The organism is Leucobacter coleopterorum (genome assembly GCF_011382985.1).
Lineage (GTDB): Bacteria > Actinomycetota > Actinomycetes > Actinomycetales > Microbacteriaceae > Leucobacter > Leucobacter coleopterorum.
Genome location: NZ_CP049933.1, coordinates 2,533,503 through 2,648,845 on the forward strand (window position 1 = coordinate 2,533,503; position 115,343 = coordinate 2,648,845).

The window sequence follows — 115,343 nt, forward strand, 5'->3', positions numbered from 1 at the left end:
AAGGAGAGCACTGCCTCAGCCACGATCGAGGCGGCCAGCGCGAGCGTTGATACGACGATCATTGGCGCCATCGAATTCGGGAGTACGTGGCGCCACAGTGTCCGCCACGGACCAAGGCCCTGCGCGGTAGAGGCGGTGACGAAGTCTGCCGGACGAATACGCAGCACTTCAGCGCGCAGCACGCGCGCGCTTGAGGCCCAGGCGAAGATACCAATGGCAAGCGAGATCACCCAGATGTTTCGGTAATCCCTCAGGACGCTCATCACGATCACTGCCGCGAGGATGTAGGGGATCGAGAAGAAGATGTCGCCGACACGCGACAGCACCGCGTCGACCCACTTGCCAAAAAAGCCCGCGATGGCACCCATCACGGTTCCGATCACAAAAATGAGCAGTGTAGAGATGAGACCAACGGACACCGAGGTGGAGGTGCCGTACACGATGCGGGCGTAAATGTCACAGCCCTGCTTGGTGAAGCCGAGCGGGTGTCCGGCTTCAGGACCGGCGTTACTCAGCGAGAGATCGCACTGCCTCGGGTCGGCCTGCGTAAACAGACTCGGAAAGACTGCTGCGGTGATGACAAAGAGCAGCAGGGTGACTGAGATGTAGAACATCGGTCGCTTGCGAATATCGCGCCACGCATCTATCCAAAGGCCGGAGCGACGCTCGTCGAGCTTCGGAACATCTACCGCAGCGGTAAACGTGTTCTCGTCGAACGGCGCAACGAAGTGCTCGTTTCTAGGATTCGTGTTCTCAGGCATATCGGATCCTTGGGTCAAGCACCGCGTAGAGCAGGTCAATGAAGAGGTTGACGAAGAGGTAAATGAGCACCATCACCGTCACAAACGAAACCACAGTTGTGTTCTCCCCGAGTCGGATCGCTTTGAAGAGGGTATTACCGACACCGGGAACGTTGAAGATCGCCTCAGTCACCGTGGCACCAACCATGAGAATTCCGAAGTTGGTGGCGGTGTTGGTAATCGTCGGGATGAGCGAATTTCGCAGCACGTGTACCGGGATAATGCGGTTGCGGCTCAGCCCCTTCGCATAGGCGGTGCGCACGAAGTCCTGGTTCAGCGTGTCAATGACTGAGGCACGCGTCAACCGCATGCTGGTTGCGTAGAGCGAAACACCGAGCACGAGCGCTGGCATGATCAGATCCTGTATCGGAGCACCAGGGCCGACGGTCGTGCGAAAGATGCCCCACTTGATACCAAGGAAGTACTGCGCAACAAATGCAAGCACGAAGATCGGCACACTCGTCATGATGAGTCCGATAATGAGGCTCACGTTGTCAAAGAGTTTGCCTTTGCGCAGGCCCGAGATGAGGCCGATCGAAACGGCGAGGAAAAGCTCAACGACAATTGCCATGAGCGCTAGCTGAATCGTGACCGGAAAAGTGCGCGCGAGCACCTCGGTCACTGGCTGTCCCGAAAAAGTGAGGCCGAGGTCTCCGGTGAAGATACCGCCGAGATACAGAAGGTACTGCACGATAAACGGCTTATCGAGGTTGTATTGTTTGGTGATCTCTTCAAGAACCGCCGGGCTCGGGGTCTTGTCGCCGAAGAGGGCGAGGATCGGGTCTCCCGGCATCGAGAAGACCATGAAGTAAATCAGAAACGTCGTTCCCAGGAGAACCGGGATGACCTGAAGGATGCGGAAGAGGACGTATCTCAGCATTCGCCGCTCCTCCGCTCAGTGGTGGTAAGCATGAAGCGTATTCTCTCGCAATTGTGGCGCGAAACGAAGTTGAGAACCACTATGTCCTCAATTCCGCAGTGAAAATCCTCCCTGCGAAGCATTCGCCGGGAGGTGATTGAGGCCCCGAGTAGGTGGGCCCGGGGCCTCAATACTGTAGGTGTTACTTGGTGATCTCGTAGTAGAGCGGCACCGAGTTCCAACCGATGGTGACGTTGCTCACAGCCTCGGAGTAACCGCTCACTGCGTTCTGGTACCAGAGCGGAATAGCAGGCAGATCCTTGAACAGGATCTCCTCTGCTGCGTGGAACTTCTCGTTTGCAGCCTCCACGTCCTTCGCCGCGACACCCTCTTCAAGGAGCTTGTCGACCTCTGCACTGGAGTAGTCGCCGTCGTTCGACGATGCACCGGTCTTGTAGAGCGGCAGCAGGAAGTTGCTGAGCCCCGGGTAGTCACCCTGCCAGCCCGAGCGGAATGCGGTTTGGATGGAACGATCAGTGATGGTCTGACGGAAGTCACCGAACAGCGGGTTCGGAGCGCCCGAGGCATCAATGCCGAGGTTGTTCTTAAGGTCGTTCGACACAGCATCGACCCAGGCCTGGTGGCCACCGTCAGCGTTGTACGCGATCTGGAACTTGCCGGTCCACGGCGAGATAGCATCGGCCTTCGCCCACAGCTCCTTCGCCTTCTTGGCATCGTAGGTCAGTACATCTTTGCCCTTGAGGCTGTCGCTGAAGCCGTTGATGACAGGTGAGGACCAGTCAACCGCGGGGGTACGGGTGTCGCTGAAGATCTTGTCGGTGATCTGCGGGCGGTTGATCGCACGCGAGATAGCCTCACGACGCAGCTGGCCCTCTTCACCGGCAAAGTGATCGAGTCGCTCCGGGATAGTGAAGGACTGGAAGATCGCAGCGGGCTGGTTGATCCAGCGATCACCCAGATCGTCCTTGTAGTTGGCGTATGCGGTGTCAGGAATCTGGTCGAGCACATCAAGGTTGCCGCCCAGCAGGTCAGCGTACGCAGCATCGTAGGAGTCGTAGAAGACAATCGAGAGGCCACCGTTCTTGGCTTCGCGATCACCCTTGTACTCGTCGTTTTTCACCATTTCGATCTTGACCTTGTGGGTCCAGCCCTTGTCAGCGACCTTGTAGGGGCCGTTGCCAATAGGATTCTGACCGTAGTCCTTGGTGATGTTGCCGTCTGCGTCAAACGCTGACTTCGGCACCGGGTAGAACGAGGAGTAACCGAGTTGCAGCGGGAAGTCCGACTGCGCGCTCTTCAGCGTAACGGTGAAGGTCGTGTCATCAACGACCTTGAGACCGGTGAGCTCTGCATCCTTAGTGTCGTCAAAGCCCTCGATATTCGAGAACCACGACGCATTCTTGCGGGCGTTTGAGAATTTCGCAGCGTCGTTCCACGCGTTCACGAACGATTCGGCGTCGACCGGGTCTCCATTGGTGAACTTCTGATCAGCCTTGAGCTTGATCGTATAGACCTTCGAGTCCGTCGTGTCGACCGACTCAGCAACATCGAGCTTCGGGTTGCCCTTTGCATCGTAGTAGTACAGCCCCGCGTACATGATGTCGAGAATACGACCACCACCAACCTCGTTGGTGTCGCTAGGGATCAAGCCACTTTCGGGCTCCGAGCCGTTTACAGTAATGATTGCAGCACTGTCGCCCTTGGCATCGCCGCCCTTGTTGTCGCCACCGCTCGATGAGCAGCCAGTCAGCACCAATGCGCTAGCTGCAGCCATAGCAATTAAGCTCAGGCCGATACGTGATCGCTTCACAGGTATTCCTTTCGTGAACATTCCTCCGCTCGCAGAAATACCCTTTTTTGGGGACTCTATCTGCGAGCGACTTAGAGTACTTACCCCTCCAGCCTATCGAGAGCTGGCGCACTCGGAAGCCTCGTGACTTGCTCGTGACTTCTTCGTAACAAGGGCTGTAGATGTTCTCCCACAAACCGCGCCTCTCGTCGAAATATCTCGGCACAATCCAACTATGGGGCCGACCGCTCGCGCGATACGCTAAAGTCGTGAAAATTTCGGCCGCGCGAACCCGGCTTCGCTGGGAAATTGGGATTGTCTTGGCGCTGTCCTTCGGCGCGTCTGGCGTGTATGCCATCGTCACGATTATTGAGCGCGTAACCCGCGAGACCGCTCTCTCATCGCAGACGGCCACGATCAACAGACCACTCGACGAGCGACCACTGTTCGACCTCATTTATCAGCTACTGGGCTTCGCGTTTGGTCTCGCTCCGGTCGCACTCGTAGTGTTTCTGTTGTGGAGCAACACTCGCCCGCACCTGCGGCGGCTCGGGATCGGCCGGCCCATCGATGCGAAACCACTCTGGTGGCTAAGGGAGGCCGGTGGCGGGGTGATCCTCGCGGCCGCGATTGGGATCCCCGGCATTGCCTTCTATTTGTTCGCCAAAGGGATTGGCATCAACACCACCGTTGTGCCCGCCGCCCTAGATACATACTGGTGGACCGTACCGATCCTGATTCTGCAGGCGCTACGCGCGGCACTTGGCGAAGAACTGATCGTCGTTGCATACCTATTCGAACGACTAAAAAGGCTCGGCGTTGGCACGGTGGCCACGATTGTGACGAGCGCCCTGCTGCGCGGAAGTTACCACCTCTACCAGGGATTCGGCGGCTTCATCGGAAACGTGGCCATGGGCCTCGTCTTTGGCTGGGCCTACCATCGCTGGGGACGCAGCCTGCCGCTCATCGTTGCGCACTGGATCCTCGACATCGTCAGCTTCGTCGCCTACCCGCTCGCAGTAGCACTTTGGCCAGCGCTGTTTGGTTCCCCAGCGAAGTAAGGGCCACTTTCCGACGGCTGGGTCTCTGTCCTGCATAAATAGATCGTCAGAAAGTGGCCCGCTCGACGGCACGGTGTGCACTGTGGTCAGTTACAAATGCCAATGGCGGTGAACATCCCGCAGCTGCACCATCGCTCACAACCACTCGCACAGGACCATTCGAGCGCTTTTCTCCACAGATCAGCAATTCCCCGCGATCCCGTTTCCGTTCGCTGCCAGGCTCTCTACCATGCAGATTGCCCAGGTCGTTGAAGAGGCGGCACGTTCGCTTGCGTCAACCCGAGAACTCCTTCGGGCTGGAATGACTGAGCGGGGTATCCGATCAGAAGTGTCGAACGGTTCGCTTGTGCGGCTTCGACAAGGGTACTTTGTCAGATCGGCGTTTTGGAATGGCGCTGACTACAGGCAGCGCCACGTTGTTTCAGCGCTTGCGGCACGCGAGGCTGCCGCCGGCACCATTGTGTTCTCGCATCGCACAGCCGCAACATTGCTTGGCTTGCCCGTTTGGTCGGCCTGGCTCAATCGTTTGTTCCCGTCCGAGGCGCGCGAACCCGGCGTTACCACGGCGTTCAGCCCGTTCAAAGAAAGGCAGAGCTCTCTCGACGGCGATGCACCCAAGGACCGCACTCCGTCGGGTGCTCCGGACCCTCGTCTGGTTCATACAACCGCAGCAAGCAATAGGCGTGCGTCTTCACACCCATTCATGTTTCGCCACCGGGGTGAACTATCTGACAGTGAAGTCATTTCAAGCCTCGGGTTTACTCTCACATCGGGTGAACGGACGCTGTTCGATCTTGGACGGTCAGAGCCATTTGCAATTGCGCTTGCTTGCACAGACGAGTTCCTTCGCCACCAGATAACTGTCAACCGGTCCATCGATGAACAGTCCTGGGATGAGTGGCAGCAGCGTCTACGAGATAGGGCAAAACGCTTCCCTCATTCTCGGGGGATGCCCGCGGTTCGTGCGCTCGCGACGCTTGCACATCCTGGCGCCGATTCCCCACTAGAGACAGTGAGTCGGCTCCGATGTTTACAGGTGGGGCTCAACGTGAAGGTGCAGTTTAGAGTGCGCTCCGAGTGGGGCGGGTACAACTATCTCGATTTTCTATTCGAAGGTCTCGGGGTCTTTGGAGAGTGCGATGGGAAGGCAAAATACACTGACTCTAAGCTGCTTGGAAAGCGTTCAGCCGACGAGGTGGTGCATGACGAAAAGCGTCGGCACGATTGGGTTGTTGGGACAACTGGAATGCGTGGGGTGCGCTGGGGTGCTGCCGATGTCGAAACCACTGAGGTATTCGCACAGCGATTACGCGAGTTCAGACTACCCGTTCCAGGTGTTCCGGTCCGCAGCTATGGCGAAGAGATCGCTCTGTTTCTCGGCAAGTTACGGTGACCTATGCGCTCTCGGATGATGCGTTCCGCTTCAATCGCGGCGTCGGTCAGACGAGTGGGCCGCAGTTCCACGAGCGGGCCACTTACCAACGCAAACTTAGCGTCGGGAAGTGGCCCCCTCGTGGGCAAGGTGTGCGCTGTCGCAAACCCCTGGGCAAGGCCCCGACCAGGAGCACTCCGCCCACGCAAATGCTCTACGTCCCTGCCTCACGCAGAGCGCGAGCCAACTCACGACGCTCGGCCTGCCGAGCCGGGTCCGGCACCGGCAGCGAAGCAAGCAGTCGCTGTGTGTACGGTTCCTGCGGGTTGTTGAGCACCTCGGTAGCTACTCCGCTCTCCACGAGTTCGCCGTGATAGAGCACCCCCACTCGGTCGGCGAGCGCGTCGACAACCGCGAGATCGTGGGTGATGAACAGCGCTGCAAAGCCCAGCTCCGCCTGCAACTCTGTGAACAGCTCCAGCACCTTCGCCTGCACGGATACATCGAGCGCAGAGGTCGGCTCGTCAGCTATCAGCAGCTTCGGGTCGAGCGCCAACCCGCGAGCGAGCGAGGCCCGCTGTCGTTGGCCCCCCGAGAGCTCGTGCGGAAAGCGCTCACCGTACGTGCGCGGCAGTTGCACTGACTCGAGCAGTTCGTCGACCCGTTTTTGAGCCCCGGCAAGGTTGCGGGCCAGGCGATGCACCAGCAGCGGCTCGGCGACGTTCTCCGCTATGGTCAGCAGCGGGTTGAAGCTCGAGGCCGGATCCTGAAATACAAACCCGATGTCACGCCGAGCAGGCTTAAATTCCCGCTCTTTGAACCCGACCATTTCGTGGCCGAGCACCCGCAGCGACCCACCGGTCGCAGGTGTCAGGCCTGCAATTGCGCGACCAATAGTGGATTTGCCCGATCCTGACTCCCCCACGAGGCCGTACACCTCGCCAGCGTGGATCTCAAAGTTGACGCCGCGCACGGCCATAAAGCCAGGCCGCCCTAGGCGCCCGGGGTACTGAATCTGCAGATTCTTTGCCAACACCACGGCTTCGCTCTGCGTGTGATCCCGAACTGACCCGGACGCCTCCTCAACACGACCCGAGGCCCGAATGCGACCACCACCAAGGTTCAATACGGATCCCAATAGCTCTCGTGTGTACTCCTCGCGCGGATTCGCGAACAGTTCAGCTGCGGGAGCCCGCTCCACGACTTCACCCTGATACATCACAGCGACGTCGTCAGCAAGGTCGGCCACGACCCCCATGTTGTGGGTAATGAGCAGGATCGCGGTACCAAACTCATCGCGCAGTTTGCGCAGCAGATCCAAGATCTCCGCCTGCACGGTCACATCGAGCGCGGTCGTCGGCTCATCAGCGACAATGAGCCCGGGTCGCAGGGCGAGCGCCATCGCGATCATGACGCGCTGCTTTTGCCCGCCGGAGAGCTGATGCGGGTAGTAATCGGCGCGCTCGGCGGGCTCCGGGATCCCGACCCGCTCCAACATTTCGATCGCCCGTGCCCGCGCCTCCCTCTTCGACAGCTTCTCGTGCGCGCGCAGTCCGTCGGCGATCTGCCATCCGATGGTAAACACAGGGTTCAGCGCGGTTGAGGCCTCCTGAAACACCATCGCGACGTCACGACCGCGCACCTGGCGCAACTGATCCTTTGTGAGATGCAGCACGTTGTTCTCTGTGTCGCCATCGCGGGTGGTGAGCAGCACCGCACCAGACGACACCGCGGTCTCGGGCAACAGGCCCAGGACCGTGCGAGCCGTGACGGTTTTGCCAGATCCCGACTCGCCGACAACGGCCAGCACACGGCCGGGTTCGACGGAGAGCGAGACTCCGTCGACCGCTTTCACGGCGCCGTGATCCGTTGCGAACGTCACCTCAAGGTTCTGAATATCAAGAACATTTGTCATCGTGCATTCCCATCTTGAGCAGCACCAACATTCGGGTCGGGCTCCTGCCCGGCAATACCTACCGTTTCGAGCATCGAGGTGTTTGCGACCACCCCGCTGCCCGCTTTCGCACGGCGACGGCTGCGCAGCCTCGGGTCGGAGAGGTCATTCAGGCTCTCGCCGGTAAGTGTCAACCCCATGACCACGAGCACGATCGCGATACCGGGCCACAGGCTCGTCCACCACACCCCGTTCGTCACGTCGGCGATGGCCTTGTTGAGGTCGTAGCCCCACTCAGCGGCGGAGTTGGGCTCGATCCCGAATCCCAAAAAGCCGAGGCCGGCAAGAGTCAGAATCGCTTCCGAGGCGTTCAGTGTGAACACGAGCGGCAGCGAGCGCGTCGAGTTACGCATGACGTGACGAAACATGATTCGCAGGTGGCTCGCGCCAACCACTCTCGCTGATTCAACATAGGCCTCGGCCTTCACTCGAATGACCTCGGAACGCACCACACGCAGATACTGCGGAATGAACACCACGGTGATCGACAGCGAGGCCGCCCAAATGCCACCCCACAGGCTTGACTGGCCGCCAGAAATGACGATCGAGAGCACAATGGCGAGGAGCAGCGAGGGGAACGCGAAGATAGCGTCGGCCAGCATCACAAGCACACGATCCAGCCAGCCACCAAGGTAACCGGAGAGCAGACCGAGGAACGACCCCAAGAAGATCGAACTGATCACCGCGATGGCAATCACGAGGAACGCCGTGCGCGCGCCCCAGATGACGCGCGAGAGCACGTCGTAGCCCGCGATGGTTGTGCCAAACGGGTGCGCGGCGGATGGTGCCTGCAGCGATCCAAAATCACCGTCGGGGCCGGATAGCGCCGAGAACCCGTAGGGCGCCAAGAGCGGCGCGAAGAGCGCCACCACCACGAAGGCAAAAACCAGCACGAGGCCAGCAATGAGCATGCCGCGCTGCAGGCCAATGCTCTGCCGAATCTGCTTGACAAGCGGCCAAGAGTGCCAGCCGCGCTCAACACGCGGGGCCGTGAGAATCGCTTCGGTTGTCATCTCAGTACCTCACTCGCGGGTCGATGAGCGCGGCGACCACGTCAACCACAAAGTTACTCAGCGCGACAATTACCGCGAGCAGTGCAACGATGCCCTGCACCGCAACGAAGTCGCGCGCGCTCAGGTAGTGCGCCAGCTGGAAGCCCAGACCTTTCCACTCAAAGGTGGTCTCTGTCAGCACAGCACCACTGAGCAACAGCGCGATCTGCAAACCAATCACCGTGATGATCGGGATCAGCGCCGGCTTGTACGCGTGCTTCGTCACCAGGCGATACTCGCGAATACCGCGGGAACGGCCCGAGTCGACATACTCCTGCCCCAGTGTGCCGATCATGTTGGTGCGCACGAGCCGCAGGAACACGCCCGCCGTCATCATGCCGAGTGTCAGGGCGGGCAGCACGGCGTGCAATAGCACGTCGCCAACGTTGGCAATGTTGCCGGTGCGGAACGCATCAATCAGGTAGAACCCGGAGGGATCCGGCAGCGTTTGGATCGCTAACTCCGTTGATATCGAAGCCCTGCCAGAAACCGGCAGCCACCCCAGCCAGATGCCAAAGATGAGCTTCATAATCAGGCCGGAGAAGAACACCGGGGTTGCATACGTAAAGATCGCGAACACGCGCAACACCGCGTCGGGTCCGCGATCCCGGTAGTACGCCGCCAGCATGCCGAGCGGGATGCCAACAATCAGCGCAACGATGATCGTGTAGATGGCGAGTTCGAGGGTTGCGGCACCAAACGTCATGAGCACCTCGGTGACCGGGCGACGGTCACTAAAGGTGACGCCAAAGTTCCCCGTGAACACCTGACCGAGGTACTCGAAGTACTGCACGATGAGCGGGCGATCGTAACCCGCGGCAGCGACGCGCTCTGCCAACTGGTCGGGAGGAAGTCTGTCGCCAACCGACGCGGTGATGGGGTTGCCCATGGTTCGCATGAGGAGAAAGACCATCGTCACCAGAATGAAGACGGTTGGAATGATGAGCAGTGCTCGCCAGAGAATAAAACGACCGAGCCCACCGCCGCGCTGTCGCGCAATTGCGGCCGGAGCCGTGTCGGTTTCAGTAATAACCATGAGTGCTCCGTTGAAAATGGAGAAACGGGGAGAAGCGGGCGAACGCGGTAGTCCGCGCTCGCCCGCTTTTCGAAACCGCTACTTCGTGATCAGTCCAAAGCGGAGTTTGAACGAAGCGTCAAGCGTCACGCCCTCGACACCGTCAACCGCGACCGCAACCTGTGCGCCCTGCAGCATCGGGAGAGTCGAAAGCTCAACCGCAAGCTTGTCTTGGATCTCACCCAGGATCTTCGCGCGCTCTTCGGTATCGCTCGTGACGCGCTGCTTGTCGATCAGCGCCGTGATTTCTTTGTTCTCGAAGTGGTTCACGAGGAAGTTGTCCGGCAGGAAGAACGGCGACAGGTAGTTATCGGGATCGGAGTAGTCCGGGAACCAGCCGAGCTGATGCACGGGGTACAGGTCTTCAACGCGATCCTTCGTGTACTGACCCCACTCGGTCGACTGCAGGTCCACCTTAAAGAGACCGGTCGCCTCGAGCTGCGACTTGATCTGCGCGTACTCCTCGGCCGAAGAGGCACCGTAGCGTTCACCCGCATACTGCAGCGGGAAACTCACCGGAGTCTGTACACCGGCGTCCGCGAGCCGCTTCTTCGCGCGCTCAACGTCGGGGCCACCCTTTCCATTACCGTACAGATCTTTCAGCGCTTCGTTTGCGCCGAGCAGCCCCTCTGGAATAAAGGAGTAAAGCGGCGTGTAGGTATTCTTAAAGACCTGCGTCGAGATCTTCTCGCGGTCAATCGTGTCGGCGATGGCCTGGCGCACTGCGAGAGCCTTCGCGGGGTCGGCGTCAGCGGTCGTCGCGCCGAACGGCATCGAGTTGAAGTTGAACACGAGGTAGCGAATCTCCCCGCCAGGTCCCTTAATAACCTGCAGTCCCTTGGTCGTCTCGAACTTCTCAACATCGGTCGCAGAAAGGCTGCGGAACGCCACGTCAACGGCCTTCGTTTCGATTGCCTGACTCAGGTTTGACTCGTTGGCGAAGTATTTCTGGTTCACGGACTCAGTCTTGGGTGCGCCCCACATGCCCACATAACCTTCATATGCCTTGAACGCGATGAGGTTGCCCTTGTCGTACTTCGTGATGGCGTACTGTCCAGCAAAGGGATTCGCTTTCACGATGTCTTCGTCGCTTGCCACGGCGTCAGCCGGGAACGAATCCTCATCAACGATTGGTGCCACAGGGCTCGAGAGCACCTGCGGGAAAGTCTGATCATTGGGGTTTTCAGCTTGAACACAACTGTGAGATCGTCTGATGCCTCGACACTCTCGAGGTTGGCAAGCAGACTCGATGGGCCATTGGGGTCCGCGATCTTCAACTGACGATCGAACGTGAATTTTACGTCTGAGCTGGTGAGGTCATTGCCATTGGCAAATTTAAGCCCCTTCTTCAGCTTGACCGTGTACTCGGTGGGCTGCGTGAATTCCGCTGATTCGGCGGAATCAGGGGCCACAGTCGATTCGCCAACGGGGTTGTTCAAGAGGAACGGGTACACGTTCGTCATGACCTGCCAAGAACCGTTGTCGTATGCCCCAGCCGGATCAAGCGACGTCACGGTCTCGGTCGTTCCGATGGTAATCGCACCTCCGGCTCCCGAACTTCCGCCACTATCGCCACCTTTGTCGCCCGAGGCGCATCCGGAAAGGAGCAACGCTCCGGCTCCGACAATCGCGACTGCCTGCAGTAATTTCTTCATTGATTTCCTCCAGTCTATTTGCGCGACGCGGCTGAAACTCAACCGTGCGTCACCACGCTTCCGACCTTATCGACCTTGGAAGCTAGCTGAAAGGAATTACTCCGGCTGTAACCATTCCGTAATCAGCCCTGTGGAACCATTGAGACAACTGTCGAAAAAACCTCTATTTCTTGCGACATTCGTCCAACGACGTTTTACAGCGGCTTGAAGCTCTTGACGAATGCGTCGGTGAGGCCCCACAGTTCGTCGAACAGTTCTGGCGCCGCTGCACAGCTTTCCGCAGGCTTGGCTACTTCGTACGTGCCATCCTCGGCGCGGATGGCGCCCCATTGTGTGCGCATTGCCCTGCAGGACTCGGGGAGCGAATTGATGAGGGGGCTGTCGAGCGTGAGGTTCACGTTGTCGGGAATCGCGTAGCTCGTTGAGCCGAACTTCTGACTCAACTGCGAGGTCACTCCCCAGGCAGGAATATCCAACTGACTCGTCGGCCCCACGTCCACCTTCGGAACCTGGTTCGCTGGCTTCGTCTCGGGCTTCTTCGTTTCCGTCGGAGTCGAGGTTTCTGTTGGTGTGGACGTAGTCGGCGACTTCGTCGTCGTGGGCGCGGCGGTTGTGGTGGGCTTGGGATCCGCCCCACCGCCCCGTGCCATATTCACGACAACAATCGACAGAATAATGGCCACAACGGCTACGATTCCGACGATGATCCAGGGCTTTGCACCCGATCCGCGACCAGGATTTGGGGTCTCAATTCTGGCCGTTCGCACACGTTCCGCTTGTTCGTATGAGAGGCGCTCGCGGGCCGGCACCGGCTTCGGTTCCTCCGCAATCGGTCCGAACAGTTCCTCAAGTGGGTCTTTACTCACTGTTACACCCTAACTATTTCCAGCCAATTCGCACATTTAAGCGGCCATTACCTCAAGGATTGCATGACGTCGCTCCAAAAATGCCTGCACGCGTGCGAGATGCCGATCCATCGCGCCCGAATCTCGCAGAGCGATTGTGCCGGGGTCTCCACGTTCGATACCGGCCCGCCAACGCTGTTCAATGAGCCCCATCCGTGATTCGACGGCGTTGAGCAGTTCAACCGGGTCCACTCCCCCATATGCCTTGGCCGCGGCCTCAACTCGCGCGGCCACCTCGAGGTTTGGGATCTCCCGCAGCAATGGCACCCCAGACCAGCATAGAAACGCGAGGTCGTCAATAGGCCGCCCGGGACCCGCGCGATCCCAATCGATCATTCCGGCGAACTCGTCTTCGACAATCACCCAGTTATACAGGCCGGGGTCGTTATGGCAGATCACTTCATCTGTGCCAAGCCGCTGGCTCCCTTGTCGCCACTCAACCTCACCTGGCCGATACTTGCGAACCGTGTCGTGAAATCTTCGCAGCCAGGCAGCCGCCTGGGTAAGCGCTTCGAGGGTGGACTGTTCTGTCTCGGGATCAAGCGTGTGCCCAGGCAGAAAACTCAGCACCTCACGATTCTCGTCATCGAACCCAAGCACTGTTGGCACCCCATCGAGTCCCTGATCTGCCAAGAATTCAAGGAGCGCGTGTATTGCGGGAGTCCATGGACCCGTCGGCCGGTGCACGCGAGCCTCGCCGTCTGGCAGGCGCACGCGCCACACTCCACCGGATCCGCCAGGAAGGTACTCGGTTTCCACCCCTCGACGCTATCGCAATGTAGTTGAGACTGGCAGGATCCCGCGCCAGCTAAACGTTGTGAATGCGCCGTACAGCGGGTGAGGTCTCGACGGTGGCGGAGGTGAGGCCAGGATCGCCGTGCAACTGAGCATGAAGCCGTTCCATGCGGGTGTCGAGCTCGGCAGCGGTGTCGGCCGCATTTTTGAGTTCCCCAATGAGGGAATCGGGCACTTGCCGGTCGTACTTGTAATAGATCTTGTGTTCAAGCGTGGCCCAGAAGTCCATGGCGATGGTGCGAAACTGTACTTCGACCGGCACGTTCACGCGTCCCGTGGAGAGGAACACCGGCACAGAAATGATAGTGTGCAGGCTCTGGTACCCATTCTCTTTGGGGGTCTTGATGTAGTCCTTTACCTCAAGCACGGTGATGTCGTCTTGTCGGGTGAGCAGGTCAAAAAGCCGGTATACGTCTCGAATGAAGGCACAGGTCACTCTCACTCCGGCAACATCATGAATATGACCCCGGATCACGTCGAAGTTGCTATCAAGACCACTCCGCTCAAGCTGTTCAACGAGACCACGACGCTCGAGTTTCTCGAGTAGGCTGTCGACCGATTTCACACGGCTGGAGACGTGCTCGATGGGGTTGTACTCGTGCATGTGCAGAAACTCTTCTTGCAGAATCGCAAGTTTTGTTTCGACCTCTTGCATCGCAAAACGGTACTCGAGCAAGAAGCGCTGCAACTGATCGCCGAGGGCTCTCATCGCACTCGCTGAAATAGTGATCTCATCGCCCAGGGGGTCTACGGCGGGATTGCTCATGGTGTCAGCGTAACGATGCCGGTTCAGGATTGGCTGTGTTTTGGAGACGCGGAGCCTGTGTTCAGCTCTAGCCGATGGCGGCGATGAGACTGATGATGGTCGCGATGATCCCCGCGCCGAACAAATACCCGAGCACCGTCTGTCCGATAACGATACGCCTGATGCCGTTGCGTGTAATGACGGCATCAGCGACGCTGTATGAGACCCCAAGCACAACCGAGAAGTAAACAAAATCTGAGTATTCAGGGGCTTCTTTCTGATTGAACTCGATCCCACCCGCGTCGTTTAGGTAGTATTCCTTCGCGTAGCGGAGCATGTAGTCGGTCTGGATGAGCACCCAGGATGAGACAACGCTGAGCATGGCGATCCCCGCGTCGACGTAGGCGTCGACTCCGCTGAGATAGCGGGAGTGCACCACCACCGCGGCGACGGCACCAAGGCTTGCGACGCTGCCCACGATGGCAACGATTTGCGCGGTTCTGCGGCCTGGATCTTCAAGGATCGCGTGATCCCGCGTCGCAGCAGCGTCCATCGGCCACACCTGCATCAGGGTCCAGGTTGTACTGATGATCGCGAGCGCCGCCCAACCTGCTAACAGTCCCGCAGCAAGGCCGAGGACGTTGCCAGTCACCGCGCCCACCACGACCCCAACCAAGATTGCAACGGCCCATCGCAGTCTCACCTGCGCCCGCACCGGCAGCTTACTCATATTCGGATCGTATCGTGCGGTGGCACTTTTGGCATGCCGGCGGCTTGACGGGCCGTTGCCTCAAGCGTCACAACGTAGTCTTGCCACCACTCCTCGTTTTGCCGAGGCATGTTCGGCACGGCCTGGCGCATTCCCACGGATCCGTCGAGTTGCTCGCGGAGAATGTCCGCCTGCCCGGCGTGGCGATTGGTCTCGGCTATCATGTGGACCAGCAGGTGGCGCATGGTCACCGAGTCGCCGCGGTCTCCCCACCAGGGCACTGTTCCTTGTGCTTCAAGTCCGAGTTCGCGCACGGAAGTATCGTCAGCCAACCAGATGCCGCGGCACATTTCGAGGATCTGTTCACTTGACTCATCGACCGTCGCCCACATGTCTGCGTTGTCTGGGGCGTCGTCTGCGAGCCACGGGAACGCATACTTCGGTTCTCGCCCAAAACACTCGGTGAGATAGCCGTGCTCGACGCTCGCAACGTGTTTCACAATGCCGAGCAAGTTGCTACCGGTTGGTGTCAGCGGTCGCCTCGCATCGTATTCGCTCAGGCCATCGAGCTTCCAGAGAAGCGCCTCGCGGGCGGTCTGTAGGTAACCGAGCAGGAGCTCAGTTTCGGTGTCTGTGTTGGTACCCGTGCTCATGTTGGCCAGCGTAGCTTGAGGGTCGGACACTGTCGATGATCCGGGTCAATCAGACCTGAGTACCACGGGTTGATACCCCGGTCGGACGACATCTTTGCTGTCGCACGCGAGGCTAGAAGCATGAAGCACACGAACCCGTTCCGACAGCCCTCCATCTTCATCGCGGTGTCGCTTACCCTCGCATGCGTGATTGCTCTCGCCGCCTCGTTCGCCATGACGACGGCGATTGGGTCTGTAGTGCCGTCTGCGGTTTCGAGTGGGGGCGACAGCGTAACCAGTGCGACCACACCTTGATGAACGGAAGTTTGGCTCAGCCAACGGTCGCTAGACGGTATATCGCCAATCCCACAAGTTAGGTTGTCGATAGACGTCAATGGACAACACGCGTGCTGTTGCGAGCCAGCTACTCCTCAAGAGTGCTCCCAAGAGGCCAAGGCTCATACGACACATCCGCGAAGTCAGCGACCTCTGTTCGTAGGCGCGCGGCGATCCTCGTTCCTTCTTCGCGCCACCGCTCACGAGCAGCGTCATTTGCCCAACCGTCGAACGGGTCGAAGTTTCGCTCCCACAACGAGTTCCAGTCGGCGAGTTCACGAGTCAATACCTCGGACAAACCATACATCTCTGGGGTCGTCGTGTATCCCACGTCCCACGCCGGGGTCGAGTCCTCCCATAGCGGCCAATCACGACCGTAGTCGAGGAAAAGACGGATCATGCGCCTCGCCGGAACCACGCCCTTCATGTGAAGCACTCTACACGGAGCATGAATCACGGCTGCGGTGGCAAGGTCACATCAAAGTCTTTGCAACAGGGGGCACTCCCAACCTGAATGCATGCGAAAGCGCAATGTTGCATGTTTTTCGTACGTGGTTTCATGCACAATTGGGCTCTCGCGAGCATCTGCTCCGCGTGTGTTGGGGACACCGCGACTTTGAAAGGCCCCTGCTGCGGTGGAGCTCCACCGAGAGTTATACGTTAAAACGCCACTCGCAAACGTCGCCGTCCTGCATCACGTACTCTTTGCCTTCCATGCGGGCTTTGCCCTTGGCACGAGCCTCTGCAACCGATCCCGCTTCAACAAGGTCGTCGAACGAGATGATCTCGCCCTTAATAAAGCCCTTTTCGAAGTCAGTGTGGATCGCGCCTGCGGCTTGCGGGGCGGTTGCGCCCTTGGGGATCGTCCAGGCGCGGGCCTCCTTCGGCCCGGCGGTGAGGTAGGTTTGCAGGCCGAGCGTATCGAAGCCGACACGGGCGAGCTGATCCAGCCCGCTTTCTTCCTGCCCAATTGACGCAAGAAGCTCGGCGGCGTCCGCCTCATCGAGTTCGATCAGCTCGCTCTCAAGCTTGGCATCAAGGAAGATAGCCTTCGCGGGGCCACCAGAGCGGCGAGCTCATCGAGACGCGCGCGATCCTGAAGCACCGTCTCGTCGACGTTAAAAACATAAAGGAACGGCTTCGCGGTGAGCAAACCCAGTTCACGAATCGGCTCGAGATCAATGTCGGTGTGCGACAGCAGTTTGCCGTCGTTCAGCGCAGTAATGGCGGCCTTCGCGGCATCGACCACACTCGCGTCAATCTTCTTCGACTTCAGCTCCTTCTCAAAGCGCACGAGTGCCTTCTCAATGGTCTGCATGTCGGCGAGGATCAACTCCGTGTTGATCGTCTCCATGTCGCTTGCGGGGTTTACGCCGCCCTCAACGTGAATCACGTCGGGGTCGGTGAAACCCCGCACAACCTGCGCAATAGCGTCGGCTTCACGAATGTTGGCGAGGAACTGGTTACCCAGCCCCTCACCCTCACTCGCGCCACGCACGATACCCGCGATGTCGACAAAGCTCACAGGTGCTGGCAGCAACTTTTCGGATCCGAAAATCTCAGCGAGCTTATTCAGTCGCGGATCCGGCAGGTTCACCACCCCAATGTTCGGCTCGATCGTCGCGAACGGATAGTTCGCTGCGAGCGCGTCGTTTGAGGTCAACGCGTTAAACAGCGTCGACTTGCCTACGTTGGGAGACCTACGATTCCGATAGTTAGAGCCACGAGGCACCAGTCTACGCGGGTTCACCCGATTACCCGACAGCGCTACCCAATAGCTGGTGGCCAGACCCCAATAATCACTGCCATCACCACCACCGTCACGAACTCGTGCGCAATGTTGATGATGGTGAGCGCTGCGGGCCTGCCCTCGAAGGCATCATGCGTAATGAAGCGAGAAGCGGTGAAACCAGCCCACAGGATCACGCCCGTGAGTAGCGTGCCGAGCAGAAAGGATCCGCCGTAGAACTCAAACGCGATCCAGCTCGCCCCGGCCAGCACCCAGGCAGAAATGAAGCTCACAATGACAGTGACCAGGATCGGCCCCACCGCCGACTTGCCCGTCGGGTCGACTTTGGCGAGACGCATCCAAGCGTTACCGAACACCTTCGGCGTGTACCAAACGGTTCCGACGAGCATGGTTGAGAGTGTCGCGACCAACACTGCCCAGTAGTTGATTTCAGGAATCATGATGTCCCCCTTGACCGGTGGTTATACGCTCGCGATGGCGAGATAGGTCAATCATCTCACCAATGTCGGCGGTGTGTGCCAGGATCATTAGGTGTCAGTCAACTTCACCGCGCTCGATTTCGAGACCGCTAACAGCCACCCATCATCCGCGTGCTCGGTTGGGCTCGTTCGGGTGCGCGCCGGAGTTGTTGTGGAGCACGCCTACTGGCTCATTAAGCCCCCACCCGCGCACGCGGAGTTTCTCCCTTTTAATATCAAGATTCACGGCATTACCGCTCAGATGGTTGCCGATGCGAGGCCGTGGCAGGATCAGCTCACCGAGTTGACAGACTTCATCGGCGACGACATTGCCGTTGCGCACAATGCCAGTTTCGATATGGGGGTCATCCGGGCCGCCTGCGCTGAGAGCATCTCCCCCACGCCCCGTTTGAAGTACCTGTGCAGCGTGCAGGTGTCGCGCAAGACCTATGAGATCCCCTCGCACCGGCTTCCCCTTGCCGCCGAAGCCGCCGGGTTCGGCGAGTTCGCGCACCACGATGCGCTTGCCGATGCTGAGGCGTGTGCTGCAATCATCAGCGATGCTGCCAGGCAACACGACGCCGACGACGTGCTCGCGCTCGCAAAGAAAACGGGGCTGCGGGTCCAACAGCTCAAGGCGATCCCTCTCAAACTCTAGTTTTGGTTCAGGGTCCGGGCCGCTGTCTCGGTTTTTCGCCCGTCCGCAATCATCAATGTCCGAGGCTACCTGTAGCGTGGCCACATCAACTTCTCCTAAGGAATCCTCACCATGGACGCACTCTTGCTCACGCTACTTATTCTGAACCTGCTTGGCATCCTGGCAGCTATCGCTATCCTGCTGTTCCGGCGCGGGCCGTCGGGCAGCAACGCCGCCGTCAGCGGCGGCGAACTTCGCCAAGATCTAGCAACTCAGCGCGGCGAACTTGCATCTTCGCTGTCAACGATGCAGCAGCAGCTAGGCGGCTCGCTCACGGGTCTGAGTGACCGCTTTCACGCGACTTCGCAGGCTTCTCTGCAATCGCAGGTTGAGCTAAAGAGTGCAGTCGAGACACGCTTCGAAGAGCTGCGCATTTCAAACGAGACGAAGCTTGAACAGGTGCGCACCACCGTCGACGAGAAGTTGCAGGGCACGCTGAAGACCGCCCTGGCCGAAAACGCGCAGCGCGTTCAAACCCTCACGGACACCCACGTGGCAAAGCAGGCTGAACTGCAAGAGACGCTGCGGGCAGAACTCGAAAAACTTCGCCAGGGCAACGAGGCGAAGCTTGAAAAGATGCGCGAGACCGTTGACGAGAAACTGCAGGGCACGCTCGAGCGCCGCCTGGGTGAGTCCTTCAAACTGGTCAGCGATCGACTCGAACAGGTGCAAAAGGGCCTCGGTGAGATGCAGACGCTGGCCTCCGACGTCGGCGGGCTGAAGCGCGTGCTCACCAATGTGAAGAGTCGCGGCAGCTGGGGTGAGGTGCAGCTGGAACGCCAGCTCGAAGACATCTTGACCCCCGAACAGTACGAGCAGAACGCAGCAATTCGACCAGGATCGGCCGAGCGGGTCGAGTTCGCGGTGAAACTGCCTGGCCGCGGCGAGACCGAGCGAGTACTGCTCCCCATAGACTCGAAGTTCCCACAAGAAGACTACGAGCGCTTGCTTGAGGCGCAGGAGAGCGGCGAAAAAGAGGCCGTCGAGGCAGCCTTCAAGGTGCTGGAGCGTGTGATCCTCACCCAGGCCAAACTCATTGCGGAAAAGTACATCGTTCCACCGCACAGTACCGACTTTGCGATCATGTACCTGCCGACGGAGGGGCTCTTTGCCGAGATCGTTCGCCGGCCAGGCCTGGCCAGCAAGCTCCAGAATGAGTTGCGAGTGATTGTGACCGGGCCGACTACACTCGGCTCGTTACTCAACAGCCTCCAGATGGGCTTCCGCACGCTCGCTATCGAGAAGCGCAGTTCCGAGGTATGGCAGGTGCTGAGCGCCGCGAAACAGGAGTTCCAGAAGTACGGCCAGGTCTGGGAAAAGCTCGAAAAGCAGCTCGCGACAGCCCAGAACACGGTGCACCAGGCCGGTGTGCGCACCCGCGCGGTCGCCAAGCAGTTGCGCTCGGTCGAGACACTCGGCACGGAAAACTTCGGCACGGAGCCCCTTGGACTCACCCAGTCACCCATCGAAGACTTGCTCACTGACTTCGATGACGCCGAAGAGGATGCGCCGGTCTCAGAAGACGGCGATGCCACGGACAAGACCGACGACTAAATAGTTGAAGCCCCCGGTCGGCGACTCTCATGAGCCAACAGACCGGGGGCTTCAGCAGTTCGGCTGAACTAACTTACAACGCGACGCCTCACAGCGAGCATGACAGCCACGCCACCACCGAGCAGCAGCAGCGCCGCGGGCAGCACCACCGAGAGTGAAGCTCCGGTAGTTGCCAGGTCGGCAGCAACGCTCACCGGGTGAGTAGTGCAGTTCGACTGAGCACTGTTACACACCGGGTCACCGCCCGCCTTCACCAAGAAGTTACCGAGAACTCCGTCACCTCTCTTCTCCTTCGGCAGCACGGAGACGCTGTAACTCACAGTGGCCTTCTGTCCAGGCTGAAGCGTTCCGGTTATCGGGAATCTGCCATCGACGACATCCCCAACAGAGAGAGCCGCGTCAGACGCCTGAGGAGCCTTAACCATTTTGGCGTCATCCAACACTCCACTGAGAGCGTCTTCCGCGTCTACGGCAACCGGGGCTTCCCCGGTATTCTCGAAGTGGAGCGTGTACCTCACTTTGTCGCCCTCGGCCACCGAGGCACCCGAAGCGGGTCGGAGCTCTTGCGCATTTCGAGCTCCCCGATCTTGTGATCGGTGGCACAGTTGCCGGGCAGGCAAGCATCCGAGTCATCGGGAGTCAGCACGTTGTCGAGCAGGTTGTCGCCACGCTCACCATCAGCGCGCACCGTCACGGAGTAGGTCACCTTCGCAGTGGCACCGGGGGCGATAGCTCCCGTGATCCTGAGCGAGCTCTTGTCGCGTACCGGGGTGACAGTATCCACGTCCGAAGCCGGCTCAGTCGTCACATCGGCATCATCGAGCACGGCCGAGAGGTCATCCGTTGAATCGACGTTCGCCGGCGCATCACCCGTGTTGGTGTAAGTCAGCGTGTACGTGACCTTCTGCCCAGCTTTAACATTCGAGCCCGAAACGGGGTCGGATGATTTCGCGGCACCCAGACCCGGCACGGCGGCGGGGAGCTGGATGTCCTCTTGCTCATCAAAATCGATCAGTGCCCAGTCATCGATGAGGCGGTTGTTACCCCAGGTGCCACCATTGGCGGTGTCGTAGGAGGGTGAATTCGCTCTGGATCCGCGGCCCATTGACAAGTCCCCAGGTCCCATCCGTGCACTCCCGCCGCGCTATCGACGCCGTTCGGACCGCTCGACATTTGAGGGTGGTTGAGCACTTCATGTTGGCCTGATGGTCGATATCGATCGAACTGAGAATCGAGTCGTCCCAGAAAATCCTCGACTCGGTACCGTCTGCGGGTCCGTTGAGTCGAGTAACGGAGATGCCACCCGAGAGGTACTCCACGTCCGCATCAGTAAAGTGCACCTCAGCAAAGCTGTCGAGGCGAACACGGAAAGAGATGGCCGTGGTCACCGGGATGGCCTTACCTGCGGCGTCGAGCCCATCAAAGTAGCCGGTTCCCTCTCCCCCGACGACCGCGATGTTGAACGAGCGGTCAGCGGCGCCATCAAACACGCCGTCGCCATCGACATCAACCTGGACGGTTGCGCTGCCCTCGAAGTTTGCAATCTCTGCGCGGATCGTACCGGAGCGAGACCCGATACTTTCCTGATCGAAGGAGACCTTCTGGAGGTCTGGTTCCACGGGGGTATTGTTCAGCCATGTCGTCGAGCCGCTCGGCAGCGTCACCTGAGCGGGAAGATCTGCGGAAGGTGCCTCAAAGAAGAGCTTGTATGGAGTAAACGTGCAATTGGTCTCGGCAATGTTGCGGAAGTCGCTCGTGTATTGAGGATTGCCGCTTTCAAAGTTCACACCAATACTCGTCGACGTGTGTGCGCTCGCGCAGGTGTTTTTATCTACAACGCCAAAGGCATTTGCATCGTACACGGAGTCGATCCCGTTCATCGCGGGCGATCAACCCGGTAGATGTAGCCATGTTCCGTCAGCACCCACATGGAGAGATCCACGGGGGCAAAATCGAACGGGGTATCTACCTGGCGGTACTGCTCTGTCCAGACACGGCCTTCAACTGGCGCACCGTTGCTGACCGTGATGTCCCAGGTCATCCATTGCCTACCCAGCACAGGACTCACACCCGCCGGTGCTTGAATAGCGACCGACCACACTCCGCTCACAGCGGCAACCTCGTTGAAATTACACGCCGTACCAGCGGGGGTGCCGATAGAGATGGTGGCACAGCTGTTTGCGACCGTACCATCCGGCCGCGTGACCACGATCGTGGGATCCCAGATGTTTACGTTTGACCCCTGCCGCTCCTTCGCGAAAGTCGAGGACAGGGTTTCACCGGCCTCAACGTATGCGTACCAAGTCTGCGCGTTCCGCACAAAGCCACTCACAGGGCCGCTTGCGGCCTTTGCGGGGTACCCGGCACCACCAGGGTGCATAGCACCAGCAGTGCCGTAAAGAGAACCGGCAGGGTTCGAAACCTCACCCTAGCCTGGGCGTTCAAGTCCGTCATTCTTTTCCTTTCGAATCAAACAAAAATCATTCGCGTTTTAACTTCGAGCGGCAGCAAGATCAAAGATCTAAGCAGCATCCGACTCAGCAGCTCTGCGCCTGCGCTGGAACAGCACGATTCCCGCGGCAACCAAAACACCGGCGAGAGTTGCGATTGCCAGGCCAGCGCCTGTCTGTGGAAGCCGTCCACCAATACCGGGGATTCCGCCGCTAGCGGTCACCTCCGTTGACGCACACGACTGATCCTCACCCGGCGCCAACTCGTCGGTATTGGCTGGATCCGTACCGGCTTGGGCAGCAGCTGCTTGACCCTCACCCCAGTCAGCAGGCGGCACAGAAACCACACAGTTCGTGATCTTCTCACCGGCCTCAGCGACCACCCGAGCAGTCACCGAATATTCAACCGATTCGCCCACCTTCAAGCTGTCGATCTGCCACACCAGCACACCGTCAGTAACCTCAGGATCACCAGCAGCTGATTCAAACTCAACGCCATCTGGCAGCTCGTCACGAGCAGAGAACCCCGCAACATCAAGGTCCCCGGTGTTCTCCACACGAATCTTCCAGGTCAATTCACCACCGGCAACCATCGTTGCGGGCCCGGTCTTCTCAACCTCAACGCGACTCGCAGGGGCGTCAACACACCCGGTATCGGTCAATCGAACGCCATCTACCAGCAGAGCGCCCACATTACGCAGACCACCACCAGCAGAGCAACCGGTCACGTCGGCCCCAAGGCCGCCAAGCACCAAAACCTCAGCAGTCACCACAAACCGATGAGTCTCACCGGCAGCAATGGGCGTATCCGTTACGATCGCCACCGCGTCAGCACCGTTCCAACCAGGATCAGTCACCAGGTCGCCAGGAGCAACGTTCTCCACACTCGCCTCGGTCATCTCGATGCCGTCTGCGAACGCAAAAGCATCCTCCAACGAGTACGTTTCATCGAATTGACCAGTGTTGGCCACCTCAAGCTGGTACACAATGGTGCCAACACCAGAGGAATCAATCTCAGAGCTCGTCACATTCTTCTGAATCGTGACATCTGTCGCCGCCGCAACCAGCGCAGAGCTATCCTCGTCGCTGTCGCTCTGGCCAAACTCGTCCACGATCTCCGCGGTCGCAGTGTTCACCTGCTCACCCGGCTCAGGAATAACGGCCTGGAATGTCAGCGTCCCCGACTGCTGCGGAGCAATCTCACCAACGCTCCACACCGGCACAAGACCCGTCACATCTCCCGCACTCGCGACGGCGCTATCAGCAACATATTCAAGCCCGGCAGGGAGCTCATCTGTCACGGTCACGTCGCCGGAGTTTGGCCCAGTATTCGTCACTCGGATCCTGAATACACCGGTTCCGCCGTGGCGCACGGTGTGCGTCTCGGCCCACACTGCGTCATCCGCCGGATCACACAGTTGAACGTCTGCGGCAGTACACGTCTGTTTCGAAACATTAACCAGCGGGCTCTGCACTCGAATAGCTGCGTCGGGTGTAGAGACGGCTCTGCTCAACACCTCGGGGTTCACGCGCATCCGGAACCTGTTCGTGTAGGTGTCACCGCTCGTATCTCCGGTGGGAACAAGCGTGAGCTGCCACGTAAGAGTTTCGCCCGCGTCCAGCACGGTTGTTCCCGTGGCCGACGGCGACGCAAACCTGATCGCAGTCACCTGCGAGGCGTTCGGGCACCCGGCGGTGCCAAGTTGGCTCACCGTACACGCCCACGCGCCCGATCCAGGTTCCTCAAACCAGGCGTCACCCGGCGATCCAGGATCAGCGAAGCCGTCTTGAGCACCGTCCTGCGCGTCCAATACGTCGGGGCTAATCGTCGTCACGTATGCCTGGACCGTGCCGGGCAGATCCGCCACTGACATTCCCCTGAACCCACCCGAGAACGAAGAGGCGGGCTGCCTTGCGTCTCCGTTAAACGGCAGCACGTCAATCGCATCCAATCGCTCCATCGCGCTCGATGTTGCGTTCTTTACGGTCAAATCCCACACCAGCGGGCCCGCAAGCGGGCGATACGGCGTCGCGGTCGATTTCGTCGCGTAGACCGTCGCGCCCGCAATCACCTGGGCTGTGGCCGAGGAGCTCCGCAGCGCGAGGGACGACGGATCGTCCGACGAGGTTGCGACCGCCGTGTTCATATACTGCATCCCGTTGGTCGCATCAAGCGGCACGCGTGCAGAGTATTCGAGCGGCTGCAACACCGTTCCAGGCAGCACTGAACCGTACTTCCAACGCACGCCGTGCGCTGTACCAGATGGGACTGCGTTCCAGTCGGAGCCGTCACACGCGTCACAGAACTCGACCGCGGCACCGTCAGGGCTGGTAACGCTCAGCGGGTTGACCGTCATTCTCGGTGACGTTGCCGGAAGAATGTCGGTAAAGATGACGTCGCGCATTGGATCACCGGGCGTGCCACCACCGGCGGTTGTTACAGACGGCTCCAAGCGGAAGCGCGCGTCTGTGCCGGGGGCCACCTGGTTCCCCGATCCGGGGTTCTGCTCCAGGATCGATTTGTTCACGCGGACCTCACCGTTGACCAGGCGAATACGGTCACCCGCACTTCCGGCATGGGCAACGGGATTGTAAGTATTCGTGATCCAGCGCGGGGTTGATCCCGAACGGAAACGCGCGAAGTTCGAAACGAGCGTGCCATCAGGATTGTTGGTCGAGTCGAGCGTGGACGGCCCGGTCACACGAAGGTACGTGTTGAGGTGCTGGCTCGAGTTGCCCGGTACCGGCACGAGGTAACGAATGCGCACCCGGTCGATACTGTCCCGGTAGCCGTCGGGCGAGATCTGGCCGCCGAGAGCTGCGGCGGTGGGATCGGTCGTCCACACGGCGTCACTGTCTTCACAGGTGGTCGACCGCATCTCGGCGTACGTGGTCGGATAGGTAGCTGGCGCCCCAAACTCAAGCACAAAATCGCCGGCTGTGAGGCCGTCCGTTCTTGTCGAAGCCGGGCCAATAGCAGGGGTTCTCGCAACCAGACGTTGCGAAGTGTGGTCGAATACGTCACAGACAATCACGTTTTCCGCTTCAACAATCGACCTCGTGTACTGCACGTTTGAACGTACGACGAAGCCGGCCGTTGCCCGAATATCACCCTGCCAAATACCACTTGATTCGCCAGGAGCACCGCCGGTTTCGAAATCACGATAGTACTTCACCGCACTCTCGGCCCCTGCTGTTACTGTGCGGGTGTGGCTGTTGTTGGCCGTCGGTTCGGTTCCGTCACCGAAGTTGGAGTTGCCTGCAACGTCGTCGGGATCGAAATCCGTGTAGGTGTTTGTCAGCGCCTTTTGGCCGCCAGCGTCGACGACGTCTTGCACCGGAAGCCAGACGTACGCTACACCAGTCGCAACGTAGAACGTGCCTGCGGGCAACGCGACCGTGCCGGCTCTCGTTGGGAATGACACTCCACGCGTGTCTGTACCGGTGAGTGTCATCGTAAACTCTCCACCCGGCGATCCAGGAGCACAAGTGATCGTTCCGGTGTTCACCACCGCGTTGTCAGCCGTCGAGCCACTGATGCCAATTCGCGAAGCCGGAACGGCATTATTGATGCCAACGTTTGCGCATCCGGGGCTCCCGTTCCCGTCGAGACCTCGGGGGTGTTCCAGTTCATCAAGCGGGCGTTCGCAGAAACGCCGCTCACGTCATCGGTAAACGTGATCGGTGAAGCCAGCTGAGTCATGCCCTTCAGCGCCTGATCACCCGTACGGGTCGGGTGGATGACTGCGATACCAAAGGTAAACTGGTTCACGAGACCGGGCTCCCCGTTGGGACCGGTTGTAGCGAAGAAGCCGGTCGAGTTCTTCCGCAGATCGTAGAAGGCACCGGCCGATACCGTTGTAGACACCTCGTTCGAAGCAACCAGCGGACTTCCATCAGCGTCACCGAGCGCAAACAAAACAGTCTTAACCTGACCATTGATCGACTCGGTGGTCACCTTTGCTACAGGGCTGATCGACTCGGTACCCGGTTCAGTGGCCGTCGGCTTCTGGCAGATGAGCACCCGGCGATCCCCACCCGGTGCGCCCGTGGTCGAGTCATACAGTCCGGTCGGGTTTGGGGTCGCACCAGTCCCGTTACACTGCGGAGGAGCGGCCAGCCACTCCATTCCCGCGGGAAGAGTCGAGATGGCGTACGGCTCGGTCGTGGGTCCGTCGTAGTCAAACTCCAAACGATACTGAACAGTGTCGTTTGTTCGCACGATCCCGTTGTTTGCACCCGAGTCGTTGCCCGGATCGTCGTTCGCGTCAAAAACAGCGGTGCCATCCGACACAACCGTCAGTTGGGGTTGCGTTATAGAGAGCAACGAAATGGACCCCTGAGCTGGCTTCAGCGTATCAGTTCCTTCGGCTTCAGCAGGCTGCTCACCTGAAGAAGCCTTCGGCGCATCTGATGTGTCGACTTCACCGGCCTTTTCGGCCTCGCCAGCTTTTCCGGATTCGTCAGACTCCACGGCTTCGGCGGGCCGTGCAGAGACGGCCGAGGCCGCATCGGCGGCACCGAGAGTGCCTACCAAACAGCCAACAATAACTAGAGCCAGCGCCGCTCGCGTACGCGAGATAGCGGCTTTCAGAACGCTCATTTCATTTCCCCTATATTTAACCCCACACCCAGCTAGCACAGAACACTTCGCGGGTTGTAGCCGGGAACGAGCGTGTGCTCGCCCCGGCTACCTTTTCTTGCAGTGAGAGTCTCCCTGGGTTCTCAGTTAAGAAAACCCCTCCCTAATCTCAAACGATAGATTTGCGTCTACGTAGAATCAAGCCTCCCCGAGCAATAACGCGAGTGCGATTAACGCCGCACCGCCGAACTGCGAGCCCGTCACCGGCAGACCTGGGATAGCTTCACCCTGATTCGGCTTCACGGGGGAGAGATCATCGGGGCAGATCTCCTTCGAGCAGGTGAAGGTGTTGACCACGGTGAAATTGAGCTTCTGCAGGTCATTTGGAGTGCCCTGCGTCACCGCAACTCCCTTTTCGAAGCTGCTCGCCGAGATCTCGACCTTGCTCGCACCACCGTTATCGACCTCTTCGCCGAAGCACTTCGCGCCGAGCGGAAGGTAACGCGGATCCCCCGAATCGTTGACGAGCATCTTGGTTTGCCCGCCCTTGAGCTTGACGGAGCCGGAGTAGACATCAACTCGTTTTTCTTTGCCCGCGGCATCCATTTCCGAGATCTGGCAGGTCACCAAGATCTCGAACACGGCCTCGCTCATGTGGTCGACGGCCGCCTTGTCACCATCGAGCTTCTTTGTAACGGCAAGGGTGCCTGCCGAGTAGAAGTTGGTCAGTGACGCGGTCACCACACCGGCCTGCTGGGTGGCGGGATCCCACGGAATAGTGACGTCGACCGGTGCCGCCGCTTCGTCAGCGTGTCCGGCAGCGCTCTCTGTCACCTTGCAACTCGCGAAGGCAGGTAACGGTCCGAGCACATCTGAGGTGATCGCCTCGGATCCGTTCACCTCAAGCGTTACCTGCTGCTCCAGCACATTCTCGCCTTCAAAGGTGCACGCGACGTCAAAGACGAGCTTGTCACCCACGGCAAACTCTGCCGCACCAGCTCCCTCAAGGGTCTTATTGATCTGTAGGCCGCCCGAGGGCAGTAGACCAGCATCGATCGTTGGATCCGAGCTACTCACACCGAGCACCACCGGATTCGAGGCACCGGTTGCGGTGTCCGCGTCAGAGTCGATCTCCACGTTGGAGTCCGTACCGAGCAGCCCAACGGGTGCGGTGTCTTCAACACGAGGAGTGGTGAACTCCGCCCCCACCGGCTTTTCGAAGGTGACCACGTAACCCTTGGCGTCGGAGGCACGGAGGTTCTCAAACACGTAGTTGCCAGAGTCATCGGTCTCTGCCGAGGCCTCGACGGAGTTGCCGAGGTCGTCGGTGCCTGAGATGCGCACCGGAACGCTCTTCGCGTCGGGTTCTGCCGCACCGTCGAACTCATCCTGTAGACCGTTGCGGTTGAGATCCCACCACACGCGGTTGCCCACGGATGAGGCGACCACTGTTTCTGGGCGGTTGAGGGGGCCAATTGTATTATCGAGGCCTCCAGCAGCCGCCATGACGCGGTTCACATACACGTTCTCAGCTGCGTTGCCAACACCGACCATCGAGATTTCAACTTCAATAACCTCACCGGACTCATAGGCCCCCGGACGTTGCACGCGCACACCAGTTACTTCGTTTGCTGCAGCGGGGCAGTGACCCATGCCTAGCACTCGGGTTCCACCCACAGGAGCATCGCACCAGGTGGTAGATCCATCAGCAGCGTTTGAAACGTGCTGCGGGTTGGCAGAGAAGGTCTCAGCACTCGTGTACAAGAGAGCCACTCGATCGCCCCTAGTAACAACTGCAGAGACAAAGTCGAGCGTTCCAGCAAAGTTAGAGCCCAGGGCTCCGTTCTTGGGGAGCACATCAATCATGTCTGGAGCAGTGACCGCACTCGCTTCGGCAGCGGGCAGTGTATTGCTGAGGCGCACGGCCCAACGATTCAGCTCGTTTTGCGCCTGACCCGCACGATTCACCTGCGTGACTGGGGTTAGTGCAATCTTTTCAAGCTTCACACCGGCAATGTTGCTGAGCTGTACCTGAGCACTATCACTACGCTGCTCCACCGTCGAGGAGTCGCCCTCAGCCCAGACCACAACCGTGTTCTGGTACACGCCGTCACCCGCCGTCGGTGAAACCTCGGCCGACAGCACTATTGGGTCGATGGTTGTGTTGACCTCGTGCTTTGGAAAGACCCACCTAATGTAGGTTTCGTCCGCGCCACAGGCCGCACGCTTGGCGTCACCCGGGGTTGACCCGAGGGTAACAGTGGTCGGGGTCGGGTCGCCTCAGAGTAAGTCTGTGACGCAGGAAGGCAGTCCTCAACCCACACGTCTTTGAGTACACCGGTGGCCGCCGAGCCTGAGGTGAGCGACGGGGAAAGCTCGTACTGCACCAGATCGCCACCGGTCACCTGAGGTGGCATCGAGGAGAACTCACCGGTGTCGCCCTTCCGCACCTTCTTAGCGATGCGGGCTTGAGCGTCAGCAAGGATGAGTCGGTCGCCGGGCTTACCGACGTTTCCATCGGGATCGGCCACGTTCGCTCCTGGAACGTAGTCAGAAAGTCCCCACTTGCTCGGAGCGTCGAGCACATCCTGCATATTGAGGCGGTCCAAAGGCACCCGCTTCAGGGAACCCCAGTTGGGCAAGATGTCACCGGCACCCCTGCCGCCGTCAGCAACCCGCATTCCAATAGAGATGTAGGCGCGCACCTGGTTGAAGTTCGCAACTTCAAGCCCCTGCGTATCGGGGAGCACGATGTGGGCACGCACTCGCGCTACGCCCGTGTAAATTCCCTTGGCAGCTAGTGCTGGATCGTTGCCGGGAACCTTTTCTGGTGCGTCGTACCAGGGCCCTTGATCCTCACCACACGCTGAGTTTGCGCCTGCCGATCCGAGAAGCGCCGAGTACTGCACCTTAAGCTCGGGCGTCTCGCTCTTTTGCTTGGCCCACTTGGCCTTGTCAGCTGTGTCAGGCACATTGTTGTATCCAGACACCCAGACGGGTGCCCCGTCTGAGCCAACAAACTGCGCTCTGGCATCGGAAGACGCGGGAATGTTGCCGGCACGCAGATGCAGGCGAGTGTTATCCCAGGCGTCACACGCAACCACGCTCACCTCAGCGGGGGTCGCAATGTCCGCCCCTCCTACGGTGAGTACACTCACCACGTCCTGTTTGGGCGCGACGGTGATGCCGCCGCTACCGAGTGGTGCGCCACCCGGAGGGCCCTCAAAGTAGTTGTTTCCCGGCGTGAATTCTTCCGCGGTCATGTTTCCGGTGGTGCCCGGAACTCCCGCAAAGTCCTTTGCGAAGCTACCCGCGAGTGTTACCGAGGGCGTTGTGGTGCGGTAGTCATTCCAGTGGATGCCAGGGTAATTCGCGGATTCTGGGCCGGGCTGGTCGGCGCTCGTCTCGTGATCGGAAGCAGTGAAGCCCGAGATGCTGAGGTCTGAGAACACGTTGCGAGTGGGCAGCGTCCAGTGATCCCCGGAGGCGTTCACCTTGCCGAAGTCACGAATCGTGTCCACCGGGGTCGACACCTGAACACTGCTGGAAACCGCATAGGCGGTATTCGCTGGCAATGCCTTACCGTCGGAATACGTTTTGGTGGGGTAACTACGCAGTGAGGTGTCAGCATTGCGAATGCTAATTTTCGCGGGCTCGCCCGGTCCCTTCTGATCAATTTTCACGCTGCCCGAGTTGCGTACGGAGTTGGCGGCGTTCTTGCTCTTGCCGTCAATCACATTGGCGGGGCCTCCTGAGAGCACCCCGCTATAGCTAATGATGCGAGCGCCGTACTTGTCAAGATCAGCATTGATAGCAGCGATCTTGTCTACGCTCATGCTCGGGTAGAGTGCCTCCGGCGAGACATCGTCGGTGAGCGTGATGTCACCGATCGCGGGCATCGCCCCCTTACCGTTGGCCGGAGCCGAAAGATAGAGGGAGTAGATGTTCACGGAACAGGCACGCGTTTTGTCCCAGTAGCAGGGCTGGACGTACGGACCCCAGACATACCCGGCGTTCTCGCCGGTTCCGATGCTGTTCTTCGACAGATCCCACATTAGGCGAGCCGAAGCCTTAACCGTGGGAAGCGCACCGGTAGCAGCAACGGGCTTGTCGAGGCCATCGGCCGTGATCGACGCGGACTTAACCGCTAGGGTCTGCCCCTGGTGCACGAGGTTGAGCACCTTCACCGTAAAGAATACGTAGTCAGTCGCTGCTGATTTGTTGCCCACGTTGCAGGTGAGCGTTTGCTCAGCGAGCTCGTCAACAGACTTGGCCGTTAGCGGCACCTTGGGGTTCCCGCAGCAGCGGGCAGGAGGGATGATCCAGTTGCCTTGCAGTATCCGGGCATCTCGAGGATCTCCATCCCCTTTGGCAGCGCCACAGACCAGGTGAGGTTTTCGGCATCGCTCTTTGAGACCGAGTACTCAACCTTGTACACCACGGTGTCATTGACCCGCACAATGTCGTTGGTCGAGCTGGCGTCGTTTCCGGCCGAGTTGTCGCCGGGGGTGAAGGGATCGGTGCCGCTGCGGTACCTGGAGAGCTTCATCGAGATCGAAGGGAGCTCGTCATCGGGGTCGGCCGTTGCCGGAGCCTGTGCGGGTGTCGCAGCCGTGGAGGGAGCAAAGAGATCCCGAGCGGGAGAGGCCAGCGGCTCCTCAGCAGGGGCCGTCTCGGCGGCACCTTCACCCCCCTGGGGCAGTTCCGTAGTTTGGGGATCGACACCTTTAGGCGCGCCTGCCTCGGGAGCGTTCGTCTCGGGAGCCTCACCAACGACTGGTGGATCTGCGGTCTCTTCCGCCCAAGCAACACCGCTCGGCATGAGCGTAAGCCCGAGCAGCAGAGCCAGCATTCCGGCTGTCCCCCGTTTCCCCCAGATCTTCGGATCCTCTTTCGCACGGTCAAGCGCACACTCCCCACAGTCATTGGCAACATCGTTGAATAGTTGAGCTTCGTCACTTTTGAGCGCCTGCCAGCAGGCGGGTGCGCAGAAACCCAACAGAGCAAGAGACCTTCCTCGACCGGCCACGTTACGGAGCCGCCCGATCTCTCAGCCAAATCCCAGCTTCGGGATAAGTCCTATAATTTCGCGCTGAAGATCCACCACGAGCACGGTGGCCAGTCCAGGCCTACACCACGCATTTCGCGCTAGTGAATGAGCACCCAGTTGGGCGAGGCGTCATCGCCACCTGGCCGTTCGGGCGCGGGGTCAGATTCGCGAGAGGTTTCCACTGACTCACCGCGGGGCGCAGTCTCAACCCCGGGCTCCCCGCGATCCACTGCGGCAGACTCCTCGGCGTCAGCACTTGTCGAGTGAGGTTCTTCCGTATCCAACTCAGCTACCTTGTTCACTGGTGTCGTTGGAGCAGAAGATTCAGCCTGCTGCCCGGGCTGCACAAACAGGAACACCCCGGCCACCCCGGCGGCCAGTGCGAAAAGTACGCCGATGGCACGCAGATTTGCCTTGCCCTTGACCAAGAGAGCAATGTTGCGAACAACGCCCTCAGATGCAGCCGCGGCGCCACTTCCGGGCGTGAGAGCAACGGCCACCCCGGCACCACCACCGACGAGCAGCGGTCCAAACACGATGCGCAGACTCTGATTGAGCACCTTCAGTTTCGCCACCTGGACCGCGCAAACTTTGCAGTACTGCAGGTGTTCCGAAGCAACTTTTCTCTTGCGGGCAGGGAGGCTGCCACGCACATACCCCGCGAGAAAGGCCGCAACACCCCTGCATCCCGGAGCTGATTGCTCAATGTACTGCTGCAGGTATGCAACGCGCAGCCCCTCCCTGGCCCGAAACGCGAGGGCTGCCACAGCATTCCCAGAAAGCTCAAGCAGCTCACCCGCTTGGTCGTGGCTAAGCCCCTCAACCTCAGTCAGCCACAGCACACGTTGCCACGACTCGGAGAGCGATCCCAGCGCACGAGCGAGCAGATCGTTCTCCATGTGCTGCACCGAGACATCTTCTATGGCGACGGCCGGCAGCTTTTCAAGTTCGTCATCTGCAAGAGCGCTCGTGTTGCGCTCCGTCTTGGTTGCGCGTCCTAGTTCACCGCGAAGGGCTGTAAATAGGTAGGCAATGAACGAGGTGCGTGGGCCAAGGCCCTTTTGCAGCGCGGCAAAAATCTTTGCGAATACCTCCGCAACGATGTCTTCAGCATGATGGCTCGACCTCACAAGGTGCAGGGCACGCGCGAACGCGACGCCTCGGTACCGTGAGTAGAGTTCAGCAAACGCCGCCTGCCGCTCTTTCACTCCATTGGAGTCGTCAGCAACAAAACAGCACAGTCGAACGTCATCCCAGTCAGTGAAACTGCGAATTTTGATTCACTCCCCCAATTTTGACAAAGCCAAACTCGAGGTTTAGCCGAAGCCAGATCCGTGCCCGAGTGCCCCCAACCCAGACGAGGGAATTATATCAGATGAAACAGGCAGACCGACATCGCGCTCTCCCACCACAGAGCCCGAACCCCCAAACCAAGATTCGCCTTTCATACGGTCGCCCAGATCTCACAGTCCCATTCAGCTACGCTCCAATGCGCTAGTCAGCGTAGAACCGAAACGTCTCCGTCTCTTCTCCAAAGGTGACCGTGACGACGTACTCACCACTTCGCGGCGCCGAAATGATGCCCCGTTTACCAACGATGCCGATGTCCCCGAGCTTCTCCTCATCGTGAAACACCGCAACATCGCAGCTCTGCTCGCCCGCCCCAGCGTTCAGCACCTCTAGGTGCCTGTTACCTTCCTCGGGCACGTAAACGACTCGGCAACCACCGAGGGCGGCCACCTCTTTCCACTCGGTGGCCTGTGGCGCTTGCGTTGCTGTGGGCTGCGGTGTCGCCCGGGTCGGCTCGCCCCTCACGCCACCGGCAAGCAATAACCCAATAAGAACTAACACCCCTGCCGCACCCATAAGGATGACACCGGGAGTGGCGGTTGCTGAGGCAACCGTCGCTGACGCTGCGGTTGTTCGGCTGCCCAATCCGAGAGCGATACTCACCGGCAGCAGCAACACCACAACCCGGAATCTCTCGACCATCTTCTGCCGCGCAATAAGGGCGGCCTGACAGTGCTCGCAGTGTTCAACGTGTACGCCGATCCGCCTATCTCGTGCGCTTCTCGAGCGCCCCGTCATGAGCTGTGTATCTTCGGCGGTTCCCGGCTTTGACTTGTCCAGACGCTGGTTCCAGCCGATGATCTGCTCGGCGCTGTAGAGGTGCCCGGCAGGGATGTTTTCTGCGGTGACGCACTCGAGGTATTTCTGAGTGAGGGCCTGCTTCGCGCGGTAGTAACGCACGTCGACCGTGCTCGTATTCACACCCAAGACACGCGCAATATCTTTGCCCCTCAGCTCTTCGATGCTCCTAAGCCAGAACACGAGCTGCTGCTGCTCGGTCAAGCCGTTAAAAGCCTCAAGAAGCACAGTGTCAGGCTCGGTCAGTGGTTCCGGTTCTTCCGGCAGGTAGAGCTCAACATCTTCAACACTGACCTCCTTATTTAACTCCCGTGCGCGCGAGGTAGCGACGTTGCGGATGGTGGTGATGAGATACGGCCCCACCGCGACCCGGGGACCGCCACCCTTTTGCATCGCTTCGAGCACGCGGGCGAAGCTCTCCGAGACAATGTCGTCAACTGCATCTTGCCGGTGAGCGAATCGGATCGCCCAGCCACGCGCGTACGGTTCGTGCAAGCGGTAGAGCTCCGCGAACGCGCTCTGATCCCCCGCAAGATGCGCGGCGGTCAGTCTTCGATCCTGCGTTTTGAAGTCCTCTTCGGCGCCTTCCGCCATGTTCCCCCCTGTCTGAGCGCACTGCTCAGATACTGCATCCCTTCTTTGGGTTTGGTCTCTGTCTCGCAAGGTGTATACAGCCGCGTGTGTGGGCGGAGATGTTCCCCACCCACACACGCGACTCGTCGCTCGGGTTCTAGCTAGCTTAGACCTCGCGCCTGCGGCGACGTTTCTGCAACAGAACTCCCCCGAACAGCAGCACCCCAGCGATTGCCGCGATGAGTGCCACCGCGATTGGCGTTCCAAGACCAGAGCCACCCGTGGTTGCAAGGTTTGCGCTCGATCCATCTGTGGTACCGGGTTCGGGATCACCAGCTCCCAGCACGGTCACCTCGTAGTTCAGGTCGACACACTGTCCAAGGTCATCACACACTCGCACGGTGAAGCGGTCGGTGCCGGTGAAGCCGTTTTTCGGCGTGTAGCTGACCATCGCACCGGATACCGAGACGGTGCCGTGCTCGGGCAACGCGACGATTGAGTCCATGGTAACGGGCTGCAGGTTGGTGCCGACCGTGTTGCCAATTGGATCAAACACTGCCGCCTGGTCGTCGTGACGCAGCGTCGTCTTCTCGCCTTGTCCGGTTGGTGCTGGTTGCACCGTCACCACATACCTTCCGGTCGCGGTCTGTCCCACACCATCCGTATAGGTCACGACCGTGGTGTACACACCCTTCGGCGCATACACCCCACCGCCCTCATGCGACGTGTACACCACAGACCCGAGTTTGACGCTGCCACGTTCCGGCTTCTCAATAATCACGGCCTTTGTGTTGCCATCACCACCCGACACCTTCTCAGTGAAAGTGTGCGTCGCAGTCTTGGGCAACGTCCCCACCAGAGCCTCCTGGTCTACCGCAGTGAGGGCCGGGTAGACGGTCACAGTGAACGTCACACGGGTCTCTTGACCGTACGCATCAACCACCACACCCGTGAAGGTGTACTCACCCGGAGCAAGCCCCGCGGTATCCCAGGAAATCACACCATCTTTCAATACCGGCTCCCCGGCAGCACCTTCCGGCACGTTCGTGAACGTGAGTTCCGGATCCTCACCCGTGATCTTGACACCCGCGAACTCCGCCACGGTCGTACCCTGCTGGGATCCGACCCGATCACTGTCCTGATCAACGGTGAAACCAGGGCCGACTGGCGCTTCCACGATGATCGTGACAGTCGCAGTCTCAGTGACCCCCAGCACGTTCGTCCAGGTGTACTCGAACGTGTCCACGTAGCTGTTGCCGGTCTCACCTGCAGGCCATGCCGCGGGAGCAGTGTACGTGACGGTACTCTGCACCCCGGGATCACCGGAGCAGTCACCGCGATACTGCCGCCCTTCGCGGTCGTGGCTGCGGGGAGTGCGACCGTGTTCGAGGCGGCACCCATCCCGATACTGCCAGGAGCAGTCGGGATGTCAAGAGTATCGTTCGCGGTCACATCCACCATGACACTCTTCCCCACACCAACCGTGATGAGCGGAGCAAACATGCCGGGATCATCCACAAGTACCGGATCCGCGATCACTTCCTGATACAACACATTCTGATCCGTGAGCACATCACCGGCAGCAACCGTCACCGAGGTAGCAGGCAGGAGCCTGCTCCAGTCAGCAGACGCGGAAGCCTTCAAACGCACTTCATACTCACCGGCAGGCACCAACACCCGGTAATTCCCCGCAGCGTCTACATCCGTGGTCGCTACCACCGTGTCATACGCGGGACTATAGATCTCTACCGTGTCATCCCCGGCAGGCCAGGAGCCGTCACCAGCGCTGAACCCGCCATCAAAATCAAGGTCACGCGTGACGGTCCCCGACAGTTCCGCAGCGGAAGACACCAGTTCCACGCTCGATACCGCACGGAACACCTGCACCGTCGTCGGATCACTATTGACCGGCTCAGTCCGACCATTCATGTCGTTCACGAGCTTGCCACCACGAGCAAGGTTCCCAAGCTGCACCGACACCGATGCCGTGCCGCCATAGCCGGGCTGCATCTCGTTCGACGTCGTAAACCGCAAAGCCGTAGTCCCAGCAGGAGGGTATCCCCAGACAAGGACTTCCACGTCACACCTGACGCGCCATCCTCGTTCCCGGCCTGGGCAACCGCAGCCTCAACCGTTGCGGCAGCATCAGTCGTGTACTCGACACCGACAGACCCCATCGCGGGCGTCGTCATCTGAGACTCCACCTTCGACACCCGAAGCGGCGCACCCAAACCAGTCGTGCCACGACTATCACCATTAAACGGCAACACGTCCACAAACCGGCCCACACCAATCACCTGCGGCGTACCATTGGCCCAGTTCAACGTGTACTGAAACTCCTCACCCGGAGCGACTTTTCCGGGCTGGGCCGTCGTAGCGACTTTGCCACCGGTGAAGGAGGCAACCGACGCAACCGTCAAGGTCGGGGTCTCGGAGCGGTCAGTCCCTGAGCTCGCGCCGCCCTGCGAAGCCTGTGTGAAGTCACCCGGCGAGGAGATCACACTGGTTGCGGTTCGAGTCGATCCATTGGGCGTCAAAACCGATTGCTCAACCTGGAAACTGAAAGAAGACAGCAGTGTCTCATGGCCTACGACGGCCGCGCTGAAGCTTCCCCCGGGTGTTCCTCCGGGAGCGTTGATATCTCCAAGGCGGAATGTGATGGAAGCAGGTGCGCCGTCGTCAGCGTTACAGGGTATGCCATCCGCGCCAAAATCAGGAGCGGTGTAGTCATACGGAATACCCGTAGCATCCAACGACGCCCTCACGGGAATCGCACACGTCGAATCAAGATCCACCTGGATTCGTACGTCCTTCGCAACCGCGTCGATTCCAGCCATCGGCGCACCGATCACTAGTGGACTCACCGTAAGGGTGGCAAGTTCTCCACCCTGCACCGATGCCGAGGACCACACCGCACGGTGTCGCACGAGGGCTGAGATAACATCGATGCCACCGCCGCGCCCGGTGCCGGCCGCAGCCGGGGAATCGGGCATGTTCGACTTGACGGCCGGCGTCTCAGCAGAGCCAAATTGCCAGAACCACGGAATCATTTGCTTGTCCGCTATCCCAAGCGATGCCGATGTGGTCGTTCGCTTCATGGGGAGGCTGAGTCCGTAAGCGCGACTCGGAGCGAGTGACGGAAGGTATTTCACGCGCACCGCATCCACCTTGCCGGAACCGCCCGCCGCGTCAACGGTGCTGTGCCACTGGGCGGAACCATCTCCAGCAACACCACAGTCATACGCCCTCCGGGCAGAATTGTCTGCCAGGTTGAGCGATGCGTACTCAACAACATAGTCATTTGCCGGGAGAGCCGTTCCCGTGAGGTAGTCAGAGGCGGCGTACGCGGCGCTACCTGATTGCCCCCTCGGCTCGCCAATGAGATTTACCAGCTGAGCGTCGAACGCCACGCACCCAAATACGTTGGTTGCGGCATCTGTCGCAGTCGTATCGTTGAGAACTCCCATTCCCGTACGAAACTCCTGCCCCGGCGTCACAGGGTACTGCGAACCTCGGAAGCTCTGGTTCACTGAGCCGATCATTCGTTGGCCATTGAGATTGGTCACGTGTGTCTGCCCCGCCAGGAGTTTTACACTCTGTGTTCGGTCGACAGTGAATGTGAAGCCGTTCCGTGAAGGGTTTGTCGTGATCAGCGCATCACCCGGCGCTTGCCCCTGCGCATACCCTGCGCCAAAGTTCGATGCTCCGCTGACACCATTCGGGTCAAACCCCGAGAACTGGCCCTGCAGTGTCGTGATCTCGCCGGATGGCAACTCAGACCCATACGGCACAAAGATGGGAATGCCCAACCGACGCGCACTTGTGAAGTTAGCTGGCATGGTCGAAGAAGTGGAGTTTGGCGGAACAAAGCTCGTAATGCCGGTGACCGTAAAGGTTGCTACCCCTCCGGTCTGTGTCACGGTGACACCGCTCGGCAGCAAGTTATTGGGAATGACTGCTCCAGCGGGGAGCGCAAGAGAAAACTCAAACGGCTCCGCAAGAGCTTCAAGGCCACGCATGTCTCCGCCCGGTCGAGTCGCACCAAAATCTACATACTGGGTCCAGAGGATTCCGTCCTGACCCCCGACGGTATCGCGGGAGAATGCGTTTCGGTAGGTACTGAACTCCATCGCAACAGTGGCAGCAACAGTCACCGCACTGGAAGCCGTAGCAGAGACACCATTCGCGGAAATTGTTGGCTGCAACTTTTCGCCGTTCCCGTTCTCAAACGTCCATGCCCGGAACTCAACCTGCTGGCTCCCCGTCGTATTGGCCGTCACCTTGCAGGAGAGCGTGCGGCTTGCGTTGGTGATCGTGCCGCCCGCATCACACACCGATGACGCCGAAGCTCCAGCGTCCCACCTCATCCCCACAGGCAAGGTCGACGTATAGGTCACCACCCCTGGGGCAGCAACCTGCGCGGTCGCGCGATACTGAATCCAGTCGTTTGCCGCGACAACATCGTTCCTGTTCCAGGAACGCCCCTCAACCGTGGCATCATTATCAAACTCATTAGATGAACTGCCGTCCTGCACCACATCAAACGCGAGACTACTCAACGTCGCGTCGGCAGCAAACGCAGGAGAAGCCCCCACACCCAGCACACCGGCCACCAGAGCGGCCGCGACACTCATCACACCAGCCCTCCGCCAGCCACGAAGTCCGTTCTCCGAACCCTTTAATTTCAAGTTTTTCAACGCTAACGCATTCCTTCCAAAGGCCATTAAGCCCGCCCCAACTCATGGCTCACCAAAACATAGAAATGCAGCCAATCTGCATTCCGGACAGCGTATAGACGCGAGACCCGTGATTTCCTTACAGGCTTAGAGCAAATTTTTTACACAAAAATTTGCAGGCATCGACTCTGCGCGGTAGCAATCGCAAAGGCGCTGCGTTTCGATGGCGAAAGATCCCCTGTTGCGCGCTCTACGCGCAACTCTTTCCCACCACAATTCTACCTCGTTAGGAGCAAACCGGGTCATCATCCCAGTAACTACTCAGGGGAACGAAATCCGCTCGAAACGCCGTCAACGCTTCTTCGCTGCCCCCGCGTCCACAAGCAACCTGCGAAGCGACCTCTCGGCCATGTCGTACGCATCATCGTCATCGTGGAGCATAGATCGGGTATTTACTGCCACAAACAACGCGTACATATCAAAAGCGAACTGCCGGGAGTCAGTATCTTGTCGCAGATCCCCCGCCGCTACAGCTCTCGCCGCACACCGCGCCAGATAGTCGTCCCACTCCCCAGGCACTGAGCGACTCGTTGCTTCACCGCACCCGGCCTTGAATCGAACTCAGCGGCCGCCGCGAGAAAGAAGCAACCACCTCGAAACACCCGATTTCTTGAGTATCGAAGCCAGGAGGCGCCGATGGCCCGCAGCTTCTCGGCACCGTCTGGCACCTCAGAGCACGGGGTGATCACCTCGGCAACGAACACGGTTCTGGCATACTCAACAACGGCGAGCTGCAGCGCTTCTTTGGAGCCAAACAACGTGGCGATACCGCTCTTGCTCAGATGAACGGCGTCCGCCAACTGGGCAATACTCATGTCACTCAAGCCCTTTTCAGATGCCATCTGCACGGCTTCCGCGAGCACAAGCTGCCTCGTGGCATCGCCGCGGAGGCGCCGTCCGTCAACAGGCGTTGGCGATCCTGAGGTGATAGTTGGCATGTGAACCATGTTAGCATCCATATACGAACGATCGTTCGTATATATTCTTCGGATTGCGAGACCCATGCCAAAGATTCACCCCGCCGCCCAGAGAGCCTTTCGTGCAGGAGGGAAGGTGCTGCCCGGCGCAACAGTAAGCCTGGCGCTAATCGCTTTCGGGGCGACCGGCAAACCAGCCCGGATTCGAAAGAGCGAAATCATCGTGCACAACAGAGCCAGAGTGCAGGTTAGAGAGCTTCGAGGCCACAAGGTCGCCGTATACGAGTGGTTCCCGCAAGCGAGCGCTACCCCGCAGAAATCACCCGTTCGTACAGTTCTCCTGGTTCACGGCTGGCGCAGCCGCGCTTCTAGGTTCGGCCCGCTCATCGAACAGCTCACCCTGGCGGGGCACCGGGTCCTATCGTTCGATGCTCCAAGGCACGGTAATTCTCGGGGCGCAAAGCCCTCAGTCATCAACTTCACCGAGGTTGCACTCGAACTCACCAGGGATCAGAAGGGGCCGGTCTCTGTCGTCGGGCACTCCCTCGGGGCGCTTGCCGCACTGACCGTCACGAGTAAGACAACACAGGTTGAACGGGCCGTTTCCATCGCGGGTCCGGCTACGGCTTCGTACCTGCGCGACGCATTTATGCAAGCTGTCCAGCTGCCGACCAAGCTACGCCACAGGTTTAGTGAGCGGATCGCAACTGCATATCCGACGGAGTCCGGCACTATCTTCACCGAGTTCGACGCCACGAAGAGTCACCCGAAAACCAACACGCCAACTCTCGTCATCCACGATGTAGATGATCGAGAAGTTGTCATATCTGAAGCCGAGCGGGTGCCGCTAGCTCATCAGCCCGAATCCCAGTTCATGCGTACGACGGGTCTTGGGCACAATCGTGTTCTATCGAATCGCGAGGTCATCGACCGGATCGTGGGCTTCGTGTAGATCGAAACCCACGAGTACCCGTCAAGCAGAACTTAGTCCCAGCGGGTCGGATCCATGTCGCTGATAACATGGCGGATCGTGCCGGAGTAGGAGCGCATCACGATACTCTCTGCCCGCACGAACGGGCCACGACGCTGGACGCCCTCAACGAAGTCAGCGGAGGTGATTCCGGTCGCCACGAAGTAGGCGTTGTCGCTTGCGACCAGGTCGTTTGCCTCAAGCACACGAGTCAAGTCGTGTCCAGCGTCGATCGCGCGAGCACGCTCCTCATCATCCTTCGGCCACAGGCGCCCCTGAATGACGCCGCCGAGCGCCTTCACCGCGCACGCAGTGATGATGCCCTCGGGGGTGCCGCCGATCCCGACACACAGGTCGATGCGCGAATCCCAACGAGCTGCGTTCACGCCGCCGGCAACGTCGCCGTCCATGAGGAGTCGAGTGCCGGCACCCGCTGCGCGAATGTCGGTGATGAGCTGCTCATGGCGAGGACGGTCGAGCACAGCGACACGAATGTCTGAAACGTCGACGTTCTTAGCCTTCGCCAGCGCGCGGATGTTGTCACCAATGGGACGATCAATTTCGACAACGCCGACTCCCTCGGGTCCACACACGAGCTTGTCCATGTAGAACACGGCGGAGGGATCGTACATGCTGCCGCGGTCCGCGACCGCGATCACCGAGAGCGCACCGGGGCGCCCCTCTGCCGTCAGCCGCGTTCCGTCAATCGGGTCGACTGCAACGTCGCAGTCAGCACCCTCACCGTTGCCAACGACCTCACCGTTGTACAGCCAGGGAGCGTCGTCTTTCTCACCCTCGCCGATCACGACGGTCCCGTTCATGTTGACGGTGGAGAGAAAACGCCGCATCGCGTCGACAGCCGCGCCGTCGGCGGCGTTTTTGTCACCGCGTCCAATCCACGGGGTGGCACGCATTGCTGCTGCCTCGGTCGCGCGGACGAGTTCCATCGCGAGGTTACGGTCGGGCTGCCACTCGCCAAGCGAATTCGGTTCAGTCATACACACAACCCTACCGCGTAGACTTGACTACAAAGCGGCCTCGCGCCGAACAATCCATCGGCCTCGCGCCGAACCAATCACAGCGGCCATTCGCCGATCCGATCGACGCCAAGGAGCACACATGCCCGTCGCAACCCCGGAACAGTACGCAGCAATGCTCGACGCAGCGAAGTCGGGATCCTTCGCCTTCCCCGCGGTCAATGTTTCTAGCTCGCAGACCCTCAATGCAGCGCTGCAGGGATTCTCGGAGGCTGGATCCGACGGCATCATTCAGGTGAGCTTTGGTGGCGCCGACTACTTCGCTGGCCAGTCGGTCAGCAACCGTGTCGGCGGAGCGATCGCCTTCGCCAAGTACGCCGAAGAAGTTGCGAAGGCACACAACGTTACGGTCGCGCTGCACACCGACCACTGCCCAAAGCAACACCTCGACAACTTTGTGCTGCCGCTGATCGCGGCCAGCGAGGAGCGGGTCGCCCAGGGTGGCCTCCCCTACTTCCAGTCGCACATGTGGGACGGCTCGGCGATCCCCCTCGCCGAAAACCTCAGCATCGCAAAGGAGTTGCTGCCCCGTATGGCTGCTGCGCAGATGATCCTCGAGGTCGAGATCGGTGTTGTGGGCGGCGAAGAAGACGGCATCAGCCACGAGATCAATGACCAGCTCTACACGACCCTCGAAGACGCTGTCGCGACGGTCGAAGCACTCGGGCTCGGTGAGCAGGGCCGCTACATGACCGCCCTCACCTTCGGCAACGTGCACGGCGTCTACAAGCCGGGCAACGTGAAGCTGCGCCCAGAACTACTCGCCGAAATTCAGGCGGGTCTGCAGGCCAAGTACAGCACGGGTGAGAAGCCGCTCGACCTGGTGTTCCACGGAGGATCAGGTTCGTCCGCCGACGAGATCGCCGAGGCCGTGCGCAACGGTGTCATCAAGATGAACATCGACACCGACACTCAGTACGCCTTCACACGCCCGGTCGCCGACTTCATGCTCAAGAACTACGATGGTGTGCTGAAGATCGACGGCGAGGTTGGCAACAAGAAGATGTACGACCCCCGCGCCTACGGCAAAGCGGCGGAGAACGGCATGGCCGCCCGCATCGTCGAGGCTACACAGCAGCTCGGTTCCGCCGGCCGCTCGGTGAGCGCCTAATGTCGAATCTCTCTGAGGAAGAACCGCAGCCTGCGGCCGAAAATGCCGCTGAGTCTCCCTCGACTCGCCCGCAGCCAGCTTTCGGGGAGTACGCACCAGAGGGCTGGGAATGGAAGCCGGAGGGCGCGGACCAGGTTGCAGCCACAGATCCTCTCGCTGCACCAGCGGGTCGCCCCGAAAACGGTGCCATCGCTGGTGTTCCCCACAACCTTGGCGCAGCAAGTGGCGGTTCAGGATCGACCTCAGCCTCTGTCGACTCTGCCGTGCCGGGGACTCCCACAGGCTCTTCTGTACCCAGCGATCCCGCAGGTAGCACACCCGGCGATCCTGCGCCCTATCGAGCAAACCACCCTCCCGCCGCAGCTCCCTCGTACACAGCTGCGCCCTCGGTTACGGGAACTCCCTCTCGCATGGGAGATCGTGTCATGACGATTATCCTGCTGGGCATCGGCGTGTTTGGGGTCATTATCTGTTTCCAGACAATGATGGGCATGCACGCAAGTTTTGTGCTGATGGGCGAGGCTCTTGAGATCAAAGACTTTCAGGTTCCCTCGTGGATCGGAACACTGGGCACGGTAAGTGCGGTTGGGTTCCTCGCACTTTTTGCAGTGACGCTCATTTTCTCAATCCAGCGCATGCGGGCCCGAAAAATAGCGTTCTGGGTTCCGCTCACCGCGGGTGTTATTGCCGTTGTTGCAGTAATCGTGTTGATTATGGTGGCGATCTTTTCGTCACCGGACCTTATGGAAGCAGCGTCCGATCCCGGCGCCAATCAGAAGATCCTCGACTACATCTATTCGTCCACACCGTAGACGATGCTAAATAGGTAGGGCCACTCTAAACAGCGGTTTGGAGTGGCCCTACAACGTTCGTGCGTGAACGTCGGTGGGTGGCCGATGTTGTCGGAGCCCCGTTAGCGAACCCGCCCACCGAGCGCACGCTCGTCACGCTTACCATTAACGTCTTGACGCAATTCTTTGGGCAGCGAGAAGACGAGGTCTTCCTCAGCTGTGACGGTCGCTCGCACGTCGGAGTATCCGGCGTCAGCGAGGTCGTCGAGAAGTTCTTGCACAAGTACCTCAGGCACAGAAGCTCCACTCGTCACGCCGACCGTGCGCACGCCGTCGAGCCATTCCTGCTTGACCTCGTTTGCAAAGTCAACGCGGTAGGCAGCTTTCGCACCGTACTCAAGCGCGACCTCTTTCAGGCGCACCGAGTTCGAAGAGTTTGAGGATCCAACCACCAGCACCAAGTCAGCCTGCGGTGCAATCTTTTTGATCGCGACCTGACGGTTCTGGGTGGCGTAACAAATGTCGTCGCTCGGCGGGTCTTGCAAGTTCGGGAAACGCTCGCGCAGGCGCCGCACGGTCTCCATCGTCTCGTCGACCGAGAGTGTGGTCTGCGAGAGCCACACGAGCTTGTCGGGATCTTGCACCACGAGTGTGTCCACGTCTTCGGGTGAGTTGACGATGGTGATGTGATTGGGGCTTCACCAGCCGTACCCTCTACTTCTTCGTGCCCCTCATGACCAATCAACAGGATCTCCATGTCTTGCTTCGCGAAGCGCACTGCTTCGCGATGCACCTTGGTGACCAGCGGGCATGTTGCATCGATGGCGTGCAGGTGACGCTCTTCGGCAGCGGCCACCACCGCTGGTGAGACACCGTGGGCAGAGAACACAACGTTTGCGCCCTCAGGCACCTCGTCGACCTCTTCAACAAAAATCGCGCCCATATCTTCAAGGGTACGCACAACGTGCACATTATGAACGATCTGTTTGCGAACGTACACGGGGGCTCCGAATCGGTCGAGGGCCTTCTCAACCGCAACAACTGCGCGATCCACCCCGGCACAGTAACCGCGCGGGGCCGCAAGCAGCACCTGCTTGGCACCGTCAACGGGTAAATCTTTCAGGCGCCCGACCTCGCGACGCAGTCGCGGCATCGCGAGGCTCACAACGGGCGCACCAATGGTGCGCTGATTGTGTGCAGAATGCTTGTTTTCGGCCGTCTGGTCAGGCACTGCGTGCCGAGTATCACCCATGCACCCAGTTTACGCTGCGACCTCTGGGAGAGGCCGGACAGCCTAGGTTGACGCTGGCACGCCCGCCGTCTCATCCCGCGCGACCCCTTGCACCCACGTCTCACGAAAGTCCCCACCAATCCCAGAGTTTCTCGTTACGGGTAGTGTCGAAGCATGGCAGAAACGTCGAACGCCGCCTCGAACGCACCCGCAACCCGCGAGGCCCCGTGGCCGGTCGGAGTGATGAGCGAGAAGATCGCCGCCTGGATCGAGCGTCTCGGCATGGTGTGGATCGAGGGCGAGGTCACGCAGTGGCAGCTGAGAGGTGGTCACGTCTACGGCAAACTGAAGGACCTGACACAAGATGCAACCGTGAGCTTCACGGTGTGGCGCTCGGTGACGCAAAAGCTGACCAGCGAGTTTGCGCAGGGTGACCGTGTGATCGCACTGGTGAAGCCGAACTTTTGGGTGAAGGGCGGTTCGCTCACAGTGCAGGTCTTTGAGCTCTCGCACGTTGGTCTCGGCGAGTTGCTCGAGCGCTTGGAGCGGCTGCGTCGCCAGCTACAGCAGGAGGGGCTCTTCGATGCCTCACGTAAGCGTCCGCTGCCTTTCTTACCGAGGCGCATTGGCCTGGTCACGGGGCGTGACTCCGACGCGGAGAAAGACGTGATCCGCAACGCTACCCTTCGGTGGCCGGGGGTCCAGTTTAAGGCGCACTACGCATCGGTGCAGGGGGATCGCGCAGCGGTCGAGGTGACTGCGGGTATCGAGGCGTTGGATCAGGATCCCTCGGTTGACGTCATCATCGTGGCCCGCGGCGGCGGCGATTTCCAGAATCTGTTGCCCTTTAGCGACGAGCGCGTGGTGCGAGCTGCCGCCGCCGCCAACACACCGATCGTGAGCGCCATTGGCCACGAAGCAGATCGCCCACTGCTTGACGAGGTCGCCGATCTGCGCGCCTCCACGCCGACGGATGCGGCGAAGCGCGTGGTGCCCGATGTAGGTGAAGAACTCGCGGGGCTGGATCAGGCGCGGGCGCGCATGAGTTCCCGGCTGGGCCAATACCTGCAACACGAGACCGACCGTATTCTGCAGTTGCGCGGCCGTCCGGTGCTGGCCAACCCAAATCGATTCATCGATGAACGGGCAGAAGAACTCGTACGTTGGATCGCCAGAGGAAGCGAACTCGCGGATCGCAGCATTGACGATCGTGCCGTGGCCCTTACAGAGGCTCGCGCCCGCCTCAACGCACTCTCACCTCAAGCTACTTTGGAGCGCGGCTACGCGATCGCGCAGTTAGAGGATGGATCGGTACTGCTGGATCCTGAGAGGGCAACGGCGGGCACCGCGATTCGGCTCTCCCTTGCGGGCGGAAAGCTTGCCGCGCGGGCCGAGTGATGCGCCTCGTTTGCAATCCCTGCAAACCAGCCGGTGCTCACCGGTCAGCCGCCCAGTAGGCCACCCAGGCCTTACAACCGGCTGAGCTACAAGCACTGCTAACGTGTTCGCCAAAACAAATGAATCAAACGGAGGCACAGCATGACCCCCACTGAAGTTGTTGAGACGTTCTGGGCCTGCATGCAGGAGCGAGACTGGGCTGGCGTGCGGGGAACACTCGCGAACGACGTCGTTGTCGAGTGGCCCGAGACCAACGAGCGGTTTTTTGGCGCCGACGACGTCGTTGCGGTGAACAGGGAGTACCCAGAGGGCTGGGAAATACGTGTGCTTCGAATCGTGCAACAGGGAAATCTGGTCGTCGCAGAGGTGGAGGTGCCTCAGAAAGACGTCGGTGTTTTTCGAACCGCGGCCTTTATGGAGGTCATGAATGGCCTGATCACCAGATCTGTTGAGTATTGGGTGCAAGTAGGAGGCTCTGAGCCGCCTGCCTGGCGGAAAGACTTCGCAAGTCGCGCTGAAGTAGCTGACCGGCCCGGCCCCCAACACGGCCAGGTAGACTGATCCCCATGTCTGACGCCTTCCAGGATCCCGCCGAGCTCAGCTACGAGCAGGCACGCGACGAACTCGTGCAGGTGGTCGGCCGCCTTGAGCAGGGTGGCACCACACTCGAAGAGTCACTGCAGCTGTGGGAGCGTGGCGAGGCACTGGCTGCCCGCTGCGAGGAGTGGCTGCTGGGTGCCAGGCAGAGACTTGAGGCCGCCCGCCAGGGTGTGACTGGCGAAACCAACGAGGTTCAGAACTAGTCATGGCAAAGAAACAGAAACCTCCGGCGATCGTCGCAGAGCTCGGCCGCCCAGAAACCAAGGCTGAGACCGCAGCCCGTAAGGCCACCGACTCCTTCAACTATCGTCAGCGTAAGACCGTCAACAATCTGGTCTTTTCACTGATCGTTACCCTGGGCGTTGTACTCGTCATGTTCCTCGCAGTGCCGCAGGGTGTTGGCAAGTTCGAAGATCAGGCACTCGACGTCAAAACGCTAGCGGCCGAGGCCTCGCCGACCGCCGGACGAACGCTTGTTGCACCTGACGTACCCAAGGCATGGAAAGCGAAGCAGGCACGACTTCTGCAGTCTGACGACGTGAACTACTGGAAGATCACGTACACCACGGTCGATGAAGCAACGGGCCAAGAAGCCTTCGCCTCGGTTGTACAGGCGTTTACCTCCGACGGATCCCCTGTTGACGATGCTTGGGTTTCGGAGCAGTTTGAGCGGCAGGAGCCAACGGGCTCCGAGCAACTCGCCGGAATTGACTGGGTCGTCTTCGATCACCCAGAGGTCAGCCCAGACAACAGCAACGTTGTCTTCGCGCTCCAGGGAACGTGGAAGGGCGACTCGATCCTTATCTCTGGCACCGATACTCCGGCAACGCTGCGGCTTCTCGCGATTGATGCGATCAAGTCGCTCGAATCAGGCTCCACTGACACGGCCACTGAAACCAACCAGGAGACACTGTGACCGAACCCCGCGTAACTCCACAACAGGCATGGGACGCGCTCGAAGCAGGCAATGCGCGCTTCATTAAAGGCGGCCCCCAGCATCCTCGGCAGGATGTTGAGCGCCGCAACGAAATCGCGACCGTGCAGAAGCCCGATGCCGCGCTGTTCGGTTGCTCTGACTCACGTCTGGCTGCTGAGATTATCTTCGATGCTGGTCTGGGTGACCTCTTTGTCGCACGCAACATGGGTCACGTCGTTGCTGAATCGATCACGGCCTCAATGGAGTACGCCGTTGTGAATCTCGGGGCCGCCATTATCGTGGTGCTCGCACACGACTCCTGCGGAGCCGTCGCAGCTTCCATCAACCAGATGACAAAGGATCCATCGCCCGTGCCGGTTGCCGTTGGCAACACGCTCGAGCCGATCCTGCCCGCCGTGCAGCGGCTGTGGATGCGCGAGAACCGCAACACCCCTTACGTCGATAGCTCACTCATTGACGCCGACGCCGTTGGCCGCGTTCATCTCGACAACACGGTGAACGCGCTCCTGCGCAGTTCACGCATCATCAGCGACGCGGTCGCGAACGGCACCCTCGGTGTCGTTGGTTGCCAGTACCGTCTTGCTGAAGGTCGCGCTGTACCGGTGAGCGCCGTTGGACCGCTCGACATCGCTAACGACACAAAGCCCTCCCCCGTTATCTAATCCCAAACGTTGTACCCCGCCGTCATCCTGCGCGAAACCGCAGGACCCAACATCGAACCAAAGGATGATTGTGACTGAAGAAATCGAGTACCGCATCGAGCACGACACGATGGGTGAGGTTCGAGTACCGAAGAGTGCACTCTACGCCGCACAGACCCAGCGCGCCGTCGAGAACTTCCCCATTTCGGGCAAGGGCCTGGAGCCCGCGCAGATCATTGCCCTTGCTCGTATTAAGCGCGCAGCTGCAATTGCGAACGCCGAACTCGGGATCCTCGATGCCGACATCAGCAAGGCCATCGTTGCGGCGGCCGACGAGATCATCGGTGGCGCACACCACGACCAGTTCCCTGTCGACACTTACCAAACCGGTTCCGGTACTTCCTCGAACATGAATATGAACGAGGTGCTTGCTACCCTCGCAACGAAGCACCTCGGTGCACCGGTTCACCCAAACGACCACGTGAACGCTTCGCAGTCTTCGAACGACGTGTTCCCTACCTCGGTTCACATCGCCGTCACCGGCGCATTGATCGAGCAGTTGGTTCCGTCGCTCTCACACCTCGCCGAAGCGTTCGAAGCCAAGGCCGAACTGTGGAAGACTGCCGTCAAGCCGGGTCGCACGCACCTCATGGACGCTACCCCCGTCACGCTCGGACAGGAGTTCGGCGGCTTCGCAGCGCAGATTCGCTACGGCATCGAGCGAGTACAGGCTGCGCTCCCCGCGTCGCTGAGGTTCCCCAAGGCGGCACCGCTGTTGGAACCGGCATCAACACCCCGCTCGGCTTCCCCGAGAAGGTCATCGCTGAGATCGCTGCTTCCAGCGGCCTGCCGATCACCGAGGCTCGCGATCACTTCGAGGCTCAGGCAAACCGCGACGGTCTCGTTGAGGCTTCGGGCGCACTGCGCACCATCGCCGTGTCGCTCACCAAGATTAACAACGACCTGCGCTGGATGGCGTCAGGCCCCAACACGGGCCTCGGCGAGCTACACATCCCCGATCTGCAGCCCGGCTCCTCGATCATGCCCGGCAAGGTGAACCCCGTTGTTCCCGAGGCCGTGCTGATGGTGTGCGCGCGGGTGATCGGTAACGACGCGACCATCGCCTGGGGCGGCGCTTCGGGCTCGTTCGAGCTCAACGTGCAGATCCCCGTCATGGGCACCGCGCTGCTCGAGTCGATCCGTCTCATGTCGAACGCAACGCGAGTGCTGGCAGACAAGACCGTTGCTGGTCTCGAGGCCAACCTGGATCGCGCTGCGGCCCTGGCCGGCATGAGCCCGTCGACCGTTACCCCGCTGAACCGCCTCATCGGTTACGAGGCCGCCGCGAAGATCGCGAAGCACTCGGTCGCCAAGGGCATCACCGTGCGCGAGGCCGTGATCGATCTCGGTTACGTCGAGCGCGGTGAGGTCAGCGAGGCTGACCTCGACAAGGCCCTCGACCTGCTCTCGATGACCCACCCGGGCGTCGCGAAGTAGTCGCAAATCTGATCTACCTCGTTCGCGTGTCACGGATGTGTACTATAGCGGTTTTTAGTACATTTTCGTGACACGCGAATTTTTCGTAGAGGAGACGTCGAGCATGAACAGCTGGCAAGAACGCGTTGACGTAGTTTGGGGTGACGAAACCGCATCCGCCGACGAAGTTATCGCGCGGATCTCAGAGTTGGTCGCCGAGTTGTCCACTGATGATCCACGCGGACCATTTGAACTGGGTGGTGCTTATGACTCTGCGGGCCGCGAAGCGGAGGCCGCAGAGCAGTATGCCCGCGCCGTCGACCTGGGCCTCGGTGGCCCGGCTCGCGCCGAACTCGACATTCAGTACGCTTCGACCCTGCGCAATCTCGGCCGCTTCGAAGAGGCCGTTACTATGCTGCAGACCTCTGAGCGCGATCCCAACCTCGGTGCCTCACCCGACGCGTTTCTGGCTCTCGCGCTACACTCTGCCGGCAGGCCAAACGAGGCGCTCGCGGTCGCGTTAGAGGCCCTGATCCCTACCCTGCCCAGGTACCAAACTTCCCTGCGCAGCTACGTCGCGGAACTGCGAGCCTGATCGCCGCTACAGCGCATCAATCGGTCAGGAATCCGCGCACCGTCTTGGCAAGGGCCGACGCCGACGACGGATGAAACAGTCCGGCGAGCACGTCCCTGTACAGACGCGCAAGCTCGGAGTCGGCCTGGAAGCCCCGGGATCCGGCAAAGCGCATCGCCACCTCCACCGCGCGACGCGCCTCGTCGCAGACTTGGTTGCGCGCTGCGGCGAGCGCCAGAAACCAATCGTCTCGCTCCGCTAGACCATCGACGTCACGCGCCAGTAGCGTGAGCGCGTCGAGGGAGCGGCGATGATCCAGCACTGCCTCGGTCAGCCGCGTTGCAAGTTCGGGATCGTCGAGCCGGATACCCTCCCCACCCGCCGCAGCGCGATTCGCCGCCTGTCGTGCCAGTTCGAGTGCGCGATCCGCGATCCCGGCGTACACCGACGCGGTGAGAATCGAGAACGAGGAGAAAATCGCGAGCACAAGCGGGGCTCTGCCGTCGAAGGGTGCGATCCTCGCGGCGACATCTTCAGGCAGGATCCGAACCCCATCGAGCTTGGTGTTCCAGCTCTGGGTTGCACGCATGCCGAGTGGGTTCCAGGTGCCGGGGTGCTCGATGGTTCCCTCAGCGAGCTCTTCGTTGTCGCGACGCACAAACCCGAACACGAGGTAGGGGTCTTCCCCGGGCTCTTCGCAGCGTGCGTGCAACCCGAGCCGGGTCCACACGGGCGAGAGAGTGGTGAATACTTTGGTGCCCGTAATTCGAAATCCACCGTCTTGGGCAGGCGAGGCAACCGAGAAGGCGTCTAGCAGCACGGCTTCGTTGCCAGCCTCGGAGATACCAAAGGCAAACACCTCGCCGGCCACCGCGTCACGAAGCACCCAGTCGAGCGTGTCGATGCCCCGCTCGTGCAGGAAGCGAGCCACCTGCACCCAAACCAGGTGCATGTTCACTCCGAGCGCGGTCGCCGGAGCATATGAAGCAAGTCGGCGTTGGCACCGCACGAGGGTGTCGAGCGAGAGTCCCGCACCGCCCAGCTCACGAGGCACAGCAGCCGCGAGATAGCCTCTGTCACGCAGCTCAGCAAAGTCCTCAGTGAAGAACCGGTTGTCACCGTCGTAACCGGCGGCTCGCTCGCGAAACTGCTCGAGCATTGAGGTGGGCAAGATCTCTTCGGGCTTAGCTGAGTCACCCCTTCAGCCTACGCCCGCGATCCTGAGCCTGCTGTGGCTCACCGCGCTCACGAGTGCTCCGGTTTCCAACGAGCGCCCAGCTAGCCGACAGGTCGGTAGTCTGGCCGCTCGTCGGTAGTCTGGGCGCTCGTCGGGTTTACCTGCGCACCGTGGTGCAACAGCTACGGTGTATCAAGCAGCTCCGTGACCAGCGCCGCGATTTCACTGCGCTCGGACCTGGTCAGGGTCACATGACCAAACAGCGAGTGCCCCTTCAGCTTTTCGATCACCGCGGCAATACCGTCGTAGCGGCCGACCCTCAGGTTATCGCGCTGCGCGACATCGTGAGTCAGGATCACCCGAGAGTTTTGCCCGATCCTGCTTAGCATGGTGAGCAGCACTCCCCGCTCGAGCGACTGCGCCTCGTCAACGATCACAAACGCGTCGTGCAGCGAGCGTCCACGAATGTGGGTGAGCGGCAGCACCTCAATCATGTCTCGCGCGAGCACCTCGTCGAGCACATTCTCCGAGACGATCGAACCGAGTGTGTCGAAGACGGCCTGCGCCCACGGGTTCATCTTCTCTTGAGAGTCGCCTGGCAGGTAACCGAGCTCTTGCCCGCCCACCGCGTAGAGCGGCCGAAACACCATGATCTTGCGGTGTTGCCGCCGTTCAAGCACCGCCTCAAGACCTGCGGCGAGCGCGAGCGCTGATTTGCCGGTGCCTGCACTGCCGCCGAGCGACACGATCCCCACCCTGGTGTCGAGCAGCAGGTCAATGGCGAGTCGCTGCTCTGCGCTGCGACCGGTAAGCCCAAACACCTCGCGGTCCCCTCGCACAAGGTGCAGCGAGTTTTCTCCGTCCACCCGGCCGAGAGCGGATCCCCGGGCGAGGTCAGGATCAGCCCAGTCCCCAGAGGCAATGAAGCTACCTCGGGACATCTTCGAGCCGATCCTCCTCCCACAACACCCGCATCTGCTCTTCGTCGAGCTCAAGCGAGTCGGTTCCCGTGTAACTGTCGTCGCGCGCCATCTCTGCGCGATACTCCTCTGATCCGAGTCCCAGCGCGGCAGCTTTCAACCGCATCGGCAGATCCTTCGAAACAACCGTCACGTCGAGTCCCTCAGCCGCCAGGTTTTGCGCAACCGCCAAGATCCGGGTGTCGTTGTCCCCGAGCCGCATACCACTCGGCAGGGTGTCAACGCTGCTGTGGTTGAGCTCGACCCGAACGGTACCGCCTTCCTCGCCAACCGCAACAGGAATGTCGAGCCGCAAATGTTCGGCCCGCAGCTGATCAAGTATTCGCAGTGCCCGGCGAGCGAAGTATCCGATCTCGGGATCGTGCCGCTTTTTCTCCAGCTCCATCAGCACCACAACAGGTAGCACAACGGAGTGCTCAGCGAAGCGGAAGAGCGCCGCTGGATCGCTCAGAAGCACCGAAGTGTCAAGCACGTAACTGCGTTGCCCCTGATGAGCGTTGGTGGCGCGCTCTGAGTCGCCTGCGATACTGAACTTGGGTTTTTGGGTGTTGGCCACGATGGCTCCTTCGGCTGACCAAGGCTTCAGGTTGAAGCCCTGACGGCTTCAGCGGTTAACTCCCCCAAAGCGGTTGTTTGCCTTGAGTGACCCTCCCGCTCGTCGGGCACCCTGCCCGATACCACACACCGTACGCCGCAATCCCTGAGGCTTGTCTAGTGACACGCTCTGATTGTTATGAACGTCACACTTCAGTCACGTGAACAACACATTTCCAGAGCTTGCCAACAGATCACGCTTCGAGGCCAATGAACGCACACAATTCCGATATTCTTGGGACTGTGGCGCAGCAGCTGGGGATGCCTACACTGGCGGTCCCGGGTGCGAGCAGTGAGAATGGGTGAAGTTCATCCGTTCTCGGCGCGCAGTTAGATCGATCTCGTCTTCGAGCTCAACACAAACACAGTCCCTTCCGAAAGGTACGCACATGTTCTTCACCAAGCGTCGCGCTCGCGCGGCACTCATCGCGGGCGCCGCAGCTGCGGCTCTGCTACTCACCTCATGCGCCAGCGGCAACAGCGGGAGCGACAACGAGTCCAGCGACGCTGATGGCCCGAGCTTCATCTACATCACGAGCGATCCGATCGGCCAGAACGAGTTTCTGAAGTCGGGCAAGATCGGCATCGACAACGTCGCCGACGAGTTCGACGGCACCTCGAAGACCTACGAGTCCAAGGACGAGGCCACCCGCCGCGCCAACCTTGAGGCAGCGATCGCGGAGGCCCCCGAGGTTGTCGTGATGCTGGGCTTCCAGTTCCAAGACATCGCGAAGGAGCTCGCTGAGCAAAATCCTTCTCAGAAGTTCTTGCTAATCGACGCCGCTGTTGAGGGCGCTCCCGACAACCTCTACCAGGCAACCTTCCGAGAGCAGGAGCCTTCCTACCTGCTGGGTGTTGAGGCTGGCATGCTCACCAAGGCAAACAAGGTTGGATCGGTCATCTCGCTCGATATCCCGCTGCTCAAGAAGTACTCTGACGGCTTCGCCGAGGGGGCTAAGAGCGTGAACCCCAAGGTCAACGCGGTCGCACCCCAGGTCATCGGTGGCAGCGGCGACCCCTTCGCTGATCCCGCACGAGGTAAGGAGCAGGCGCTCGCGTTCGCAGCAACCGGTGTCGACCAGGTATTCGCAGTTGGTGCTGCCTCGAACGGTGGCATCATGGAGGCCGCCAAGGAGAAGGGCTTCTCAGCGTACGGTGTCGACGCAAACCAGTGCCCAATGGCTCCCGGTTTTGTGGTTGACGGCAGCATCAAGTCTGTCGACAAAGTCGTCGAGACCGTTGTTGGTGAGATCATGGACGGCAAGTCCGTCAAAGACGCGACCTCTTCGTTCGGCCTGAAGGAAGAGGGCATGACGATCGTCAGTCTCACCGACGGCGCGGCTGACTCGAAGTGCACCGTCATGGAGAACGCTGACGTGCTGAAGAAAGTCAAAGAGACCCGCGACGACATCGTGAGCGGCAAGATTAAGGTCACTGACCCCACTGCCGAATAGGCATTTCCGCCGGAGTCGCAGTATCCACTAGCCGTGGGTGCTGCGACTCCGGCGGTGTCGTAATCGTCTGGATTTATGAAGGAGTGAGCATGGCCGCCGAGGTTTCCATGCGCGGGATCACCAAGCGGTTCCCCGGGGTGCTCGCCAACGACAGCGTCGACTTCGAGGTCGAATCGGGTGAGATTCACGCCCTGATGGGTGAAAACGGAGCGGGCAAATCGATTCTGATGTCGATCCTCGCTGGGGTCTACCAACCCGAAGAGGGCGAGATCCTCATCCGCGGTGAGCGCCAAACACTCGCCTCACCGCTCGATGCCATCAACGTCGGCATCGGCATGGTGTTTCAATCCTTTAAGTTGTTTCCCTCGCTCACCATCGCGGAGAACGTCGTGTTTCGCCGTGAACCCACCAAGCGTGGCCTGATAGACCGGGCCGCAGCGAACCGCAAGGTCGCGGAGATCGCTGAGCAGTACGGTCTCGCCATCGATCCCACCGCTCGTGTCGACTCTGTGCCCGTGGGTGTGCTGCAGCGTGTCGAGATCATCAAGGCGCTCTATCGCGAGGCGAGCGTACTCATCCTCGATGAGCCAACGGCCGTGCTCACTCCACAAGAAACCGACCGGCTCTTTGACGTGCTGCGCGCGCTCAAAGCCGACGGTCGCACGATCATCCTCATCACTCACAAACTCAATGAGGTCATGGCGATCTCAGATCGTGTGACGGTGCTGCGTGACGGCCGCAACGTCGCGCAGCTCGTCACCGCAAATAGCTCGCCCGAAGAGATCACCCGCCACATGACCGGCAGGCACGTAGACCTCACGACACCACCACCAGCGCAGCGGCCGGGCCAGGTCGTGCTCGATGCACGCGAGATTACGGTGCCCGGCTCGGGTGAACGCGCAGCCGTCGCAGAGGCGAGCCTTACGGTGCGGTCTGGCGAAATCGTTGGTATTGCCGGGGTTGCCGGCAATGGCCAGGTCGAGCTTGCCGAGGCGATCATCGGCATGCGTCGCACCACCTCGGGTAGCGTGCGCATTGGCGACGTGGATCTCAGTCACTCGTCAATCGCGCAGCGGCGTGACGGCGGCATCGCCTACATCCCCGAGGATCGCCACGCGATCGGCAGTGCTGGAACTGCTGACGCCATCGATAACCTCGCCCTCGGACACCACCGCAAGGCCCCGCTGCTGAGCCACGGTCTGCTCGCGCGCGGCGCGATGCTCGAGCACGCGAAGCGTCTCATCAAGCGCTTCGGCGTGAAGATCGCGTCACCCTCGACCCCGGTTGGTACCCTCTCGGGAGGCAACCTACAGAAGGTGGTTGTCGCCCGCGAACTCGATTACAAGTCGCCCCTGCTCATCGCTGAGCAGCCGACACGCGGCGTCGACATCGGTGCCATCGAGGCAATCCACCGTGAGCTCTGCGAGTATCGCGATGGCGGCGGTGCACTGCTGCTCATCTCGGCAGAGTTGAGCGAAATCATGTCGCTCTCTTCGCGAGTCCTCGTGATGTTCGAGGGCAGGATCGTCGCCGAGGTTCCGAAGGCGGAGGCCACTGAGGCGCTGCTCGGTCTCTACATGGCAGGACACGAACCGGAAGAACGCCATCGAGCCAGCGCTTTTGCGCCGCTCGCTAACGGCTCCACGCAAAAGGGGGACGCGCTGTGAGCGCACTGCACCGGATCGGACGCTGGTTCATGGGGCCCATCCCCATATCCGTCCTCCTCGCGCTCCTCATTGGCGCGTGTTTCATGCTGGTCGCGGGGTGGACCCTCTCAGCGGCTACTCCGCCATGCTCAAGGGCTCCTTTGGCAGCGGTGCGGGTATCGCCAACACACTCCAGCGCGCTATCCCCATCATCGGCATGGGTATCGCCATTGCGGTGGCCTTCCGCGCGGGTGTACTCAACCTCGGCGTTGAGGGGCAGGCAGGGCTCGGTGCACTCGCCGGCGGGATCGTCGCGATCTATGTGCCTGGACCCGCGATCCTCATAGTGCCACTCGCGTTTATCGTCGCGATCACCACGGGTGCTGCATGGGGCCTGCTCGCGGGCATCCTGCAGAATCTGTGGGGCGTGCCCGTGTTGCTCTCCACTCTGCTACTCAATTATCCCGCCCGTTATTTCGCTTCGTGGATGATTCGTTTTGAGCTCAACGCAAACGACACAGACATGGTGGCGAGTGAGCAGGTGCGCCCCGAAGTACAGCTCTCGATGCTCGTACCGCGCGACTCCGCGTTCGCCGAAACCCTGCGCAACTCCCTCGGCCCAACAAGCCCCATCACAGCGATACTCACCGGGGTCAACTGGTCGCTCGTCATTGTGATCCTCGTCGTGCTCGGCGCGATCTTCATGAATCGCCGTACACGCTTCGGCTTCGAGTCGGGTCTCAGCGGCCAAAACCCCGAGTTTGTGCGATACAGCGGTGTGAAGCCCGGCCCACTCGTTCTGCGCACGATGGCCCTCTCGGGTGGCCTCGCGGGCATGTTTGGCCTCATGGTCATTATTGGGGCGCCCAACACGCGACTCATCGAGGGTGCGTTCATACAGACCAACTTCGCTTGGACCGCGCTGCTGGTCACACTCCTGGCGCTGTACAGGCCAGTCGGTATCGTGGTTGCGGGTCTCTTCTTCGCCGCGATCATGGTCGGCAGCGACGCGATGGGCCGCGAGCTTGGCCTCTCACCCCAGATTGCAGCAGTCATTCAAGCCCTCGTCATTATCTTGCTTGCGTTCCGTGTGACCATTCCCTGGCTGCGCAAACGCAAGTCAAGGGCTACAGACGATCCACCTTTCGCGGAGCCCGAACATCTTTCTGAGCCGCGGCTCGCCGCAGTAGAAACGAACGATTCCAAGGAGTCAGGTCGATGAACTTCTTAGAACTGTTTGATCAGGATCTCATCTCTTCAGTGCTCCGCGCGCTGATCCCGATCCTGCTTGCTGCACTCGGCGGCATGCTCGCCGAGCGCGTCGGCATCTTCAACATCGGCCTCGAGGGCATGATTCTCGTCGGCGCGTTCTCGGGCGTTGCTGCGTCATTCTTCACGAATAACTGGCTGGTCGGAACCACCGTCGCGATGATTTGCGGTGCGCTCTTCTCGCTGATTTTGGGATACGGCGCGGTATATCGTAAGGGTGATCCCATCGTGCTCGCGATCGCGATGAACATTCTCGCGGTCGGCATGACCAGCTTTTTGATCGTTGCCATGTTTGGTGTGCAAGGGGTGTTCCAGGATCCCGGCATCGATGGCATCCCGGTGTGGCGCATTCCTGTGCTCGCCGATATTCCGTGGATTGGCGCGCTGTTTGCGCTGACGCCACTCGGTTACCTTGCGCTGCTCCTGGTGCCCGTACTGTGGGTTGTGCTGTTCCGCACACCACTCGGCATGCGTCTGCGCGGTGTTGGCGAACGTCCACTCGCGGCTGCGACGATGGGTGTCAACCCGCAGCACTACCAGCTCGGAGCCGTAATCGCTTCGGGAGCCCTCGCGGGCTTGGGTGGGGCGCAGCTCGCGCTCGGCAACGTGGTGCAGTTCACTGAAAACATGTCCGCTGGACGCGGCTGGATCGCGGTTGTTGCCGTCATGCTCGCGCGTGCTCACCCGGTTGGGGTGCTCGGTGCGGCGCTGCTCTTCGGGTTTATCGACGCGATTGGGTTCCGCCTGCAGTCGTTCGGTCTCCCGCAGCAGCTCACTGACGCGGGTCCCTACGTGGTGACGCTGCTTGTGCTCATCGTGCTGAGTTCACGACTGCGTAAGACTCGCGATGCGGTGCTCACGTGATCAGCCTTCCAGCAGAGGCCGCCCGCTGGGTCGAGCACCTCGGTCTTGAACCACTCGAGCACGAGGGTGGACTCTTCCGCCAGATGCACCTCGACGAGTACTCAAGCGCAATCTATTATTTGCTCGCCGCACCCGACTTTTCAGCACTGCACTCACTCAATTCGACCGAGGTGTACCACTGGTATGCGGGATCACCGCTCGAATTGTTGCTGCTGCACCCGGATGGTCGCTCCGAGGTAAAGGTACTTGGACCCGATCTCGATGTCGGCCAGTTGCCACAGTTGGTGGTGCCGCCAGACGTGATGCAGGGATCCTCACCCCAGTCTGGCTGGACCCTGATCGGAACGACCATGTCGCCTCCCTTCCAGTGGGACGGATTCAAACTCGGCGAACGAGACGCCCTCCAGTCGCGGTTCCCAGAGCAGAGGGATCGCATCTTTACACTCACGAGGGCCTAAACGTAACCCCTCACAAGTAAAAAATCTAAGGGTTAAGGTATTCATCATGACCGACGCAAGAATTGTCAGAACCCGAGCAGCACTGCACTCGTCTATCACTGATCTCGCTGCCCACAAGCCAGTCCCGACCATCACCGTTTCAGAACTCGCAATCCGCGCGGGCATCAATCGCGTGACATTTTACAAGCACTATGCCTCCCCGCCGAGGCTCTGATTGCTGCTCTCGGAAATGAACTCGACACAGCACGCGAGCACTTTGTTTCGGATACTTCGGATTCTTTTACCACCACCGTCAGCTTGGTGCTCGATCATGTTGACCGCCACCGCGCTCTTTATCAGCTAGCCATCAATACACCAGAAGACGGTGTTGTACCCAACCTGCTCGCAGACCACTTCACCGAGTCACTGCAGCAGTACCTGGCGGGGCACCCAGAACTGACGCCACCCAAACCTGAGGTTGATCCGACGATTGCGGTCCGTTTCTTTGCGCATGGACTCGTCGGCGCGATCAAGGCTTGGGTGCAGAATGGTGACACCGACCGCTCTGCCTTCATTGCAACGATTCGGACATTCTCGCCTAAGTGGATGTTCCCGACGGGCGACTAGTTCGTAACCTTGCTACTGGGTCGCGGTGTTATACCTCGGAGTGAGGGCTGGTTCCTTGCGGAACTGGCCCGTCAAGATCAGCACAAACACAATAAACGTAATGGCGATCCAACCAGCGCCCCGAGCGGACTCGCAAGCGCGGGATCAAGTGGCTCACCCGCTGCGGCGAGTAACATAAAAAGTCCCGCTGAGGCGTTCAGCGCCCCGTGCGCAAACACGGCGGGCCAGACCGATCCCGTGCGCAGCCGCGACCAGCCGAGCAGCACACCCCACGCTATACAACCGGCAGTCATGAGTGCTACACCGCGCAAGTCCGTCAGATTGAAGTTGTAGCCGAGCAGGATCAATGGAGAGTGCCACAGCCCCCAGATCGCTCCCGAGAGGATCAGCGATGGCCACACGCCAAGCGGTCGCAGTGCGGGCAAAAGCCAGCCACGCCACCCAATTTCTTCGCCGGCCGGAGCGGCCAGATCCCAAGGAACTGCAACCGCGTCCCCTCTAACGGAACACGCATCACAAACGTGGCGGCGAGCGCGGCGACGGTCGGCGTGAACATCATCGCTGAGGCGAGCAACGAGAGCATGAGCGGAAAAGCCGGGCTGTCGGTGCCCATGATCCAGAGCGGGGTTGCGACCAGCCAAGCTAGGCCAAACGACACAACCACAAACACTGTAACCGCGCCCCAGGGTACCCGCTGCAGCCGGTCGGGGCGATCTTGAACGATGCCGGGCACACGTTCCACAAAAGGTGTCTCATGAGTCATGATTCTTTACCTTTCTCCGGCAGCTTCGCTGCTGCCTTGGCGGCGGCCGCGAGCAGCGCGGCCCCGGTTGTCGCATCGTCAACCGCAGCGACACGGTCAATGTCTGCAGCTGGCACACGAATCGTTGGCCATCCCACAATAGAGCGCGCCTCGAGCCCCGTCTCGTCAATGCGCACGCGGAACCAGCAGGTCGTGGCAAACGCCGTGGCGAGCACCAGCAGCAGCAGCGTCATAAGCCACCACACCGGAGTACCAATGGCGTACAGCAGCACTAGACTTGCGGCAACAATCGTGAGGGTGCCCGCTATCGCCCAAACGAATGCGTTGGAGGGGCGGACCTCTCCAAACCAGAATCCGCGCTCAGATGTTTCGAGAGGCAGCGGTTCGCTATCGTCCTTGATCGGTCGTTCGATACGAACTCGGGGCTGAAAGAAAAAGGCGGCGAGGCCCACGGCAACGGCAACACCGGCACCAATCGGGAGACCCCATGGTGCGGGGGCCACATCTCGTGCGTCAACCGCGTCGAGTTGCGGTACCAGCATCAGCAGGATTCCAAGCTGCACCAGAACCACAGCACCCAGCATGATAGAGGGGACCGCTTTATTCGCAGCACCCCAGACCGGAGCCCCGGGCTTCTGCAGGCCCTGTACACCTTGCAACGCTGAAAGAGCGGTCAGGAATAAGCTGACTGCGCCGATGCCAATGGCGTTGGTCCACGGTGACCCAAAACCGTTCGCCACGCCGTTAATGTCCCAGTGAATGGCAGTTGGGTCAGGCATACGCGGTATCCAGAGAATCTGCGTCAGAGTCCCGGCTGCCGTGACCACAAGTGGCAACAACAGGCCGACCACTCTGGCAGCCCTGCGCGCACGTTCAAGATCTCGGAGTTGATTGTCACTCAGCAGCTCTTTGTCTTCAGTATTGTCGCTCATGCTGAGGTTCCTCCTCTTATCTCTTCACTTTGCTGCGTGCTTGAATGCCCTGATGTTTCAGACCCGGCAATAAGCGCGGCGAGTGCGTCTCGCGAGACCCCGAGTGCTTCGGCGTGTGCTACCAGGGCTTCTGCTTCGGCGCGCAACTCCGCGATTGCGGTGGCAGCTTGCGTAACTACGGCCCCACGGCGCCTCTTCAGGTCAATAAGCCCTTCGTGGCGCAGCAGCTGATACGCACGCAGCACGGTGTGCACATTGATGCCGAGACCAACAGCCACTTCCCTCGCGGGCGGAAGTACGGATCCGGGACCAACCCGACCCGCTGAGATGTCGGTGCGCACCGAGTCTGCAATCTGGGCGTAGATAGCCCGTTTACTCGTTTCGTCCACCCGGATGAGCACTCGACTTCACCTCACTTCTCCAATAACTCTACATCAAATAGAATTATTAGAACAGGAGATGGACCGTCCGCCGCCGAGTGCACCGCTAACCCACGAGTGCTCTAGATAATTACGCGGTGTTTTGTGACACTCCCAGTTAAGCTGGTCACTCGCCACCGCGACCCCTCCCTCGAAACTAGAACGCCGAGATCCCGGTCAGCTCACGGCCGATCACCAGCTGATGCACCTCGTCGGTGCCCTCATAAGTACGCACCGACTCCAGGTTCGCCATGTGGCGCATCACCGGGAAGTCGCTCGTGATCCCGTCTCCACCAAGAATCGACCGCGCCCGCGATGCTATCTTGATCGCCTCACGCACATTGTTGAGCTTGCCGACGGAGATCTGCCCGAACGAGAGGTTACCCGAGTCCTTGAGCCGTCCGAGGTGCAGCGCAAGCAGCAGACCCTTTTCGTACTCAAGGAACATGTCGGCAAGCTGCGCCTGAATAATCTGCTTGCCACCGATGGGGCTACCAAACACCTCGCGCGTTTGTGAACGCTCGATCGCGAACTCAAGGCAGGATCGTGCCGCCCCCATCACACCCCAGGCGATGCCGTAGCGGGCCTCGTTCAGGCATTCGAACGGCGCCGAGAGTCCCTTTGCTTTCGGCAGCATTGCGTTGAGTGGAAGCCTGACGTCAACGAACTCCAGGTCGGCCTGCAGCGACGCGCGCATCGACAGTTTGTTCTTGATGGCCGAGGCGGTGAAACCTGGGGTATCGGTCGGCATGATAAAGCCGCGCACCACCCCTTCCTCGTCCTTCGCCCAGACCACACCAAGGGCAGCAATGGTACCGAGGCCGATCCAGCGCTTCGCCCCGTTGAGTACCCACTCGTCACCCTCACGGCGCGCAGTGGTAAGCATGGTGTTGGGGTCGGATCCTCCCTGCGGTTCTGTGAGCCCGAAGAAGCCGATCGTCTCACCCCGGCCCATGGCCGGTAGCCACCGCTGCTTCTGCTCTTCGGAACCAAACTTGTGGATCGCACCCATCGTGAGCGAACCCTGCACCGACAGCGCGGTACGAAACCCCGAGTCAACGGCCTCGAACTCCATTGCCACGAGGCCGTATGCGACCGAAGACGCGTTCGGTAGCCCGTAACCGTCCATGTACATACCGAAGGCACCAAACGCGCCAACCTCTGGCAGCAGTTCGCTCGGCGAGCGGTTTGCTTCGAAAGCCTGATCGATGATCGGACTCAAGCGGGCCTGCGCAAACTCGCGCGCCTTCAACTGCCAGTCGCGCTCTTCTTCTGTGACGTAGTCGGTGACGTCAAAAAGGCGGTCGATAGAGGTGGGCATGGTGCTCCCTGGGTTAGATTCTGCGGCTCGCTGGCGCTTGCGCAGAGGGCAATAAGGATCAGCTAGCGCGACAACCAGGTGGCATCCTGGTGCTCCCCACGTTGGGAGGCGGCGCTTGATAGTGCGGCGGCGTCAGCGAGAAATCAATCGGGGTCGCGATGGAGCGCAGCGTCTTCGCCGAACCATCGGGCGCGACAGCCGGGGTCTCCGCGACAACACCGAGCCCGAGCGACTCGGCGAGCTCGATTGCCTGCCCAATCGAGTTGACCCGGCCGGCGGGAATGTTCGCCGCGGTAAACGCGGTGATCCATTCTTCTGCCGTGCGGGAGCGCAGCGGCACCTCGAGTGCCGCCCGCAGTGCAACGCGGTTTGCGACACGCTCCGGGTTGGTGACGAACCGCGGATCCTGAGCCAACTCGGGTACACCGAGCACCTCGCACAGCCGCGCAAACTGCCCGTCGGTTCCCACCGCGAGTGCGATCGGCTGGTCTGAAGCATCGAGCGTCTCGTAGGGCGAGATCGAGGGGTGCGCGTTACCCATGCGCGTCGGCGACACCCCGGTTTCGAGCGTCGACGAGGCCTGATTCGCGAGCGCTGAGAGCAGCGAGGTGAGCAGCGTAACCTTGACGTGCTGGCCCTGCCCGAACGTCGGCAACTCAGGGGTATCGCGAGCGCGCAGCGCGGCCTGAATGCCAATGACCGAGTTCAGTCCGGTCAGAATATCAACCAGAGCGACTCCAACCTTTGTCGGCTCACCACCCTGCTGACCGGTGATGCTCATGAGTCCGCCAACCGCCTGCACCAACAGGTCGTAGCCGGGCAGGTCTTTGCCCGCGGCGTCGCCGAAGCCCGAGATCGAACAATACACAACACCGGGATTCTGCACGGCGAGTGCCTCGTAACCGAGACCAAACTTCTCCATTGTTCCCGGTTTGAAGTTCTCGATGACCACGTCGGCAGTGCGGGCGATTTCGGCGGCGCGGGCAAGGCCCTGGGAATCCCGCAGATCGCAGACGACCGAGCGCTTGCCGCGGTTGACCCCCGCGAAATAGGTGCTCTGCCCGACAGCGTTGACGGGAGGGCTCCACTGCCGGGTGCCGTCACCCTCGGGGCTCTCGATTTTGATGACGTCTGCCCCAAGATCGGCAAGAATCATCGTGGCGTGTGGCCCGGCGAGCACTCGCGAGAAGTCTGCGACCCGGATGCCGCTCATTGCTCCAACCGGCAGTGCGTGCTGTGTATTTGCGTCCGTGCCCACGGGGATCCCTTCAACTCGTTTGCTTCCGCCAGTCTACGGACCCCCGCCAACATCCCGCCGCCCACCTTGCATGGAGCTAGGCGTGGGGGCTGTGCAAGAATTGCCTCATGGTTGCCCTCTCCCAGCTGCTGGCTCTGCCCGATCTTGGGCTGCGTCTCCTGCAAGCGGGGCCGGGGATCCCGAGCTCAGCTGGGTCTCAACAACAGAACTGCTCGACCTCAGCGAATACCTTGAGGGCGGCGAGATCATTCTGACAACCGGGCTCACCCTGGGCGCAGAGGATCCTCGCTGGCGCGATTTTGTTGCCATACTGAGCAGGGCCCGAGTCGCGGGAATCGGGTTCGGGATCGGTGTCAACCACGAGCGCATTCCGGCGCCACTCATTCGCGCAGCAAGCGTGTATCGGGTTGCTCTTTTTGAGGTGCCACTGCCGGTGCCGTTTATTGCCGTGAGTAAAGCCATCGCCGAGCTGATGCGTGCCGATGAACTGCGCGCGGCCAGGGGCGCTCTGCGAGCCCAGCAACGTCTGCTCGACCGTTCACGAGGCGATCAAGATCCAGCCGAGGTGCTATCGAACATCGCGCAGGTGACGGGACGACAGCTCGCGCTGCTCGGCTCCGACAACACGGTTCTCGCGAGCACGGGCGGTTTTGCGAGTGTGCGAGACAGTGTGAGCACGGAATACATTTCGCTCGATGCCGAGGGGGCACTGAGACTCGCCGTTGTGGGCGACGCCCCGCTCTCGCCCGAGGGCCGCTCAGTGATCGCGGCAGGGTCGATGGTGCTCGGTATGGGACTTCGCGGGGATCGGCTGGAAGAGACGCGCGAGCGCGAGCGCTGGGAACGGTTTACCGCGGGTCTGCTGAGTGGCGCGGAGCGCCCCCAAAGTTTGGCGATCCTCAACCCAACCCTTCAGCTGCCGGAGCGAGTGCGTGCCGTTGCCGTGCAGGGAACCGCCGAAGATATCTCCGCCTGGCGACATCGCCCCCGCAGCGGTCTCGACCGGCTGATTGCGGCCTCGCAGGATCCGCCGCGCGCGCCCGGAATCGCTCTCGCCTGGCAGTTGTGCACCGATTCCGACTCCGCCGTGGAGGTGGCCCTCAAGGTCGCGGCCACCCACCACCTCGACGTGGTCGTTGGTCGCTCCGCGCCGGTCTCCAGCGCGGCATTGAGTTACCGCTCCGCCAGCACCCGCCTGCGTTCATTGTCGCTCACGGCCCCCTATACACCGCACCCCGCATCCCCGTGGTGATCTGGGCGGATCGCAATACACCCCTGTTGGACGCGCTTCTCAGCCTGGCAGACGCCGAAGGGGCACCGACGGCTCCCGGTCTAGAGCGCTGGGAGCGCACGTCCTCGGTCCGCTCTCGCTCGGTAGCGACGAACTGCCGGAGCCTGAGCGAACGATGCTGCGCGATACCATGGCGGCCGTGTTTCACGCGGACGGCCAGCGCGGTCCCGCCGCTGCTACGCTCGGCATTCACCGCAACACGCTGCGGGACCGCTTGACCCGCATCGAGCGCCTCACGGAGCGGTCGCTGGCAGACGCCGACGACCGCGCCGAACTGTGGTTTGCGCTGCGACTCGAAGAGATTGCGGGCGACTCCTAAGCGAGCTCGGGCGCAGCGGGCTCGCCCGGTTTGCCCTCTGAGTGCGGCTCGTGAAGCGCGTGCAGCGCACCGTTCACATCACCGTGTAAAAAGTCGTTGACAAGCTCGTCGAGGGCGACCGATTCCCCAGTCCCCTGCGGAACCTCAACTCGAATTCCGGTATCTTTTGCACGTTTCCTGTCCATGCTTCACAATAACCCCGTTCGGCAAATTTGCGCATCACATTTTGTTCCCAAATTGGGAGCACTCTCAGCAAAGCCGCTACGGGCCCCGGTTGCAGAATCGTTACGTTCAGTGTCGAAAGTTTTCACCGTAGAAACTCCCTCTGTAATACGCTGAACCAACTGAGCCGGTCAAGAGTCCGCCACACTTCACGAAGGAGCGAAGTACCATGCTGAAGGTTTCACCTCGTTCAATGCGACAGCGCCTCAGCGCTGCGACCGCGCTCGTTGCGGCTGCGGCACTCGTGCTCACCGGCTGCGCAAGCGGTAGTTCCTCCGGCGATGACGCGGCCCCTGCCGTAAAGCTGGTCGACACCGGCAAAGACATTGATCAGGTGACGGTGGCATTCCCCGGCTCGCTAGCGAACCTCTACATCGGGCAAGAAAGCGGCATCCTGAATTACAACCTCGTTGCGACCGTACAAGAGGGGCTCGTTGGGCAAGACTCCGGCGGCAAGGTCGTTCCCGCCATCGCCGAGTCGTGGGAGAGCCCCGACACCTCGACGTACGTGTTCCAGCTGCGCGAAGACGCCAAGTTTCAGAACGGTGATCCGGTTACGGCCGACGACGTGGTCTTCAGCATCAAGCAAGCAGCGGATCCCGAAGCTTCACCCGGCATCTACTACTACCTGACAAACCTCGCCTCGGTCGAGAAGACTGGTGAACGCGAGGTGACGGTAAAGAGCAAAACCCCCGACGCTACGTTCCTTGTCGGTCTCTCGAACGCGGGTGCGGTTGTGATCACCCAGCAGAAGTTCTGGGAGGCTCACAAGGGCAACATTGGGACAAGCGACTCGCTCATCCTCGGTACCGGCCCCTACAAGGTCACGGAGTTCCAACCTGACTCGCACGTCACCCTTGAGCGCGTCGACACCTGGTGGGGAGGGGTCCCAAAGGCCAAGTCGATCCGCGTGAACTTCGTTCCAGATGCCAATACGCGCCTCGCCGCGGCGAAGAAGGGCGACATCGATATCGCATTTAACGTGCCGATCAACCAGGCGGCCGAGTGGAGCAAGATCAACGACATGCGTCTTGAGGCCCTCAACGATCTCTCGTATGTCGGGCTCATCTTCGACCAGAAAGTCAAGCCGTTCGACAACCCTGATGTGCGCACCGCCATCGCAGAAAGCATTGATCGCGACGCGATCGCTGACAAGCTTTTGCGCGGCTACGGCGAAAAGGCGACGGCCATTATGACGCCCGAGTCCCTCGCCGCGGCGTACGACGGCGATGAGGCCCGCAAGGAGCTCGCGAAGGTTCCGCAGCACGACTTCGACCTCGACGCCGCGAAGAAGTTGCTCGCGGGCACCGACGCGAAGGGTTTGAAGACCGAGCTCACCTACCCCAATACGGGCCCGCAGCTCGGGATCGCCGCCCAGGCCATCGCCGAAAATCTCAAGAAGATTGGCATGGAGGTGACTGTCAAGGAGGTACCGATTGAAGAGTGGCTCGCCACCATCGGTGACGGCGAGCACGGCCTCGGCTTCATGTGGTATTTCTCGACAACGGGTGACCCGGCTGAGGTCAACGGTTACCTGCTCGGAGCCGACAACCCGAATTCTTTTGAGAGCGACGACGCGAAGAATCTCATCACCGAAGCCAACGCACTCGTCGACCCGAAGGAGCGCGCGCAGAAGCTAATCGAGTTGGAGACATTGAACGCCAACGAAACCGTGAACGCTCCGATATGGTGGGGCAAGTCACTCACCGCGTTCTCAAACAGCGTTGGGGTGACTGACTACAGCCCGTACACCTTCACCGGCGTGTGGGGTGCGAAGCTGTTCGCCGCCGAGGTCAAGTAAGACGAATGAGCAGGGCTGGGAAGCGCCTCACAAAGACGCTCACGCTTCGCATTGCGAGTGTGGTGCTGATCCTGCTTGTCATCTCGTTTCTCTCGTTCTCCCTGCTCTACCTTGCGCCGGGTGATCTCGTGAAGAACCTGCTGGGCAACCGGCCGAGTACCTCTGAGGCCATCGAGGCGATTCGCACCCAGTACCACCTCGACGATCCTTTTTTGGTGCGCTACTTCGACTGGCTGTTCTCGGCGCTGCGCGGCGACTTCGGGGTCTCGATTCGGCTGCAACAGCCCGTCACTACAGTGATCGAGAGCAGGGTGGGTGTGACCGCCGAGCTCATCGGATTCTCGTTTCTGCTCGCGCTGGTCACCGCGGTGCCGCTCGGCATTCTGAGTGCGGCGCGCGCTGGCAAGCGCCTCGACCGTGCGGCGAGCGCCGTGTCGCTGTTTGGCCTGTCGGCTCCGAGCTTCGCGCTGGCTATCCTCGCGATCTCGGTGTTTTCGCTGCTGCTTCCGATCTTTCCTGCCTACGGCGCGGGCGCCGAGGGGGTTGAGCGCTTCTGGCATCTGGTGCTGCCGTCAGCCGTGCTCGCGGCCGGCATCGGGGCGATCCTGATGCGAATGACCCGCGCCGCGGTGCTCAGAGAACTTGAGAGCGATGCCATCACCTTTGCCCGCTCGCGCGGCATCACCGAGAGCAAGATCCAGCGTATCGCCCTGCGTGGGGCCCTGATCCCGATCGTCACAAGTGCCGGGCTGATCCTCACCTTCATTATCGGCGGCACGATCATCGTGGAAACGGTGTTTGCACTCCCCGGTCTGGGGCAGCTGCTCGAAGAGGCCGTGCTGTTCAAAGACCTTCCCGTGGTGCAGGCCATCACCCTTCTTGTGGCGGCGGCCATCGCGATCATCACCATTCTCGTGGACATCAGCTACACGCTGCTTGACCCGCGGGTCCGAGCGAGGGAGCTCGTCGGATGAGTTCACAAACCACCCAAATTTCGCTGCTCAACCGCGTGCGGGTCGCACCCGGTAAACCCCGCGACTGGAGTGTCATCGCTTCGGCGGTGTTTCTGTTGCTGGTGGTCATCACCGCGGCGATATCGCCGTTTCTCACGGAGGCTGCGACAAGCCAGAGCATCCTTGATTCGCTGTTGCCCCGGGATCGCCTGGCCATCCCCTCGGCACCGACGAGCTCGGCCGCGACGTGCTGCTCGTCACGCTCGCGGGCACGGGATCTGCGGTTGCTGGCCCCGTCGTGATCGCCGTGGGGTCGATGGTGCTCGCGATCCTGTTCGGCACGCTCGCGGGGTACCTGCGCGGTTCCATTGACTGGCTGGTGGGCCGTGTGGTTGATATTTTGCTCGCGCTGCCGATCATGCTCGTCGCGATTGTTGTCGCGGGCATCTTTGGGGCCGGGTATTGGGTGACGGTGTTTATGCTTGTGGCGCTCTTTGCGCCCTCCGATATTCGCATCGTGCGGGCTGGAGTCACCGAGCAGGCGCCAAGGCCCTACGTCGAGGCGGCGCAGATGCTGTCGCTATCACCCGCGCGCATCATGTATCGCCACATCGTGCCAAACGTGTGGCCGCTCATCATGACGAACCTGATGCTGAACCTCGCGATTGCGCTGGTCACCCTATCCTCGCTGTCGTTCCTCGGCATCGGCGTCGCGCCCGGCACCCCCGATTGGGGACGCCAGATTACGGACGGTCGCGGCATCATGGGTGATAACCCAGCCATGATGGTTGTGCCAGCGGTGCTAATCGTCCTCGTGGCAATGGCCATTAACGTGCTCGGCGATCACATGGGCGAGCGCCTGCGAGAGCGGGGGTTACAGTGAGCGACACGGGTTTGCCCGCGACGATGGCGGTCGGCTCAGCGCAGGGCGTGCGGGTTTTGGCCCTGCAGGTCGAGAGCGCGGAGCGCACCATCGTGCAACCGTTCGATGCCGCAGTGCTGCCCGGCGAGATGCTCGCAATTATCGGGGAGTCAGGATCGGGCAAGTCGCTTACCGCCCGCGCGATCACTGGGCTGCTGCCGCGTGGGGTGCGCGCGACCGGTCACTCCGAGATTGACGGCTATAGCTACGATCTCGCTGCGTCTTCGGCCGGGGTGTGGCGAGAAGTCCGGGGCCGCCGAGCGGTCTTGCTGCTGCAGGATCCCTTCACGAGTTTGAGCCCCGTGCTGCGCTGCGGCGAGCAGATCGCGCTCACTGTCGAGGCCCGTCTGGGCCGCTCCCCTGGGCGGGCGGCACTCCAGGCCGAGGTCGAGCGACGGCTCGCCGAGGTGCAGCTACCGGCGCGCGTTGCAAAGATGTACCCGACTGAGCTCTCTGGCGGCATGCGGCAGCGCGTCGCCATCGCCGCGGCTCTCGCAGCAGAACCACGACTACTCATCGCCGACGAGCCCACAACAGCACTCGACGCGAGCACCCAGGGCGAGGTGCTCGACCTGCTGCGCAGTCTGCAGCTCGCACACCGCATGAGCCTCATCCTTATCAGCCACGATCTCGGGGTGATCGAGGGGCGAGCCGACCGCGTGTGCGTGATGCGAAACGGCGAGGTGGTCGAGCAGGGTACGTCAAGCCAGGTGCTGCAGAACCCGCAGCACGAGTACACTCGAGCCCTTATCGCGGCGAACCCTTCGATCTCTGACGCGGCCTCGTCGGTATCCCCGGCACCCCAGAGCAACCCGCCGATTCTCGTCGCCACGAGTGTCTCCAAATCGTTTGGCGACACCGCCGCTCTAACCGATGCCTCGGTTGAAGTCGCTGCGGGTGAAGTTCTTGCCATCGTTGGTGAGTCGGGATCGGGCAAGTCTACCCTCGCCCGCGCTATCGCGGGCCTCGAGGTTCCCGACACTGGAACCGTCACGCTTCACAGCAAACAGTTGCCCGCGGGGCGGCGAGGGCGCAAACCGGGGCAGATCCAGATCGTCTTTCAGGATCCGTACTCAACGCTCAACCCCTCGTTCACAATCGAGCAATCGCTACAGGAGGCGCTGCGGGCGGGCGGCGACCGCACGCGCACCGTGAGGGATCTACTTGAGCTCGTTGAGCTCGATTCCAAGCTTGCGACGCGACGCCCGTCGCAGCTCTCGGGTGGCCAACGGCAGCGTGTGTCGATTGCGCGGGCGCTGGCGCCGAACCCCGAGGTGCTGATCTGCGACGAGAGTGTCTCAGCTCTCGATGTGTCGGTGCAGGCGCAGATTCTCGCGCTGCTCGCGCGGCTGCGAGACGAGCTGGGGCTCGCGATGCTGTTTATCACCCACGACCTCGGGGTGGTGGCAAGGATCGCCAACAACGTGATTGTGCTGCGAAACGGCGAGATTGTGGAGCGCGGCGAAACCGAGCGGGTGTTGCGGGCACCCCAGCACACCTACACGAAGCTGCTCGTGGCAGCGGCGGAGCAAGATAGCGTTCACAGGGAAAGCAGGGAAGCAAGGGAATGAACAGTGTGGCGGTGTCATCTTGGACGCTTCATGAGGCTCAGTTGCCGGTCGAGTTGGAGGCAGGGCTCTCAGCGGAACGGCTCGCGCTTTGGCAGGTGGAGCGGGAACTTTGGACACCCCGCACCTTTGTTGCGAGTTCTTCCAATGGCGAGTTTATGGGTGCCGCCCTCACTGTGGGACGACCGCACACGGCCTACCGCAAGATCGTGGATGTGGTCGTCGGCGAGCAAACCGGGCAAGACGAGTCGCATGTTTCTCTCGCGGTCTGGTCCGCGCTCATCAATGCGGCGCTGCACGACACCTCGGGCGAAGATGCCAGCCACCCAGCGCACATCGCCGTGCACTTCGAAGAGCACCTGAAACTCGCTCCCCTGTCACCGAGACATCAAACCCAGCTTGAGGTGATGGGGTTTTTACCCGCGGCAACACCCGTGCCCTCCATTCCCAGCACACGCGACGGAGACCCCGGACAGGTCGCCGCGTGGTCGTGGTGGCGTAACGATCAGCCAACTCGACTGGCGCCCTACTACGGTCAGACTACCGAGGTAACCTGTGGCGCCGTCGCCTCACTTATGGCACTTGAGCTGCTCGGGGCGGCGAGCTTTGATCCTGCCAGCCTCGCCGAAAACCGCGCCACCGAAATCGCGTTCTGGCGCAAAGCCACCAACCTTCCCGCCTGCGAGCCTGTCGCGCTGGCCGTCGAGATTGCAAAGTCGGGCGCATCACTGCTCTCGGGGTTACCACGCGTGATCCTCAGCACAGAAGATCCTGTGCTGCTCGAGGAGTTCACCGGAGACGAGGCCGAGATCGCATTGCGCACCGATCTGCAGCAAGAATCTCTGAGACAGGCGGAGGCGCTCGGCATTCCGATTGAGCGTCGCTGGATCAAGGTCGAAGAGATCTGCGAGATTGTGCGGGGCGGCGCTCAAGTGCTGTTGCTCATTGACCTCACCGAACTCATCGCTGATCCCACACCCCACTGGGTGCTCGCGAGTGACGTGGTGGACAACTGTTTGATCGTCTCAGACCCCTGGGTGCACTACCCGAACGGCGAGACCTGGGTCGATACCTTCGCGCTACCGATTCCCCTAGCGGGGTAGACCTCATCACTCGCTGGGGTGATCCACACTACCGCGGGGTGGTTGTGCTGCCCTCCGCGGGTGCTCCCGTTCCAGAGTGAGAAGCCGTGTTGTCGACGAGAACACATCAAAAACACGCCGAATTGGTGCATTCTCGTCGGGATTATGGCGTCTCACTCCGGGCAAAGCCCCGCGAAGCTAATTCAGCAGGAACGGTGCTGTCTCGGCCCCCGTCACACCCGCGGCTGTCGCCTGCAGGTGGTAGGTCGCGCCACCAGCCCCAACGGGCTCACGGCTCACATCGCAGGTGTCCTCGCTGGAACGCGTGCGATCCCACGAGATAGCTTCGCTCTCAAGCGGTTTGCCCGGATCGAGGATCACCATCTTGCTCTCGGGATCAGTTTGACAGTCAACCGACCGCCACACCTGATCATCACCGCTGGTAATAACAAACTGCATTCCCTGAGTGCCAAGATCTGCCGTGCAGGCCTTCGATCCCGTATTTTCCACGGAGAGCGATAGTTCAGGGAGCTCTCCCTCGGCATAATCAGTCTTGTTAGTGATCGCCGTGACTCGCAGTTCCGCAGACTCGCAAGCCTGTGGCTCCTTGCTCGTCTTCGCATCGCCCGTTGGAGTCGGCGCTATATCCGACGGAACCTTCACATCGGAAGCTCGATCCGGAGCATCGCCCGAACCCGGCTTCACGATAATCAGCACGATCACGGCGATCACAGCGAGCAACCCAGCAAGCACCAAAATTCTCCGCCTGATATACACCTTGCGGTCTTTGGGGCCCACGGGGTCTCGCAGCGTCGACATAGCGCCAGCGTAACCCTGTTCAAGAGCTAAAGGCGCTTGAGCATCCGCGTGTTGCCAAGGGTGTTGGGCTTAACGCGAGCAAGATCCAGAAACTCAGCGACACCCTCGTCGCTCGAGCGCAGTAGCTCGGCGTATACATCGGCCGCAACGAGTGTGGTGTTCTCACTCACAACTTCAAAACCGTTGCGAGCAAAAAAATCAGTTTCAAAGGTGAGGCAGAAAAGTTGAGTCAGCCCCAGGTCCGCGGCCCGCACCTCAAGCGCCTGCAAGAGCGTGCGGCCAACACCCTTGCCGAGCACCTCGTCTGAAACACCCAAAGTGCGCACCTCGCCGAGCTGGTCCCACATCACGTGAACAGCGCCGTAACCGACAACACGGTCGTCGGCGGTGGTCGCCACGAGAAACTCGGGCACCGCTCCGTACAGGTCAACCAGATCTTTACCGAGCAGCACTCGTCGGGCCACGAGAGGTTCCATCAACTCGACCATGCGCGGCACGTCACTCGTGCGCGCGGTGCGGATCCGAATCTCGGGGGTGACAGTCATGGAGTCAAGCTTATGCCCTGGGAGGCATGGACCCTACGCGAACCCCAAACAAAAACGGGCCCACCGCCGAAGCGATGGGCCCGCAATATCGTCCTGCAGTGAACTAATCGGTAACGCCTGGCGTTGCTGCGGTCGAGGCCACAGCGGCCGCGGCCGAAGCCGAGGTCTCGCCATGAGTTTTCTCAGCGCTGCGATTCGTGTCGAAAGTGAACTGACCGTCAACGAAGTCAACCTTCACGGTGTCTCCGGCAAGCAGTTCTGCACCAAGGATCTTCTCTGAGAGGCGATCCTCAACCTCGCGCTGGATCGCGCGGCGCAGCGGACGCGCACCGAGCGTCGGGTCGTAACCCACCTCAGAGAGCCGCTCACGAGCTGCTTGCGACACCTCGATGTGCATGTCGCGATCGAGCAGGCGATCCTTCAGCTGCTTCACGAAGAGGTCAACGATCTGCAGCAGCTCGGTCTTCGAGAGCTGCGGGAACACGATCGTGTCGTCAACACGGTTCAGGAACTCGGGCTTGAAGTGCTTCTTCAACTCCTCGTTCACCTTGCCGCGCATCGTGTCGTAGCCGATCTGGCTGTCACCCTCGATCTGGAAGCCGACTGGGCCACCAGCGATCGCGGTTGAACCCAGGTTGGTCGTCATGATGATGACGGTGTTCTTGAAGTCGATGACACGCCCCTGGCCGTCGGTGAGACGCCCCTCTTCAAGCACCTGCAGAAGCGAGTTGAAGATGTCGGGGTGAGCCTTCTCGATCTCGTCGAAGAGCACCACGGAGAATGGCTTGCGGCGTACCTTCTCGGTGAGCTGGCCGCCCTCTTCGAAGCCGACGAACCCGGGAGGCGCACCGAAGAGGCGCGACACGGTGTGCTTCTCGCCGTACTCCGACATGTCGAGCGAGATCAGCGCATCCTCGTCGTCAAACAGGAACTCGGCAAGTGCCTTCGCGAGTTCGGTCTTGCCAACACCCGTGGGTCCAGCGAAGATGAACGAGCCCGAGGGGCGCTTCGGATCCTTCAGTCCAGCACGCTGGCGACGGATCGTCTTCGCGAGTGCCGAGATGGCCTCGTTCTGACCGATAACACGCTGGTGCAGTGCCTCTTCCATGAAGCGGAGACGGCTGGTCTCTTCTTCGGTGAGCTTGAAGACAGGGATGCCGGTCGCCTGAGCGAGCACCTCGGCGATCAGGCCCTCGTCGACCTCTGCCTTAGTCTCGACGTCGCCCGAGCGCCACTGCTTCTCGAGGCGCAGGCGCTCAGCGATCAGTTTCTTCTCTTCGTCGCGCTTGTTCGCAGCGCCCTCGAAGTCCTGCTGCTCGATGGCCATCTCTTTGTCGGCACGAACAACCGCGATCTTCTCGTCGAACTCGCGCAGCTCGGGTGGGCTCGACAGGATCGAGAGGCGCAGGCGGGCGCCGGCCTCGTCAATCAGGTCAATCGCTTTGTCGGGCAGGAAACGATCCTGCACGTAGCGGTCCGCCAGGTTGGCCGCAGCAACGATAGCGCCGTCGGTGATGGACACCTTGTGGTGCGCCTCGTAGCGGTCACGCAGACCCTTCAAGATATTGATGGTGTGCGGCAGCGACGGCTCAGCGACCTGGATCGACTGGAAACGACGCTCAAGCGCGGCGTCCTTCTCGAAGTGCTTGCGGTACTCGTCGAGTGTGGTCGCACCAATGGTCTGCAGCTCACCACGAGCGAGCATGGGCTTCAGAATGTTGGCCGCGTCAATCGCGCCCTCTGCGGCACCCGCGCCCACGAGCGTGTGGATCTCATCGATGAAGATGATGATGTCGCCGCGGTTGCGAATCTCTTTGGTGACCTTCTTCAGGCGTTCCTCGAAGTCACCGCGGTAACGGCTACCGGCGATCATCGAACCGAGGTCAAGCACGTACACCTGCTTGTCCTTCAGCGTCTCGGGAACCTCGCCCTTCACAATTGCCTGTGCGAGGCCCTCAACCACGGCGGTCTTACCCACACCGGGTTCGCCGATCAGCACGGGGTTATTTTTGGTGCGGCGCGAGAGGATCTGCATAACTCGCTCGACCTCTTTTTCACGACCGATCACGGGATCGAGCTTGCCCTCGCGAGCGGCCTGGGTCAGGTTGCGACCGAACTGGTCGAGCACCTGCGAACCTTTGGCCTCGCCCTGCGCTTCGGGGGCACCGACGGTCGCGCTCTCTTTACCAGCCTGGTAGCCGGAGAGAAGCTGGATCACGGTCTGTCGGACACGGTTGAGATCAGCACCGAGCTTTACGAGCACCTGGGCAGCAACGCCCTCGCCCTCACGAATGAGGCCGAGCAGAATGTGTTCCGTGCCAATGTAGTTGTGGCCGAGCTGCAGCGCCTCGCGCAGACTCAACTCAAGCACCTTCTTTGCACGCGGCGTGAAGGGAATGTGGCCCGCTGGCGGCTGCTGGCCGGTACCGATAATGTCGGTCACCTGAGCACGCACAGCGTCAAGGGAGATCTCAAGCTGCTCAAGCGCCTTGGCCGCAACGCCTTCACCCTCGTGGATGAGGCCGAGCAGAATGTGCTCGGTACCAATGTAGTTATGGTTGAGCATCTTCGCCTCTTCTTGGGCGAGGACGACGACGCGACGAGCGCGATCTGTAAATCTCTCGAACATCTTTACCTCCCTGCGGTATCCGTGCACGGATGGGACACCACCGTTGGAATAAGGCTACGGGGTGATGCCTCGTCACGGGGAATTGTTCGCCGCAGGCGTGACGAGGGGTTGACAGTTGGTGTAACATATTCCAGATTTATCGATAAACATTAATATTGTTTATCGATAAGGATTTGCGCATGTCCTTCACCCCACATACCGGCCCTCTCGAGGCGACCGCGGCGCAATCTGGGTCTTCATCGTCGCAGGAGCAGCGATCGCGAATGGAATCACCGTCTCAGCGGCCATGCGCATAAGCGAACTCTTGAGCGACGGCAAGATCCAAGTTGTTGCGGGGTTCACAAATCAAAGCGCGACTGCAGCGCTTGGACCCAATGGCCACGACATTGAGGTTGGTCTAGACCGCGCAATTCTCAACACTGAGGTACCGGCTTTCTCGGTGTGGTCGGGAGTCATTGCTCAGTTTGTGCTTGCGGTAACCTTCGTAGCCGTAATTCTCTGCCTGATACTACTCAGCCGCAGAATACTCAGGGGACAAATCTTTGGCCGAACAAGCACTCGACTGGTGATAACTGCGGGAATGGTGGGCCTCCTCGGCACCCCAATGGTTCACTTCTTGAACAACATGCTCGCAAACGGGGCAATCGCCCAGGTCTCATCGCCAAGCGAGGTGGATAGCTCGGCGATATCTATTGATTTCTTTCCCTTCGTCATCGCGGCCTTTGCAGTCGCGATCATCTGCACGGTGTTTATGGTTGGTGAACGTCTCCAGCGTGAGACCGAGGGCCTGGTGTGAGCCCCGCGGAGCCCAAGGAGGGCCATGCGATCCACTGCCGCCTAGATGAGCTACTCGCGGCACAGGGCATGACCCTCACACAGCTCAGCGAGGAGGTAGGCGTCAGTATCGTCAACCTCTCAGTCCTCAAGAATGACCGCGCCCGCGCGATCCGATTCTCAACCCTGACCGCAATCTGCCGGGCACTCGGGTGCGAGGTTGGGGAATTGCTCGTGGTCTCCGACCAATAGCATTGGAAACCTGTTGCGGCTAACTACTGAGGGAACGTGTTTTTCGAGATCAACTGCACATCGTGATCGATATCGTCGACACGCTTCTCAATCTTGTCGAGCCTGCCCTCAACTTTTCCAATGCGTAACTCAATTTGTTCGAAGCGTTGGTCAACCTGCTCGAAACGCATGTCCACTTTTTCAAAGCGCAGCATCATTTCGGTCTTCAATCCGTCAATTCGTTCGCTCAAAATATCGAACTTGGATTCAACTTGGTTGCCCAAGGATTCCAGCTTTACATCAACCTTCTCCGACAGGTCTGCGATGGACCGAGTAAAAGAGCGGGTGATGATCGAGATCAGCCCCGTCATCACAGCAGCGAAGACTCCAATCAGAGTCCAGACCTGAGGTTCATTCATTGCGACCATGCCTCCATTCTGACTAATATCACATCAGAATGCCAGAGGATGGAGCAAAATTAGATTGCAAAAACCAAATCTGTTAATAAGTTCGCAAAACCCTCAGAATCCCGACTTTGTTAGCGAAGGTTGAACGTAACAAAAAGGGCCGCCCGAAGGCGGCCCTTGAAGTAATAACTCGCGCGCTAGCTCTGGGGCTGGCTGGGATTTGCGGGAGCCTGAGCCGCGATGGGCTCAATGACCACCGCGGTGCCATAGGCACAGAACTCGGTGAAGTTGCCGATTGAACCCGAGTCGAATCGCATCGCAACAACGGCGTTTGCGCCACGCGCCTGGGCCTCAGCCCACATACGGTTCATGACCTCCCAGCGGGATTCGTAGATCACCTTCGTGTACTCCGGCATCTCGCCGCCACCGAGGGCACGGAACCCCGCGGTGAAGTTCTGGCCGAAGTTAGCGGAACGAACGGTGAGCCCCATGACCTCACCCATGACTTGCGTGATCCGATACCCCGGTACATCATTGGTGGTGACTGCAAACATGTGATGGATTCCTTTCAATTGACCCCACGTAAGTTTTACACCCACACGCTACTGCAAAGCTGAGGTGAGCCTGGCGAGTCCGTCGAGCAGTTGCGAGCGCAGCGGCTGCTTGGACCACTCCTCCAGCGTGAGTTCCCGCGAATTAGCCCGATAATAATCGTTGACCTCGTCGAGATCACTCACAAAACTCTCACCGTGCACCACCATCGAGATCTCCATGTTGAGTCCAAACGAGCGCTGATCCATGTTCGAGGATCCGACAACTGCTACGGCCTCGTCGACGGTGAAGTGCTTCGAGTGCAATATATAGGGCGGCTTAAACATCCAGATGCGTACTCCTGCGCGCAGGATCTCTTCGTAGTATGAGCGCTGTGCGTGGTAGACGACTGCCTGGTCTCCGGTCTCGGAGACAAACAACTCAACCTCAACCCCGCGCGCAGTGGCCGCGCGCAGTGCATTCATGATCGAACCGTCAGGCACAAAGTAAGGACTCGTGATACTGATCCTGCGTCGCGCCGAATAAAGCAGCGCCACAAACACCTGAAGGTTGTTCTCACCTTCGTACCCAGGACCACTCGGCACGATCTGGCACTCAAGTTCACCCGGCTGCTCGACCGAGATACCTTCCTCGGCAAGGTGAGTCAGGTACTCCCCTGTCTCGAGATACCAATCCCCCTGAAACACTGCCTCAAGCCCGAGCACAATCGGCCCTTCGAGTCGCACCATCAGATCTTTCCAGTGCAGGCCACGCCGTTTGTTTGACGCCTTGTTGTAGCTTGAGTCAACGAGGTTCTGGGACCCCATGAATCCGACCCTGCCGTCGACCACCAGTAGCTTACGGTGGTTGCGCAGATCGGGGCGCTGGTATTCCCCGCGCCACGGGCGCACAGGTAACATGTACGACCAGTCGAGACCGATGTCTTTAAAACTCTGCACGGTCTTCTTTGCGCCGGGGTTTCGCACGGCCGAAACGTGATCCAGCAGCACACGCACTTTCACACCGCGCCCCACGGCCTCGCGCATTGCGGCAAAAACGTCATCGGTAGTCTCGTCGTGCACAAAGATGTAAAACTCGATGTGAACGTACTCGGTGGCGGAGCGGATCGCGGCCGCCATCTGGGCGAAAGACCCCTCGTAGTCGATGCAGATCGTGGCAGTGTTGCCGAGGAGCATCGGCTGCGCGCCGAGGGAGCGTCCGAGCTGCACAGCGCTCGCGAGCCCCTCCTGCAAATCGTCGACCGGCGCAAGCAACCTATGGTTCTCGCGCTCTGCCACCTCGGAAACGAACTTGTTGATGTCGCCTTGCTTTTGTTCGCGATGCTTAGGTAGCCGTTTGCTTCCGATAATCAGGAAGAGCAACAAACCGGGGACAGGCAAAAAGAAAATGGCCATGAGCCAGGCCATGCCTGCGGTCGGGCGACGATTGCGCGGAACCACAAACAGGGCGACGATACGGATAACGTTGTCGACAACCAAAAAAGTGATTGTCCAAACGTAAGGCCAATTGATTCCGAACCAGGTGAGATCCATTAGGGCTCCCTCCCGTATCGTGATTCGCCGTACTGTTGAGAATCACTCTATCGGTCGCGGGAACAAGTTTAGGAGTCTTCGCGGATCGGCAGACCCGCTTTAATGCGTTCCTCGTTTTCAATCTCGCGAAACACTCGACGCTCAGTGCGGTCGGCTCGCAGGATCAATCGCAGCACCATCCAGAAGAAGAGCCCGATCAGCACGGTCGGAGTGAGCGACCAGATCGCATTCAACCACCAGTTATCCATAAGCACTCACTCTACTTTGTTTCCCTCCACGACTCCTGGGCAGTCGCCGCTATTTGACGAGCGGGAACAGGATCGTCTCGCGGATCCCGAGCCCTGTAAGAGTCATGAGTAGGCGGTCCATGCCCATACCCATACCACCGGAGGGCGGCATGCCGTGCTCGAGCGCGCGCAGGAACTCCTCGTCGACGCCCATGGCCTCGACGTCACCCTTTGCACCCTGCGCAGCCTGCTCGACAAAGCGCTCGCGCTGCACGACGGGATCAACGAGCTCGGAGTACCCGGTGGCAAGTTCAAAACCACGCACGTAGAGATCCCACTTCTCAACAACACCCGGAATCGAGCGGTGATGACGCGTGAGCGGGCTCGTCTCAACTGGGAAATCCATGACAAAGGTCGGTCGCGTGAGCCCGTCCTTTACGAAGTGCTCCCACAGCTCTTCAACAAGCTTGCCGTGGTTCGGCAGGTGCACCTCGACACCCTCGGCATCGGCAAGCTTCTGCAGTTCGTCGACCGAGGTCCCTGGCGTGATCTCGCGGCCAGCGGCCTCAGAGAGCGTGCCGTACATTGAAATACGCTCCCACTCGCCACCGAGGTCGAAGAGCGTGCCATCAGCCCACTCAACCGTGTGAGTGCCTTCGCGCTCAGTGCCGACGTTTGCTGCGAGCGCGGCGTTCTGAATCAGCTCTTGCGTCAGATCGGCGATGCCGTTGTAGTCGGTGTAGGTCTGGTACGACTCGAGCATCGCGAACTCGGGGCTGTGAGTGGAGTCAGCACCCTCGTTACGGAAGTTGCGGTTGATTTCGAAGACCCGCTCAAGCCCGCCGACTACGGCACGCTTGAGGTAGAGTTCGGGGGCGATCCGCAGAAACAGCTCGGTATCGAAAGCGTTCGAGTGTGTCACAAACGGTCGCGCCGAGGCCCCGCCGTGCATCGTCTGCAGCATCGGGGTCTCGACCTCAATGAAATCGTGGTCGGCGAAGGTTTGCCTCAGGCTCGCCATCGTGCGCGCACGGGTCACAACGTTGCGGCGGGCCTGCTCACGCTGGATCAGGTCGAGATAACGCTGGCGAACCCGCGTCTCCTCGTTCAAGTCGGCGTACATGTTTGGCAGCGGCGCAATTGCCTTCGCCGCGATCTGCCACTCACGAGCCATGATCGACAGTTCACCGCGACGGCTCGAAATAACCTCGCCAGAGACAAACAGGTGGTCGCCCAGATCTACAAGCTCCTTGTAAGCAGCGAGCGACTCCTCGCCCACCTCGGCAAGGCTCACCATGACCTGGATTCGCTCGCCGTTGCCTGCCTGCAGTGTTCCGAAGCAGAGCTTGCCAGTGTTGCGCTGGAACACCACCCGCCCGGCGATCCCAACCGTCTCGCCGCTCTCGGCACCTGCCTCGAGGTGCCCCCACTTCGCACGCACCGCAGGGATCGTTGCCGTGACGGGAACCGCCACCGGGTAAGCTCCGCCTGCGAGGTCGCCCGCCTCGTTCAGCCGATCCCGCTTCTCCAGGCGCACGAGCTTCTGCTCGAAGATTTCTTCCGCACTCGTTTCGGGGGCGCTGGTCTCTTCACTCGCGCGGCTCTCGGCATTTGCGCTGCTGGCTGCGGTCTGCTCGCTCATTAGGGCGGGTTCCTCCGTTATTTTGGCGTACCCGACCATCCTACGGGGCTTCACTCAGTTCAACCCCGTTGGGGCCTAGATCAGCAGCGGCGCGAAGCAGTTCTTCCTCCATTGCCGCGCGGATCACACCCCCTACGGCTCTGTCCGGACGATCGACACCAATGGATCGCAGCGCATCGGTTGTCTGTCTTACAACGGCCTGTGACAGTTCCGCCGCCGCGAGCATCGCGTCAGCATACGCTGGGCGATCCTGCTCGCTCACAATGACTGGTTCGGCGCCCATATCGACGGCGAGGGCCTGCCCGATCGGCAGCACGGGCGCCGGCGCGGTCACCGCAACTGTCGCCTCGCTCAGCCGGGTGAGGTCGAGGCTTGTGCCGGTGAAGACAATCGCGGGGTGCAGGGCCAGCGGGATCACTCCCGCTGCGAGCGCGGGGGCAAACACGCCGATGCCGTGTTCGGGGGCGGTGTGGATCGCGAGTTGCCCGGGCTGCCAGGCACCGGTCGCAGCAAGTCCCGCGACGAGACCAGGTAATTCCGATCCAGGGATCGCAATGAGTACCAGTTCCGAGCGGCGCACTACCTCTGCGACCTCAAGTATTGGGACTCCCGGAAGCATGCTCTCCGCGCGTTCTCGGCTCGCCTCGCTGATAGCGCTGATACCAGTAATGGCGTGTCCCGCACCGGCCAGGGCACGCGCAAGCACGGGCCCGACACGTCCCGCTCCAACGATGCCCACGCCTAGTCGGGATGCTTGGCGATCCGGATTCACTGCGGATCTCCGTTCTCTTCATTCGGGTGAGGTGTATTGGCGAGCGGTGCATCCTGAGCGGCCTGCAATTCTTGCGTGGGCTGCACCGACTGCTCGAACCGCACCCCCTGCTTGCGTTCTGCCCGCTCTGCCGCTTCGGCCCCCTGCACTCGCAACACGGTCTCGGCGAGGAAGTCGAAGGCGACGCTCGCATCTTTTAGCGCAAGCCCGCGCATTTCCATGCGCACCGGCCCCAGAACCGTGTGTGCCTGCACCGAGGCGAGTCCGAGCATGCGGTGCACAAGCGGTCGACGCAGCTGAATCGACTGGGATCGCACGATCGGCATGATCGAGAGCGAGCGCGTGAGCGCACCCCTACGAATTCGCAGTGTGGAGTTGCCCAGATTGTCGCCTGTTTCAAGGCCGTCGACTCGCATCCCTGCACGCTTGCGCCCCCACCACAGTACCCAGCCGGCACGGGGGCCTGCACCAAGGTAGCCCCTTCCGCTGCCGGTCAGCGCCTCACGAAGTGCCTCAATTTCAACGGCGTCATCGCCAACTCCCGGCAAGAGCGTGTCGATAACACGGAGCACGTCGTCTTCGAAGCCGACAGGCAAAACCACGTTCTGAGTAGCATTTTGCCCACCCTGCGCGACAGAATGACCCGCCAGCGTGATCCTCACCTTCCACCACTTTGCAGGACGCCACAGCAGCGGTTGACGTGCCTCAATCGCGTGAATTCTGCCAAAAGGGATTGTCTCGGTCGCTGTAGCTGTAAGCCCTGCACCAGTTCGAACCGCATCGCTGCTGCGCGAGAGTGTGAAGTTGAAGCCCTTGTTGAACTGGGAGAAGACGATGCCGAACACCACGATCACCATGGGAATAATGCCAACAAGAATCGCAAGTTCGAGGGTGGCACCAAGCACCACAATCGCGACAACGATCGCCACTGCGATGACTGCTTCCCAGCCGAGAGCAATGCTGCCGATTAGACGGCCAACCGGAACCCTCACCAGAGTGTTCGCAGCGAAGGCTTCAGGATCCACATCTGAATCCGCGAAGGTCTGTGCTCGCTCGGTGAGGTTGTCACTCGCTGCGCCGTATACGTAGCCGTCATACCCAACGACCGGTGGCACTTGCACCGCCTGCGCATTGAGAGGTGCAACCCCGTCGCGCTTGAGCGCGGCCCTCTGCAGTATCTGTTCTCGCACAGTCTTGGCATCACGATGGCCGAGGTAAGCAAGCTCGACTTTCCCTCCCTGGCCCGCCGTGAGTACCTCGATTTTGGTCAGTCCCAATACCCTCGCGAGGAGTGGTCTTTGTAGGTTCACGCTTTGAATGCGTTCGAGAGGAGCGCGGCGGTGGTTTCGAAACACGACACCGCTTCGCGCCTCAACCGCCTCATCTGAGATGCGATATGTGTGAAAGCGCCAAGCCACCCATGAAAACAACACAATCAACAAGATGACAACGATCGCGGCGCCGAGAGCAGCAATCAGCAGACCCTGTTTTTCAAGAAAATCGAACATGTCTTGTTCGCTCACAAAACCTTCGAGGTCACCGCTATCACGCAGCTGATTCGCGAAAAAGAACTCGAGAAGGCGATCACGGAAATTGGCGACGATAATGCCACCTACGACGAGCATGGCGAGCCCACCTCGCAATAGCGGCGAGAGCGGGTGTAGCCTGCGCCACCCCTCGGCATCGGCAACCCCTGGAAGTTCGGTCACAGCCCTGACCGCCGCGTCTCAGCGAGCTCCACCAGACGGTCTCGAAGCTCCTCGGCTTCTGCGGCCGGCAACCCCGGCAGGTTAACACCGGTGGCAATCGAGGCAGTCACAAACTTGAGGGTGGAGAGTCCCAGTGTACGCAGCAGCGGGCCGCGATTCACATCGACGAGCTGCAGACGACCGTAGGGCACGGCAACAATGCGCTCGAACATGATGCCTCGACGGAACAGCAGATCGTCTTTGCGTAGTTTGTAGCCAATCGCCTTCACACGGCGGAAGGCGAGAAGCGCATTGATGAGCAGAATGAGTGCTACCGCAGGGATCGCAATGAGCGGGAACAGCGGCACGTCACCCTCGGTGCCAACAAACACGATGACAAAAGCGACACAGACCGCAAGCACCAAAAGTAAGTTCAGCGCCAGGTCGGCCCAGGCGTACTTTGAAGAGACTCGCTGCCAAGGCTGTTCGTCAGGTGTCCCAGCATCTGAATAGGCGGTCTGCCCAAGTGTGTCCGCGTTCATAACTTCAAGCTTAGACGTGACCTTTAGGGCTCACGGAACGCGGCCTGATCGACTGGTTCGGGGCCGGTTCGGGGGTCGGTCTCTTCACTCGATTCGTCTCCGGGAGGCACCCTACACAGTCTCTCCGTAATCACGGAGCAAACAACGAGAGTGAGCCCACCGCCGAACACCAATAACATCGGCAACCAACTCGTCACCGGGGCAGGTACGCTGCGTCCCAGCAGTGACAGCAGGAGCCCACCCCCAAAGCCGCCAAGCAGACCGCCGACGATTTGGCCTGCGCGCGCGGTGGCAAGCAGACGGACTGCATGAAACGGGTTAACTGCCCTCTTGCCTTTCGAGACGTTGCGTCGCAGCCTGATCCCGAACACAAGTAACACGGCCGCGATAAACACCAGCGTGACAGGCAGCGAAAGTGGAGGAACAAACGGAGCGTATCCTCGGCCCGAAAGATAAAACTGCACGAGAAGCCCGATCGCGATGCCCATGGCAGCGGCTGCGACCGAGGTCAGCGGGTTCATGCGATCGATCTTACGCATCGTTTGGCTCCTCAAACGGACGTGTCGTGTCGCCAATGCGTTCCAGCAGTTCGGCGACTCGCCCGTGTCCGAGCAACACCGCGTAGGGATCCAACTCAAGCCAGGGAGCAAGCACAAAGTCACGCTCGTGCGCGCGGGGATGGGGCACGTGGAGTCGATCATCTGAGATCGATCGGCCACCGTACGTGATGATGTCGATGTCGAGGGTGCGGTCTCCCAGCGCTCGTCGCGGATGCGCCCGTGCGAGGTTTCGACGGTCTGGATCAAGTCAAGGAGTTCGTGCGGGCGCAGTGTGGTCATCGCGGTAGCAACCCCGTTGAGATAGCGCGGGGCATAAGGATCGGGGCCGTCGAGCGTCAACGCGATGGTCTCGCGCAGGGGAGATGACAGTAGTTCGCTGATTCCGGGAGCATCCGCGAGCTCTTGCTGCGCAGCGCGGATCGTCTCACCGCGATCACCGAGGTTCGCACCGAAGGCGAGCAGCACCGGCATCTGTTGAGCGATCATTCGGCCGCCCCTGCTGATCGCTCGCGTACCTCACAACGGTGACGGAAACGTCGGCGAAGGTCAGATCGATCGGGGCATCTGGTTTGTGTACGGTGATGCGTGCCGCCCTGACCCCAACGAAGGAGAGCGCCGTCTCGGCGACACGCTCAGCAACGGTTTCGATGAGGTCGACAGGATCCTGCGCAACGGCGGCGTGGATAGCTTCGGCAAGTTCGCCGTAGTGCACGGTGCGTGTGATTCTGTCACCAGTGCCACTGAGACTGACCGCCACCTCCGCGTCGATAAGAAATCGTTGCCCCTGCTCGCGCTCGAAATCAAAGACACCGTGGTGCGCAAACACCTCGAGGCCGGTAAGGGTGATGCGATCTTTGGGGATGCGCTTCGAATGTGTTGCGGCGAAGCCACTCTCAAGAGTGTTCATGACTGCGTACCAATCGCCGTGGTGGTTCGCTGGCCGGATCGCCAGGCCTCTGAAATCGCGAGTGCCTGCACGGTGGCGGGCACATCGTGTACCCGCACGCCCCAAGCGCCCTGTCCAGCGGCCAGAGCGCTGACGACTGCCGTCGCGACATCACGCCCCTCAGGCGGTGGTGCGGCGCTCAACGGGGTGGTGAGCGCCTCAGCGATCATGCGCTTTCGCGAGGCCCCAATAAGCACAGGAAAACCGAGGCTGGTGAGCGCGTCGAGATGTGCAAGCAGCTGCCAACCCTGCGCCCCCGTCTTATCAAAGCCGAGGCCAGGGTCGAGAACAATCAATTCGCGAGCAATGCCCGCCGCGATGGCGACTCCAGTGCGGCTCGCGAGATCATCCCGCACCTCCGCAACCACATCGCCGTAGTCGGAACGCTGATGAGCGGGATCGGGTACGCCTCTCCAATGACCGATAATAAACCGCGCACCGTATTCTTGGCTTGCCGTCGCGGCAACCCGAAGCATGTCTGAGTCGTGACTTCCACCTGATACATCGTTGATGAAGCGCGCTCCGGCGGCGACGGCCTCGGCGGCAGTTGCGGCATGCAGCGTGTCAACCGAGATTCGGTGGCCTCGCGCGGTAAGACCGCGGATAACAGGAAGAACGCGTCGCAGTTCTTCTTCAGGCGCAACCGGGTTCGCTCCCGGCCTTGTGGATTCCCCTCCTATATCAATCAGGTCGGCTCCCTGCGCAGCGAGGGCACTGCCACGCTGAACGGCTGCATCTGGCTCGTCAAAGAGCCCGCCATCACTGAAAGAATCGGGGGTGACGTTCAACACTCCCATGACAAGGGTGCGTGATCTCACTGTGTAATTCCCTCGCCGCCAGTTTCACTGGCGATGCGGCCGGTCCCTGGTCCCAGCAGAGCAAACACGGCGGTCTGCTCCACCGGATCCACAAACACACCGCGCGAGGCCACCGTCACAGTGACCGCTTCGGTCTGCAGCACTCCGCGGTCAGACACACAGCCGTGACTCGCTTCGAGCACCACGAGAACGCCTCTGGGTTCGAGCCCGTCGTTAAGAGCTTGGGCAATCTGCTCCCCAAGCGCTCCTGTACCTGCGGTCGTGCGGCTAGCGACTGCACAACCCGCGGCAGGGCGCTGAGCCCGACAACGCGATTGCCTGGTCGGTACGCAATATGAGCACGACCACGAAACGGCAGCAGGTGATGCTCGCACACGGAACGGAGAGTGATGTCGCGCAACAACACGAGCTCGCCGGTGTCGTCGCCAACGGGAACCGAGTCGGTCAAAAACACCGCGGGATCTTGCCCCACCCCAGTGAAGAACTCACTGTAGGCATCGGCAACTCTGAACGGCGTGCTCGCAAGTTCTGCGCTGTCGGGGTCTGAACCAATTGCGCTCAGCAATTCACGCACCGCAGCCGCGACGCGCTCCCGGTCAACGCTGTTTTCCATGTGAACTATCGCGCCTCGTCAGTGTCTGAATCAGAGCCTTTACCGGTCTCCTTACCATGCACCCCGAGGTTACGTGGAGGGGCGCTCGTCTCGCCCGGAGCAAGCTCCGAAGAAGCCAATGGTGAGTCACCTGTAGTGGATGCCTCGACTGCAGAAGCTTTGGCGGGCGAATCAGTGGCCGTGCTCTCGGAGGTGCCTGCGCCCTTGGCTTCGAGTTCCGTGGCCTCACCGAGACTTCCGTCGGTTCGCACCACTACAGGCACGTCAATCGGGGGCCTATTCGAGACCGGGCGCTCACCGTGCGACAGCCAAACTGGACGTTCGGGTAGACGCTGTACGCCCTTAAAAATCTCTGCGATCTGAATGTGATCCAGAGTCTCTTTCTCAAGGAGTTCACGCGCGAGGTTATCGAGAATGTCGCGGTTCTTCACCAGTACCTCGTATGCCTCGTTGTGGGCCTGCTCAAGCAGCTCACGCACCTCGGCATCAACGGTCACGGCGACACCCTCGGAATAGTCTCGGCTTTGCCCGAACTCCCCCATAAACGCACCCGGCTGAGCCTGGCCTAGCTTGATCGGGCCGACCGTCGAAGACATGCCGTACTCAGTCACCATTTTGCGCGCAGTGCTCGTGGCCTTCTCGATGTCGTTGCCAGCACCCGTAGTCGGATCGTGGAACACCAGTTCCTCTGCAACGCGACCGCCGAGTGCATACGCCAGCTGATCCTGTAGCTCGTTGCGGGTCACCGAGTACTTGTCTTCGAGCGGGATCACCATTGTGTAACCAAGAGCCCTGCCTCGGGCAGAATCGTGATCTTGGTGACCGGATCCGTGTGGTTCAGTCCAGCTGCCACAAGCGCGTGTCCACCCTCGTGGTACGCCGTGATGAGCTTCTCTTGATCTTTCATCAAGCGAGTGCGGCGCTGCGGGCCAGCGATAGCACGGTCAATCGCCTCGTCGAGGGCACGGTTGTCAATAAGCTGCGCGTTGGAACGCGCCGTTAGCAGCGCAGCCTCGTTGAGCACGTTCGCGAGATCCGCGCCTGAGAAACCGGGGGTCTTGCGTGCCACGATCTCCAAGTCCACGGAATCGGAAAGCGGTTTACCCTTCGAGTGAACCTGGAGGATCTTGAGGCGACCGGCCATATCAGGCGCGTCAACACCCACCTGGCGGTCAAAGCGGCCGGGACGCAGCAGTGCCGGGTCTAGCATGTCAGGCCTGTTGGTCGCGGCAATCATGATGACGTTGGTCTTGGGATCAAACCCGTCCATTTCAACGAGAAGCTGGTTGAGGGTCTGCTCACGCTCGTCGTGGCCGCCGCCCATGCCCTGCCCGCGACGCTGACCAACCGCATCGATCTCATCAACAAAAATGATCGCGGGGGAATTGGCCTTTGCCTCTTTGAAGAGGTCACGCACGCGGCTCGCACCAACACCAACAAACATCTCGACAAAGTCAGAACCAGAGATCGTGTAGAACGGCACACCAGCTTCACCCGCGACAGCACGTGCGAGCAGCGTCTTGCCGGTACCAGGAGGGCCATACAGCAGCACACCCTTTGGAATGCGTGCGCCAACAGCCTGGAAACGAGCCGGATTCTGTAAGAAGTCTTTGATTTCGTAGAGTTCTTCTACAGCCTCGTCAGCACCAGCAACGTCTTCAAACGTGACCTGCGGGGTCTCTTTCGAGACGAGCTTTGCGCGAGACTTGCCGAACTGCATAACTCCACGGCCACCACCCTGCATCGATGACAGCATCCACCAAAGCAGCAGCCCGATCAGTAGCAGCGGAACAAGGAACCCGAGCAGCGACCACAGCGGGTTCGGCTGCGGCACCTTGTCGTTAAAGCCGTCTTTGAGTTTTGCGTCGTCGACTGCCTTGACGACGTCACCACCACGCTGAAAGACATAGTAGAAATACACCTCGTCGGTGCCGGTCTTCTTATCAGCCTTGGTGAGCGTCAGGTTGACACGCTGGTCACCGTCGACGATCTCAGCGCTCTTCGCTTTGCCCTCAGAGAGCATTTCAAGGCCCTGCTGCGTCGATATCTCTCGTGTGCTGCCGCCAGAGAGCAGCGACCAGCCAATCAACACAATGATTGGTGCGAGGATCAGATAGAGCAGTGGACCGCGCAGAAATTTTCTGCTCTTCGACGTGCTCTTCGTTGAATTCTCAGCCAAGTCTGGGCCTTTCGGAATCGGCGCACCGGGGGTTCCGGCAAAAGTAAGCGTAACGAATACCACTGACATCGCCCTGTGTCAGGCGGCAGTGTCCGCTCAGGGCGCACTGAAAATGTGCGCCCGCGAGCTACTCTCCGCCGTAAACATGCGGCGCAAGAACCGCGACATCGCGCAGGTTGCGGTAGTCCTCGGCGTAGTCGAGGCCATACCCAACGACAAACTCGACCGGGATATCAAAACCGACGTAGGCAACGTCAACGTCGACCTTGAGTGCTTCGGGCTTGCGGAGCATTGTGCAAATTTTGACCGATCGCGCACCACGGCTCTCCAGGTTTTCCTTGAGCCAAGAGAGCGTCAAACCCGAATCGATGATGTCCTCAACAATCAACACGTCACGGTCAGTAATGTCGGCGTCCAGGTCTTTGAGGATCTTCACAACACCACTCGATTTTGTTCCAGCACCGTACGAAGAGACGGCCATCCAGTCCATTTGTGCGTGGAACCTGAGTTCCCGCGCCAGGTCAGCCATCACCATAACAGCACCTTTGAGAACACCAACCAGCAGTGGTGGCTCGTCTTGATAGTCAGCCTCAATCTCGCGTGCGAGTTCCGCGAGCCGGTTGAGCAATTCCGCCTCCGTGTGAAGCACTTTGGAAAGGTTGTCGCCCAGATGTTTCGAATCCATGAAGCAATATTAGCCCGGAGCGGCCTGGGCACATGCTCCGGTGCCGAGCTTCGTTCACAGGCCACCGATTTAGTGACTTTCGAACGACTTATTCACAAAATAATAGATTATGAAAAATCAGTAACTAGAACCTGGCAATCTGATGCAATAGCAGTCAAAATGAAAGGCATGATCACCTTGAATGAGCCTCAGATTTGGACGCTGATTGGAGTGTTCGCCGCGGCCCTTCTCGGTCTCACGACAGTCATCACGCAGTCCTTCACCCGCACGATGTCAGCCAACATGGAAACCATGTCTGCAAATTTTAGGGGCATTGAAACTCGCCTCGACTCGATGGCGGTCCAGGTTGATGCGAAGTTTGACACCATGAACGAGCGTATCGACGGTTTAAAAACCGAAATGACGCTTCGGTTCGAAAGAGTTGATGAGCGGTTTGAACGAGTCGACGAGCGATTTGAACAGGTAGACAAACGTTTTGAACAGGTAGAGAGTCGCATCGACGGAGTAGGCAACCGACTCACCACCATCGAAAAGCAAGTTGCTGGTATTGATGGTGACGTTCAGCTCCTCATGAAGCAGGCGTTCCCCAAGTAGTCGCCCGTAGAATGACCCTCGGAATTACCACTACGAAGATTCAGCCTCACGCGGTGAACCTATTTGTCGCGTGAACAAAAGACTCCCCCTCGAACGAATCACCTTGATACCTGGTACATAAATTGGCCCTTGCCCGCGCCAGTTCGTCACCAGTGCCGCAATAGCGAGTGTGTGCTCGCGACTCAACTCACTTCCAAACTCCGCCTCGGCTACGCGACGAATTAGGCGGTGCCGAAGGGCTGCGGGGTTCGAGCTGAGAACCGCGAGAGAAACCGAAATCCCCGCTTCCGCGTGCTCCACAACGTCTTCAATAAGTTCATTCACCATCTCGTCAAAGGCAGCCGCGTCTTCGCGGGCTTGCTCCGCTGTTCGGGCGAGCGCCGCCGCAATACCAGGGCCAAGTTCGGCCTCGAGAAGGGGCAGCACGCGGTGACGCACCCTCACCCGAGCATAGGAATCGTCTTCGTTGTGCGGATCCAGCCAAGGTTCCAGCGCCTGGGCCTCACACGCAGCCTCGGTGTCTACACGTGTAACCCCAAGAAAGGGTCGCAGGATCAGCCCGCGATGCGGAGGGATCCCGGCCAGGCTGCGCGCTCCCGAACCACGGGCGATACCAAGCAAGACCTGTTCGGCTTGATCGTCTCGGGTGTGCGCAGTGAGGATTAGCGACGCGCCAGAAACCGCTGCGTGTTCTTCAAGCGCGCGATAGCGCGCCTGACGAGCGGCAGCCTCTGGGCCAAGCTCACGCGCTTCGACCGAGACAAGCGCCACCACTACCGGGTCGAGCCCCAGTTTTCTCGCTTGCACCGCAGCTCGCTCCGCAACCCCTGCCGAACCAGCCTGCAGGGCATGATCCACAATCACAGCACCGACTCTCCAACCGCACCGAGGCCCAACAAAAGCCGCGGCTGCAGCGAGGGCCAGCGAATCAGCCCCACCCGAGAGCGCCACAATCGCGAGTGGCATCTCGACAGAATCGCCTCGCGATCCAGCCCGCTCAACCAGCGCTTGCCGCACCGCCAGTCGCGTCGCGGCGACCGCAGGATGCAAAGGGGGGCGCTGATTCATTCCTCCACGCTACCGCGCCCGCCAGACATTGTTAGCCGAGGTCAAGGTTCCCCGGGCTCCGGTCGGGTAACCTTATGCTGGCATTGCAAATCGAGGCCGGGAGTCTTCCGCGCCCTTAAGCGACAAGGAACGTGCATGAGCACAGCATTCGACGCCGTCATTGAGATCCCCAAGGGCAGCCGAAACAAGTACGAGGTCGACCACGAGACCGGACGGGTATACCTCGACCGCGTGCTCTACACCGGCTTCGTCTACCCCACCGATTACGGTTTCTTCGAGGAGACACTCGGCGAGGACGGCGATCCGCTCGACGTGCTCGTGCTGCTCGATTACCCGGTCTTCCCCGGGGTTGGCATCAAGGTGCGCCCCGTTGGTGTGCTCAAGATGAGCGACGAGGCTGGCGGCGACGACAAGGTCATCGCGGTGCAGCACAAGGATCCGCGTTGGTCGCACATTCAGGACGTCGCCGATATTCCCGAGTACACCCGCAAAGAGATCGAGCACTTCTTCGAGCACTACAAAGACTTGGAGCCCAACAAGTGGGTCAAGGTTGACGCGTGGGGCTCTGCGGCAGACGCTGAGAAGCTCATCGTCGAGGCGCAGGAGCGCCTGGCGGATCAGCACTAAGGCGGATGCGGCTGCGGCTGCGAGGAATGAGCGGTCGCAGGCGGGATCGGCCCGCAGCACAGGGTAACTAACCTCTGACAAAAAAAGGGGGTTCAGGATCGCATGATCCTGAACCCCCTTTCGCATCTGGCGCAGAGCCGACGCGTTAACTACCCAGTTACACCGTAGTTCGGGATCGGGTTCTGGAAGATTCCGTCATACAGCACCTCATAGTGCAGGTGGCAGCCGGTGCTCATGCCGGTCGTACCTACATAACCGACCACGGCTCCCTGCCCAACCCAGGTCCCCCAACCGGGGCCAAAGGCACTCAGGTGCGCGTAGCGCGTCTGGAACCCGCCCGCGTGGTCGACGTGGACCATGTTGCCACCGATGCCGTCTTTCCAACCAACGTAGCTGACTGTTCCAGCTTGTGGGGCTATGATCGGGGTCCCACAGCCGGTTGCAAGGTCAATGCCAGTGTGGCCCGGCACCTGGTAGAAGTAGGTGGAAACCCAGCCTGGGGTGGGCTTCCACCAGGAGCCGTCGTTACCGCCACCACCGGGGTTTCCACCGCCACCGCCACCACCGGGGTTTCCACCGCCACCACCGCCACCGGTTTCGCCACCGCCGCCGCCGCCGCCACCGCCACCGTTGTTGTTATTGTTGGCGTTCTCACGTTCTTGGCGGGCACGCTCTTCAGCCTCTTTACGAAGCCGCTCGGCCTCGCGCTGACGCTGTTCCTCTTCGAGACGAAGACGCTCCTCGTATCCAGCGACCGTGTCGGTTGTTTTGTCTTTCAGAGCGGCGAGCTGGGCGGTCAACGTTTGCTCTTGCTTTTGCTGAGCATCAAGTTTGACGCGCTGCGAGTCAGCCGCCTTGGCCGCAACTTGAGCTTTCTCCTCGGCTTCAGCGCTCAGCTTCTCGCGCTCTTTCTGAGCGGTCTCTGCCTGCTTGCCGAGAGTCATCGCGTTATTCGTCGCCTGTTGGGCTTCCTGCGAGATTGACGTATTACGTTCGGTGGCCTTCGACATAGTTGCCAGACGGTCGAGCAGGGCGTCGGCAGTGTCACCCTCCGCCTGCAAAAAGAGTTCCATGTTACGGTCCACACCACCCGAGCGGTACATCTGAGCAACAATCACAGAGGCCTGATCCGCTGCCTCATCAGCCTTCTCGCGACTCGCCTCAGCCTGAGCTTTCAGCGTCTCAGCCTTCTCGGCTGCTTTCTGCGCAGAGGCCTCGGCTTCCTGCCAGGACTCGTTTGCGTTAGCCGATTCGTTGCGCAGGCGTTCGAGATCTTTCTGGCTCTGCGCGAGTAAACCTTCGATCTCTTTCACCTTTTTGGCTGCCGCGGCCTGGTTTCCCTTGGCGGCCTGCACATCGTCCCAGGTGGGCAGGTCCAACGCGTTTGCGGGCGGAGCCGCGAGCTCTCCACTGAAAAGAAGCCCACACGCAACTGCGCACACTCCGATAACACCGGTCAGTCGCCTCATGACGCGGTTCGAACGGGTGTTCCGCTTCGGCATGCAGCCCCCAAAAGCTTAGAAGAAAGAAATAGTCCTCACCAACGCTAGCATCGACGCAATCCAGAACCCCTGAGGATCCTCGGAGATGCGCGGTTTCTCGCCTAAGCCCACAAACTCTCGAATCTAGGGCATCTGCCCGATGTGCGGCATCCCCTTAGGACCGAGAGTAGATGTACCCCCACTTGTCTACAGAGGAGCACCCCTTGGACTTTCAGACCTACGCGCACCAGCACACCACCTCGCAGCGGACTCAGGCGGCAGCGGCGTCAGCTGAACGAGCTCGGGTGCATGCAGAACGGCAGGATCAGGCCGCCGTGATCCTGTGCCTAAGCCACAACCCGGCCGCTCCCAAACTTCTTGAACGACTCCGCTCATGGGTTTCGTGGAAAGGTACGCAAAGCGCGACCGGGCGCCCTCAGTGAGGGGCGGCTTCAGGTCTCAACATCTTGTTCCCGACGAGACCTGGGAAAATGGGAGCATGTCTCACCACGAGGTTGAACCAGCCATGGTCGGGCGTGACGCGGAACTTGCTCACCTTCGTGATCGTTTCCGTGGCGTTCTGCGAGGCCAGGGTGCGGCGACCCTGATTACCGGCGAGGCAGGAATCGGCAAGAGCCGTCTCGTGCGTGACCTTGCGATTGCCGCACGGGATGAGGCTGACGTCTTGATAGGGCGCTGCATCGATCTGAAGCAGGCTGCAACTCCCTACGGACCGCTTCTGGAGGTGTTGCGCGCACTCGTTGCCGCGCGCGGTGTAGACAAGCTGTTGGAGTCACCGATACTTGACCACTCCAGCCGATCCGCGCTCCTCCTTCTGCTCCCCGAACTCGTCGACGTGGAAGCCCCCGGCCTCGCAAACGACCTTTCCCTGTTTCTCTCGGAGGATCATTCGGGCCAGGAACGCCTACGAGACGCCATCACAACCGTGTTGCGTATCGCCGCAAAGACTCGCCCGTTGATCCTTGTTGTCGAAGACCTGCACTGGGCAGACGAGGGCACACTCGCGGTGCTCACAACACTTCTGCAAAGCATCACTGAGACACGCATCTTGGCGGTGCTCACAATGAAGAATGATGGGCGTCGCAGCAATCCCGCTCGCAGATTCGCCGCGGAATCAGAACGCACGCGAGTGCTCGAGCAGCTGCCCCTCGCCCGGCTTGGTGACGAGGAAGTACGCGCGATGGTCAACGGCCTCATGCAGCACCCGCTCGCACCCACCACGTTTAGCCAGTTACTTGAGCGCTCAGAAGGAGTGCCCTTCTTTGTCGAGGAACTGGTTGAGAACGCGGCGGCTCCACTCACAGATTCGCTCCGAGACGTGCTTCTCGCACGGTACGACCGGCTCGGCCGCGAAGCCGCGTCCCTGGTGCGCGCGATGTCGACCTCACAAACACCTCTCCCCCACTCCACGCTGGTTCGGCTCGTTTCACTTCCCGAGAATGAGCTGGAATCGGCGCTGCGAGAAACAATTGATGCCGGAGTTATTGCGGTAAACGAATCAGACCACTACGTGTTTCGACACGCGCTGCTTCGTGAAGCGGTCCAGGGTGAGCTACTGCCCGGAGAACGTACACGTCTCAACCGCGCACTCGCCGAAATCCTGCAACAAATCGCCGACACAGACACCAAAACCGCTCCACTCTCAGAACTTGCCTATCACTGGGATCAGGCGAAGGATCCTGAAAAATCGTTCATTGCCGCGTTTGCTGCGATGAAGCAGGCCGAGTCAAAGTATGCGTATGCGGCGGCCGCCCGCTTTGGGGAGCACGTGCTCGAGAACTGGGATGAATCTCTTGCTGCTGCAGAGGATGCGGGGATCAATCGGCTGAAGTTTCTCGAGCGGTTCGCCTCGATCCTACGAAACGCGGGTCAGACAGAGCGGGGTCTCACAGTCGTTGACCTTGCGCTCGATGAGATCAAAGACCGGAACGACCCTGTGGCGACGGCCAGCTTGCTCCAGCAGAAGGCTTACTACCTGAGCCATCTCGGACGCCCTGGCAGGGAACCCCTCGTTTTGCAGGCGTTGGCCGAACTCGACTCAGACCCTCGGCTTGAGGTCGATCTCGATGTTGTTCGGCTGAAGGCAAAACTACTCAGCCTACTCACGAGCACACTCATGCACCTTGGGAAGCTCACCGAAGCGGTTTCTTCTGCAACTGAGGCAGCTCACTACGCAGAGCGGTGCGACGACAAGGCGCTGCTGTCGATCACCTACAGCGTGCGCGGTTCTTGTCTCGCAGGCCTGGGGCAGGTGGAGTCCGGCCTCAAGGATCTGCTGAGCGCGCGACCGCTCGCGGTGAACGGCCAGTCACTCATGAAGTTCCACACAAACTACTCTGACCTGCTCAACATCCTCGGCCGATATCACGAGTCCGTTGAGATCGCAGAGGAGGGACTTGTTGTATCACGGCGCTACGGAGTGGAACGCAGCACGGGCGCGATCTTGATGCAGAACCTGGTCGAGCCCCTGCTTGAACTCGGGGACATCGACCGGGTTGAGCAACTGCTGCAACTGGGGATCGACTCACACGCCGTGCGCATACAACAGGTCTATACGCTCGTCTCGCGGGTGCGCGCGCTGTGCTGGCGGGGCCGGGCGGAAGAAGCTGAGGAGCTCTATCGCGACTGGGCCGAACCGCTTCACCAAACTGCCGAGCTGGAACGCCAGGTGTGGTACGCCCAACTTCTTATGGAGGTCACACTCGCAACGACCCGCGATGACTTCGAGCAGGCGCGACTTGTCATTCTGCGCATGCTTGAAGATGAACGACCCCAGGCGGGAAACCAGCGACGGCTGCTTCTCGAAGCAGGATGGATTGCCGCGGAGTGCCGTGCTCGGGGCCAAGAGGTGTCGGCATTCGCCACCGATGTGCTCGCTCGCTGGACCTTGCAGCCGGGTGAACTCCAGGATCCTGATTGTTCTCGTGTGCTTCTTGGGCTTCTTGAGCCCTCTGATTCCTCTTTGCAGGCTGCGCTCGCTGCAACGGGTGCCGAATCGGTGCCGAGAGTCTTTCAAGTTGTCGTGAGGATCGAACTGAGTCGTTTCTTACTGGTCTCAGGTGACAGGTCCCGGGCCGCGGAGGTTGCACGAGAAGCGCAGGATCTGTGCACTGAGCTCGCCCACACAAGACTCAGCGAGCATGTGAATGAACTAGTCGGGGCGCTAGGGATCGTTCGTAGTCTTGACTCAGGCGAGAGCAGTGGCTCGCTTCTGACACCTCGCGAGCAGCAAGTGCTCGACCTCGTCGCGGAGGGCCTCAGCAACCGCCAGATTGGCGAGCGGTTGTTCATCAGTGCCAAAACCGTGAGTGTGCACGTTTCAGCGGTTCTCAGAAAGCTCGGGGTCAGCAGCCGCACCTTGGCGGCAAGGAGCGAGCTGGTTTCGGAGGCTCGCCCAAACTGAGACTCAACAGACCGGAGAGGGCTGTTGCGGTGCGGCGATCCCTGCGGAAACATCGTGGTGGCTTCGCTGCGTTCTTTGAGCAGCTGCGCCGCCTTGTCGTGGAAGGCTTCGAAGTCTGAATCAAACCTGGTCCAGACGCACGAGAACGTCTCTCGCTGCTCGTTGAACACGGTGAAGGCGGGGTGCACGATCGACCAGGTTTCAGGATCGCCTGACTCGCTCAGACGCATCTTGAACTCTGCATGGTTGTTGACGACCTCGGCGATCGCCCAAACCTGCGCAATGTAAGTTTTGCGAGAGGATCGCCGCAGAACCTCAACGAACTCGGTCACGTCGAGTTCGACGGTCACTGAGTACGTGCAAAGGCACGGACTGAAGATAATGTTCGAAGTGTTCTCTGCGGGGCCAGGTGGTGAGGTCAATAGCCCTGTTTAGTCCTCATCCCACCCAGTCTGCGGCTCGCCACAGGTCTCGCGAAACACAAACTGGCTCGGTGCTCTGCGCTCGCGGCTCGACCAATCGATCACCGGCCTGTGTGACTGCTCAGGCACATAACCGAGGCGGTAGAGTGCCATGAGTTCGAGGTTAGCTGGCACTTGAAGCAGGTCGTTCACACGTTCCCACTGCCCGGGCGCCTCCATCGGAAACGAGATGAACTGAATGCCCATGCCCAGCTCAACCGTCGTGAGCCACACGTTCTCCATCGCGGCACCAAGGCTGAACTGGCAGTAGAAGTCTGCGAGGGAGTGGGCGTTGCGCTCTTGCTTGTCGAGCATAACTCCGAGGATCAGTGGCGATCCCGCAACAAGCTTGCGGTTCTCTTCGCCGAGGGTCTGTGGAATGCGCAGCATCCGCATGGTCTTGATCCCGGCGGGGGTATACACCGCACGAGTGAACGGTCGCAGCGCAGCGGGCAGTTTGTCGAAGTACATGCCCGATCGGTGCTCGGCCATCTCTTCCGCACTGAATCGGAAGTGTCGCTTGTACCGCTCGAAGAACGACCCCTCTGAGATCACCGCCGTCATCGATTCCCCACTGATGCGCGCGATGGTGTCGATCATGGTGCGATCCTCGATCACCACAAATCGCCAGGGTTGACTATTGAATTGCGACGGGGCGGAAGCTGCAGCCTTGATCAGTAGCCGCTGGTGCTCGTCGCTCACAGGGTCAGGTAAAAACGGCCCGTTGGTGGTGCGGCGGTTGAAGAGAACATCGAGAAATTCCATGGGGTGCTCCTGTGGTCGGGTTGGATGAGTTTGCGTGTTCAAAGCGCGGGGATCACGTCGCACCTAAGACCCAAAGCACCGTCGCCGAAAGATAAAACGGGGCGGCGCTGAGCCCAATAGCAATGTGTCGCTCCGGGTGCTTCAAGACCGGCCTGCTAGCCCACGGCAGCAGCGCCAGTGGCACAAGAGCCGCCAGCAACAAAACACCACGTTGCCAGTGGGTTGGGAACGACAGCGCGGCGGCCAGCAGGGTGAGGATCACGGTGAACGCAAATAGCCGCGTGTGCCAGACCCGCCGAACTCTTCTGCCTCGAAGGCTGAATGTGCCGAGCATAATGGTCGCAAGGTAAGAAAGACCAGCAATCAGGGTACAAGGGATAGCGTTGGCCACCATCAGCCTCCTTACTCCCGTTTTCTGGGTTGGTGATCCAACCTACACTCTTTGTAGCGGAGCGCGAGCTATACAAATGGGGCTTGCATTCGCAACCAATATGAGTGTTCCATTAGCAACATGACCACTCACCTCGTTTCAATCGGCACGGCTGTTCCGGCTTCACGGTTGCTGCAATCTGAGGCTCGCGACTTCTTTGCCGCTCAACCAGGCCGGGATCGACTCGCCCAGCGGTTGATCCACGCAGCGTTTGACCAGTCCGCGATCGAGTCACGTTACTCGGTTCTTGGCGGGATAGGTGGCCTCGACACGCTCTCCCCGCTCTTCTCCACCGACGGCCTGCTTCACTCGCCCACTACGGGTGAGCGAAACACGGTCTATCGCCGCGAAGCGCCGCAGTTGTCGTCAGCCGCGGCACGAGATGCGATCGCTGCCTCAGGTTTTGATGCAACCGAGATCACCCACGTCATCACGGCTTCATGCACCGGGTTCTTTGCGCCCGGACCCGATTTCCTGCTCGTGAAAGAGTTGGGGATTCCCGGCACTGCAGAACGCACCAACATTGGATTTATGGGGTGCGCTGCTGCGTTCCCAGCGCTTCGCGCGGCCAGCAGGATCTGCACAGCTCAGCCAGGGTCGGTCGTGTTGGTGGTGTGCACAGAACTCTGCTCGATCCACATACGGTCGTCGAGTGACCCCGAACAGATTGTCGCCTCCGCCGTGTTCAGTGATGGCGCAGCAGCGGCGGTTGTGACCTCCGCTGAACCGCGAACGACCGGGGCGACGCTGGAGGTCGGCGAGTTCACGACAGCGATCACCAGCGAGGGTGAGCAAGACATGGACTGGGCCGTGGGTGACGCGGGCTTCGAAATGCGACTTACCGCGCAGGTGCCGCGCATTATCGGGCGCGAGATTGCCGGGGCTGTCGGGGCAGCACTTCGCGGGGGTCCGGAGCCTTTGAGCGAGGTCGCGAATTGGGCTGTGCACCCCGGAGGCCGCAGTGTGCTCGACCACGTTCAAGCGGGCCTCGGGCTGTCTGACTCGGCAATGCAGCACTCGCGCGCGATCCTGCGAGATTTCGGCAACATGTCGAGTGCGACAATCCTCTTCATACTCGGTCGGATTCTGCGTGACGAGTCCATCAGCGCAGGGGCGCAGATAGCAGCCCTAGGGTTTGGCCCCGGGCTTACGCTGGAAACCGCTCGTTTTGTTCAGCGCGCAGGGGCACGCTCGGCTACAGTGCCTGCTGTTCTTGCCGCCGAGGCGTCGGTATGACGCTGGCGGTTCGGGATGCGGGTCTCCGTGAGCTAATGGATGATCCGGCGTGTGATCCCGCTCGTCTTCGGCGGACGCTTCAGCGATTCGGGTTGGTGAACCGGGCTGTTTCGTGTTGGGACGGGGTGCACCGGTCTCAGCTTCGCCCGTTTTTTGCCGGCCTGGGTCGGCCCGCGCGCGTACTCGATATTGGGTGCGGCGGCGGAGACGTGTTGCGTCGCCTGGTGCAGCTCGCTCGCCGCGACGGGTTTGTTGTTGAGGCTGTGGGGATTGATCCTGACCCGCACGCGATTGCGGTGGCGAAGCGGGCGGATTTTATGCCCGGGGTGGCGTATCGGCAGGTGCTTAGCCAGTCGCTCGTGCAGGAGGGAGAGCGCTTCGATGCCGTGATTTCAAACCATCTGCTGCATCATCTCGACGAGGTTTCGCTGGCGGGGTTGCTCTACGACAGCGAGGCTCTCTCTTCGGGGATTTCTTTGCACTCTGACATTGCCCGCGGTCGTGTCGCGTATGGGGCGTTCGCACTGCTTGCGGCACCCGTAGCGATGGGAACCTTTGTGTGGGTTGACGGGCTGCGCAGCATTCGTCGCAGTTACACACGAGCTGAGCTCGCGGCTGTGCTTCCGGACGGGTGGCGGGTGGATTCCCCCGGCACGTTTCGTTTACTGGCCTGCTTCGATCACACTTCGACTCATCGATCTCCTTCCGACCGAGGTTGATGGGTGACGAGAGCACTTCTTGCGGCCTGGGTGCGGGTAGATACGCCCAGCTTTCGAAGCACGGCCGAGACGTGTACACTCACTGTTTTGGCGCTGATGTAGAGCCGCTCCCCGATTTGGCGATTGCTGAGTCCCTCGGCAACGAAGTCTAGAACCTGCTGCTCTCTGGGCGTCAGGAGAGATTCTTTGTTTGCCGCTGTCGTCCCGTTACCGAGCCCTAACGCGCGAGTGAGTTCGGTCACCCTGTGTTCGAGCGCAGCGTGTGCGAGTCGCTGAGAAAAGCTTTGAGCGCTGCGAGACGTGTCGATTGCTCCGGGCCGGTCACCGGTCGCGATTTGGTGTCGGATCAGTTCGATTCGAGTGATGACCTCGAAGATTCTCGGCACTGACTTGCTAGCGGCGGCTGTGACCGCTTCGTTCAGTGGGGATTCCCCCGGCTCCAATAGTCCCAGAAGTACGCGGGTGCAATCGGGATCCTGCAGTTCTTGGGTCTGTTCTCGCCACGCTGCTTCGACCTCGGCAGAAAGTTTCGTCGTGTCTTCGCCACGCGCTCTGCACTCGGCAAGCACCCATGCAGCCTCGAGCAGAAGTCGCCGCTGGCTCCCTGTCCGCTTACCCGAATCACGCATCATGCGTTCGATCGCTGCGCGTGCAGTGGCGAAGTCGTCCCGCGCAATTGCGATTGTGATCTCCATGAAAAGTACTGCATACCAGACTTGGCGCTCGAGTTCGGCGGTCTGCTGGAGTGGCAACTCCCGTTCCCGAAACAGTTTTTCAGCTTCGTCTGCGTGCCCTCGCCAGGCAAGCGAGCGGACCCGCGAAGAAACCATATACACACGCTGCATGCGGACTGCGTGAGTATCGACACCGCGCCACAGCAACTGTTCGACTCGCTCGATTTCTCCGAGCTCGAGTAGCGGATCGATGAGGTTTTGCATCATGATCGCTCCGGTGGTGCGCTCGACGCCGTAACGTTGCGCGATAGCGAGGCCCGCTTCTGCGACCTCGACTGCCTGGTGATACCGGCCGATGTTATTAAGCATGTCGGAGTAGTTTGCGTGGAGCCACATGAGCGAGTTGCCCGTGCTCGCGAGCGGTAGGGCTTTGGCGTAGTCATCGATTCCGGCTTGCACCTGGCCTGCTGAAGCGAGCGACGCGCCTCGTAGGTTGTAGGCGATGGCCTGCTGAGATTCATCCCCGCTGCGTTGGGCGTGTCGGAGCGAGAGTGAGGCAGTTGCGATGGCTTCTTGAAGGTCCCCGGCTCTCATCTGCATGCTCGCGAGCAGGCTGTAGAGCTCAGCTCTCAGTTGATGATTGTCGTCCCCCGATCCCAACACAGCAAGTGCCTCGGTGATCAACGGTTCTCGGCCGGGCCACCCCATATAGCTGTGATAATCCGCTTTTTGGCGAAGCAGTCTTGCGTGCGCCACGGGATCATTTTCAGACGTTAACTCTTGCAGTGCGAGGTCGATGACAGCGAGACCCCGCGTGGTTTTTCCAGCGTCTCGCAGCACCAGTGCGAGCTGTTCGAGAAATGCAACGCGGCCGATCCTCGTTTTCTCTGCAGCCGCATCCACCTCGTCCCACCGCTCGAGTGCCAGTTCGCCGAAGTATGCGGCTGGAGCGTACGCAAACTTTGAAGCGGCCTCTTGCATGGCGGCGAGCGACGCTACGAAGGACTTCTCGTATTCCTTCGCTTGTTCCCAGTGGTAGGCGAGTTCTGGCAAGGGCGGCTGCTGTCCGCCAGCCTCGGCGGTGCGTTGCAGTATTCCAGCTAGGACTCGGTGCAAACGTGTGCGTTCGCCAGGCAGAAGTTCACTTCGCACGGCTTCACGAAGCAGGGCATGTCGAAACGAGTACCGATCCGTTTCATCAATTGTGATCACTCCGGCGGCGATGGCATCTCGCAACGACAACTCGGTTTGTTCTTCGGGCAACCCCGCCAGTCGCACAAGCACGTCGTGTGAGATCGCGGCCTGCGAGATCGACATGACTCTCACGAGTGACGCAGTCAAGTCGTCGAGACGATCGTAGCGGGCGAGCAAAACGTCCCGAAGTGAATCGGTGAGTGGTGCGGACGCGTTCTCGGCGAGTTCTTCGATGAAGAAGGGAACCCCCTCCGAACGTTCGAGAAGTTGGTCAAAGGCTTCAGGATCGATCGGAGCCTCGACCAACTCTGCGATCATTGCTCGCACATCGTCATCGGCCAGCCGCGAGAGGGGCATCCCCTCGAGCACGCGCGCACGCTCCGATTCGACGGCAAAGCGCCGAGCAGGATCGCGACGATGTCCGTCGTCCCGCATCGTAATGACGACCATCACGCGTGCGCCGGCGATCCTTCGCAGAAGTGCTGTGAGCACGATGAGGGTGCCCTCATCGGCCCAGTGCAGGTCTTCAATAACGATGAGTAGTGGGTGTTTGTCGGCCGCAACCCGCAGCAGCGTTGTGATTGCCGAGACCAACTGCTCAGGACCGGAACCATCGTTCAGTTCGCGCGGTGGTGCCTTTCCTTCAAGGTCGGGAGTATCTGGACCAACCAGCTCAGGTAAAAGAAGCAGGATCGCAGCGCGACTCAGGCGATCAGCACCGAGGGAAGCCATCACATCGTTTGCACCGCGGGCCTCCACGAGCGCACGTAGTACGTCGATGAGAGGCCCGTACGGAGAAGCCGCTCGACCCAAATCAATACAGCGGCCAAGGAGCACGTCTGCGTCGCCTCGAGCAGAATCAGTCAAATCGCCCACAAGTCGGCTCTTGCCGATACCCGCCTCACCAGAAATCAGTGTTGCGGCGGCCTCGCCATTCAGCACACCTCGGAGCTGTTCGCGAAGGCGGGCTAGCTCTGCGTCACGCCCGACTAGGGCGGTTCTTATGGGGACTGATGGCATGAATCCATACTCTCAGTACCCACCGACATTGTCGCGCAGAGCTCAGATCAGGGCTCGTCAACATATGCGTCGTTCAGCACCTGGTACATCAGGTGATCCCGCCACTTTCCATCAATGTTGAGGTATTGCGGGGCAATTCCGTATTGTTGAAACCCGTTCTTCTCAAGAACACGTTGCGATCCAATGTTTTCCAACATTGTTTCGGCCTGCACTCGGTGCAGGCCGAGATCCTTAAAAGCGAAGCTCACCGCCTGTGCAACCGCTCGTGTCGGGTAGCCTTGACCGAGGGATCGCTGGCGCACCCAGTATCCGATCGCGCAGGATTGCATGGCGCCGCGCGTGATCCCACTCACAGTCACCCGGCCAAGAATCTCGTCGGAGTCGGAGACGATGAGGAACGGGACTGAGTCGCCCGCTTCATGGGCCTCAAGCGCCCGCTTCGCGAGTGTTCGTTGGTTCGAGAGAGTGTAGTAGCCGGGATCACGCTTGGGCTCCCAGCGCCCGAGATGGACAGCTTCGGCTTGGATGATTTCGGTGAGCGCGGGGACGTCTTCTAGTGACAGCAGGCGTGTTTGGGTGCTTTGCATGCCGGTAGGCTCTCCGTTTTCTGTGCGGATCATGTCGTCCACTAGCTCCTTAGAAACTCTCTTGTTTACAATCAGTGGTATTGCCGCTCTCATTGCACTTTCAACGCTGATCGTTACAGCGGTTCGAGCACTGGTGCTTGCACGCCGACCGACCGTTGCTTCTTAGGTGATGATGCGGGAAAGCTGTCTGATGCCCTGGGAGATTTGAGCAGGGGCGGCTGCACCGTATGAGAAGCGCAGGAATGGTGCCGGGGGTTCATCAACGAAAAAGTGTCGGCCGTCTCCGACGAGCACCCCAGCGGCGTAAGCATCGGCACTGATCTGCCTGGTGTCGACACCGTGGGGCAGGCGCGCCCAGAGGTGGATGCCTCCGCTCGGCACACTCTGAATGCGAACGCTCGGCAAGGTCTGACGGATCGTGGCGGCGAGGATATCGCGGCGCTCGGCGAGCTCGGTGCGCAGGCGTTTCAGGTGCCGTGGCCAGACGCTCGAGGTCAACAGACTCATGGCAATCTCTTGCACCATTGGTGCGACGCAGAGGTCGTCGGCGGTGCGGGAGGATCGGAGTCGGTCTCCGGCGGGGCCACGTGCGATCACCGCACCAAGCCTAAGCCCTGGCGAAGCGGGCTTCGAGAGCGTAGTGACAGTGACGACGTGGCCGTTGGGGTCTTCGGTGATGAGCGGTGGCGGGGTGCGCCCGTCAATGCCGAGATGCCTGGCCCAGTCGTCTTCAATGATGAATGCCCCGTGTTGGGCTGCAAGTTCGAGCACCTGCGCGCGGCGTTCCTGGCTGAGCACCGCGCCAGTTGGGTTCGCATAACTGGGCTGCAGGTAGACCACTCGGGCACGGGTACGCTCTAGCGCGTCAGCAAGACGTTCTACGATGATCCCGTCCTTGTCTGCGGGCACCGACGCGATGGTGAGGCCCGCACTTTGTGCGGCGACGATCGCTCCGGGGTAGCTCGGACTCTCGGTGATCACGGTAGAGCCCGGCTCTGCGAGGGTGCGCATCGTGAACACCAGACCCTGCTGACCGCCAGACACGATGAGGGCATCGCCAGGGTCAGCTCGATACTCGGCAGCAAAGACTCGGCGAAGCTCCGGCGACCCCGCGGGCGGAGTCATCATCCATGCCCGGTTGCTCTTTGCTGCACGTGAGCCGATGCGATGCAACTCGTCACTCGGGAGGAGTTCGGGGGCGAGATACCCCCAAGAGAGTTGGATGTGCTCGGGGGTGCCGTATCCGCCGAGGCGTGACGCACGGTCGGCATCCACGCGGGCGGGATCGAGGGCCTGCGACTGCCACGCGAAGTCCGGTTCGGTAAGCCGCCCGCGTTCGGCAACGAAGGTACCTCTGCCTGGTTCGGCACGCACCAACCCCTGGGCACTGAGTTCAGAGAGCGCAGCGGAGACGGTGGCGGCGCTTGCCTGGAAACTTTTGGATAGTTCCCGCACCCCAGGCAGTTTCTCCCCAGCGTGTGCTGCTGCGATCCGCTCATGCAGTAGGGCCGCAATTTCCGACGCTCTGTTATCATTGGACATGAATATAGTAGATAACGTTACTCACTATTTTGCAAGTCTGTTACGGCTTTGTCGGGTTCTTGTTACTGAGGCGGCGCAAGCATGAGCCGAGCAGCTGCTGTCCTGCGGGACGTGTCCACCTCCGCCCTGGGTGCTGGGTTCCTCTCGGCCCTCATCAACTTTGCAGGGCCGTTTTTGATCGTGCTCGAGGCAACCCGAGCAGCGGGCCTTGCCTCAATCACGACCCTCGCGGTCACCATGTCAGGGGTCGTCACCCTCAGCGTTGGCGCAGCATCCTGGGGTCTGCTCGCGGGAAACGCGGTTTACCTCGTGCTCGCCCCAAGCAAGAAACAGGCACAGCAACCCAGCCTGAGAAAGGAGGCCACCGTGCCTGCATAAGGCGAGCATCCACAATTCCGCTTCGCAGATTCGGTGCACACCACAAGGTTCTTCCACAGGACTCGGCAGCACCGACTCCCCAGCTCAAACTTTCAAGGAGACATCAATGACCACCAAGACCACACCAACCGTTCGCTTTCTCACACCCGCCGACGAGGATCAGTGGCGCATCCTCTTCCGCGCCTATCGTGAGTTCTACAAGCTCGAAGCATCCGAAGAAGTCGTCTCCCGCGCATGGGGCTGGTTCACCGATCCGACCCACGAATGCAAAGCGCTCGTCGCCGAAGTCGACGGCGAGATCCTCGGCTTCGCGCACCACCGTCGCTTCTCATCGCCCTACACCGCCACGAGTCACATCTTCCTCGACGATCTCTTCACCGTTCCCGCGGCTCGTGGCCGCGGTGTTGGGCGGGCACTTATCGGATGCCTCACCGACATGGCCACCGCCGAGGGGCGCGCCGGGGTGCAGTGGATGACCGCGGAGGACAACCACCAGGCACAGGCCCTCTACAACACACTCGCCACGCGAACCACCTGGGTCACCTACGAGGCCGATCCGACGTCGAATTAATGTGGCTCTTTGTGTTTGGGTTGTAGTGGCATCCACGCACCGAGTCTGCATTTCGTCATCGACCTTGCAGTTGTGGTCCGCAAAGTCGGCGATGGAGTGCAAGCTGGCCGCGGTAAGGGCGGGGAGGGTGAATGCAGCCAATTTTGCCCCGGACCCCGGCCCATCGTAGAGCCCACAGAACTCCCCAAGGCACGAGTGTCCAGGGTCCTGACGAGCGGCCCCCATAGTTACACGTCAGGATCCTGGGCGCTCGTCGGATACCTGGGCGCTCGCCAATCTCACGAGCTACATCACAAAAACACCCCACAACTCCCAAATACGAGGAGCCGATAAAGCTCCGGACGGGCGGGCCTTCTGTCCGTCCGCCACGGCTCGCTGATTCTAGGCACCGGCCGCGCCCGACCAACGTTCCCCAAGAGGGGTGACGCAGTGCTGGTCGCGGCCGGCGTTCAACACGTCACGGCACAAGCGGGTGGGGCGCATAGGTCAAAATAAAAGAACCCCGCAAGTAGAAGCCTTGCGAGGGTTCAGCAGCGGTGTAATCTCCGCTACGTGGCTCCGACCGGCATCGATCCGGTGACCTTTCGATTTTCAGTCGAACGCTCTACCAACTGAGCTACAGAGCCAGGCACTCACCAAAGTGACCGCCTGAGACAAAGAAACCCTTCCGGAGAAGGGCTCTTCGCCTTGGCGACCCTGACGGGACTTGAACCCGCGACCTCCGCCGTGACAGGGCGGCGCGCTAACCAACTGCGCTACAGGGCCAAACTTGTATTCAATTGTATTTGGTACCAGTGACCCCAACGGGATTCGAACCCGTGCTGCCGCCGTGAAAGGGCGGTGTCCTAGGCCGCTAAACGATGGGCCGAAGTGATTTCTCACTTGCTACCGAGATGAAAGCTTATGCTGAATTGGTGCCGGTGCGCAAATCGCCACGATGAAAGTGAGATCCCTGGCGTGTCGCACCACCCGACAGCCACCTCACCCGCCCAGCGCGCGCTGCACTCTGCTCAGCGAGATGTTCTCTTGAACCATTACGCCATAGCTTGTGCGCTGCTCGAGGTGATACCCCATGCGCCCCTGGCTCAATAGTGCAATGAGATGCGGTTGCGAGGCATCCCAAAGCAGCCATGTCGGCTGCCCCCAGCGTTCTTTCCTAGGAAAGTAACCTCAATGTCACGGTTTCCGACCTGCTGGATACCTGGCATCAGGTGTTCTGTTGAGAGGGCGACAGTACCATTCCCCGGATGCTGCATCTCGCTCATGGCTCAATCCTAGCGAACGGTTGGCGGGGAGTGACAATAACGCACATAATTCTTGTAGCAAAGCACTCTCGCTTCACGCCCCCGCAAAAAACGCCGCGGCCGCCTTCGCTAGGCCGTGCAGATCGTCCACGTGCGCGAGCTCTCGAGCCGAGTGCATCGAGAGCAGTGGCACACCCACATCGACCGTTCGGATCCCCAGCCGGGTTGCCGTTAATGGCCCGATTGTAGATCCGCACGGCACCGTGTTGTTTGACACAAACTCCTGCGTCGCGACCCCCGCAGCATCGCACACACGCTGCCACAGAGCGGCCCCGTGCGCGTCGCTCGCGTAACGCTGGTTAGCGTTTACCTTCAGCATCGGCCCATGCCCCGCAAGCGGCCTCACACGGGGGTCGTGCTTCTCAGGGTAGTTCGGGTGCACTGAATGCCCCGCGTCCGCAGAAATACACCAGGACGCAGCAAGCGCCCTGGCAGCGTCTTCAGCCGAGGCACCCAGTCCGTCTCGGATCCTCGCCAACACGTCTTCAAGAAACGGTCCGCAGGCACCGGAGCGCGTCTCTGACCCGAGCTCTTCGTGGTCGAACGCCGCGAGAACCGAGATTGTGCCGGGAGCTGGTTTCTCGCCGAGCAGTGCAACAAGCCCGGCAAATGTCGAACTGAGGTTATCGAGGCGCGGCGAAGCGAACAGCTCTTGGTGAACGCCGATGCGAGCGGGCGCCTGGGTATCAAAGAAACGCACGTCAAGCGCCGCAATATCTTCGGGCAGGATCGCGGAGCGCGCCCGCTTCGCGGCGGCACAGAGCGCACCGAGCACCGAGGTACCCTCCCCCGCGATTCCAAGCACGGGCTGCACGTGGCGCTGTCGATCGAGTGTGAGGCCTGAGTTTGCCTCTCGATCGAGGTGAATCGCAAGTTGCGGAATGCGTGCGACCGCACCCGTGGAGACCAGGTGCTCGGCGCCATCCTGGGTCAGGATACGACCGGCCATGCCAAGATCCCGATCCAACCACGAGTTGATCAACGGCCCGCCATAAATCTCGACACCCGCCTGCGCCCAACCATCGGCGACAAAATCTGGCTGTGGTTTCAGCACAAATCCGGGTGAGTCAGTGTGGGTACCGAAGACCCGCACCGGACTCGTCTCCGTCACCCCTTCGCCTGCGCGCCACGCGATCACCGCGCCGTCGCGCACGACAACACCGCTTGATCCAGAGGTCACCCCGGGCCAGGCATCGGTCTCGTCAAGCTGCGTGAATCCACCCCCTACGAGCACACCGGCGATCGCCGCAGCCGCGTGATACGAGCTCGGAGCAGCCGCCACGAACCCAGCAAACTCACCTATGTAGTCGTCCCGATCCCGCAGCAGCCGCTCCATGTCGCTCATGCTCCGGCAGGTGCTTCGAACGCTGCGGCAAACTCAACGAGCAGGCGCGCGCCGAATCCGGTGGATCCGACTGAGCGCCACAGGTCGTCGCTCTCTGCCTGCATGGTGCCCGCGATGTCGAGGTGGCCCCAAGGCAGGCCGTCAACAAACTCATTCAAGAAAAGCCCCGCAAGGATTACCCCCGCGTACTGTCCACCAATGTTCGACAGGTCAGCCGTGTTCGACTTCAGTTGGTCGCGGTAACGGTGGTCAAGTGGGAAGCGCCAGATGTTTTCGTCCGTCGTATCGGCGGCGGCCTGCAGCTGCGCCGCGATGGAGTCGTTGTTGGCAAGCATTGCCGCCGTGCGAGTGCCGAGCGCCATCATGGCGGCTCCGGTGAGCGTCGCGATGTCGACGATCGCGTCGGGGCGCTGTGTCTCTTCTGTGGCGAGCACGAGTCCGTCAGCCATGACCAGGCGGCCCTCGGCGTCTGTGTTCTTCACCTCGACGGTCTTGCCACCACGAATAGTGAGCACGTCACCCAGCTTGGTGGCACTACCCGAGGGCATATTGTCGGTGCACATGAGCCAACCGGTCACGGCGGTCTTGACGCCGAGCTCGCGCAGCGCGGTCATCGACGAGAACACTGCGGCGGCACCCATCATGTCGAACTTCATGGCCGCATGCATTGCGTTGGAGGGCTTCAGGCTGATGCCGCCCGAGTCGTACATGATGCCCTTACCGATGAGCGCAAGGTGCCCCTCGGGGTCGGCGGGCTGGTACGACAGCTTAATCATGCGGGGCTCTTCGATGCTGCCAGCATTCACACCGAGCAGGCCCCCACAGCCGAGTTCCATGAGCGCGGTGCGGTCGAAAACCTCGACCTTGAGGCCGTAGGCGGGAGCGACGCGCTCGATTACGCTGGCAAACTTCTCTGCGCTCAGATGGCGCGGCGGGGTGTTCGCAAGATCCCGCGCAATGCCGGCGGTGCGGGCGAGGATCTGCGCGCGCTCCACGCCCTGCTTCGCGGCCGCCTCGTCGCCAGCGCCGACACCCAGCAGCAGGCTGTCGAGCGCAACGGTCTTCGGGTCGCTCTTCAGCGCGTCAAAACGGTAGCGGGCGAGCAGGGCACCCTCGGTAGCGGCAATCGCTGCCTCGTTCGCGCTGAGTTCCGTACTCACAACTCCTGTGAGATCCACCGCGAGAGCGCCCGACTCGTTCGCAGCGCGGGTAAACGCGGCGACAGCGTCGCGGAGCGTTGCAGCGGTGGTGATGCCCTCACCAACACCAACGAGCACTCGCAACTGCTCACCGGGGAGCACAAGCGTCTGGTTCTTGCCCGAGGTAAATCCGGCCGCGGCGAGCGCCTCGCGACTCAGGCCAACCTCGGGGAGTTCGCCTTCTTTCGTCACGAAGATGGCACGCACCTGTGCTGCCTCAACATCGGTCGACGAGACAACACGCACGTCAACCGCGAGGCCGAGCGAGGGAACCGGATCAAACGAGGGATCAATCACAACAGTCATACTGACAAGCCTAGCCCTGACCCCTGACACACGTGATGTGGATCCTGAACCACTCACCGTAAAACTATATTCGCGGGAATATAGCTTGGCCCACCCCAGTTACACCCGGCATGAGAGCATTCGGATTCCTATCTTTCGGCCATTACGGCCCCGTGCCCGGCTCGCGCGTGCGCACCGCTGGCGACATGCTGAAGCAGACCATCGAGCTCGCAGAGGGGGCCGACGAGATCGGCGTCAACGGGGCCTATGTTCGCGTGCATCACTTTGCACGTCAGGCTGCCTCGCCGATCCCGCTACTCACCACAATGGCCGCCCGCACAAAGCGGATTGAGGTGGGCACCGGCGTCGTCGACATGCGCTACGAAAACCCGCTGTACCTCGCAGAGGAAGCTGCCGCGCTCGACCTCATCTCAGACGGCAGGCTCGCGCTCGGTGTAAGCCGGGGATCACCCGAAACCGCACTGCGCGGTTACGAGGCATTTGGGTACACGGGTTCCGAGGATCCTCGCGGTGCCGACCTCGCCCGCGACAAGTTCGAGCTGTTCATGCGGGCGATTGACGGCGAGAAGCTCGTTGAGAGCGACACGCAGATGACTCCGCCGGGTCGCCTCGCGATCGAGCCACAGTCCCCCACGCTGCGCGATCACGTTTGGTGGGGTGCGGGATCCCGAGACACCGCCGAGTGGGTCGGCCGCCAGGGGCTCAACCTGATGAGTTCGACACTGCTCACCGAGGCAGACGGGCGCCCGTTCGACGTGCTGCAGCGCGAGCAGATCGATCGTTTTCGTGAGGCCTATCGCGCCGCCGGGCACACGGGATCGCCACGCGTTTCGGTGAGCCGCAGCGTCTTTCCGATCGTCTCGGCCGAGGATGAGATGTATTTTGGGGTGCGCTCGGGGCATAGCCAGGATCAAATCGGCGTGATCGACGGGTTCCGCTCGACATTTGGCAAGACCTACGCTGACGCGCCGGATCGGCTCGTTGAGCAGTTACTCGCTGACGAAGCGGTGATGTCCGCTGACACGCTCATGCTGACGATCCCGAACCAGCTCGGAGCAGAGTACAACCTGCACGTGCTGCAGGCCTTCGCCGAGCACGTTGCACCCGCGCTCGGGTGGAAGCCGAACACGGAGGGGCCAGTGCAGGGGTATGCGATCTAGCTCGATATTGTGAAAGAGTGGATTCTCTCGATCTGAAACCTGACCTCCTACATACGACACCTCTCGGAGTTGAGCGCATCAATCGCAACCTTTCGCTGATTGAGGAGGACATAGTTCAGTGGTGCCGCGAGGTCGTGGCGGTGCGCCTCCTCGACGGGTCGAATATAGAGAGGCGTGGCAAAAACTGGTATGTGGATTGCGGGAAATTCATCATGACGATCAATGCACATAGCCACACCATCATTACTGCCCACATGAAATAACTCCCGAGCTTCACGCTTACGAGTTCTGCATTCTCAGCTTTACCCGAAACGTGCACCGGAGCATTATGGTCCATATGTGGGATTGACCGCAGTTCTGCTGACAGCAATCGAACCAACTCGGTGCGGAGTGCAACCTGGACGTGCCGCAGGCCTTCGCCGAGCACGTTGCACCCGCGCTCGGGTGGAAGCCGAACACGGAGGGGCGGTGGTGCGGGACTCGCTCTGAGTCCACCGCCTGTCATTTCAACAGATTCCCTCCTCTCGAATAAAGTGGCCGTATGACTTCGAGCGTTCCCGTCCTTCGTCCGAAGTTCGGGGTTCGCTTGATTGCGCTGCTCCTGGACTATGCGGTGATCCTGGGCTGGATGTTGGTGCTCGCCATATCAACGCTCGTCCCCTACTCAATCACGGGTGAATTCTTCGACTGGCTGGCTCTGGGCACCGCCGGGGCACAGTTCCTCGGGTTTCTTCTGTTGGTGCTACCTGTGGGCATCTACCTCTATGTAGGCGAAGCCTCTACAAGACAGGCAACCGTGGGCAAAAGAGTCCTTGGCCTGCGGGTCGTAGATGCGATGAATGAGAACCGACCTTCACGGCTCCGGATCGTTATCCGCACCATCGTCAAACTACTCCCCTGGGAGATCGCCCATTTTGTGGTGTGGAATATCGTCGCGAATGCTGCGAACGGCGAATTCGAGTTCCCACTCTGGCTAATGGTCACAGCTGTCGCAGCCAACCTGATTCCATTTGTCTACATTGCGTTTGTCGCATTTCAGAAAGACAGGCGAGGACCCCACGATCTCGTAGCCGGCACTCGGGTAGTTGTAAGTACAAGGCAGAAGCTCGATGGCTGAGCCTGGGCACCGTCGCAGGCAACTCGGAGCGGAGTGCAACTTGCACGTGCCGCAGGCCTCCGCCGAGCACATTGCACCCGCGCTCGGGTGGAAGCCGAGCGCGGAGGGGCGGTTGTGGGGGACGCGGTTTAGGCCGCACAAACCCGACGTCGCTGCTCTGGAACTACAGAACCAGCTTCATAAACACACTGTTTGAGTCCTCGCTATACGACCCAAACGGCGGACACTCCTGAAACCCCGCGGCCCTGTAGAGCTTTCTCGCCGCGGCGAAGAACTCCATGGTTCCCGTTTCAAGAAACACCTCGCTGATCCCTCTTGCCCGCGCATCTTCGAGAGCGTGCTGCAACAGCCGGGAAGCAATCCCCTGTCCACGCCGCGCGGGGTCGGTGCGCATGCTCTTCAACTCTTCGCACCCCTCCCCGCACCCCGCGAGCGCAACGGTTCCGACGATTCGCTCGTCATCAACCGCACTCCACATGCGTACTTCTGGACGCTGCAGAGCGCTCAGATCCAACGCATGACGGCTCTCGATGGGAGCGGTTGGGGCGAGGTCGGCCAGGTGATCCTCGAGAAATGAAATGAGTCGCTGGTCGTGAAAATCCGCGGGGATAATGTTTATCACCCCACCAGTAAAGCACGC

The 115,343-nt window shown here is 60.5% G+C and carries 103 protein-coding genes, 3 tRNA genes and 9 pseudogenes (1 of these 115 only partly in view); 43 read left to right on the forward strand and 72 right to left on the reverse strand.

Annotated features, from left to right (window positions below; translation table 11 throughout):
- From G7066_RS11895 to G7066_RS11905, 3 genes are all read right to left on the reverse strand, one after another.
- A protein-coding gene (locus tag G7066_RS11895) for an ABC transporter permease (protein WP_341873801.1) crosses the window boundary here: on the reverse strand, positions 1-761 show its 5' portion. Its footprint begins 94 nt before the window's first position; only the first 761 of its 855 coding nucleotides appear in the window; the start codon lies at positions 759-761; its stop codon lies beyond the left edge, outside the window.
- Positions 754-1,680, reverse strand: coding sequence for an ABC transporter permease (locus G7066_RS11900; protein ID WP_166331317.1), 927 nt, complete (start codon positions 1,678-1,680; stop codon positions 754-756). Before G7066_RS11900 ends, G7066_RS11895 begins: the two co-directional genes overlap by 8 nt.
- 181 nt (positions 1,681-1,861) lie before the next feature.
- Positions 1,862-3,454, reverse strand: coding sequence for a peptide ABC transporter substrate-binding protein (locus G7066_RS11905; RefSeq protein WP_244302970.1), 1,593 nt, complete (start codon positions 3,452-3,454; stop codon positions 1,862-1,864).
- A gap of 284 nt (positions 3,455-3,738) precedes the next feature.
- On the opposite strand from G7066_RS11905, the gene G7066_RS11910 reads away from it, so the two are divergent.
- Entirely contained in the window at positions 3,739-4,530 is a 792-nt protein-coding gene (locus G7066_RS11910) for a CPBP family intramembrane glutamic endopeptidase (protein ID WP_244302971.1), read from the forward strand.
- A gap of 229 nt (positions 4,531-4,759) precedes the next feature.
- Positions 4,760-5,923, forward strand: a complete 1,164-nt coding sequence (locus G7066_RS11915) for a hypothetical protein (RefSeq protein ID WP_166331323.1) — start codon at positions 4,760-4,762, stop codon at positions 5,921-5,923.
- A gap of 193 nt (positions 5,924-6,116) precedes the next feature.
- On the opposite strand, the gene G7066_RS11920 is transcribed toward G7066_RS11915, so the two are convergent.
- From G7066_RS11920 to G7066_RS11960, 9 genes and pseudogenes are all read right to left on the reverse strand, one after another.
- Complete coding sequence (locus G7066_RS11920; protein WP_166331325.1) at positions 6,117-7,817, reverse strand: ABC transporter ATP-binding protein; 1,701 nt, start codon at positions 7,815-7,817, stop codon at positions 6,117-6,119.
- Entirely contained in the window at positions 7,814-8,869 is a 1,056-nt protein-coding gene (locus tag G7066_RS11925) for an ABC transporter permease (RefSeq protein ID WP_166331327.1), read from the reverse strand. Before G7066_RS11925 ends, G7066_RS11920 begins: the two co-directional genes overlap by 4 nt.
- 1 nt (position 8,870) lies before the next feature.
- Positions 8,871-9,944 (reverse strand): ABC transporter permease, encoded by a 1,074-nt coding sequence (locus tag G7066_RS11930; protein ID WP_166331329.1) that lies wholly within the window; start codon positions 9,942-9,944, stop codon positions 8,871-8,873.
- A gap of 78 nt (positions 9,945-10,022) precedes the next feature.
- Positions 10,023-11,638 (reverse strand): annotated as a pseudogene (locus G7066_RS11935) (ABC transporter substrate-binding protein).
- Positions 11,639-11,832: 194 nt separating this feature from the next.
- The gene (locus G7066_RS11940) at positions 11,833-12,504 is read right to left on the reverse strand and encodes a hypothetical protein (protein WP_244302972.1); all 672 of its coding nucleotides are present in this window, start codon (positions 12,502-12,504) and stop codon (positions 11,833-11,835) included.
- 36 nt (positions 12,505-12,540) lie between these two features.
- Positions 12,541-13,302 carry a phosphotransferase gene (locus G7066_RS11945; RefSeq protein WP_166331331.1) on the reverse strand — a complete coding sequence of 254 codons (762 nt, stop codon included), beginning with the start codon at positions 13,300-13,302 and terminating at the stop codon, positions 12,541-12,543.
- Between the two features lie 49 nt (positions 13,303-13,351).
- Positions 13,352-14,104, reverse strand: coding sequence for a GTP pyrophosphokinase (locus tag G7066_RS11950; protein ID WP_166331333.1), 753 nt, complete (start codon positions 14,102-14,104; stop codon positions 13,352-13,354).
- Between the two features lie 67 nt (positions 14,105-14,171).
- Complete coding sequence (locus G7066_RS11955) at positions 14,172-14,813, reverse strand: DUF1345 domain-containing protein (RefSeq protein ID WP_166331335.1); 642 nt, start codon at positions 14,811-14,813, stop codon at positions 14,172-14,174.
- A complete protein-coding gene (locus G7066_RS11960; protein ID WP_166331337.1) occupies positions 14,810-15,445 on the reverse strand; it encodes a DinB family protein in 636 nt (211 codons plus the stop codon). Before G7066_RS11960 ends, G7066_RS11955 begins: the two co-directional genes overlap by 4 nt.
- Before the next feature lie 120 nt (positions 15,446-15,565).
- Here G7066_RS11960 and G7066_RS11965 point away from each other — a divergent pair, with 120 nt between their 5' ends.
- A complete protein-coding gene (locus G7066_RS11965; RefSeq protein WP_166331339.1) occupies positions 15,566-15,739 on the forward strand; it encodes a hypothetical protein in 174 nt (57 codons plus the stop codon).
- A gap of 109 nt (positions 15,740-15,848) precedes the next feature.
- Here the strand turns inward: G7066_RS11965 and G7066_RS11970 are convergent, their stop codons facing one another.
- From G7066_RS11970 to G7066_RS11980, 3 genes and pseudogenes are all read right to left on the reverse strand, one after another.
- The gene (locus G7066_RS11970) at positions 15,849-16,187 is read right to left on the reverse strand and encodes a hypothetical protein (protein ID WP_166331341.1); all 339 of its coding nucleotides are present in this window, start codon (positions 16,185-16,187) and stop codon (positions 15,849-15,851) included.
- Positions 16,188-16,413: 226 nt separating this feature from the next.
- A pseudogene (gene ychF, locus G7066_RS11975) lies at positions 16,414-17,485 on the reverse strand (redox-regulated ATPase YchF).
- A 42-nt stretch (positions 17,486-17,527) separates the two neighbouring features.
- Entirely contained in the window at positions 17,528-17,950 is a 423-nt protein-coding gene (locus G7066_RS11980; RefSeq protein WP_166331343.1) for a DUF1761 domain-containing protein, read from the reverse strand.
- Between the two features lie 91 nt (positions 17,951-18,041).
- Between G7066_RS11980 and G7066_RS11985 the strand changes: the two genes are divergently transcribed.
- Entirely contained in the window at positions 18,042-18,626 is a 585-nt protein-coding gene (locus G7066_RS11985; protein WP_166331345.1) for a 3'-5' exonuclease, read from the forward strand.
- A gap of 111 nt (positions 18,627-18,737) precedes the next feature.
- Positions 18,738-20,219, forward strand: coding sequence for a DNA recombination protein RmuC (locus tag G7066_RS11990; RefSeq protein ID WP_166331347.1), 1,482 nt, complete (start codon positions 18,738-18,740; stop codon positions 20,217-20,219).
- Positions 20,220-20,287: 68 nt separating this feature from the next.
- On the opposite strand, the gene G7066_RS11995 is transcribed toward G7066_RS11990, so the two are convergent.
- The 15 genes and pseudogenes from G7066_RS11995 to G7066_RS12065 all read right to left on the reverse strand — a co-directional run bounded on the left by G7066_RS11995 (position 20,288) and on the right by G7066_RS12065 (position 40,762).
- Complete coding sequence (locus G7066_RS11995) at positions 20,288-20,737, reverse strand: DUF7927 domain-containing protein (protein ID WP_166331349.1); 450 nt, start codon at positions 20,735-20,737, stop codon at positions 20,288-20,290.
- Positions 20,734-21,324, reverse strand: coding sequence for a DUF7927 domain-containing protein (locus tag G7066_RS12000; protein WP_166331351.1), 591 nt, complete (start codon positions 21,322-21,324; stop codon positions 20,734-20,736). Before G7066_RS12000 ends, G7066_RS11995 begins: the two co-directional genes overlap by 4 nt.
- Positions 21,260-22,099: a hypothetical protein gene (locus G7066_RS12005; protein WP_166331352.1), complete on the reverse strand. Its 840-nt coding sequence runs from the start codon at positions 22,097-22,099 to the stop codon at positions 21,260-21,262. The genes G7066_RS12000 and G7066_RS12005 overlap by 65 nt, the downstream gene beginning before the upstream one ends.
- Positions 22,096-22,599 carry a hypothetical protein gene (locus G7066_RS12010; protein WP_166331353.1) on the reverse strand — a complete coding sequence of 168 codons (504 nt, stop codon included), beginning with the start codon at positions 22,597-22,599 and terminating at the stop codon, positions 22,096-22,098. The genes G7066_RS12005 and G7066_RS12010 overlap by 4 nt, the downstream gene beginning before the upstream one ends.
- 141 nt (positions 22,600-22,740) lie before the next feature.
- Complete coding sequence (locus tag G7066_RS12015; protein WP_166331354.1) at positions 22,741-26,124, reverse strand: LPXTG cell wall anchor domain-containing protein; 3,384 nt, start codon at positions 26,122-26,124, stop codon at positions 22,741-22,743.
- Positions 26,125-26,174: 50 nt separating this feature from the next.
- On the reverse strand, positions 26,175-27,272 hold the full coding sequence (locus tag G7066_RS12020) for a hypothetical protein (protein ID WP_166331355.1): 1,098 nt from the start codon (positions 27,270-27,272) through the stop codon (positions 26,175-26,177).
- 177 nt (positions 27,273-27,449) lie between these two features.
- A complete protein-coding gene (locus tag G7066_RS12025) occupies positions 27,450-29,396 on the reverse strand; it encodes an SdrD B-like domain-containing protein (protein WP_166331356.1) in 1,947 nt (648 codons plus the stop codon).
- Positions 29,396-31,480 carry a hypothetical protein gene (locus G7066_RS12030; RefSeq protein WP_205881446.1) on the reverse strand — a complete coding sequence of 695 codons (2,085 nt, stop codon included), beginning with the start codon at positions 31,478-31,480 and terminating at the stop codon, positions 29,396-29,398. Before G7066_RS12030 ends, G7066_RS12025 begins: the two co-directional genes overlap by 1 nt.
- A gap of 47 nt (positions 31,481-31,527) precedes the next feature.
- On the reverse strand, positions 31,528-32,103 hold the full coding sequence (locus tag G7066_RS12035) for a hypothetical protein (protein ID WP_166331358.1): 576 nt from the start codon (positions 32,101-32,103) through the stop codon (positions 31,528-31,530).
- Positions 32,104-32,399: 296 nt separating this feature from the next.
- Positions 32,400-33,509 carry an RNA polymerase sigma factor gene (locus G7066_RS12040; protein ID WP_166331359.1) on the reverse strand — a complete coding sequence of 370 codons (1,110 nt, stop codon included), beginning with the start codon at positions 33,507-33,509 and terminating at the stop codon, positions 32,400-32,402.
- A gap of 286 nt (positions 33,510-33,795) precedes the next feature.
- Positions 33,796-35,043 carry an RNA polymerase sigma factor gene (locus G7066_RS12045; protein ID WP_166331361.1) on the reverse strand — a complete coding sequence of 416 codons (1,248 nt, stop codon included), beginning with the start codon at positions 35,041-35,043 and terminating at the stop codon, positions 33,796-33,798.
- Between the two features lie 145 nt (positions 35,044-35,188).
- A complete protein-coding gene (locus tag G7066_RS12050) occupies positions 35,189-36,124 on the reverse strand; it encodes an Ig-like domain-containing protein (protein ID WP_166331362.1) in 936 nt (311 codons plus the stop codon).
- Complete coding sequence (locus G7066_RS12055; protein WP_166331363.1) at positions 36,031-36,960, reverse strand: hypothetical protein; 930 nt, start codon at positions 36,958-36,960, stop codon at positions 36,031-36,033. Before G7066_RS12055 ends, G7066_RS12050 begins: the two co-directional genes overlap by 94 nt.
- On the reverse strand, positions 36,957-39,656 hold the full coding sequence (locus G7066_RS12060) for a hypothetical protein (RefSeq protein ID WP_166331364.1): 2,700 nt from the start codon (positions 39,654-39,656) through the stop codon (positions 36,957-36,959). Before G7066_RS12060 ends, G7066_RS12055 begins: the two co-directional genes overlap by 4 nt.
- A 393-nt stretch (positions 39,657-40,049) precedes the next feature.
- A pseudogene (locus G7066_RS12065) lies at positions 40,050-40,762 on the reverse strand (TetR/AcrR family transcriptional regulator).
- On the opposite strand from G7066_RS12065, the gene G7066_RS12070 reads away from it, so the two are divergent.
- Positions 40,761-41,627: an alpha/beta hydrolase gene (locus tag G7066_RS12070; protein WP_205881447.1), complete on the forward strand. Its 867-nt coding sequence runs from the start codon at positions 40,761-40,763 to the stop codon at positions 41,625-41,627. The pseudogene G7066_RS12065 and the gene G7066_RS12070 overlap by 2 nt on opposite strands.
- A gap of 32 nt (positions 41,628-41,659) precedes the next feature.
- On the opposite strand, the gene glpX is transcribed toward G7066_RS12070, so the two are convergent.
- On the reverse strand, positions 41,660-42,643 hold the full coding sequence (gene glpX / locus G7066_RS12075; protein WP_166331367.1) for a class II fructose-bisphosphatase: 984 nt from the start codon (positions 42,641-42,643) through the stop codon (positions 41,660-41,662).
- A 121-nt stretch (positions 42,644-42,764) separates the two neighbouring features.
- On the opposite strand from glpX, the gene fbaA reads away from it, so the two are divergent.
- Both fbaA and G7066_RS12085 read left to right on the forward strand, forming a co-directional pair.
- Positions 42,765-43,793 carry a class II fructose-bisphosphate aldolase gene (fbaA, locus tag G7066_RS12080; RefSeq protein ID WP_166331368.1) on the forward strand — a complete coding sequence of 343 codons (1,029 nt, stop codon included), beginning with the start codon at positions 42,765-42,767 and terminating at the stop codon, positions 43,791-43,793.
- Positions 43,793-44,605, forward strand: a complete 813-nt coding sequence (locus G7066_RS12085) for a DUF6264 family protein (RefSeq protein ID WP_166331369.1) — start codon at positions 43,793-43,795, stop codon at positions 44,603-44,605. The genes fbaA and G7066_RS12085 overlap by 1 nt, the downstream gene beginning before the upstream one ends.
- A 101-nt stretch (positions 44,606-44,706) precedes the next feature.
- Here G7066_RS12085 and G7066_RS12090 read toward each other — a convergent pair.
- Positions 44,707-45,737: pseudogene (locus G7066_RS12090) on the reverse strand (4-hydroxy-3-methylbut-2-enyl diphosphate reductase).
- Positions 45,738-45,989: 252 nt separating this feature from the next.
- On the opposite strand from G7066_RS12090, the gene xseA reads away from it, so the two are divergent.
- The 7 genes and pseudogenes from xseA (at position 45,990) to G7066_RS12125 (ending at position 51,462) form a co-directional block, all read left to right on the forward strand.
- The gene (gene xseA / locus G7066_RS12095; protein WP_166331370.1) at positions 45,990-47,213 is read left to right on the forward strand and encodes an exodeoxyribonuclease VII large subunit; all 1,224 of its coding nucleotides are present in this window, start codon (positions 45,990-45,992) and stop codon (positions 47,211-47,213) included.
- A 141-nt stretch (positions 47,214-47,354) separates the two neighbouring features.
- Positions 47,355-47,774: a nuclear transport factor 2 family protein gene (locus tag G7066_RS12100; protein WP_166331371.1), complete on the forward strand. Its 420-nt coding sequence runs from the start codon at positions 47,355-47,357 to the stop codon at positions 47,772-47,774.
- Between the two features lie 5 nt (positions 47,775-47,779).
- A complete protein-coding gene (locus G7066_RS12105; protein WP_166331372.1) occupies positions 47,780-48,016 on the forward strand; it encodes an exodeoxyribonuclease VII small subunit in 237 nt (78 codons plus the stop codon).
- Positions 48,017-48,018: 2 nt separating this feature from the next.
- Positions 48,019-48,729 carry a DUF4245 family protein gene (locus G7066_RS12110; RefSeq protein WP_166331373.1) on the forward strand — a complete coding sequence of 237 codons (711 nt, stop codon included), beginning with the start codon at positions 48,019-48,021 and terminating at the stop codon, positions 48,727-48,729.
- The gene (locus G7066_RS12115) at positions 48,726-49,412 is read left to right on the forward strand and encodes a carbonic anhydrase (RefSeq protein ID WP_166331374.1); all 687 of its coding nucleotides are present in this window, start codon (positions 48,726-48,728) and stop codon (positions 49,410-49,412) included. Before G7066_RS12110 ends, G7066_RS12115 begins: the two co-directional genes overlap by 4 nt.
- 64 nt (positions 49,413-49,476) lie before the next feature.
- Positions 49,477-50,888 (forward strand): annotated as a pseudogene (locus G7066_RS12120) (class II fumarate hydratase).
- Between the two features lie 103 nt (positions 50,889-50,991).
- Positions 50,992-51,462 (forward strand): tetratricopeptide repeat protein, encoded by a 471-nt coding sequence (locus G7066_RS12125; protein ID WP_166331375.1) that lies wholly within the window; start codon positions 50,992-50,994, stop codon positions 51,460-51,462.
- A gap of 16 nt (positions 51,463-51,478) precedes the next feature.
- Here G7066_RS12125 and G7066_RS12130 read toward each other — a convergent pair whose 3' ends face one another.
- Together G7066_RS12130 and phoH2 are read right to left on the reverse strand one after the other, a co-directional pair.
- Positions 51,479-52,600, reverse strand: coding sequence for an acyl-CoA dehydrogenase family protein (locus tag G7066_RS12130; protein ID WP_166331376.1), 1,122 nt, complete (start codon positions 52,598-52,600; stop codon positions 51,479-51,481).
- A gap of 200 nt (positions 52,601-52,800) precedes the next feature.
- Positions 52,801-54,124 (reverse strand): annotated as a pseudogene (gene phoH2 / locus G7066_RS12135) (RNA 5'-3' helicase PhoH2).
- Between the two features lie 457 nt (positions 54,125-54,581).
- Here phoH2 and G7066_RS12140 point away from each other — a divergent pair.
- From G7066_RS12140 to G7066_RS12170, 7 genes are all read left to right on the forward strand, one after another.
- Complete coding sequence (locus G7066_RS12140; protein ID WP_166331377.1) at positions 54,582-55,646, forward strand: BMP family ABC transporter substrate-binding protein; 1,065 nt, start codon at positions 54,582-54,584, stop codon at positions 55,644-55,646.
- A gap of 89 nt (positions 55,647-55,735) precedes the next feature.
- Positions 55,736-57,313, forward strand: a complete 1,578-nt coding sequence (locus tag G7066_RS12145) for an ABC transporter ATP-binding protein (RefSeq protein WP_166331378.1) — start codon at positions 55,736-55,738, stop codon at positions 57,311-57,313.
- A gap of 124 nt (positions 57,314-57,437) precedes the next feature.
- A complete protein-coding gene (locus tag G7066_RS12150; protein ID WP_244302973.1) occupies positions 57,438-58,514 on the forward strand; it encodes an ABC transporter permease in 1,077 nt (358 codons plus the stop codon).
- Complete coding sequence (locus G7066_RS12155; RefSeq protein WP_166331379.1) at positions 58,511-59,425, forward strand: ABC transporter permease; 915 nt, start codon at positions 58,511-58,513, stop codon at positions 59,423-59,425. Before G7066_RS12150 ends, G7066_RS12155 begins: the two co-directional genes overlap by 4 nt.
- Positions 59,422-59,883, forward strand: coding sequence for a cupin domain-containing protein (locus G7066_RS12160; protein ID WP_166331380.1), 462 nt, complete (start codon positions 59,422-59,424; stop codon positions 59,881-59,883). Before G7066_RS12155 ends, G7066_RS12160 begins: the two co-directional genes overlap by 4 nt.
- Before the next feature lie 46 nt (positions 59,884-59,929).
- Positions 59,930-60,097: a hypothetical protein gene (locus G7066_RS12165; RefSeq protein ID WP_166331381.1), complete on the forward strand. Its 168-nt coding sequence runs from the start codon at positions 59,930-59,932 to the stop codon at positions 60,095-60,097.
- 86 nt (positions 60,098-60,183) lie between these two features.
- Positions 60,184-60,489 carry a TetR-like C-terminal domain-containing protein gene (locus G7066_RS12170; RefSeq protein WP_166331382.1) on the forward strand — a complete coding sequence of 102 codons (306 nt, stop codon included), beginning with the start codon at positions 60,184-60,186 and terminating at the stop codon, positions 60,487-60,489.
- Positions 60,490-60,566: 77 nt separating this feature from the next.
- Here the strand turns inward: G7066_RS12170 and G7066_RS16460 are convergent, their stop codons facing one another.
- The 6 genes from G7066_RS16460 to G7066_RS12195 form a co-directional block, all read right to left on the reverse strand.
- Positions 60,567-60,914 (reverse strand): CPBP family intramembrane glutamic endopeptidase, encoded by a 348-nt coding sequence (locus G7066_RS16460; RefSeq protein WP_244302974.1) that lies wholly within the window; start codon positions 60,912-60,914, stop codon positions 60,567-60,569.
- Positions 60,875-61,252, reverse strand: a complete 378-nt coding sequence (locus G7066_RS16465) for a hypothetical protein (RefSeq protein ID WP_244302975.1) — start codon at positions 61,250-61,252, stop codon at positions 60,875-60,877. The genes G7066_RS16460 and G7066_RS16465 overlap by 40 nt, the downstream gene beginning before the upstream one ends.
- Positions 61,249-62,184 carry a DUF1648 domain-containing protein gene (locus tag G7066_RS12180; protein WP_166331383.1) on the reverse strand — a complete coding sequence of 312 codons (936 nt, stop codon included), beginning with the start codon at positions 62,182-62,184 and terminating at the stop codon, positions 61,249-61,251. Before G7066_RS12180 ends, G7066_RS16465 begins: the two co-directional genes overlap by 4 nt.
- Positions 62,181-62,585: a GntR family transcriptional regulator gene (locus G7066_RS12185; protein ID WP_166331384.1), complete on the reverse strand. Its 405-nt coding sequence runs from the start codon at positions 62,583-62,585 to the stop codon at positions 62,181-62,183. Before G7066_RS12185 ends, G7066_RS12180 begins: the two co-directional genes overlap by 4 nt.
- Positions 62,586-62,760: 175 nt before the next feature.
- Positions 62,761-63,924, reverse strand: coding sequence for an acyl-CoA dehydrogenase family protein (locus G7066_RS12190; RefSeq protein WP_166331385.1), 1,164 nt, complete (start codon positions 63,922-63,924; stop codon positions 62,761-62,763).
- Positions 63,925-63,982: 58 nt separating this feature from the next.
- The gene (locus G7066_RS12195) at positions 63,983-65,182 is read right to left on the reverse strand and encodes a CaiB/BaiF CoA transferase family protein (RefSeq protein ID WP_341873802.1); all 1,200 of its coding nucleotides are present in this window, start codon (positions 65,180-65,182) and stop codon (positions 63,983-63,985) included.
- An 82-nt stretch (positions 65,183-65,264) separates the two neighbouring features.
- On the opposite strand from G7066_RS12195, the gene G7066_RS12200 reads away from it, so the two are divergent.
- Together G7066_RS12200 and G7066_RS16470 are read left to right on the forward strand one after the other, a co-directional pair.
- Positions 65,265-66,434: a PucR family transcriptional regulator ligand-binding domain-containing protein gene (locus G7066_RS12200; RefSeq protein WP_166331386.1), complete on the forward strand. Its 1,170-nt coding sequence runs from the start codon at positions 65,265-65,267 to the stop codon at positions 66,432-66,434.
- Between the two features lie 154 nt (positions 66,435-66,588).
- Complete coding sequence (locus G7066_RS16470; RefSeq protein ID WP_166331387.1) at positions 66,589-66,792, forward strand: helix-turn-helix domain-containing protein; 204 nt, start codon at positions 66,589-66,591, stop codon at positions 66,790-66,792.
- Here G7066_RS16470 and G7066_RS12210 read toward each other — a convergent pair.
- Entirely contained in the window at positions 66,789-66,977 is a 189-nt protein-coding gene (locus G7066_RS12210; protein WP_166331388.1) for a hypothetical protein, read from the reverse strand. The two genes, G7066_RS16470 and G7066_RS12210, sit on opposite strands and share 4 nt — an antisense overlap.
- A 206-nt stretch (positions 66,978-67,183) precedes the next feature.
- On the opposite strand from G7066_RS12210, the gene G7066_RS12215 reads away from it, so the two are divergent.
- From G7066_RS12215 to G7066_RS12235, 6 genes are read left to right on the forward strand one after another with little or no spacing between them, the layout of a single operon-like run.
- Entirely contained in the window at positions 67,184-68,815 is a 1,632-nt protein-coding gene (locus G7066_RS12215) for an ABC transporter substrate-binding protein (RefSeq protein ID WP_166331389.1), read from the forward strand.
- A 5-nt stretch (positions 68,816-68,820) separates the two neighbouring features.
- On the forward strand, positions 68,821-69,789 hold the full coding sequence (locus G7066_RS12220) for an ABC transporter permease (RefSeq protein ID WP_166331390.1): 969 nt from the start codon (positions 68,821-68,823) through the stop codon (positions 69,787-69,789).
- The gene (locus tag G7066_RS16475) at positions 69,786-70,070 is read left to right on the forward strand and encodes a hypothetical protein (protein ID WP_244302976.1); all 285 of its coding nucleotides are present in this window, start codon (positions 69,786-69,788) and stop codon (positions 70,068-70,070) included. Before G7066_RS12220 ends, G7066_RS16475 begins: the two co-directional genes overlap by 4 nt.
- Positions 70,016-70,651, forward strand: coding sequence for an ABC transporter permease (locus G7066_RS12225; RefSeq protein WP_244302977.1), 636 nt, complete (start codon positions 70,016-70,018; stop codon positions 70,649-70,651). Before G7066_RS16475 ends, G7066_RS12225 begins: the two co-directional genes overlap by 55 nt.
- The gene (locus G7066_RS12230; RefSeq protein ID WP_244302978.1) at positions 70,648-72,261 is read left to right on the forward strand and encodes an ATP-binding cassette domain-containing protein; all 1,614 of its coding nucleotides are present in this window, start codon (positions 70,648-70,650) and stop codon (positions 72,259-72,261) included. The genes G7066_RS12225 and G7066_RS12230 overlap by 4 nt, the downstream gene beginning before the upstream one ends.
- The gene (locus G7066_RS12235; RefSeq protein WP_166331391.1) at positions 72,258-73,361 is read left to right on the forward strand and encodes a peptidase C39 family protein; all 1,104 of its coding nucleotides are present in this window, start codon (positions 72,258-72,260) and stop codon (positions 73,359-73,361) included. Before G7066_RS12230 ends, G7066_RS12235 begins: the two co-directional genes overlap by 4 nt.
- 177 nt (positions 73,362-73,538) lie before the next feature.
- On the opposite strand, the gene G7066_RS12240 is transcribed toward G7066_RS12235, so the two are convergent.
- From G7066_RS12240 to G7066_RS12250, 3 genes are all read right to left on the reverse strand, one after another.
- The gene (locus tag G7066_RS12240; protein ID WP_166331392.1) at positions 73,539-74,159 is read right to left on the reverse strand and encodes a hypothetical protein; all 621 of its coding nucleotides are present in this window, start codon (positions 74,157-74,159) and stop codon (positions 73,539-73,541) included.
- A 26-nt stretch (positions 74,160-74,185) separates the two neighbouring features.
- Positions 74,186-74,704, reverse strand: a complete 519-nt coding sequence (locus G7066_RS12245; protein WP_166331393.1) for an amino-acid N-acetyltransferase — start codon at positions 74,702-74,704, stop codon at positions 74,186-74,188.
- 103 nt (positions 74,705-74,807) lie between these two features.
- Complete coding sequence (locus tag G7066_RS12250; protein ID WP_166331394.1) at positions 74,808-77,333, reverse strand: ATP-dependent Clp protease ATP-binding subunit; 2,526 nt, start codon at positions 77,331-77,333, stop codon at positions 74,808-74,810.
- 286 nt (positions 77,334-77,619) lie between these two features.
- Here G7066_RS12250 and G7066_RS12255 point away from each other — a divergent pair, with 286 nt between their 5' ends.
- Positions 77,620-78,129, forward strand: coding sequence for a hypothetical protein (locus G7066_RS12255; protein ID WP_166331395.1), 510 nt, complete (start codon positions 77,620-77,622; stop codon positions 78,127-78,129).
- Positions 78,126-78,359, forward strand: coding sequence for a helix-turn-helix domain-containing protein (locus G7066_RS12260; protein ID WP_166331396.1), 234 nt, complete (start codon positions 78,126-78,128; stop codon positions 78,357-78,359). The genes G7066_RS12255 and G7066_RS12260 overlap by 4 nt, the downstream gene beginning before the upstream one ends.
- A 23-nt stretch (positions 78,360-78,382) precedes the next feature.
- Here G7066_RS12260 and G7066_RS12265 read toward each other — a convergent pair whose 3' ends face one another.
- The 14 genes and pseudogenes from G7066_RS12265 to hpt all read right to left on the reverse strand — a co-directional run bounded on the left by G7066_RS12265 (position 78,383) and on the right by hpt (position 91,501).
- A complete protein-coding gene (locus G7066_RS12265) occupies positions 78,383-78,766 on the reverse strand; it encodes a hypothetical protein (protein WP_166331397.1) in 384 nt (127 codons plus the stop codon).
- Positions 78,767-78,942: 176 nt separating this feature from the next.
- A complete protein-coding gene (locus G7066_RS12270; protein WP_166331398.1) occupies positions 78,943-79,299 on the reverse strand; it encodes a YbjQ family protein in 357 nt (118 codons plus the stop codon).
- Positions 79,300-79,347: 48 nt separating this feature from the next.
- A complete protein-coding gene (gene cls / locus G7066_RS12275; RefSeq protein ID WP_166331399.1) occupies positions 79,348-80,829 on the reverse strand; it encodes a cardiolipin synthase in 1,482 nt (493 codons plus the stop codon).
- A gap of 68 nt (positions 80,830-80,897) precedes the next feature.
- Positions 80,898-81,077 (reverse strand): hypothetical protein, encoded by a 180-nt coding sequence (locus tag G7066_RS12280; RefSeq protein WP_166290295.1) that lies wholly within the window; start codon positions 81,075-81,077, stop codon positions 80,898-80,900.
- 49 nt (positions 81,078-81,126) lie between these two features.
- Positions 81,127-82,698: a lysine--tRNA ligase gene (gene lysS, locus G7066_RS12285; RefSeq protein WP_166331400.1), complete on the reverse strand. Its 1,572-nt coding sequence runs from the start codon at positions 82,696-82,698 to the stop codon at positions 81,127-81,129.
- A 40-nt stretch (positions 82,699-82,738) separates the two neighbouring features.
- Positions 82,739-83,470 (reverse strand): Rossmann-like and DUF2520 domain-containing protein, encoded by a 732-nt coding sequence (locus G7066_RS12290; protein ID WP_166331401.1) that lies wholly within the window; start codon positions 83,468-83,470, stop codon positions 82,739-82,741.
- Positions 83,467-85,179, reverse strand: a complete 1,713-nt coding sequence (locus tag G7066_RS12295) for a PH domain-containing protein (protein WP_244302980.1) — start codon at positions 85,177-85,179, stop codon at positions 83,467-83,469. The genes G7066_RS12290 and G7066_RS12295 overlap by 4 nt, the downstream gene beginning before the upstream one ends.
- A complete protein-coding gene (locus G7066_RS12300) occupies positions 85,176-85,700 on the reverse strand; it encodes a PH domain-containing protein (protein WP_166331402.1) in 525 nt (174 codons plus the stop codon). Before G7066_RS12300 ends, G7066_RS12295 begins: the two co-directional genes overlap by 4 nt.
- Positions 85,701-85,723: 23 nt before the next feature.
- Entirely contained in the window at positions 85,724-86,746 is a 1,023-nt protein-coding gene (locus G7066_RS17980) for a DUF3180 family protein (RefSeq protein WP_425280732.1), read from the reverse strand.
- Positions 86,694-87,167: a dihydroneopterin aldolase gene (folB, locus tag G7066_RS12315; protein ID WP_166331404.1), complete on the reverse strand. Its 474-nt coding sequence runs from the start codon at positions 87,165-87,167 to the stop codon at positions 86,694-86,696. Before folB ends, G7066_RS17980 begins: the two co-directional genes overlap by 53 nt.
- Complete coding sequence (gene folP, locus G7066_RS12320) at positions 87,164-88,024, reverse strand: dihydropteroate synthase (protein WP_244302981.1); 861 nt, start codon at positions 88,022-88,024, stop codon at positions 87,164-87,166. Before folP ends, folB begins: the two co-directional genes overlap by 4 nt.
- Positions 88,021-88,637: pseudogene (gene folE / locus G7066_RS12325) on the reverse strand (GTP cyclohydrolase I). The gene folP and the pseudogene folE overlap by 4 nt, the downstream one beginning before the upstream one ends.
- A gap of 5 nt (positions 88,638-88,642) precedes the next feature.
- Positions 88,643-90,816: pseudogene (gene ftsH, locus G7066_RS12330) on the reverse strand (ATP-dependent zinc metalloprotease FtsH).
- 127 nt (positions 90,817-90,943) lie between these two features.
- Positions 90,944-91,501 carry a hypoxanthine phosphoribosyltransferase gene (hpt, locus tag G7066_RS12335; protein ID WP_166331405.1) on the reverse strand — a complete coding sequence of 186 codons (558 nt, stop codon included), beginning with the start codon at positions 91,499-91,501 and terminating at the stop codon, positions 90,944-90,946.
- A 72-nt stretch (positions 91,502-91,573) separates the two neighbouring features.
- On the opposite strand from hpt, the gene G7066_RS12340 reads away from it, so the two are divergent.
- Positions 91,574-92,095, forward strand: coding sequence for a hypothetical protein (locus tag G7066_RS12340; RefSeq protein WP_166331406.1), 522 nt, complete (start codon positions 91,574-91,576; stop codon positions 92,093-92,095).
- Between the two features lie 30 nt (positions 92,096-92,125).
- Here the strand turns inward: G7066_RS12340 and tilS are convergent, their stop codons facing one another.
- Positions 92,126-93,163 carry a tRNA lysidine(34) synthetase TilS gene (gene tilS, locus G7066_RS12345; RefSeq protein WP_166331407.1) on the reverse strand — a complete coding sequence of 346 codons (1,038 nt, stop codon included), beginning with the start codon at positions 93,161-93,163 and terminating at the stop codon, positions 92,126-92,128.
- 135 nt (positions 93,164-93,298) lie between these two features.
- Between tilS and ppa the strand changes: the two genes are divergently transcribed.
- Positions 93,299-93,790, forward strand: a complete 492-nt coding sequence (ppa, locus tag G7066_RS12350; protein ID WP_166331408.1) for an inorganic diphosphatase — start codon at positions 93,299-93,301, stop codon at positions 93,788-93,790.
- Positions 93,791-93,939: 149 nt separating this feature from the next.
- Here ppa and G7066_RS12355 read toward each other — a convergent pair whose 3' ends face one another.
- Positions 93,940-95,292 (reverse strand): peptidoglycan DD-metalloendopeptidase family protein, encoded by a 1,353-nt coding sequence (locus G7066_RS12355; protein ID WP_244302982.1) that lies wholly within the window; start codon positions 95,290-95,292, stop codon positions 93,940-93,942.
- Positions 95,293-95,495: 203 nt separating this feature from the next.
- Between G7066_RS12355 and G7066_RS12360 the strand changes: the two genes are divergently transcribed.
- Both G7066_RS12360 and G7066_RS17105 read left to right on the forward strand, forming a co-directional pair.
- Positions 95,496-95,714, forward strand: a complete 219-nt coding sequence (locus G7066_RS12360; RefSeq protein ID WP_166331409.1) for a hypothetical protein — start codon at positions 95,496-95,498, stop codon at positions 95,712-95,714.
- Between the two features lie 56 nt (positions 95,715-95,770).
- A complete protein-coding gene (locus tag G7066_RS17105) occupies positions 95,771-98,695 on the forward strand; it encodes a helix-turn-helix transcriptional regulator (protein WP_166331410.1) in 2,925 nt (974 codons plus the stop codon).
- An 89-nt stretch (positions 98,696-98,784) separates the two neighbouring features.
- Here G7066_RS17105 and G7066_RS17985 read toward each other — a convergent pair.
- The 3 genes and pseudogenes from G7066_RS17985 to G7066_RS12380 all read right to left on the reverse strand — a co-directional run.
- A pseudogene (locus G7066_RS17985) lies at positions 98,785-99,045 on the reverse strand (CatA-like O-acetyltransferase); the annotation flags it as partial.
- Positions 99,046-99,126: 81 nt separating this feature from the next.
- The gene (locus tag G7066_RS12375) at positions 99,127-99,921 is read right to left on the reverse strand and encodes a nitroreductase family protein (RefSeq protein ID WP_166331411.1); all 795 of its coding nucleotides are present in this window, start codon (positions 99,919-99,921) and stop codon (positions 99,127-99,129) included.
- Positions 99,922-99,973: 52 nt separating this feature from the next.
- Positions 99,974-100,315: a hypothetical protein gene (locus tag G7066_RS12380; protein WP_166331412.1), complete on the reverse strand. Its 342-nt coding sequence runs from the start codon at positions 100,313-100,315 to the stop codon at positions 99,974-99,976.
- A 117-nt stretch (positions 100,316-100,432) separates the two neighbouring features.
- Between G7066_RS12380 and G7066_RS12385 the strand changes: the two genes are divergently transcribed.
- Together G7066_RS12385 and G7066_RS12390 are read left to right on the forward strand one after the other, a co-directional pair.
- Positions 100,433-101,587: a type III polyketide synthase gene (locus G7066_RS12385; RefSeq protein ID WP_166331413.1), complete on the forward strand. Its 1,155-nt coding sequence runs from the start codon at positions 100,433-100,435 to the stop codon at positions 101,585-101,587.
- Positions 101,584-102,306, forward strand: coding sequence for a methyltransferase domain-containing protein (locus tag G7066_RS12390; protein ID WP_166331414.1), 723 nt, complete (start codon positions 101,584-101,586; stop codon positions 102,304-102,306). Before G7066_RS12385 ends, G7066_RS12390 begins: the two co-directional genes overlap by 4 nt.
- Here the strand turns inward: G7066_RS12390 and G7066_RS12395 are convergent.
- The 3 genes from G7066_RS12395 to G7066_RS12405 form a co-directional block, all read right to left on the reverse strand.
- Complete coding sequence (locus G7066_RS12395) at positions 102,279-105,194, reverse strand: helix-turn-helix transcriptional regulator (protein WP_166331415.1); 2,916 nt, start codon at positions 105,192-105,194, stop codon at positions 102,279-102,281. The genes G7066_RS12390 and G7066_RS12395 overlap by 28 nt on opposite strands.
- A gap of 47 nt (positions 105,195-105,241) precedes the next feature.
- On the reverse strand, positions 105,242-105,814 hold the full coding sequence (locus G7066_RS12400; protein ID WP_244302983.1) for a GNAT family N-acetyltransferase: 573 nt from the start codon (positions 105,812-105,814) through the stop codon (positions 105,242-105,244).
- Between the two features lie 129 nt (positions 105,815-105,943).
- Positions 105,944-107,323: an aminotransferase-like domain-containing protein gene (locus G7066_RS12405; protein ID WP_166331416.1), complete on the reverse strand. Its 1,380-nt coding sequence runs from the start codon at positions 107,321-107,323 to the stop codon at positions 105,944-105,946.
- An 81-nt stretch (positions 107,324-107,404) separates the two neighbouring features.
- Here G7066_RS12405 and G7066_RS15330 point away from each other — a divergent pair, with 81 nt between their 5' ends.
- Both G7066_RS15330 and G7066_RS12415 read left to right on the forward strand, forming a co-directional pair.
- Complete coding sequence (locus tag G7066_RS15330) at positions 107,405-107,701, forward strand: hypothetical protein (RefSeq protein WP_205881449.1); 297 nt, start codon at positions 107,405-107,407, stop codon at positions 107,699-107,701.
- Between the two features lie 106 nt (positions 107,702-107,807).
- Positions 107,808-108,272 (forward strand): GNAT family N-acetyltransferase, encoded by a 465-nt coding sequence (locus G7066_RS12415; RefSeq protein ID WP_166331417.1) that lies wholly within the window; start codon positions 107,808-107,810, stop codon positions 108,270-108,272.
- 553 nt (positions 108,273-108,825) lie between these two features.
- On the opposite strand, the gene G7066_RS12420 is transcribed toward G7066_RS12415, so the two are convergent.
- From G7066_RS12420 to G7066_RS12440, 5 genes are all read right to left on the reverse strand, one after another.
- Positions 108,826-108,898: transfer RNA gene (locus tag G7066_RS12420), tRNA-Phe, on the reverse strand.
- A gap of 62 nt (positions 108,899-108,960) precedes the next feature.
- Positions 108,961-109,037: transfer RNA gene (locus G7066_RS12425), tRNA-Asp, on the reverse strand.
- Between the two features lie 30 nt (positions 109,038-109,067).
- Positions 109,068-109,139, reverse strand: a tRNA-Glu gene (locus G7066_RS12430).
- Between the two features lie 471 nt (positions 109,140-109,610).
- Positions 109,611-110,912 (reverse strand): M18 family aminopeptidase, encoded by a 1,302-nt coding sequence (locus G7066_RS12435; RefSeq protein WP_166332063.1) that lies wholly within the window; start codon positions 110,910-110,912, stop codon positions 109,611-109,613.
- Positions 110,913-110,917: 5 nt separating this feature from the next.
- On the reverse strand, positions 110,918-112,426 hold the full coding sequence (locus G7066_RS12440; RefSeq protein ID WP_166331418.1) for a leucyl aminopeptidase: 1,509 nt from the start codon (positions 112,424-112,426) through the stop codon (positions 110,918-110,920).
- 110 nt (positions 112,427-112,536) lie between these two features.
- Between G7066_RS12440 and G7066_RS12445 the strand changes: the two genes are divergently transcribed.
- The 3 genes from G7066_RS12445 (at position 112,537) to G7066_RS12455 (ending at position 114,703) form a co-directional block, all read left to right on the forward strand.
- Positions 112,537-113,586 carry an LLM class flavin-dependent oxidoreductase gene (locus G7066_RS12445; RefSeq protein ID WP_166331419.1) on the forward strand — a complete coding sequence of 350 codons (1,050 nt, stop codon included), beginning with the start codon at positions 112,537-112,539 and terminating at the stop codon, positions 113,584-113,586.
- Positions 113,587-113,603: 17 nt separating this feature from the next.
- The gene (locus G7066_RS12450; RefSeq protein WP_166331420.1) at positions 113,604-113,849 is read left to right on the forward strand and encodes a DUF3781 domain-containing protein; all 246 of its coding nucleotides are present in this window, start codon (positions 113,604-113,606) and stop codon (positions 113,847-113,849) included.
- A gap of 278 nt (positions 113,850-114,127) precedes the next feature.
- On the forward strand, positions 114,128-114,703 hold the full coding sequence (locus G7066_RS12455) for an RDD family protein (RefSeq protein WP_166331421.1): 576 nt from the start codon (positions 114,128-114,130) through the stop codon (positions 114,701-114,703).
- A gap of 163 nt (positions 114,704-114,866) precedes the next feature.
- On the opposite strand, the gene G7066_RS12460 is transcribed toward G7066_RS12455, so the two are convergent.
- On the reverse strand, positions 114,867-115,325 hold the full coding sequence (locus G7066_RS12460) for a GNAT family N-acetyltransferase (protein WP_166331422.1): 459 nt from the start codon (positions 115,323-115,325) through the stop codon (positions 114,867-114,869).
- Between the last annotated feature and the right edge of the window lie 18 nt (positions 115,326-115,343).

What these genes read in the sequence shown, in the direction of transcription:
- G7066_RS12150 (WP_244302973.1), top strand. Translation starts at nt 57,438, where the DNA reads ATGCTCAAGGGCTCCTTTGGCAGCGGTGCGGGTATCGCCAACACACTC.
- G7066_RS12435 (WP_166332063.1), bottom strand. Translation starts at nt 110,912, where the DNA reads ATGGAGCGGCTGCTGCGGGATCGGGACGACTACATAGGTGAGTTTGCT.
- G7066_RS12145 (WP_166331378.1), top strand. Translation starts at nt 55,736, where the DNA reads ATGGCCGCCGAGGTTTCCATGCGCGGGATCACCAAGCGGTTCCCCGGG.
- G7066_RS12390 (WP_166331414.1), top strand. Translation starts at nt 101,584, where the DNA reads ATGACGCTGGCGGTTCGGGATGCGGGTCTCCGTGAGCTAATGGATGAT.
- G7066_RS12105 (WP_166331372.1), top strand. Translation starts at nt 47,780, where the DNA reads ATGTCTGACGCCTTCCAGGATCCCGCCGAGCTCAGCTACGAGCAGGCA.
- tilS (WP_166331407.1), bottom strand. Translation starts at nt 93,163, where the DNA reads ATGAATCAGCGCCCCCCTTTGCATCCTGCGGTCGCCGCGACGCGACTG.
- G7066_RS12060 (WP_166331364.1), bottom strand. Translation starts at nt 39,656, where the DNA reads ATGAGTGTCGCGGCCGCTCTGGTGGCCGGTGTGCTGGGTGTGGGGGCT.
- G7066_RS12045 (WP_166331361.1), bottom strand. Translation starts at nt 35,043, where the DNA reads ATGGCGGAAGGCGCCGAAGAGGACTTCAAAACGCAGGATCGAAGACTG.
- G7066_RS12005 (WP_166331352.1), bottom strand. Translation starts at nt 22,099, where the DNA reads ATGAACGGGATCGACTCCGTGTACGATGCAAATGCCTTTGGCGTTGTA.
- G7066_RS12020 (WP_166331355.1), bottom strand. Translation starts at nt 27,272, where the DNA reads ATGAGCGTTCTGAAAGCCGCTATCTCGCGTACGCGAGCGGCGCTGGCT.
- G7066_RS12405 (WP_166331416.1), bottom strand. Translation starts at nt 107,323, where the DNA reads ATGTCCAATGATAACAGAGCGTCGGAAATTGCGGCCCTACTGCATGAG.
- G7066_RS12375 (WP_166331411.1), bottom strand. Translation starts at nt 99,921, where the DNA reads ATGGAATTTCTCGATGTTCTCTTCAACCGCCGCACCACCAACGGGCCG.
- G7066_RS11915 (WP_166331323.1), top strand. Translation starts at nt 4,760, where the DNA reads ATGCAGATTGCCCAGGTCGTTGAAGAGGCGGCACGTTCGCTTGCGTCA.
- G7066_RS12210 (WP_166331388.1), bottom strand. Translation starts at nt 66,977, where the DNA reads ATGGACAGGAAACGTGCAAAAGATACCGGAATTCGAGTTGAGGTTCCG.
- G7066_RS12180 (WP_166331383.1), bottom strand. Translation starts at nt 62,184, where the DNA reads ATGAGCGACAATACTGAAGACAAAGAGCTGCTGAGTGACAATCAACTC.
- G7066_RS16475 (WP_244302976.1), top strand. Translation starts at nt 69,786, where the DNA reads ATGAGTTCACAAACCACCCAAATTTCGCTGCTCAACCGCGTGCGGGTC.
- G7066_RS11980 (WP_166331343.1), bottom strand. Translation starts at nt 17,950, where the DNA reads ATGATTCCTGAAATCAACTACTGGGCAGTGTTGGTCGCGACACTCTCA.
- G7066_RS12400 (WP_244302983.1), bottom strand. Translation starts at nt 105,814, where the DNA reads ATGATCCGCACAGAAAACGGAGAGCCTACCGGCATGCAAAGCACCCAA.
- G7066_RS12395 (WP_166331415.1), bottom strand. Translation starts at nt 105,194, where the DNA reads ATGCCATCAGTCCCCATAAGAACCGCCCTAGTCGGGCGTGACGCAGAG.
- G7066_RS11970 (WP_166331341.1), bottom strand. Translation starts at nt 16,187, where the DNA reads ATGAAGGGCGTGGTTCCGGCGAGGCGCATGATCCGTCTTTTCCTCGAC.
- ppa (WP_166331408.1), top strand. Translation starts at nt 93,299, where the DNA reads ATGAGCACAGCATTCGACGCCGTCATTGAGATCCCCAAGGGCAGCCGA.
- G7066_RS15330 (WP_205881449.1), top strand. Translation starts at nt 107,405, where the DNA reads ATGAGCCGAGCAGCTGCTGTCCTGCGGGACGTGTCCACCTCCGCCCTG.
- G7066_RS11960 (WP_166331337.1), bottom strand. Translation starts at nt 15,445, where the DNA reads ATGAGCACGGGTACCAACACAGACACCGAAACTGAGCTCCTGCTCGGT.
- G7066_RS12385 (WP_166331413.1), top strand. Translation starts at nt 100,433, where the DNA reads ATGACCACTCACCTCGTTTCAATCGGCACGGCTGTTCCGGCTTCACGG.
- G7066_RS12190 (WP_166331385.1), bottom strand. Translation starts at nt 63,924, where the DNA reads ATGCCCACCTCTATCGACCGCCTTTTTGACGTCACCGACTACGTCACA.
- G7066_RS12010 (WP_166331353.1), bottom strand. Translation starts at nt 22,599, where the DNA reads ATGCACCCTGGTGGTGCCGGGTACCCCGCAAAGGCCGCAAGCGGCCCT.
- G7066_RS11920 (WP_166331325.1), bottom strand. Translation starts at nt 7,817, where the DNA reads ATGACAAATGTTCTTGATATTCAGAACCTTGAGGTGACGTTCGCAACG.
- xseA (WP_166331370.1), top strand. Translation starts at nt 45,990, where the DNA reads ATGGCAGAAACGTCGAACGCCGCCTCGAACGCACCCGCAACCCGCGAG.
- G7066_RS12215 (WP_166331389.1), top strand. Translation starts at nt 67,184, where the DNA reads ATGCTGAAGGTTTCACCTCGTTCAATGCGACAGCGCCTCAGCGCTGCG.
- G7066_RS12085 (WP_166331369.1), top strand. Translation starts at nt 43,793, where the DNA reads ATGTCGAATCTCTCTGAGGAAGAACCGCAGCCTGCGGCCGAAAATGCC.
- G7066_RS12235 (WP_166331391.1), top strand. Translation starts at nt 72,258, where the DNA reads ATGAACAGTGTGGCGGTGTCATCTTGGACGCTTCATGAGGCTCAGTTG.
- G7066_RS12455 (WP_166331421.1), top strand. Translation starts at nt 114,128, where the DNA reads ATGACTTCGAGCGTTCCCGTCCTTCGTCCGAAGTTCGGGGTTCGCTTG.
- lysS (WP_166331400.1), bottom strand. Translation starts at nt 82,698, where the DNA reads ATGAGCGAGCAGACCGCAGCCAGCAGCGCAAATGCCGAGAGCCGCGCG.
- G7066_RS11905 (WP_244302970.1), bottom strand. Translation starts at nt 3,454, where the DNA reads ATGGCTGCAGCTAGCGCATTGGTGCTGACTGGCTGCTCATCGAGCGGT.
- glpX (WP_166331367.1), bottom strand. Translation starts at nt 42,643, where the DNA reads ATGACTGAACCGAATTCGCTTGGCGAGTGGCAGCCCGACCGTAACCTC.
- G7066_RS12240 (WP_166331392.1), bottom strand. Translation starts at nt 74,159, where the DNA reads ATGTCGACGCTGCGAGACCCCGTGGGCCCCAAAGACCGCAAGGTGTAT.
- G7066_RS12265 (WP_166331397.1), bottom strand. Translation starts at nt 78,766, where the DNA reads ATGGTCGCAATGAATGAACCTCAGGTCTGGACTCTGATTGGAGTCTTC.
- G7066_RS11955 (WP_166331335.1), bottom strand. Translation starts at nt 14,813, where the DNA reads ATGAGTAAGCTGCCGGTGCGGGCGCAGGTGAGACTGCGATGGGCCGTT.
- G7066_RS12445 (WP_166331419.1), top strand. Translation starts at nt 112,537, where the DNA reads ATGAGAGCATTCGGATTCCTATCTTTCGGCCATTACGGCCCCGTGCCC.
- hpt (WP_166331405.1), bottom strand. Translation starts at nt 91,501, where the DNA reads ATGGATTCGAAACATCTGGGCGACAACCTTTCCAAAGTGCTTCACACG.
- G7066_RS16465 (WP_244302975.1), bottom strand. Translation starts at nt 61,252, where the DNA reads ATGACTCATGAGACACCTTTTGTGGAACGTGTGCCCGGCATCGTTCAA.
- G7066_RS12440 (WP_166331418.1), bottom strand. Translation starts at nt 112,426, where the DNA reads ATGACTGTTGTGATTGATCCCTCGTTTGATCCGGTTCCCTCGCTCGGC.
- G7066_RS11990 (WP_166331347.1), top strand. Translation starts at nt 18,738, where the DNA reads ATGGACGCACTCTTGCTCACGCTACTTATTCTGAACCTGCTTGGCATC.
- G7066_RS12270 (WP_166331398.1), bottom strand. Translation starts at nt 79,299, where the DNA reads ATGTTTGCAGTCACCACCAATGATGTACCGGGGTATCGGATCACGCAA.
- G7066_RS16470 (WP_166331387.1), top strand. Translation starts at nt 66,589, where the DNA reads ATGCTGCGCGATACCATGGCGGCCGTGTTTCACGCGGACGGCCAGCGC.
- G7066_RS12000 (WP_166331351.1), bottom strand. Translation starts at nt 21,324, where the DNA reads ATGGGCCGCGGATCCAGAGCGAATTCACCCTCCTACGACACCGCCAAT.
- G7066_RS12250 (WP_166331394.1), bottom strand. Translation starts at nt 77,333, where the DNA reads ATGTTCGAGAGATTTACAGATCGCGCTCGTCGCGTCGTCGTCCTCGCC.
- G7066_RS11965 (WP_166331339.1), top strand. Translation starts at nt 15,566, where the DNA reads ATGAAGCACACGAACCCGTTCCGACAGCCCTCCATCTTCATCGCGGTG.
- G7066_RS12220 (WP_166331390.1), top strand. Translation starts at nt 68,821, where the DNA reads ATGAGCAGGGCTGGGAAGCGCCTCACAAAGACGCTCACGCTTCGCATT.
- G7066_RS17105 (WP_166331410.1), top strand. Translation starts at nt 95,771, where the DNA reads ATGTCTCACCACGAGGTTGAACCAGCCATGGTCGGGCGTGACGCGGAA.
- G7066_RS12125 (WP_166331375.1), top strand. Translation starts at nt 50,992, where the DNA reads ATGAACAGCTGGCAAGAACGCGTTGACGTAGTTTGGGGTGACGAAACC.
- G7066_RS12165 (WP_166331381.1), top strand. Translation starts at nt 59,930, where the DNA reads ATGACCGACGCAAGAATTGTCAGAACCCGAGCAGCACTGCACTCGTCT.
- G7066_RS17980 (WP_425280732.1), bottom strand. Translation starts at nt 86,746, where the DNA reads ATGATCGCTCAACAGATGCCGGTGCTGCTCGCCTTCGGTGCGAACCTC.
- G7066_RS12300 (WP_166331402.1), bottom strand. Translation starts at nt 85,700, where the DNA reads ATGAACGCGGACACACTTGGGCAGACCGCCTATTCAGATGCTGGGACA.
- G7066_RS11950 (WP_166331333.1), bottom strand. Translation starts at nt 14,104, where the DNA reads ATGAGCAATCCCGCCGTAGACCCCCTGGGCGATGAGATCACTATTTCA.
- G7066_RS12035 (WP_166331358.1), bottom strand. Translation starts at nt 32,103, where the DNA reads ATGCTGGCTCTGCTGCTCGGGCTTACGCTCATGCCGAGCGGTGTTGCT.
- G7066_RS12280 (WP_166290295.1), bottom strand. Translation starts at nt 81,077, where the DNA reads ATGGATAACTGGTGGTTGAATGCGATCTGGTCGCTCACTCCGACCGTG.
- folB (WP_166331404.1), bottom strand. Translation starts at nt 87,167, where the DNA reads ATGAACACTCTTGAGAGTGGCTTCGCCGCAACACATTCGAAGCGCATC.
- fbaA (WP_166331368.1), top strand. Translation starts at nt 42,765, where the DNA reads ATGCCCGTCGCAACCCCGGAACAGTACGCAGCAATGCTCGACGCAGCG.
- G7066_RS12130 (WP_166331376.1), bottom strand. Translation starts at nt 52,600, where the DNA reads ATGCTCGAGCAGTTTCGCGAGCGAGCCGCCGGTTACGACGGTGACAAC.
- G7066_RS12355 (WP_244302982.1), bottom strand. Translation starts at nt 95,292, where the DNA reads ATGCCGAAGCGGAACACCCGTTCGAACCGCGTCATGAGGCGACTGACC.
- G7066_RS12110 (WP_166331373.1), top strand. Translation starts at nt 48,019, where the DNA reads ATGGCAAAGAAACAGAAACCTCCGGCGATCGTCGCAGAGCTCGGCCGC.
- G7066_RS11900 (WP_166331317.1), bottom strand. Translation starts at nt 1,680, where the DNA reads ATGCTGAGATACGTCCTCTTCCGCATCCTTCAGGTCATCCCGGTTCTC.
- G7066_RS12245 (WP_166331393.1), bottom strand. Translation starts at nt 74,704, where the DNA reads ATGACTGTCACCCCCGAGATTCGGATCCGCACCGCGCGCACGAGTGAC.
- G7066_RS12380 (WP_166331412.1), bottom strand. Translation starts at nt 100,315, where the DNA reads ATGGTGGCCAACGCTATCCCTTGTACCCTGATTGCTGGTCTTTCTTAC.
- cls (WP_166331399.1), bottom strand. Translation starts at nt 80,829, where the DNA reads ATGGATCTCACCTGGTTCGGAATCAATTGGCCTTACGTTTGGACAATC.
- G7066_RS11930 (WP_166331329.1), bottom strand. Translation starts at nt 9,944, where the DNA reads ATGGTTATTACTGAAACCGACACGGCTCCGGCCGCAATTGCGCGACAG.
- G7066_RS12015 (WP_166331354.1), bottom strand. Translation starts at nt 26,124, where the DNA reads ATGACACTCACCGGTACAGACACGCGTGGAGTGTCATTCCCAACGAGA.
- G7066_RS12415 (WP_166331417.1), top strand. Translation starts at nt 107,808, where the DNA reads ATGACCACCAAGACCACACCAACCGTTCGCTTTCTCACACCCGCCGAC.
- G7066_RS12100 (WP_166331371.1), top strand. Translation starts at nt 47,355, where the DNA reads ATGACCCCCACTGAAGTTGTTGAGACGTTCTGGGCCTGCATGCAGGAG.
- G7066_RS12155 (WP_166331379.1), top strand. Translation starts at nt 58,511, where the DNA reads ATGAACTTCTTAGAACTGTTTGATCAGGATCTCATCTCTTCAGTGCTC.
- G7066_RS12070 (WP_205881447.1), top strand. Translation starts at nt 40,761, where the DNA reads ATGCCAAAGATTCACCCCGCCGCCCAGAGAGCCTTTCGTGCAGGAGGG.
- G7066_RS12140 (WP_166331377.1), top strand. Translation starts at nt 54,582, where the DNA reads ATGTTCTTCACCAAGCGTCGCGCTCGCGCGGCACTCATCGCGGGCGCC.
- G7066_RS11925 (WP_166331327.1), bottom strand. Translation starts at nt 8,869, where the DNA reads ATGACAACCGAAGCGATTCTCACGGCCCCGCGTGTTGAGCGCGGCTGG.
- G7066_RS12255 (WP_166331395.1), top strand. Translation starts at nt 77,620, where the DNA reads ATGCGCATAAGCGAACTCTTGAGCGACGGCAAGATCCAAGTTGTTGCG.